The organism is Paenibacillus woosongensis (assembly GCF_030122845.1).
Classification (GTDB): Bacteria; Bacillota; Bacilli; order Paenibacillales; family Paenibacillaceae; genus Fontibacillus; species Fontibacillus woosongensis_A.
This window is the reverse complement of sequence record NZ_CP126084.1, coordinates 4,612,501-4,727,843: the sequence shown is the minus strand read 5'-3', so window position 1 is coordinate 4,727,843 and position 115,343 is coordinate 4,612,501. Positions and strand designations below refer to the sequence as shown.

Genomic DNA, 115,343 nt, shown 5'->3' with positions numbered 1-115,343 from the left:
CTGATCACAAGCGGCAACAACAAGCCTGGCAGTGGTCAATGCACCGAAGGGTTCATCCTCAGCCAGGAAGGTCTTCACGACCTCGCCGGCAACCTTGAACTCCAGCTGGCCGTCGCAATTCAGGGATAGTTCGATCGGCACCACCGATCCTCCCTTTATCATCCAAGGCCCCCCATCGTTGGCAAATCCGGTATTCCAGAACCAGTGCCAGTTGTCATTTGCTGCTTCTGCGGGTTTGGTGGATAGTCCGCATTCGTAATGGACATTTGCGCCAAAGACACCCAAGTAGAAGTTGATGAAGCCTACATTTTTCTCGAAAGTTGCGCTCTTGGGAAGCTGAATGGTAGTTCTTAGCCCATACACACCCACATCCGTTGACCAACGTAGGACTTTTGCATACTCTTCCATAACTACAACCTCTTTTCGTATATTTTTGGGGATAAAAGAGGACAAGCCATCGTCATGCTGAGGAAGTATTGTCCTCTCATGAATATAGGTAGTTTTTACAGAAGTTTTACAACCGGATTATTCAAAAATTTCAAAAAGAACCTCCTATCAGATGAATCCCATTTCCAAACATTTGGTGAACTTGCTTCCCAAACGTCTGAGAAAGCCTCTGATTTTTTCATCGGAAATTTGCATTCGTGATATAATGTAAGCGTAACCAATATATAAACGTTCGTGTTGTTCATTCATACAAAGGAGGATGAATTTCATGTTCGAAGGGTTCTTGGAAATGCAGGCCGTGGTTACTCGCGTACATGAGAAGCTGGGGCTTGGCGGGGAAGCGGAGTACCGCAAGCTGGAATTTGGTGCAGAGCGCTTTCTGCACGCGCCGGAACCAGGCAGACATCATCCGAGCCAAGAGCAGGAGCAGCCTGGTCGTTTTTCTATTCGGAAAATTTGGAGTCAGTAAAGCAGCAGTAAGACCCGAAACTTAGGAGCGGATTTGCTGCAAAGATTAGGGCATTGCAATTCAGCAGCAGACGGTGATCCTCATCGAAAGAGGAGCCGTCTTTTTCGTGTCTTCATCCATATGGTATAATCATTAGTTGATAATGATAATTATTATCATAAATCTAGCTAATGGAGCTGACACGGAAATGAAACAAAGAACGATGAATGCGGAAGCCTTTTTACATAGCGTCTTATATGAGATTGAAGCAGTGTTCCAAAGCACGGTGCTCCCGGAATGGGCAGACGGGCAGCGGGCTTTGAACCGCCATTTGCTGTTGTTTATTGAAAAGGGGAGGGGAGAGCTTATCGTTAATGGGGCTGCCTCCCCGTTTAAGCATAGATCATTGCACATCTACCCTCCAGGCACAATGCTGGAAATGCGGATGAAGCAAGCAGGAAGGGCTGCGCTATATGGCGTTGTATTCAATTTGTTCAAAGAGACAGAGAATACGGGCAGTTGCAAGCTCTGGAACAGAGAGATTGGCTTGCCCCTGCAGGGCGATATAGAGATTTCTGATGATCGGTTCCTGAGCCTGCTCCAGCTACTGGTCTCCTTAGGAGATGAAGCCGTGAACAAGAAGCGTTATATCGCCCAGCAGTATTTACAGGATATGCTGGAGATCCTGCTAGCTGAGGCTCAGCCTGCCGCCGCAAATGATTTGCAGCAGCGCATCAAGGCTACTTTGGAATACATGCATGCTTATTATCATGAGGATATTCGGGTCGACAAGCTTGCAGCCATAGCCCGGCTTCATCCTTCTTATTATTCCCGGGTGTTCAAGAAGATGATGTTAAAATCTCCAGTGGCATACTTGACGGATCTTAGAATGAACAAAGCTAAGGAGCTGTTATTGACGACCGATAAATCCGTTCGTGACGTGGCGGCTGTTGTAGGGTATGGCGACGAGTTCTATTTCAGCCGGCGTTTTAAGGACACCAGCGGGTACTCTCCGACATTTTTTACCCGGAAAAAAGAGTTAAAGCTGATTTCGCTATCCTCCCCCTATACCGACCATTTGTATACGCTTGGCTTGAAGCCGTCCGCTGCTCAGCTGCATCGGCATATTCCCCTTTCTGCCAAACCGCTCCAATTGCCGGAGCATGCCTCCGATTCATGGGATATTAGTCGACAAATCTTTCTGGAGGAAGCTCCGGACCTGATTGTGTGCAAAGATAATGTGCTGCATCATGCGCGGGCACATATTCACGATATTGCGCCAATCATTGCAATTCCGTGGGCGAGCAAGGATGTTTATGCGCATTTGCTGGAAATCGCTAAACTGGTTGACAGAAGACAGGCTGCAGCGGCGTGGCTGGACTACCACGAGCAGACCGCGGTGAGATTACGGCAGATGGTTCGGCAGACCATCGGCAGAGCTGTGGTAACGATTTGCGTGTACCGTGGACAGGAACTGCGAGTTTATGGGGCGAGAAATATCGGCCATGTGTTTTATAGATCTCTGCAGCTAGCACCGCCGGATCGGGTTCGCGAACAAATGGAGCCATACCCGGAAGGAACGGGCTTTACCTGGATGCCCATCACGCCGGATGAGCTCAAATTTTATGAGTCGGATCTACTGTTCATCGCAGTTGAAAAGGATAGCGATCGGCAGCAGGTCCTGAAATGGCAGCGGACGAATCCTTCGTGGATGAATCATCCTGCGGTGAGGAGAAAGCGCGTGTATTTTTTGGATCGAGATATGTGGATGAACTATGCTCCGTATGCCATCAATCTGCAAATGGAGGAACTGGAAATGTTCTTGCATCAAGGGCTGAGATAGAAAAGTCCATATTCTAAGTTAGAAAAGGTCATGGTAACGCCAACGTTTTCAATTATAATTAACATTCGATAATGATAATCAATATCAATTTATATACGAAGTGCGACTACAAACGAAAGAGGGGAGACTTTTCGTAGCATAGATGATGACTTGGAAAAAAACGCTGGCAACCTGCATTTATTTCATAGCTGCTATTGCAGGACTAGTCTTAACCATTGGCTTGGCCATTTCTTACGGAGCCAAGGAAATGACATTGGCAACGGTATGGGAGGCCGTATTCCGTTACGATCCGGCTGCAACCTCTCACCAAATTATACATGGCTTAAGGCTGCCGCGCGTCATAGGCGCAGTAGTTACGGGGATGGCCCTAGCTGTTGCGGGGGCGGTTATGCAGGGGGTAACGCGCAATCCGCTGGCTGATTCAGGGATACTTGGCGTAAATGCCGGCTCGGCTTTCGTAGTTGCGTTAAGCTTTGCCATTCTTCCCGGGCTGTCCTACTCCAATTTAATTTTGTTGTCCTTTGCCGGGGCAGCGTTGACGACGCTTCTTATTGTCTTGCTCGGCTCATCGGCCCCGGGAGGATTAAGCGCCTTGAAGCTGACGATCGCGGGGGCTGTCCTGGCGGCGATCCTGCATGCGTTAAGCTCTGGGGTTGCTATTTATTTCGGGCTTAGCCAGGATCTGGCTTACTGGTATGCCGGAGGCGTAGCAGGCGTCACTTTGGAGCAGCTGCAGGTGTTTGCACCTGTTGTACTGACAACGGTTTTGCTGGCGGGCATTTTGGGTCGTTCGATTACGTTTCTGTCACTCGGTGAGGAATCTGCCGTCAATCTTGGAATACATGTAGGCCGGGTACGGCTGTTCAGTATGGCCATTGTGGTTATATTGGCGGGAGCGGCCGTGTCCGTAGCCGGATCCATCAGCTTTGTCGGCCTTGTGATCCCTCATATTGCCCGGCGTTTTGTGGGAGTAGATTACCGAGTCCTAATTCCATTTTCAGCGATTCTGGGAGCGATATTGCTCGTATGGGCCGATTTTGCTGCACGGATGGTTAATTCTCCGCGGGAGCTGGCGATCGGTACGATGGTCGCCTTGGTGGGCGTTCCCTTCTTCCTTTACTTGGCGCGTCGGGAGAGGAGGAGCATTTAATCATGAGTACAAGCCATATTGTCCAAAAGAGGGCTGGAAGAGCACTTTATATCAGCGCGGTATTCATGATACTAGCCATCATTGTCATATGGATCAGCCTGAACACAGGCAGCATGCGGCTATCTCCGGCGGAGATTTGGCGGACCTTGCTGGGCTACGGTACGCCGGAAGAGAAGATGGTGTTATTTGAATTTCGCTTACCGCGGATTATCGTAACGATGCTGGCGGGCATCGGCCTAGGCGTATCGGGCGCTATATTGCAGGGGGTATCCCGTAATTCACTCGCTGATCCCGGAATATTAGGAATTCATGCAGGAGCGGCACTAGGGCTTATGGTGTTCATATCGTTTTTTCGGACGATGGATAGCTCGGCGGCCTTAATGATCCCGTTGTTCACCTTTGTAGGGGGCGTGATGACAGCGGTAATCATTGTTGCGCTTGCTTATAATCAACGCGAGGGAATTGCGCCGATTCGGCTTATTCTAGTCGGCATTGCGGTAGCGGCAGGCATCCATGCGGTTACCCTGGTGCTATCTTTGAAGCTTGATCCTGATATATATGCCTTTGCTGCGCGCTGGTTAGCGGGCAGTGTATGGGGAAGGGATTGGGTGCATGTTTGGGCTTTGCTGCCCTGGATTGTGCTGCTCGTGCCCCTTGCTTATATGCGTTCCAGAACGCTCGACATTTTCGCGTTAGGCGATGACATCGCCGCTAACGTCGGAAGCCATGTGACCCGGAACCGCATCGTGATGCTGGCTGTGGCCGTGGCTCTGTCCAGCGCCAGCGTATCTATGGTGGGTGGGATCGGCTTTATCGGACTGGCCGCACCGCATATTGCCAAACGGCTGGCTGGGCCTCAGCATCGGCATTTTCTGCCGGTGGCTGCTTTGGTTGGACTGATTATTCTGGTAGCCGCGGACACGATTGGACGCTCCGTTTTTCAGCCTAACGCTGTTCCGGCCGGTATCGTGGTTGCAGTTATTGGAGGACCCTATTTTTTGTACCTGTTATTTAAAACTAAAAACTAGACTTGGAGGAACCATACATGAAACAAAAGCTACTATTTATTGTTACCATGCTTCTGCTCATTTCGCTAGTATCCGCTTGCGGCCAAAGTCCGCAAGCGGACAATTCAAGTTCTAACTCGGCGACAACTACGCCTGCGACTTCGACCGCGATTACGGCTGTACCGGACGTACTTGTTCACGATCCAGATGCTAGAATCGCTTCAATGTCGATTCATATTACGAATAACCTGCTTGCGATCGGCATCAAACCTGCTGGTTCTGTTATCGGCGGGGATGTCAAAGACTTTCTGCCGCATGCTGCCGACAAATTGGAGGGAGTAGTCAAACTTGGCGTGGTTACGGATCCGGACATGGAGGCGGTACTGGCTTTGAAGCCGGATTACATATATATTGATAAAGTATATTCTGGTGAGGAGCTCGCCAAGTATGAGAAGATTGCTCCGACGATCGTCATCGATATGGATAACGGAACATGGCAGGATCATTTGAAAACTATTGCGACCCATGTAGGGCGTGAAAAGGAAGCAGATAGCTTTATCCAGGCGTATGATGAAAAGGCCACGCGGGTCAGCAGTCTCATTCAGACGGAACTGGGTGCAGACGCGAAAGTAATGGCTATACGCATGACGGCCAAGGAGCTGCGGGTTATGGGGACAAGACGCCCGCTAGGACCGATCATGTTCGATGATCTTAAGCTGAATATGGCTAACGGGGTAGAGAAGATTCCTGCGGCGGAGCCTTATGAGGTTATCTCTAAGGAGGTTCTGCCGGATTTCGATGCGGATGCAATTTTTGTCATTATTAGCAAAGGCAATGAGGCGAAGAACAATTTCGATGAATTGGAGAAAAATTCGGTATGGCAAAATTTGAAGGCCGTAAAAAATAATCACGTTTATGTTCTTGACGGCCAGAAATGGCTGGATTATTCAGCGCTTGGTCACGACATGGCTCTTGATGATGCGGAAAGACTGTTCAGTAAATAATATCGACGGTTCCCCTAGTTGAATCTGGGGGAACCGTTTTGGTTTAGATTTAGGCCAGAATTAACGTACATGCCCATTTTTTGTGTATAATAGGCATATGTTATTTCAGGTCTTTATTTAGAAGGGGATTCGGGATGAAGATACGTAAAGCCATTATACCTGCGGCAGGATTAGGAACGCGCTTCTTGCCGGCAACGAAAGCAATGCCTAAAGAAATGCTGCCGATTGTGGATAAACCGACAATTCAGTATATCGTCGAAGAAGCAGTGGCCTCGGGCATCGAGGATATTATCATCGTAACCGGCAAGGGCAAGCGTGCGATCGAGGATCATTTTGATAATTCGTTCGAGCTTGAATTTAATTTGCACGAGAAAGGCAAGTGGAAGCTGTTGGAGGAGGTTCGTAAATCCTCGGAGATGGCGGACATCCATTATATTCGGCAGAAGGAGCCGAAGGGGCTGGGGCATGCGATTTGGTGCGCGAGAAAGTTCATTGGAGACGAGCCGTTCGCCGTACTCCTCGGGGATGATATCGTTGAATCAGAGAAGCCTTGCCTAAGACAAATGATCGAAGTATATAATGAGCAGAAATCATCCATCGTAGGCGTTCAGCCGGTGCCATGGAGCGAAGTGTCGCGTTACGGCATCGTGGATGGCACGGAAATCGGAGATCGTGTTTACGTAGCTAATCAGCTAGTAGAGAAGCCGGAAATGGAGAAGTCTCCGTCCAATTTGGCCATTATGGGAAGATATATTTTAACCCCTGCCATCTTTGGCATACTGGAGGAGCAGCGTGTCGGCGTAGGCGGTGAAATTCAGTTAACGGACGCGATATCCAGGCTTAAAGAATATGAGCAAATCATTGCTTATAATTTTGAGGGAATCCGCCATGATGTGGGCGAGAAACTAGGATTCATTGAAACGACGATACACTATGCCTTGCAGAGCGAAGAGTTAAGAGATCAGCTGCTGGAGTACATGGCGCAGATTATCGACCGAAGCGAACAAGCAAAAACGGCCTCTCGTTAAACGAGAAGCCGTTTTTTTTAAGCTTAGAGAATTTACAAAATTTCAGCGAAGCTGAACCATTACGACGATAGTCGTTTTTCTTATGCCTAGAATTGCAGTTTTGCGAGCTGATCGATGGAATCTTTCTCCATAGGATCAATTTGGATGAGCTGGTCGTAAACGGCCTGATCGCTTGCTCCGGTTTTCTGCAATGCAGCCAAATACCAGACGGCGATTTCTCGAATGGTTGAATCATGCAAGTCTCCCGTCAGGCCATTTTTCAAAACAGCAGCTGCCTGCTCCGGATCATTCATCATAAAATGCATCTTACCGGCACTTAATGCCATTTGCGGTGTAATATAGAACTCTCCGCCTTGGAATTGTCCCGGAGGGAGGGTTTTTAAATGCTCGACTCCCTCAACCACATGCTGGTAAGCATTTAGCCCAGTTTTGAAGTACTGCTCTTTTTCGGCGATATTTGCCTGGCCGAGTGCCTGATAACCGAGCTCATAGGATTGATAGATCAGTTGATCATACCAATTCATGTCCCAGGCATACTTGTCTGCGTTGTCTCTATATATAGCATACGCCTGCTCGTCTTCTCCCTTTAGCTGGTGCAGGGCGATAAGCTGGTTATAGATGTTTTTATTAAATGGTTCCTTTTTCAGGGCATTCGTTAGTAAATCATAGCCTGCCGTATAGAAAGTCTCATCCTGCGTTTGTTCATATCCTGCTTTCAGCAGCACGGACATATTCAGTACAGCATCCGGCTGGTGGGCACGTTTCTGAAGCGCACGATCCAGCGGTGCTTTGATCTCCTGGAAGTCGGAGCTTGTGCTCAGGAGTTCGCGTCCTCTAGTTACTTCATCATTGGCTTGAATGTAGCGAATCGAGGTAAAGATGAGTACGATTGAAGCGATGACCGCCACTGCGCTATACAACCCGCGAGCTGCGGATGGTTTCAAGGCTAGGCGCTTCACGGGCTTGTTATCCATCGCTGCCGCCATGCCGGCCAATCCCAGGAATACGATAATACCGATATAAATGTAACTCATATTGAAGTCCATCAAGCTGTGAATGAACAACGAGAATACGAGGATGAAGTAAATGAAATGAGATTCGCGCTGTTCTTCTGATGAACGAATATAACCTTTAATATATTTGTAGAAAATAAACAGAATGAAAGCCATAAATACCGCAAAGCCCAAAATCCCGACTTCCACTAAATACTGCATAACAAAGCTGTGCGCCTGCCGGCTGAGATAAGGGTTGTTCTGGTATTTTTCATATAAAGCAGCCCATGCTCCACCGCCTGCACCGATGACAGGATAGTCCTTCATGACTTTAAGGGCATCTTTATAGAAGGTTAGACGCTCGAGCACACTGTGCTGCTGGAAGTTAATGTTCTCGAGGCGCTCGCCGATATTGCCCGGCAATAGATGCTTGGCATTTGTTCCAAGGAAAACTGCTGCAATAATGACAACCGCTACGATGGAGCCGATCGGCAGCCATAGGTTAGACAGCTTGCGCACAGACAAGCCGCTCAGGCGCTGTTCCAGCTTAGGAGCCAGGAAACGCTGGATCAGCCAGGCCAGAGCTGCAACGATAATGGATACGGCCAACACGTAACCCCAGCCTTTGGCTGGATCATGGATGAGACCTTGGTGAAATTGCTGTCCTAACTCAGTTACAGGTTTCGCAATTAGCAGTGTACCGATGCCGGCAATCAAACAGTACAGAATCCAAAGAACCTGCTTTGCCGGTTTTAAGAATAGCAGAAGTACGATAAATACGACCGGAAGGAAAACTAAACCACCGCGTGATAGAGTCAGCAGGATGGAAAGCGCCATCGGTACGAGCATGAAGCCATGGACCGCTTGCTCATACCATTTCCGGGAACGCGTAATGGCGAACACCGCAACAAAGAAGAAAGCCATCAGGAAGGCGGCATATGTATTCGGATATTGGAACACCGATGCCAGCCGCGGACCGTTAGCGTCAATCCAGACAGCCTGGTTATATTCTCCATTAAATACTGTGCTCGAAAACCACCCGACTAGGGCTGAGACCGTTCTACCCTGGCCAAGCCAATTCAGCAAACCAAACATAACGATGATGTAAGCGGCAGTAATCGTCGTTATTTCGACAAACCGGTTGCCCTGTTTATTTTGCAGCAAATATAGGCCTATAATAAATACGATGGCGTACAGGCACTGGATAAGCACCATGTTCATTGCAAAATAATGGGAGGCCGCTGATAGCAGCGAGAGCAGGTACGTGATAGGCACCAGCAGCACAAAGGCGGCTGTCCAACTGCGCTGATCGTCTAGTTTAATATTTTTGTAGTAAGCGGCAAGCCAGATCAGCAGCAGGAAGCTGCCGATAATGACAGACCAGTAGATCGGCTTCTCAAATTGTAGAATGAGGCCGTTGAATAAGCCGGCCTGAAAGGGCGCCCAGATCATCAGAATAACAATACCAATCTTTAACAGCCAATTTGCGACGGACAATTTCTCTCCATTTCTCGACGCTGCGGCCTTTTTCCCGTATACTGGATTCGACAAGGTTACAATCTCCTTTGCTTGTAGATACGGTAATTATTTTAGCATAGGTTCTATGGTAGAGACCAGTTTCAATAGATTATTCAATGAAATGATGAGGTATGAGAAGCTCATGAGAAGCTACGTTAATAACTTTCTGAAGTATAGGCATTTTCTTAAAGAATTAGTGAAGAAAGACTTTAAATTTAAATACAGACGGTCGAGACTTGGTGTTTTATGGAGCCTGCTGAATCCTCTGTTAATGATAATGGTGCTATCAATCGTTTTTTCGACATTGTTTAACCGCCATATTCCAAACTACATTTTATATTTGTTAACAGGGAAACTGATGTTTGACTTTTTCTCAGAATCAACAAGTTCGGCAATGAGGGCAATTAACGGGAATGCCGCTTTAATTAGAAAAATTTATGTACCGAGGTACTTATTCCCGATTTCTAAATCTGTTTTTTCATTAATTAATTTAGCTTTTACATTAATTATACTATTCGCGATTATGATGGTCTCTAATATAGACTGGTCTTGGACAGTCCTTCTTTTTCCTCTACCTATAATATATTTATTTGTATTTGCAGTCGGTTTTGGGCTTTTGTTATCGGCATATGCTGTGTTCTTTAAAGATTTAAATCATTTATATGGCGTAGTCACAACAGCATGGATGTACTTAACCCCGATTATTTATCCGATTGATATTATTCCTGATAAATATAGGACCGTTATTGAAGCGAATCCTATGTATTACTACATTAGCTTATTCAGAGATATCGTATTGAATGGAAATTTTGGCGATTTGAACACTCATTTGATATGTATGGGAGTATCATTGTTGTCGCTAGCTCTAGGACTTTTTGTTTTCCAGAAGAAACAGAACGACTTTATACTATATCTTTGAGGAAATACGAGGGAAATTATGAATAGTGATCATATAGTAATAGATGTCGCTGATATCTCAATGACCTATCGGATGTACAAGGAAAAAGTTGACTCCTTAAAAGAATACTTCGTTAAGATGGTTAAGCAGGAACTGCAGTATAAGGAATACAAGGCACTAAGTAATGTTTCTTTCCAGGTTAACAAGGGAGAAATCATGGGAGTCATTGGATTGAATGGCGCAGGCAAAAGTACCTTGTTGAAAATTGTAGCAGGTATTCTGAAGCCTACTGCAGGGAGTATTAAGGTTCACGGGAGAATGGCTCCTCTTATAGAGCTTGGAGCAGGCTTTGACGAGCATTTAACGGGTAGAGAAAACATATACCTGAACGGTTCTCTTCTTGGGCATTCTAATAAGTTCATGAAAGAACAAGAGGCTGCAATTATTGAATTTGCAGAGTTGGGAGAGTTTATTGACGTTCCTATTAAGAATTACTCTTCAGGTATGAAAGCAAGGCTGGGATTTTCAATAGCTACCTGCATAAATCCTGATGTTCTAATTGTTGATGAAGTATTATCTGTAGGCGATTTTAAGTTTCAACAGAAGTGTCAAGCTCGCATGCAGGAATTGTTGGGTGGGGGTACGACGGTGCTTTTTGTTTCGCACTCGCTTGGCGAGATTGAAAAATTGTGCAATCGAACCGTTTGGCTGGAAAAGGGCGAGCTTAAAATGATTGGTGAAACTGTAGAAGTTTTAGAGAAATTCAAGAATCAGGGATGATAAGGAGGATTTGGAGTGAATAGATTTTGGAGTAGTGTAATTCAACCAGTGCTTAATTTGAGCAAATCAAAAAAAATAGTTGAAATTGGTAGCTTTAGTGGCATAAATACAAGAGGATTAATTGAATATATAAATGAGAATGATGGAGTACTTTATTCCATTGATCCGTCTCCACAATATGATGTCGCTTCCTTAAAGGAGGAATATGGGGAAAAATTTGAGCCTATTAATGATTTGAGTATTTCAGCTCTTCCTTTAATTAAAGAATATGATGCAATTCTTATTGATGGTGATCATAATTGGTATACAGTTTATCATGAATTGAAGATTATTGAACAGACTTTTAGAAAAAGTGAAAAGGAATTCCCTGTAACATTTTTACATGATATTGATTGGCCTTATGGTAGAAGGGATATGTACTATAATCCAGAAAATATTCCTGGCGAGTTTAGACAGCCATATAAAAAAGAAGGGATTAAGCCTGGACAATCTTCTCTATTACCAACTGGATTAAATTCTCAAATGTATAATTCTATATATGAAAACAATCCTCGAAACGGCGTACTCACGGCAATTGAAGATTTTCTGGAAGAAACTCAGTTTGAACTTAAATTTTTTAAATTACATGGGTTTTATGGATTAGGAATAATTATTCCGGCATCTTTTCAAGTAGTAATTGATTTTTTGAATGAAGGTTCCTTTATTGATTCTATGATTTCAAGACTTGAAGAGGAAAGGGTTAACCGAATTATCCAAATTAATGATCTGAAAAGTGAGTTAAAGTCTGCAAAAGATAAAAATGATTTACTAAATAATAAACTGGATATCAAAAGTGCTGAAAATGAGGAGTTATCTTTTAAATATAATGAATTGACTAAAAAGAATTATGAATTGCTTGAACAAATAGATAGCTTATCTAAAAAAAATATAGAGTTGATAGGGAATTTGAAAAAGGCAGAACAGGATATTATTAGTGTTAATAATAACATTGAGAAGATAATAATTGAGAAAAATAGACTTCATGAAAGTGAGAAGCATTATCGGAATGCAGCACGTATTCATGTTTCTTCAATTAGATACCAATTGGGTGACACTTTGGTCAGTTCAGTTCAACATCCAAAAAAATTGCTGAAGCTTCCCAAAAATATATTAAAAATTATTAAGGATGCAAAAAAAAAAAGAGGGAAAAAAAACCTAATTGAATTAAAGGATGAACTTAACAATCATCCAATAGTAGTAGGGAATACCCAAAACAAGAAACGAACAAAAATAATTGATAAATATAATAGTAATCATATTAAAGAATTTTTTGATGTTAATATTGTATCAATAATTATACCTGTCTATAACGCTTATGACGACTTTACAAGGTGTATAGAAAGTATTTTAAAGTATACCAATATACCATATGAATTGATTATTGTTAATGATTGCAGTACAGATTTGAGAATTAAAGAATACCTTGTTTCCTTAGCTCAGAATGAACGTATTAAGATCATTGAAAATGAATCTAATAAGGGTTACGTCGAAAGTATCAATATAGGAATTAATGCCTCACAAAATGATGTAGTATTACTCAACAGTGACACTATAGTAACAAATCGCTGGTTATTAAAGTTAAAATTGGCAGCATACTCTGAATCAAATATTGGTACGGTTACCCCATTTTCTAATGCAGCAGGGGCGTTTTCTGTTCCTTTAATTGGTGAAGTTAATGAAATACCTAATCATCTAACAATAGATAGTATGGCAAAATTAGTGGAGGGAAATTCCGTTAATAAATACCCAAAAGTTCCGACTGGAAATGGATTTTGTATGTATATTAAACGAAAGTTAATTAATGAGATAGGTGGAATGGATTCTATTCGTTTCCATAGAGGTTATGGTGAAGAAAATGATTTTTGCATGCGTGCATTGAAATCAAATTGGTATAATATTATTGATGACAGCACGTACATTTATCATAAGAGAAGTGCTTCTTTTTCAGACGAAAAACAAGAATTAATTAAGAAAAATAGAGCGATTTTAGATGAATTGCATCCGGAATACACTGGGCTTGTGAGCGAGTTTGTTAATTCCTCTGATTTGAATAGCATAAGGGAAGATATAAACAAAGCTATTGAGAATCCATCAACCAGTGTGTTAAATAACCACAAGAGAGTTTTATATGTGCTGCATCAAGGGTCGGGCGGAACACCTAATACTAATAAAGATTTGATGAATTATATTGAAAAAGAATTTGATTGCTTTGTATTGACATCAAACACAAAAAAAATAAAATTATTTTCCTTTTCTAAAGGAGAATTTAACCTTATCCAGGTTTGGGAGCTTTCTGAACCGTGGAAAATTACTGATTTTACCCGATCAGATTATGAGAAAATTTATTTTAACATACTAACATTCTACAATATTGATCTGGTTCATATCAGACATCTATTAGCTCATTCTTTTGATATTGCTTATTTATCTAACAAATTAGGGCTTAAGGTAGTGTTATCTTTTCATGATTTTTATTTTGTATGTCCCTCTATTCACTTATTAGATAATGAAAATGTATATTGTGCTGGTAAATGTACTAGTAGTAAAGGAGCCTGTCAAATTCCTTCTAACTGGGTAAAGGAAGGGTTGCCTGAGTTAAAGAATCAATGGATACACATCTGGAGGGGAAAGGTTAATGAATTAATTGAACAATGTGATGCATTTGTAACCACTTCTAACACCTCTAAGCAGGTGTACACTTCTAATTATCCTGCTTTAGAGAATAAGAATTTTATTATTATCGAACATGGGCGAGACGAACAGATTCAAAAAGATGTTCGATCAGAATATTTTGAATTTCCTAAGCCTCAAGAAGCAACACCAATTAAAATTTTATTACCGGGTAATATTGATAATCACAAAGGTTCTGAATTTATAAAAGCACTGAAGGAACAAGATGTGAATAACATTCTCGAGTTTCATTTTTTGGGGAAAATAAATAATGATTTGGCAACATATGGTGTTAATCATGGCGTTTACAAGAGGGATGAATTTTACTCGATTGTTCATCAAATTAAACCTTCATTTGTAGGGATATTTTCAATTTGGCCTGAGACCTATTGTCACACACTAAGTGAAGCATGGATATGTGGTATTCCGGTATTAGCAACTCGTATTGGAACTATTGAAGAGAGAATATTAAAAACTGGCGGAGGCTGGTTAATAGATTTTAATGATCCGAAAAAGTCTTATGAAGAAATTATAAAAATCTCAAGAGACAAAAATGAATATGAACGAATGGTTGCTATAGTAAATAAAATTGAACTAAGAGATGCAGAAGAAATGTCGAGAGATTATAGCTTTTTGTATAAAAGTTTAATTTATTCGCCTAGACTCAAGAGGGTTGGAGTATTTACTAAAAGAGGGAAAAGGGGGTATTTCAATCCCTCAGGTTATATTAGATTGATACTTCCATTAACTCATCCAAGTGCTAAAGAACGTTTGCAGTTAGAAGTTTTAGATGATGGCATAATAGATAGACCCTCTAAATTAGATATTTATGATGTAATCATAGTACAAAGAGATTGTTTAGAATATGAAGCCGCTCAAAAATTAGTTGAAAACTGTAAAACTAGACAGATTGCTCTGGTTTTTGAAGTGGACGATGATTTCTTGTCTATCGATCAGCAGCATCCAGAGTTTGATTTATATCGAGACAAAATAAAGACAATAAGATATTTATTAGAGGCTGCTGATATTGTGACAGTATCCTCAGAAGTACTAAGAGAGAAATTTATTCCTTATAGCAATAATATTTATGTGCTTCCGAATGTAGTAGATGAGAGAATCTGGTTTCCTGCACCGCGCAACGCAGCTAAAAATATTAATACTTTAGATAAAATCATTGATATTGTTTATATTGGTTCCAATACTCACTCAGCGGATCTTCAATTAATTCAGCCTGCAGTAGAGAAGATTATGAATTGGGGTAAGGAAGAAGGGTACTCTATCAAATTCTATGTTATTGGAGGAGATAGAGAAGAAAGAGAATGGTATAATAAAATTATTGTTCCTAAAGGAATGGAGAATTATATTGATTTCATTAAGTGGGTTAAAAATACAAATAATTTTACTTTTGCATTAGCACCTTTAGTTGATAACAAAATTAATAATGCTAAAAGCTATTTAAAGTATCTTGATTATGGAGCGTTAGGTTTGCCAGCACTTTATTCTGATATAGAACCCTTCAGATTGGTTGTGAATAATGGTGTTAATGGATTTTTATGTAATGATACAGATGGATGGTTTGAATCTATGAAAGATATAATTCAAGACTCTGACTTAAGGAGTAAATTTATTTCAAACATCCAACTTGATATTAAAGAAAAACATTTATTGAAAGATAATTATTTACAGTGGGTAAATCTAATATGCGGAGATTAATACCATGAATCAATTGCGTTTTTGTATTAAAATTGGTGTCCCTACACGCTCTCAGATTAAACAATGGGGCGACTATTATTTAGCAAAAAGCTTAGTTGATGAATTGAAAAGACACGGTCATGAATGCAGGATCCAGATTCTCCCTGAATGGGATTTGAAGGATGATTTGGAGGATGATGTAATTATCCACATTAGAGGGCTTTCCTCTTATACTGTTAAACCAAAACATTTTAACATTATGTGGAATATTTCTCATCCTGATGATATAAGTCAAGAGGAATATGAAAAATATGATTTAATTTTAGTTTCATCTTACATGTATGCCGAACAGCTTAAGAAGAAAATACATGTACCCGTAGAAGTCTTTTTACAGTTTACAGACCCATTGCTTTTTTATCCTAAGCGAAATGATAAATATAGTTATCCTCTTTTATTTGTAGGGAACTCGCGGGGAGTCTATAGGGGAATTGTTAAAGATGCTATGAGTAGTTCAGAGCAATTGTTGATTATTGGGTCTGGTTGGAAAGGGATAGTTGACAGTAAGTACATTCTTGCTAAATGGTTTCCTAATGAAGAATTAAATGAGATTTATTCATCGTGCCATGTTTTGTTAAATGACCATTGGGAAGATATGCGTAAATATGGGTTTATCAATAATCGTTTTTTTGATGCTGTCGCATGTAAAGCGTTAGTGATTAATGATGATCATCCTGAATTGAAAAGCATTTTTCCATCAGCACTAACTTATAGCACTCAAGAACAATTAAAATGGTTGCTAAATGATATCAATAAGAATAGGAAAAAATACAAAGACATTTCAGATCAATTGCATGATGAAGTAATGTCGAATCACACTGTAGTTCAAAGAGTTCAGCAATTATTAATGTTGTTAACACAATATAACGAAGTATTGAATGAGAAAAAATTTATACCTGAACCGATAATACACCATTCAATAAAAGATATTAGCAAGCGTTTTTTGCTGAAACGATTTGGCTACGGTAAGTTATATCGAATTACCCGTATAGTTTATTTAAACTTGAAAACAACAAGGATTTTTATTGAAAAATTAAGAAAAACAATTCAGAAGAGGCTTTTTAGATACAAAAACAAAAAAAAAGTGTTGCTAAATATGTCATCTGAATCTGAAATCAAAGCACTTGCTCAAAATATTGCTAAACCAATAGAGGATAATGTAACAGATGCATTAATTAGTATCATTATACCTACTAAAAATGGGAGAGAGCATCTTAAAGGACTATTCCCTGCTCTGAAGAAAAACACATTATATTCCAGATATGAGATCATTATTGTTGATAATAATAGTCAAGATAAAACCAGGAACTATGTGGAATCCTGGAAGAACAGTCTTAATATCCGGTACTATAATACTGGTCAGAATCTTAACTTTTCACAAAGTGTCAATTATGGAGCATCCAGGGCAAAAGGCCAGTATATCTTATTGTTAAATAACGATGTTATGCCACTATATGGGTGGCTTGATGAGATGCTTATGGCAATGCTAAGTGAAGAAGAGGTTGGGATTGTTGGTTCAAGATTAATTTATAACCAGTTAAATTCCTCTAGATTAAAAATTAAAGAAATCATATACCCTGGTTGTTCAGTTCAACATGATGGGATTAGATTCAGGTGGACGAAAGCTGGTGTTATTCCCGTTAATACCGGGAAATACAAAAATCCACTAATAGAAGTTGATTCTTTAGATGTAATTTCGGTACCAGCTGTTACCGCTGCTTGTTTACTTACCGATAGGAAACTTTTTCAGCAAATAGGTGGTTTTGATGAAGAATATTGTTTTGGAAAAGAAGATGTTGACTATTGTCTTAAAATTTTAGAGCAGAACAAAAAGATACTGGTTGCTAAGAATTCTCTATTGTTCCATAGAGAATTCTCCTCACAAATTAAGCAAAAAAGATCGGTTATTAAGCGCTCAAGGATCCAGAATCATGAACGATTTGTATCTATTTGGGATGAACGACTGACATCATTAATATGGGAAGAAAAGCTTTTTTCAAAAACTAGCTATTGGACAGAAGAACCACTACACATTGTTTTTTTAGTAACTGAAAATGAAATAACAACAACTGCAGGTGACTACTTTTCAGCTCGGGGTTTAGGAGATGCATTAAGACAGAAATTTGGTTATCGAATTAGTTATTTAGCAAGAAGACCTGAATATGAATGGGATGAAATCCCCCAATCTGCTGATATTGTTGTTTCAATGCTTTATGATTGTGATATTCGTAGTTTAAATGTCCCGGAAGGATCTATTACTATTGCATGGATTCGAGGGTTTGTTAATTACTGGAAAAAAGTAAAATACATTCATCAATTTGATGGAATTATTACATCTTCCGCTTATGTACAAAGCGAGTTGTTCAATATAGTTGACAAATCAAAGCTGTGGGGAATTCTCCCCTTAGCAGCAAACACAAATATATTTAGGGCTGATGCTCCAGAAATAGATAGAACTGTCGATGTTTCTTTTGTAGGGAATTTATTTCATATTCCTCGAAGCATTGTGGATAATTTAGATATAAGTTTAAATATGAATTTCAAATTTTATGGTAGGTTAGAAACGGGGGAGGTTAATCATCCATGGCAAAATTTCCATCAGGGAAACATCTCGTATTTAAATCTCCCTAACTTATATCAAAGAAGTAAGATTGTTATAGAAGATATTGCGCCCTTTAACCGCGGAACAATAAATTTACGAATATATGAGGCAATGGCTAGTGGAGCATTAGTTATTGCTAATAATGCTCCAGAAATTAAAGAAACATTTAGTGAGCACGTGCTTATTTATCAAAGTAAAGAGGAATTAAATTCTTTGATACAATATTATTTAACTCATGAAGCTGATCGAGAGGAAATTGCGTTTAAAGCAAAGGAATTTATTCATCGTGAGCATACCTTTTTAAAGCGTGCGGACGTATTTCGAAACATATTATTCAGTAATTTGGTAAAAGGACAACATAAATTGGAGGACATATGAAAATTACAATGATAGGCACAGGATATGTTGGATTAACTTCTGGAGTATGTTATTCGGAGATGGGCCATACGGTGATTTGTGCCGATATTGATGAAGATAAAATTGATCAACTGAAAAGTAATGAATGCCCAATCTACGAGCCTGGATTAAAGGAACTCATAATTAAAAATAGTTCGAGAGGAAATTTATCTTTTACTACAGATATTGATGAAGCTGTTAAGCTGGCTGATATCGTTATGATTGCTGTAGGTACTCCGTCACTTCCTGACGGTGGTGTTGATATGTTTTATGTGGAAGAGGTTGCTCGCAAAATCGGAAAATCAATCAATAACTACAAAATAATTGTTAACAAGAGTACTGTTCCAGTAGGTTCAGCAGATAAAGTTCGTCACATTATTCAGAGTTGCACCAATATCCCATTTGATGTAGCATCAGTCCCGGAATTTTTAAGAGAAGGTTCTGCCGTGAACGATATATTAAATGGAGAGCGTATAGTCATAGGAGTAGACTCAGAAAAAGCTAAAGATATTTTAATAAATACACATGCACCTTTCAATATTCCGATTCAAGTTACAGATATTCGTAGTGCTGAATTAATTAAATATGCAGCAAATTCCTTTTTGGCAATGAAAATATCTTTTATTAATGAAATAGCAAATCTGGCTGAAAAGGTTGGCGCTGATGTTCTAGAGGTTGCTAAGGGTATTGGCAGTGACAGTAGAATTGGAAATAAATTCCTAAATGCTGGTATTGGATTTGGAGGGGCCTGTTTTCCTAAAGACACGCTTGGATTAATTAGTATTGCGGAACAGGTTGGGCACGATTTTGCAATTATGAAGGAAGTAGTGAAAGTTAATAGCAAGCAGTATTTAAAGGTGATTGAGAAGTTACAGTCCGTATATCCTAAGCTTAATGGCAAAACTGTATCTATCTTGGGCTTGTCATTTAAACCTAATACTAATGACCTTCGAGAAGCCCCATCTATAAAAATAATTGAAGAGTTAGTTAAAATAACAAATGGTAATATTAACATCCGAGTGTTTGACCCAATATCAATGGAAGAGGCCAGAGGACAATTACCGAATTCAATTGAATACTGTTACTCTGTTGAAAATGCAGTAACAGAATCTGATGCTGCGATTATTGTAACTGAATGGAAGGATATTGTAGAAGAAAACTGGGTTGAACTCGCAAAGTGTATGAATTCACCTATTATTATTGATGGGAGAAATAGCCTGAACTTAATCGATAATGATAATATTACTTATTTGGGTATAGGAAGAAAAGAAAGGGCTTTAAGGTTAGTAAACCCACTTTAAAAGGATTTTAATAGTAAAGAATCTTACTAAAAACAATTTTTAATGAGGGAGTTCTCATTTAAAAATAATCCACAGTAATAACTATTATTTCAAAAGGTGGAATTTTGGTGGTATTTAGTTCTCCAATTTTTTTGTTTGTTTTTTTACCAATTATACTTATAGGCTATTTTTTAATAAGAACTAAATATAAAAATTTATTTCTTTTAGGGGCCAGCTTGCTTTTTTATTGTTGGGGTGAACCCAAATATGTTTTGCTAATGCTGGTCTCTATTTTATTAAATTATATATTTGGAATTTTGGTTGAAAATAATAAAAACAAAGGAAAATTAGCTAAGAAAATTACCGGATTGGCTGTTGTTGTTAATTTAGGAATTCTTATATTATATAAATATGCGAATTTTATTATTGATAATCTAAATGTAGTGGCTCAAAGTATAGGATTTAAGCCGATATATTTAGAACCAATAGATTTACCAATTGGCATTTCATTCTATACATTTCAGGCAATGTCGTACGTAATAGATGTATACAGGCGTGATACGGTTGCTCAAAGGAAATTATCAGATCATGCATTGTATATTTCTTTATTTCCTCAATTAGTTGCAGGTCCAATAGTAAGATATAGTGATATTTCGGAGCAGATTAAAAATAGAAAAACTACTATTGAGGATTTTGAGTATGGTATAAGACGCTTTATTATTGGGTTAGGTAAAAAGGTGTTGATAGCTAATCCGCTAGGGCGGATTGCAGATGATATTTTTTCCTTAAGCGGTGAAAATTTATCAAGTTCCCTATCGTGGTTTGGCCTAATATGTTATTCATTTCAAATTTATTATGATTTTTCAGGTTATTCTGATATGGCAATTGGTTTAGGGAGAATGTTTGGATTTAAATTTTTGGAGAATTTCAACTATCCGTATATTTCGAAGTCAATTAAAGAGTTCTGGAGACGCTGGCATATATCCTTGTCTTCTTGGTTTAGAGATTATGTTTATATTCCTCTTGGGGGAAGTAGATCTACTGTTTTTGTGACATATAGAAATTTAATTATTGTTTTTTTACTTACAGGAATTTGGCATGGAGCCAGTTGGAACTTCATAGTGTGGGGATTGTTTCATGGGTTGTTTTTATTACTGGAGAGAACTAGATTCGGCAATTTATTAGACAAAATATGGTCTCCGATAAAACTAGTTTATACTTTATTTGTTGTGATGATAGGGTGGGTATTCTTTAAATCTGAAACCTTTGGCAGCTCGGTTATTTATTTGAAAGCAATGTTTAATTTATATAGCAACAATATATCCAATTTATATAATGTTTCTATGTTTATTAATAATGAAATTTTATTAGTGTTATGTATAGCGATAATTGGTGCAACTCCAATCCCTAAAAAAATGGTTAATAAGATTGAACATCATATTAATAAAAAGAAATCGATTGTATTAAAAATAGGATACGAAAGCTTATATATAGCTAGTTTAATTGCTTTACTGCTATTTTCTGTAATGTCTTTAGCAACTTCAACGTATAATCCTTTTATTTATTTTAGATTTTGAGGGGAAAATAAATGGCTCTATTAAAAAAAAGTAAAAAAATCAATTTTTTGATAAGTATATTTTTTACTTTAGCTATTATTGTGTTATTTAGTTTATTTTACAAAGGTTCAAGTTCTACTCAATTATTAGTGGATGTAAGGATACCGCAAGATGATAAATATCAAGTGTTCTATGATATCGGGAATGGTTTCAAGGAAGATGACTCAACTACAATAAGTGTAGAAAAAAGTGAAGATATTCAAACTTTGAATTTTAAAATACCATCTAATGTGAAAAATTTAAGAATAGACTTAGGGACCTCAATTCAGACTATATATATTGAAAAGGTGATTTGGAAAAATAACTCGAGGAAACATGTATGGTATCCAGAAAATATAATTACTGATTTTAATATTAAAAACAATATTGAAAAAATTGAATTAGTCGAAAATCAACTTAAAATTGTTACGAATGGTAAAGACCCTTTTCTTATATCCAAGAATACCTTGGGAATAAGTATTTATCTTAGTAAAGATATATTTAATATAATGATTATGTATTTAATTATTATTTTAGTAGGGGTAGTTTTTTTCTGTTTATTGCAAGTATCTAATGTTGATTTAATTAGTAAATTGAATTCGCTTTTTAATAATTTCAAAGTCATTTCTTTATGTGCATTATTTATGATAATTATCATTTTCCCAATGCTAAGTAATACATTGGGTATAACGTCTAGTGCGCCTGACGTTGAGAAAAGAAAATTAGCTGAAAAGCCGATTTTTAATTTAAAAAATAGCTCGTATAAGAGCTTTTTTTCTAATTACGAAAATTATGTTAATGATAATTTTGGATATAGAGGTCAACTGATAAAATTAAATAATATTTTAAAAGTGAAATTGTTACATACCTCCCCTGTTGATAGGGTGATTCTTGGTAAAAACGGTTGGATGTTCTATAAGGCTGACGGTGTGATAGATGACTACAGAGGGATTAACCACTTTAGTAATGAAGAACTAGAGAAAATCAAAACAAATCTTGAAGAAAGAAAAAAGTGGCTTGAAGGTCAGGGGATTGAATATTATATTATGGTGGCTCCGAATAAACACACAATTTATTCGGAATATTTACCATCGAATATTGTTAAATATAATCAAGAATCAAGGCTGGATCAATTAATAAAATATCTATCTAAGAATTCAGAAATAAAGATAGTTGATGTACGATCAGCACTATTAAATAATAAGAGTCAGTATATTCTATATAAGAAAAATGATACACATTGGAATAGTATGGGCGCTTTTTTGGCTTATGAAGAGATGGCAAAAATTTTTGAGAGTGATTCAATAATTACAGTGCCAGTTAAATTAAATAATTACTCGATAAAAGAAGAAATTAGTGGTGGCGATTTAGCCAATATGTTATCTATGAATAATATTTTATTAGATAAGCATTTGAAATTAGTTCCAAATTTCAAAAGCAAGGTTGTGGATGTTGAAGTAAACAGAGAGTTGTTCCCTAATCCCAATAGATTAGTTGTGAAGGAAAATACATCACTCGAAAAACATCCCAAATTATTGATGTTCAGGGACTCCTTCGCTATTGACATGATCCCATTTTTATCTGAAAATTTTTCGAGAAGTGTATATATATGGGATCATAATTTCAATTCTAATATTATTGAAAATGAAAAACCTGATGTTGTGGTTCATGAATTGGTTGAAAGAAATATTCAGGCTTTATTATATGATAATCCTGAAAGTATAAAGAATTAAATTGTAAGGTCAAATTTTTAACCTAAGCCCTGAGTAATACTATTCACTGAACCAACTTTTTTATTTGCTTATCAGGTTAACAATAATTAGGAGGCTACTATGAAAGGCATAATTCTAGCAGGCGGTACAGGCTCCCGCTTATATCCATTAACTAAAGTAACGAACAAACACCTTTTACCTGTAGGTAAATACCCTATGATTTTTCATGCGGTACATAAATTAAAACAAGCAGAAATCACGGATATCTTGATTGTTACCGGTAAAGACCATATGGGCGACGTCGTTAACTTGCTCGGAAGCGGTCATGAGATGGGGGTCACATTCACTTACAAGGTTCAAGACGAGGCTGGGGGGATTGCCCAGGCGCTTGATTTGGCTGAACAATTTGTTGGTGATGATCAAATGGTGGTTATTTTGGGCGATAACGTGTTTGCAGATGATATTTCACCATTTGTGGCTAATTTCCGGCAGCAGCAGGCCGGTGCAAAAATTCTGATTCAGCAGGTATCTGATCCAACCCGATTCGGTGTCCCTGAATTGGACGGCGATCGTATCATTTCAATTGAAGAAAAACCTAAACAACCTAAATCGAATTACGCGGTTACCGGCATATATATGTTTGATCATAAGGTATTTGATATAATTAAGACGCTGAAGCCATCTGCTCGAGGCGAATTGGAAATCACAGACGTCAATAATGCATATATTGAACGAGGCGAGCTTACTTTTGACACTTTGCAAGGCTGGTGGACAGATGCTGGAACCCATGCATCCTTAGCCCGGGCTCATGATTTGGCGCAAGATATCGTGTTTGGCGAAGAGTTTGGTAAACTTAAGTTGTAGTAAGTATAAGGAGGAGAGTCATCCATGAAATTAACTCCTTTAAGGTTAGAAGGCGCCAGCCTGCTAGAACCGGTGGTACATGGCGATCACCGGGGTTTTTTTATGGAGAGTTACAATGAACAGGTTATGAAGCAGCTTGGAGTCAATCATCATTTCATCCAAGATAACCAATCACTATCTGCAGAGCCTGGTGTTTTGCGCGGGCTGCATTACCAGTTGAACCCTAAAGCACAAACCAAGCTGATCCGGGTGCTCACGGGGGCAATCTATGATGTAATTCTGGATATTCGTCGCAGCTCACCTACTTTTGGACAATGGATCGGAGTCATTCTCAGCGAGCATAATAAGCGTCAACTTCTAGTACCTAAAGGATTTGCCCATGGATTCTGTACCTTGGTGCCGAATACGCAAGTCCTTTATAAAGTGGACGAATATTATTCCCCGGAACATGACCGCGGCATATTATGGAATGATCCGGCTTTGAACATTGACTGGCCGGTTAGCGAACCATTGCTATCCGATAAAGATCGGAATCACCCGACATTTGCGGATGCAGAAATGAACTTTGATTAGGAGGTCTCTATTCATGAAATTGCTGGTTACAGGTGGTGCCGGATTTATCGGCAGCAATTTTGTGCTATATATGCTGCGGCAGTACCCGGAGTATGAAATTATAAATGTGGACTCTCTGACGTACGCAGGCAATTTGGAAAATTTAAAATCGGTGGAGAATAACCCGAAGCATACGTTTGTTAAGGCCGACATTACGGATGCAAAGGCGATGGATGACCTTATCAGTCAAGGCGTTGATGTCATCGTGAATTTTGCAGCGGAATCCCACGTGGACCGGAGCATCCTGGAGCCGGACGTATTCGTGAAGACGAATGTGCTGGGTACCCAAGTGTTGTTGGATGCCGCCCGTAAGTATGAGATTACAAAGTTTGTTCAAGTCTCTACGGATGAAGTTTACGGTACACTTGGAGATACGGGATTTTTCACGGAGAAGACGCCGCTCGAACCTAACAGTCCATACTCCTCAAGTAAAGCTGGAGGAGATTTACTTGTCCGTGCTTATCACGAGACATTTGGTCTTCCTGTAAATATTACGCGCTGCTCCAACAACTACGGCCCATATCAATTTCCGGAGAAGCTGATCCCCCTTATGATCTCTAAAGCTTTGGCCGACGAGTCGCTTCCAATCTATGGTGATGGCTTGAATGTTCGGGATTGGTTATACGTTGAAGATCACTGCAGCGCAATTGACCTTGTGATTCATAAGGGGAGAAATGGCGAAGTATATAACGTTGGTGGTCATAATGAGCGAACCAATATACAAATTGTTAAAACCATTTTAGAACAATTAGGTAAACCCGAATCTCTCATTACTTTCGTAAAAGATCGCCCAGGACATGACCGCCGTTATGGCATTGATCCGACCAAAATTATGAATGAACTGGGCTGGAAGCCGAAGCATAACTTTGAAACAGGCATCAAGGAAACGATTGAGTGGTATTTGCAAAATAAAGAGTGGTGGACTCGCATCCAGTCTGGAGCATACCAGGAGTATTATGCCAAGCAGTATGGCGAGCGCCTCGGTGAGCGTGCATGAGAGTTCTTGTAACCGGGGCTGGCGGACAGCTAGGGCAGGACGTTCTTCGTGTATTTCAAAATGCTGGCCATATCGTGCTGCCTTGTGATCGAGAGACATTGGATATAACTGACTTCGACAATTGCTTGGAGCGCACAGAAGCATTCAAGCCGGACGTTGTCATACATTGTGCAGCGTATACAGCGGTAGATCAAGCCGAGAGCGATGTGGATACAGCGTACGCTGTTAATGCCTCCGGCACTAGAAATATGGTGTTGGCAGCTCAAAGCGTAGGCGCGAAATTCTGTTATATCAGTACGGATTACGTGTTTGACGGGACCGCGAAGGCTCCTTATCACGAATATGACAACACGAACCCGCAGAGTATTTACGGCAAATCGAAGCGGGCTGGTGAGGTATTGGTACAGAGCTTATCGTCCGCTTTTTTTATCGTGCGAACCTCTTGGGTATACGGGCTGCATGGGCATAATTTTGTGAAAACCATGCTGAAATTAGGTGCGGAGAAACCTGAGTTGAAGGTGGTTAATGATCAGAAGGGATCCCCGACCTATACCGTTGATTTGGCGCAGTTTTTGCTCGAGCTTGCCCAGACGGAGAAGTACGGGATTTATCATGCTTCCAATACAGGTGAATGCACTTGGTTTGAATTTGCCAAGGCGATTTTTGATGAGGCGGAGCGTATTTTTGGCCAAAACTACCCGGTACGGGTAGAGCCTTGTACTACAGAGGAATTTCCTCGTCCGGCTCCGCGGCCCCGCAGCTCGGTGATGGAACATTTGGCCATTCGAACAAATGGGCTCAGGGATCTTCGCCCATGGCGGGAAGGACTGCAGGCTTTTTTGCGAGAGCTTGGCGAGAGTGACGAGGACAAATCATATAGCACCCGTTAGTCCGGTTTGTTATAATGGAATGTATCAATACTAGAAGCGAGGTTGTTGAGATGGAAATTGAGAAAATACTTCAACAACAACAGGAATTGCTCGCACAGCTTATTCAGATGGTTGCAGAAAATAATCAAAAGCTGACGAAGGTGGATCAACGACTGGACTCCGTGGATCAACGACTGGACTCCATGGATCAACGGCTTGACACCATGGACCAACGATTAGGTCAAGTTGAGCAGCAGACGGCAAAAATCGACGTCATTGAGCAGAAACTGGATAAACTGTCGAATCGGTTAGAAGAATATCGGGACGATTCCTATTCGCAACGTCGGCAAATAACCGGAGTGGAAGCGGATTTAAACGAAATATTTCGTAGGATCGAAAGATTGGAAGAACACACCCAACTCTAATTCTTCCGGGATAAATCGTACAGAGCACTGAGAGTCTAGCGGTGCTCTTTTCTTATCTTATGATTATCATAGAAAAGGATCTAGCCTATGACACCTACCGTTAGCGTACATATCGTAACTTATAACAGTGCCGATGATATCAAGGAATGCCTTGAAGCTGTCATGCAGCAGACCTATGGAATCCAACAGGTGGTTATTATCGACAATGCTTCATCAGATGGCACGGTGGATTGCGTCAGATCATTTATAGAGCGAGTCAATGATACTAACGAGTTTATCGCCAGCAAGATAAACACTGAAATTCTGCTAGTCCCGAATCCCGAGAATACCGGATTTGCCCCGGCTCATAATCAGGCGATCCAGCTTACGGATACCGACTACGTGTTGGTGTTGAATCCGGATGTGCAGCTTCGGCCGAATTATGTCGAACGACTCGTTGAATACATGGAGCAGCATCCCGATGTTGGCAGTGCTACAGGGCTGCTTCTGCTGAAGTCCGCTCCTGATACTGTCGACAGTTCCGGCATCGTTATGAACGGGATATGGCGTGCCTTCGACCGGGGGGCTGGAGAACCCGCTTCAGAGTGGCGTGAGTCAGGTGAAGTGTTTGGTGTATCGGGAGCGGCTGCCGTATATGCTCGAACGATGATCAAGGACATTTCGATTCGGGATGAATTTTTTGATGCGGACTTCTTTGCTTATAAAGAGGACGTGGATGTCGCTTGGCGGGCTAGGCAGCTTGGCTGGAAGGCCTATTATTGCGCTGAGGCGGTCGGGTTGCATGAACGGGGCTGGAAAAAAGGCAGCCGCAGGCAGCAGTCTATTTTCATTCGCAGAATGTCCTATATAAACCGCTATAAAATGCTTTACAAGAATCTGCGCGGGGGGAGTTGGCTGCGTCCGCTCCCTAAACTGCTAGCGTATGAGCTGTTGACTCACGGTTATATTTTACTAAGGGAACCGAGGGTGTTAAGCGCATGGAAGAGCTTTTGGAGGCAGCTGCCCGTACTCAGGCAGAAACGGCAGGAGATCCGCAATAAAATTCAAAATAAAGACAGGCTTTGACCTCATCAGAACTCATTTTAGGATGGGTTCTTTTTTATGGTGAAAGGTACCAATCAAGAGTGGAACTCATCACACTCATAATCTTATAGTCCTAAAAAATAATAAAATTTTATACCAAACTAAGTCTTTAGTATGTATAATTGATATAATGCCTATTAAATTAGGTATATTCACTCATTTATTTAACAGGGGAGGAAGGAAGATTTGAAGCAGCTTAGAAGAAAAAGCAACAAATTCCTGAGCCTGGTTCTCGGACTTTCATTGCTGGTTTCATCGGTAGCGGGAGCGTTTGCTGCACCGGCACTGGCAAGCGCCGAGTCAGCAGCCAAGGCGAACAGCCTTCAGCAGCATTGGGCGGGAACAGTCCTGAAAGAATGGCAGGACAAAGGATACATAAAGGGAGATGAGCAGGGCAATCTGCAGCCGGATGGGAAAGTAACCCGGGCTCAGCTGGCGGCATTGATCAACCGTTCATTTCAGCTGGAAGAGTCCAAGACAGTCTCTTACAGCGATGTTAAGACAGAGGCTTGGTACTACAAAGATGTTGTCAAGGCAGCGGCCAAAGGTTACATGAAAGGTTATGAGGACGGAACCTTTAAGCCAAATGCCAACGTTAGCCGTCAAGAGCTGGCGGTTATTTTAACATCATTGCTGGGGCTTAAGCCTTCCGACGCTTCCAATTCCTTCAAAGATACGGCGAACAGTCCGGCTTGGAGTAAAGGGGCGATTGGTGCTGTAGCGAACAGCGGACTTATGAAGGGGAATGACGGGAATTTCAACCCCCTCGCATCGGCAACCCGTGCAGAAGTTGTAAGTGTGCTGGATCGTGCATTGAAGCAATCATCCAGTCAAGCTATCGTAACCTACAATAAGGCGGGAAGCTATGGACCAAGCACTGGAACCGAAACGATCCAAGGTTCAGTACATATTACGACTGCCGATGTGACCTTGAATAATCTGGTCATTGAAGGCGACTTGTTACTCGGTGAAGGCATTGGAGAAGGGGATGTTACCCTGAACAATGTTACTGTAAAAGGCTCTACCATCGTCGAGGGCGGCGGCGAGAACAGTATTCACGTTGTGGATTCCGTGCTGATCACGGTCATTGTCAATAAAAAAGACGGCAGTGTTCGCATCGTGGCGGAAGGCAACAGTGTAGTGTCACAGGTTACCCTGCAATCTGGTGCTATCCTCGAGGAAGCGGGCTTAAGCGGATCGGGATTCCAGGATTTGATTCTTTCCGAACAAATTCCAGCGGGAGCAGAAGTATCGCTTGCAGGTAAGTTCGAGACGGTCGACGTGGTAGCGACTTCGCTGAGCATTAAATTGACCTCAGGTTCCATCGGCGAGCTAGCTGTCGGCGATCAAGCCACAGGAAATAACGTTCAAATTGGTGCTTCGGCTCTCATTTCCTCGCTGATCTTGAACGCGGCGACAAATGTGGGAGGACAAGGCTCGATCGGTCATGCGGAAATCAATGCCTCCGGTTCTAACCTGGCGCAGCGTCCGGGAAGTGTGAGCTACGGTAACAATAGCTCCGCTAACATTGGCGGACAGTTATCCTCAGGCAGCACAGGGAATTCAAGTGGATCCGGCTCAAGTAACAGCGGCGGTTCGACTCAGCCTGAGCGCAATCATCTCATCGTAACGAACGGTAAAGTAAGCTTGAAGTTCATTAGTGCAGTCTCTGGCCTGGAGCTTGCGGATTTGAATGTCGCTGCGACGGTTGCAGGGGATGCTGTCAGCTTGGAGAATGTTGCTTTCGATGGCTTGGCTAACGAGCTCTCCTTTGATCCTCTATCGTTGGAAGAGCATTATGGCAAGCAATTGGTTGTAGAGGTAACTCCTCAAGAAGGAGTAACTAAATTTAGCGGGATATTAAGCGGAAGCGTGCGTCTTGAAGGCTTCGCCGGTACAATTGTTGATGTAGACGATCAGCCGGTGGCAGACATGACGATTAAATTCCGCAGAGGTCTTGCCAATACAAACGGCGCTGTAGCTGCTACAGTAGTTACCGATCAGAACGGACGGTATTTGGTCAACCTGCCTGCCGGCATTTATACAGGTGAGTTGAACAAAGCTGGGTTTATTAAAGGATATGTTGTTGGAGTATCGGTTAGCGATACGTTCAACCAGAATGAGAATGCTACGGCAATTAAAGTGCCGGAATCTGGGGAACTTCGCATTGTACTGACATGGGGCGAGAAGCCTCTGGACGAGGATTCCCACCTCATTGGCCCTACACCGGCCGGGGGCAATTTCCACACCTGGTATGCAGATAAAGTACATCGCTTTAACGGCGAAGTGTACGCTGATTTGGATCATGACGATGTCGATTCCTATGGTCCAGAGACGACAACCATTCGTAAAAGAGTCGACGGGGTTTACACATTCTACGTGCATAACTATTCCCGGAACGGCTTTGATGGCAAGGAAACCTTGCGTAAATCTACCGCGAAGGTAGAAGTTTACGATGCAACCGGCAATCCGCTGGCTACTTACCATATCCCTACGGGAGAAGGCACTGAACTCTACTGGCATGTTTTCGATATGAAAATCGAAGGCACCAACATTGAGTTCATCGACAAAAACCTGCTCGTAGATACCGCCCCTAGCGGTTCTGTATCCGAGCCAAGCGCAGAGTACGCGCTTCTGCAGCAGGAACAGAATAAGCTGGCTTCTGTTACGACTGTAACGTACAATACGCAGCCTGGCGAAGCATTATCCTTAACGTATCCAGGCGAATCCTTGCTGGATGACACTGAGGTTAAAATACGGAGTCTGTTCCCTAGCTCTGTAACAGATGATGTGTATTTGACGAAGAGTCCGGATCTAAGCAAGGTTATACTCAGCCAGTATAACAACACTGGCGGACCGGTATTCTACAGTGCGGAGGTTGAGCTGAGCAGAGGCGGCTTCACAGTTACTAGCTGGATTAATATTGAACTGCCGACGTTGGATGTTTTGCTCATTGAGGCAAAAGCCAACGCTGCAGCTTTGGGCAGACCAGAGCTTGCGGGTGAAATTCAAGCTGTTGAAGATGCACTGGGGAACGGCGCTGACATAACGGCCAAAATTGCCGCCCTGCAGTCTCTGCTGGCTGCTCTTGCAAATCTATAATAAGCAATAAAGATTCATGGCTTCAGTCAAGTTCGTTTTAGAAGAAGCGGCTTTCATCGGTGCCAACCGATGAAAGGCCGCTTCTTTTTTCGTTTAATATAAAGTAACTCTATCTATATGTTATAATGTCGATAGATTACTATTTTTGTCAGGGGCGCGTTTTATAATGGACTTAAGCATCATCATCGTTAGTTACAATACCTGCCGCCTAACGCTCGATTGCCTGCAATCGGTGTTCGACTCCAGGACGGCTTATCAATATGAAGTTTTTGTAGTCGATAACGCTTCTTCGGACGATTCCGTAGAGGCGATTTCGCGCGAGTTCCCGCAGGTGATTCTTATCGCCAATGAGGAGAATACCGGCTTCGCCAAAGCGAACAATCAGGCGATGGAGATCGCTAATGGCCGCTATGTGCTGCTGCTTAATTCGGATACGATCATTCAGCCGGAGACGCTGCAAACGATGATATCCCTCATGGATGAGCGGCCTGATCTTGGCGCAGCAGGCTGCAAAATCATTCTTCCCGACGGCTCGCTGGACAAAGCCTGCCGCCGGGGTTTCCCTACGCCATCGGCCTCGTTCTATTATGCGTTCGGCTTCTCCAGACTGTTTCCTAATACGCCGCGCTTCAATCAATACCAGTTAGGTTATCTCGATCCGAACGAGGCTTATCCGGTCGACTGCCTGATGGGGGCCTTCATGCTGGTGCGGCGAGAGGTCATTCAGCAAATCGGCGGCCTGGACGAGACCTTTTTTATGTATGGCGAGGATGTCGACTGGTGCTACCGGATCAAGGAAGCGGGCTGGGGCATTCAGTATGAGCCAGCTACATACATTGTTCACTATAAAGGAGCGAGCAGCCGCCGCAAGCCTTTTAAAATCATCTATGAATTCCACCGGGCGATGTGGGTATTCCACCGCAAGCATTATAAGCGCCATTATTCGTGGCTGACCAATGCCATCATTTACTTGGGGATCGCAGTAAAATTCATGCTGTCCTTAGCCAGCAACAAATTAAAGCCGGGCAAGCCGGCAACTCGGCCAGTGCCTGCGTCAGCCTCAACTCAGCTGACCCAAGGAACCGACAGTAACATGGAGGTGAGACGATGATCCGGAAAAATCAGCGTTTTCTGACCCAACTGTATATTTTGGCTGATTTCATGTTCGTCCAGCTCGCTTTTCTATTGGCTTGGTGGGTGAAGTTCGAGAGCGGCATTATTCCTTACGAGCAGCCGCTGCCTATGGAGATTTACGCGTTTTGGAGCCTGGTTTACGGCGCCGTATCCATCCTGGCAGGCATCCTTATATCCTTTTATTCGCCCAAACGCAAGAAACGGTTCGCCGATGAAGTGCTGAAGATCATTCAAGTGCATTTCACAAGCCTCGTTATCCTGCTCAGCTTGATGTTCTTCGTGAAGCAGGTCGACATTTCAAGGTACTATCTGGCGATTTATATGGGCTTTAATCTGCTGTTTATTATGCTTTACCGTTATTTTCTAAAAAGATCGCTAAAACAGCTCCGCCGCAAGGGCTATAACAAGCAGTTCGTGCTCATTATCGGAGCGGGATCGCTCGGCCGCAAATTCCATGACAACTTGAAGTTATATCCGGAGCTCGGTTACGAAATCATCGGATTTCTTGACGACTATCAGCAGTGGGACCCTAATGAAAAGGGCAAATACAGCCCAATTCTCGGCACAGTCGATCAACTCGTAGAAATTCTGGAAAGCAAGCTCATCGATGAAGTAGTGCTGGCTCTGCCGCTAGACGCACATTCCAAATATGCGAGAATCATCGCCGCTTGCGAGAAGGCCGGCGTACGGGCGCTGATCATCCCCGACTTTTTCGACTATTTGCCGGCTAGGCCGTATTTCGACAATTTCGCGGGCATGCCGATGATCAACGTGCGTGACATCCCGCTCGATATGGCGGGGAACCGCCTGGTGAAGCGGGCCTTTGACATCGTATTTTCCATAGCGGCTATTATTATAACCTTGCCCGTGATGCTCTTCGTCGTGATCGGAATCAAGCTAACCTCGCCGGGCCCGGTTATTTTCAAACAAGAACGAGTCGGGCTGAATCGCCGGACCTTCCAAATGTATAAGTTCCGTTCGATGAATGTGCTGCCCGAAGGGGCCGTTGACACGGGCTGGACGACGGAGAACGATCCGCGGCGGACGAAGTTCGGGGCATTTATCCGCAAGACGAGTATCGACGAGCTGCCGCAGTTCTTTAACGTGCTTGCGGGGCATATGAGCGTCGTAGGACCCCGTCCGGAGCGGCCTTACTTTGTGGAGCAGTTCCGGGAGGAAGTGCCGAAATACATGGTGAAGCACCATGTCCGCCCGGGCATTACCGGGTGGGCGCAAACGCATGGGCTGCGCGGAGACACATCGATAGAAGAGAGGATTCAGCATGATATTTTCTATATCGAAAATTGGTCGATGCTGCTGGATATCAAAATCATTCTGCGGACGGTCATTCACGGCTTCGTGAACAAAAATGCTTACTAGACCAAACTTTCGTGAACCAAAGGATGTTGTTAGACGATGAGAAACAAGCTGTTATATAGTCTGCTGGTCGTCTGTGCGCTAGGAATCGTGCTGCTTGCGATATGGCAGCGGCCGGCAGAGCCATCATTCACCGGCTTCAAAGCTCACCGTATCATCGCCCATGCCATGGGCGGCATTGAAGACATGACCTACACGAATACACGAGACGCTTTTATAGCCAACTATGAGAAGGGTACCCGGGTGTTTGAAGTGGACCTGCTGCTGAGCAAGGATGACCAGTTGATCGCTCGACATGAATGGGGACAATTTTTCACGAACATGCTCCGTCAGCAGGACGGGATCAGCGAGGAGCGGTCCGGGGCTGTTTGGTCGGCAGAGGAATTCAAACAGGCCAAGGTCGACGGAAGATACGAGCCGTTATTTTGGGACGATATCGTAGAGCTGCTGGCCGAATATCCGGATATCTACATTGTGACAGATACGAAGCAGATTAAGCCTGAGGAAATCGACAGTATTTTTGCCAAAATCGTTGACAGTACGAAGCGCAAGGATCCGAACCTGTTGGAGCGCATCGTGCCGCAAATCTACAACCAGCCAATGCTGGGGCAGATCAAGCAACATTATCCTTTTGATTCCGTAATCTATACGCTTTATCAATCGCAGGACAGTGACCGGCAAGTGGTCAATTTTGCTAGGAGCAACGGAATCGCCGCAGTGACCGTGTCCGAAGGGCGTGTTAACGAGCAGCTGGTTAGATCCTTGAAGCGGGCTGGAATACCGACTTATGTCCACACAATCAATGATATGAAGCTGGTGTCCGACTATAAAAAAATGGGCGTCTATGGCTTCTACAGCGATTTTCTGGCTGGGGACCAAGCGGATTCTGCCTCTTGATCTGTTCCCCTTTCATGCGAACATTGACACGATATCCTTCGTCACTTAGACTAGGAATGAAACGACTATATTGCGATGGAACAGGCATCATGAATAATGGGAATTTAAGGTGGCGGGGCGTGTGGCAGGCCCCGTTTTTCGTGCCGATGTGGGAGGAATGGGATTGAAGCAAACGATATCGACCTGGCGACATGTGTTCAAAATAGACCCCGACCGCCATTTGGATGATGCGGCCCTGGAGGCGATCTGCCTGTCCGGTACCGACGCCGTCATGATCGGAGGCTCAAGCGGCGTTACCTATGATAATACGGTAGAGCTTCTAGCTCGTGTCCGCTGGTTCGAGGTTCCTTGCGTGCTGGAGGTATCCAGCCTGGAGGCGGTCGTTCCCGGCTTTGATTTATACATGATTCCGATGGTGCTGAACACGAAGCACCCCGATTGGCTGATCGGCCACCATGCACGAGCCGCTCATAAATATAGCTATTTGATCCCTTGGGAGCAGTTGATTCCTGAGGGCTATATCATTTTGAACCCGGATTGCACTGCAGCAGCCGTCTCCGAGGCGAATGCAGCCCTGACGGAATCCGAGGCGGCGGCATATGCGGAAATCGCCGACAAACTGCTGCATCTGCCGATTGTTTATGTGGAATATAGCGGCATGTTCGGCAATCTGGATCTGGTCTCCGCCGTCCATCGCTCATTGAGCGGTTCGCAGCTGTTCTATGGCGGAGGGATCAAGGATGCCGGCACGGCGCGGCTGGCCGCTGCGGTCTGCGATACGATCGTGGTTGGCAATGCGCTGTACAGCAATCTGGAGCAGGCGCTGTCAACGGTGGCTGCGGTTAAGCCAAGCCGAGTGTAGGCAGCTGTCTGTATCTGCCCGGCGTTCTGAACTGAAGGAAAGGAGTATCTCTATGCAACCTGTGAACATACAAGATGCGATAACAAAACTAAATCCCGAGCAGCGCAAAGCCGTGGTAACGACCGAGGGACCGCTGCTCATTATGGCGGGGGCAGGCAGCGGCAAGACGCGGGTGCTTACGCATCGCATCGCTTATCTTATAGCTACGCGCAAAGCTCCGCCGTGGGCCATTCTGGCGATTACGTTTACCAACAAGGCGGCCCGGGAAATGCAGGAGCGCGTTTCTCAGCTGGTAGGACAAGAAGGCAAGGACATTTGGGTTTCGACCTTCCACTCGATGTGTGTTCGGATTTTGCGTCGGGATATTGAGCGGATTGGCTTTTCTTCGAGCTTCTCTATTCTCGATTCGACCGACCAGCTGTCCGTCATTCGCAATTGCATGAAGGATCTGAATATCGATACGAAGAAGTTTGAGCCAAAGGCTGTCCAAGCGATGATTAGCACCGCTAAGAACGAACTGATTACCCCTCAGCAGTATGAGCAGAAGGTAGGGGACTACTTCGAGGGCATCGTGGCCAAAGTGTATACCATGTATCAGAAACGGCTGCGCCAGAACAATTCCTTGGATTTCGACGATCTGATCATGAAGACGATCGAACTGTTCAAGGAAGTACCCGATGTACTCGACTTCTATCAGAAGAAATTTTCTTATATTCATGTCGATGAATATCAGGACACGAACCGGGCCCAATACATGCTCTGCAAGCTGCTGGCCAACAAGCATCACCGCATCTGCGTCGTGGGCGACAGCGACCAGTCCATCTACCGCTGGCGGGGAGCAGACATTACTAACATTCTTAACTTCGAAGAGGATTATCCTGAGGCAACAACCATTTTCCTGGAGCAGAACTATCGCTCTACCTCGAATATCCTCAATGCGGCCAATGCTGTTATAGCTTTGAATACGGGCCGCAAGCCCAAGAACCTGTGGACCGACAAAGGCGACGGCGACAAAATTAAAGTATATCGCGCAAGCTCCGAGCACGACGAAGGCTACTTCGTCACCTCGGAAATTCATAATAGCATCAAAAGAGGCAGAAGCTATCGGGATCACGCTATTTTGTACCGAACAAACGCGCAGTCCCGGGTGATCGAGGAAACGCTGATCAAATCGGATATTCCTTATCAAATCGTCGGCGGGATCAAGTTCTACGACCGTAAAGAGATCAAGGACTTACTCGCTTATTTACGGCTGCTGTCCAATCCAGATGACGATATCAGCCTGACGCGAATTATCAATGTGCCCAAAAGGGGCATCGGCGATACAACCGTCGGCAAGCTGGCGGCTGCGGCTGCAGAGCGGGGAGTATCGATTTTCCGCCTGCTCTATACAGTGGACGACCTCGGATTTTCCGGACGGACGCGGAATGCGCTCGTCGAGTTCTATGACATGATTGCCGCGCTGCATCAAATGGTTGAATATTTATCCGTTACCGAGCTGACGGAGAAGCTGCTGGAAATGACGCAGTACCGGCTGGAGCTGCAAAATGAGAATACGATCGAATCCCGCTCCCGGTTGGAGAATATCGATGAGTTCCTCTCCGTGACGATGGAGTTTGAGAAGAATAACGAAGACAAGACACTTGTTGCCTTCCTGACCGACCTGGCGCTGATTTCCGATATCGATACGATGAACGATGAGGAAGAGGATCAGCCTGGAGACGCGGTTATCTTGATGACTATGCATAGCGCTAAGGGACTGGAGTTCCCTGTCGTCTTCATTATCGGAATGGAGGAAGGGGTCTTCCCGCACAGCCGTGCGTTTCAAGATAATGAAGAGCTGGAAGAGGAACGCCGTCTTGCTTATGTTGGCATAACGAGAGCGGAGGAGCGTTTGTTTCTCACCTGCGCGCAGATGCGCACGCTCTTTGGCCGGACGACCGCCAATGCTCCGTCCCGGTTCCTAGAGGAGATTCCAGAGGAACTGAAGGAGGATACCGAAATGGCCCGCGACCGCTACCGGCGGGGCGCAGGGATTGGCGGGGCATACAGCGGCCGCGGATTCGGCGCAGGAGCAGGAAGCAACTTTGGCCACCGGTCTGCCGACCGGGGAGGGACACGAACGTCTGCGCCGACCTCGAGCGGCGTAACCGTGACCACCGGTGTTACCGGAGCCCAGACCGCGAAGAAGGCAGATCCTGCCGACTTCAATGCGGGCGATAAAGTGGCCCATGGCAAGTGGGGCATAGGGACGATCGTAGCGGTTAAAGGCACGGGGAACGATATGGAACTGCAAATTGCATTCCCTGCGCCGACTGGAGTGAAGCGGCTGCTTGCAGGCTTCGCGCCGATCACGAAAGTGGAAGAGTAATCATATTGAGGAGGGTTGTCCGCATATGGATGCGATGCAAACGATGGAGCGGCTCGTCGAGCAATTGAATCAATACAACTATCATTACTATACCTTGGATCAGCCTCTGGTAAGCGATAAGGAATATGATGCCCTGTACGATCAGTTAACCGCGCTTGAAGCAGAGACGGGCATCGTTCTGCCCGATTCTCCGACGGGCCGGGTTGGCGGAGAGCTGCTGAAGGGCTTCGAGCCGCATCGTCATTTGGCTCCGCTTTGGAGCCTGGACAAAGCGCAAACGGAGGAGCATCTGATTAACTGGAATAACCGGGTAATCCGCCTGATCGACGATTATAACAGCAAAAATCCGGACAATCCGCTTCCGTCGCCGACTTACGTCATCGAGCTTAAATTCGACGGGCTGACGTTGAATCTGACGTATACGGACGGAAAGCTCGTACAGGCTTCCACGCGGGGGAACGGCGTCGTCGGCGAAGGGATTCTAGCCCAGGTGAAGACGATTAAATCGGTGCCGCTGACGATTCCTTACCGCGAAGGGACGATCGAGGTTCAGGGCGAGGGTATCATGAATTTATCCGTCCTGGCCAAATACAATGAGACCGCCGCAGAGCCGCTCAAGAATGCCCGCAATGCCGCTGCTGGAGCGCTGCGGAATTTGAATCCGCGGACGACGGCTGAACGGAAGCTGAACGCGTATTTCTACAACGTCGGCTATTCCGACAACATTCAGTTCACGGACCATCGCGAGATGATGGACTTCCTGAAGGAGAATCGTTTCAAAGTCAATACGTATATCGAATACTTCGATGATTTCACCCAGGTGATGAAGGCGCTGGGGCAAATTCAAGAGCGCAGGGATTCGCTCGATTATCTGATTGACGGAGCCGTCATTAAAGTCACGGACATGAGAACTCGCGAAGTGCTCGGTTATACGGATAAATTCCCGAGATGGGCGATTGCTTATAAATTTGAAGCCGAGGAAACGACGACGATTCTGGAGTCGGTATCCTGGAACGTCGGGCGTACCGGCAAAATTACGCCGCTCGCCAGGGTCGAGCCTGTGGAGCTTGCCGGCGTGACGGTGCAGAACTGTACGCTGAACAATGTCGGGGACATTGAGCGCAAGAACCTGAAGTTTGCCCTGGGAACCCGGGTGTTCATCCGCCGCTCCAATGATGTCATCCCGGAAATTCTCGGCAAAGTGACCGATGAGCAGGATGGCGGGGAAATTGTGTTCCCGGATACTTGTCCGGCCTGCGGCTTCCCGCTGGAGCAGCGGGGAGCGCATCTGTTCTGCAACAACCGCTTCGATTGCAAGCCGCAAATCGTCACCCGCATCACTCACTTTGCTTCCCGGGATGCGATGGATATCGAGACGCTTAGCGACAAGACGGCCGAGCAGCTATTCGAAGAGCTGGACATTCACGAGCCGGCGGATCTGTATGAGATTACTTTTGAGCAGCTTATTAAGTTAGAGCGCTTCGGGGAGAAGAAGGCGAATAATTTGCTGGATGCGATCAACAAGAGCAAGGGGCGGGATTTGGCTTCCTTCCTGTATGCGCTTGGCATTCCGAATACCGGCAAATCGACCACAAAGGTGCTGGCCGATCATTTCCGCGATCTGAAAGCGATCATGTCAGCAACCGAGGAAGAACTGATGCAGCTCCCGGATATCGGAGGCATTGTCGCTGAGAGCATCGTTACCTTCTTCGCCGACCCGTTCATGCAGGCGGGTATTCACAAAATGCTTGAACTTGGCGTGGAGGCTAAAGCGCCGGAGGAGCGCAGCCCTGTGAAGGACTCCTTTTTCACGGGCAAAACGGTAGTGCTGACTGGGACGCTGCACCAGCTCAGCCGCGATGAGGCGACGGAGCGTCTTGAAGCTTTGGGCGCTAAGGTAACGGGAAGTGTATCGAAGAAGACCGACCTCGTCATCGCTGGCGAGAAAGCGGGCAGCAAGCTGACCAAGGCCAAGGATCTTGGCATCCCGGTTATTGAGGATGAGAATGAGTTCGTTCGATTGTTGAACGAGTAGAACGCAGGACATCATGCTGGATTGAATTAAGAAAGTAGGAATATCCCTCAGCAAGCAGTCGATTGCTGGGGGTATTTTTTTATAGTTAAATATAGGCTCTAGCAGGCTTTATGAATTTTTCTCATATAAAAAGCTTCCAAAATGTAACCATGTTGCCATCAAATACGTTTATAATGGTGAACTAGAGAAAATACAAATTTTGGAGGTAAAAATGTCTATTAAAGGAATGAAGAAGGCGCTGTTCTTGATCATGTGCCTCGTGCTTGTGGCGGGATGTACTAGCAATCCCGGTTCCAAAGAGCCCGAGCAGCAAAGCTTGAGAGTAATGTTCTGGGATGAAAACTACTTTTTCCAACAATATGGCGATTTATTTGCTATGCAGCACCCTAACATTGAGATCGAGGTTGTAAGCACTAATAATATTTATAGAGACATGGGTCCGGATGGGGACTATGATAAGGCATTTAAGGATTTTATCGATAAGGAACAACCGGACGTGCTCATGGTGAGCATTGATCAGATGGAGACTTATATTTCCGAAGGCAAAATCCGTGAGCTAGATACTCTGATTGAGCGGGACAAATACAGTATCGATACGATTTACCCCGCATTGATCGAGCTTTTGAAGGAACGCGGGGATAATAAGATTTACGGTCTGACCCCGAATTTCTACGGTTCGGCGATTTTGTATAACGCGGATTTGTTTGCCAAGCATGGTGTGGAATTGCCGCGCGACGGCATGAGCTGGTACGACATTATTGAGTTGGCCAAGCAGTTTCCTACCGAGGGCGATGAGAAGACCCGAATATATGGCTTCGACAATAACTGGGGAATCAATATGATGCAGCTTGCCTCGATGATTTCCTCGTCTGAAGGAATTGAACAGATTGATACGAATTCCATGAAGCTTACGTTGAATACCGAATCATGGAAAAAAATCTATCAGACCGCTCTTGATGCCATGAAATCCAATGTATTTTATAACCCTGGAGAAGATGGCTTCAGAGGCGGTTCGATGGAGGAGTACTATCAAAGCCAGCCGTTTGTTATGGGAAGAGCCGCAATGACGACCGGCGACACGTATGTGCTTCGCAATTTGAAGGAAGCTGCGGATGCCTTGAAGGATTACAAGCCTTTTGAGGTCGGCATCGTGGCAGGACCGGCATCATCTACCGACCCGGATAAATCCAGAAACATCAGCGTAAGCGAAGTATTCGCCATTTCGGCAAATTCTCCGAATGCGGATGCTGCTTGGGAATTCATCAAATTCGTTAATGGTGACCAGTTCGCCAAGATTAAGTCGAGAAGCCTGAACAATGGATTGTTGTCCCGGATGGGATATACCGACGAATATAACGGCATCAGTCTTGAGGCTTATTATAAACTGAAGCCGCTGCCGACGGATTACTCGGGAATGAGAAAAATCCCTAACGGATTTTATGAGAAGTTCCAGCCTCTGCTTGATACGGAACTGAAGGCCGTTGAAGATAACACCAAATCCTTGGATGAAGCTTTGGCGAAGATTGAGGCCGAAGGCCAAGTCGCTTTGGATCAAGCGCTGAAGGAGCAGGAAGAGAAGAAGAAAGAAGAGGAAGCCCAGGGCGGCTCCAGCGAAGGGTCTGCTGATAATTCCGCGGGAACCACAGACTCCAGCGAAGGCTCTGACGGAGCGGAAGGCTCAGCGGAAGACAGCGCGAGCGAAGGCTAACCCGAAGACTCTGGTACTAAATACAGCCTCGAATAGGGAATTCCCTTATTTTTTAAACTCTTCGAGTGCTCTATAATTAACACAATCAAGAAGAACGAGCAGGATTCGGTGTAAGGCGAACTATCCTAGAGCTCCCGTAGATTGGGAGAGAATGAGGCTGTCACATTGAATGCTGACGGAATGATCTGGTGAACCGGGCCGGCTATGAAAGAACGGATGGGTGTACATGAAACGACTATTGTACGGCATTGTTATGCTTTGCTTTATGGACTTGTTTATACAGCTGCCTGTCATGGGACCGTTCGCCAAGAGCCTTGGCGCCGGGTCATTCATTATTGGTCTTGCCGTCGGATTGTATTCGCTGACCAATATGTTCGGAAATATTGCGGCAGGCTACTGGATTGACCGCTACGGAGCACGAAATATTTTACTGCTGGGATTTGTTCTGACGGCTGTCGTTATGATGCTATATCCTCTAGTTAGTCAGCCCTGGCATTTGATCATCGTACGTTTTGTTCATGGTTTGACTGGTGGACTCTTAGTGCCCAGCGCCTTTACTTTAATCTCGCATTTTGCTTCGGTTCAGCAGCCGGGTAGAGCGATGGCTCTCTCCGGTGCGGCTGTCGGAGCGGCGGCGATTATAGGCCCGGCTGTAGCCGGGATCACGAAGGCTAAGCTGGGCCTTCCTCCTTTATTTTGGGGGACGGCCATGCTGCTGATGCTTGGCGGTTTATTGGTGGGGGTGGCGGTCCCGGCGTCACAAGCGAAACGGATTACCCGGAGGCTTCAGCCCTCTCGTTCGGTGGAAGGGCTCGGGGCTATGCTTCGCAAGGGGCCGGTGCTGCAATCTTATATCGGAGCATTTTCGCTCATGTTTGCGATGGGGGCTTTAACCTATGCCTTGCCTCTGAAAGCGGATGAGCTTGGCTTCCCGGCACAAGCCTCAGGGCTGATGCTAAGCACGTTTGGCATAGTTGCGATCGTTGTATTCGTTATGCCAAGCAATCGCTGGTTTGATCGGCTGTCTCCGCTCTTGCTGATGTTTTCTGGCGGGACAGTCATCGTGCTGGCGCTACTGCTGCTATCATTTTTTCATCAGCAGGCAGTCATGTTTGCTGTCATGGCTTTCTATGGGCTTGGGTTTTCCTTGCTATTTCCGTCTTTGAATTCTTTACTAGTTAACCATGTTAGCGAGGAATTCAAGGGAAGAGCGTTCGGCTTGTTTTACGCATTCTTCTCGCTTGGCGTCGTAGCAGGTTCCTCGGGGATAGGGGCTCTGACAGCGGATTATGATATTGCCCTACGTATTGCGTCGGGATTCATCCTGTTGGCGGGTAGTGTGGTTGCGCTGATGAAATATGCGGAGTTCAAGGGAAAAGAGAGAAAAACTGCTTAAATCGATGGATATTTGAAATTTCATAAATCACAATTGGTTAATCCTCTTGTAGTTAGGATTAGCCATTTTTATTTGTCATATTAAAATAATCCAATCGTAGTACTGAGAGGTTGTCATGTATAGAAAAATCCATCGGAATAGCATGCAGATTGTTAGTAAATGGTTTATTCCTATATTCTTACTCTCGCTGCTGCTAGTCTCCGCTTGCGGAAAAGAGCAAGGGAACCCGGATACTAACCAGAAGACAGCGATAAAAGTGATGTACTGGGATGAGGCTTCGTATTTTAACAGTTTCGGCGATTTGTTTGCGATGAAGTATCCCCATATTGAGGTTGAGGTTGTCAGCACCTGGGAGCTTCAAAAAAGTGAATATGCGAATTCGGAGCAAGCGCTAGAGGAATTCATCGAGAGGGAGCAGCCAGACGTTCTTATGTTAGATTCAAGGCAATTCGAACAGCTGGCTCCCAGCGGCAAGCTCCTAGAACTTGAGCCGCTTATTCAGCGGGATCAATATATTGTAGATTCCATTTTCCCGAATCTAGTTGAGCTATTAAAGGAAAAAGGCGAGGGCCGGCTCTATGGTCTTGCTCCTGTTTTCCAGGGGAGTGTTCTTTATTATAATGCAGACTTGTTCACCCGGTACGGCGTTGAGTTTCCGCATGATGGCATGACCTGGCAAGAGGTTATCGACACCGCTCGCCGGTTTCCCGTGGAAGGGGATGAGAAGACCCGGATATATGGTTTTGGCGATCAATATCCATTATCTTGGGAAAGCTTGATCCTTACGATGAACTCCACATATGGTTTGCAGCTGCAGAATGAGCAGACTGGGAAACTGACCATCAACACGCCCGCATGGAGAAATATCTACCAACTTGCATTGAAGGGCTGGGCATCGAGCACTATTTATAATGAGGGGGACTTCCGTTCTCTAGGGGATGGGTCGATGGAGGACTATTATAGAAGGCAGCTTTTCTTAATGGGACGAATCGCGATGGTCGTAGGCGATCAATCTCTGCTTAGCAGATTGGATGCAGCCCGTCAGAACGTTAGGGATATTGATGTGTTTGAGGTAGGAATGGTCGCAGGTCCCGTCGATCCGGCAGCCCCAGAATATACCCGTGATATTTCGCTACGAGGCATTTATTCGATTCGAGCTGATTCTCCTCGTGTGGATGCAGCGTGGGAATGGATCAAATTCATTAACGGTGAGGACTATGCGCGGATAAGATCGAGAACCATAAATAACGGGCTTTTGTCGAGAATGGATTATTCTAAGGAGTTTCTTGGACATAGCCTGGAGAAGTTTTATAAGCTTAGGCCTAAGCTTGGCGATGGCATTATTATGTATGATGCGCCTCCGGGAGTAGCAAATGAATTGTTCAAGCTTTCTGAGCGGGAAATGATGTTAGTGCTGGACAAGAAAAAAACACTCGACGAGGCGCTGCAGACGATGGAGTCGGAAGGGCAGGCGGCGCTGGAACAGGCCCAGAGGGAACAGGCTAGAGCTGCAGAAGAAGAGAATGATAAGAAGTAGGATTAGATGGTAAAATGGCTAGGAGACAAACTAAAGAGCAAGGGATAATGGCACCGGATAGGTGCTTTTATTTTATTCACTCGTAAAGGGCAGGTTGAGGATTTATTTACCACCCTAAAATACGAAAATAAATATTGCATTATGTCCTTGGACGTGATAAATTATTACTTGTCGCTCGAAACGAGCTAAATAAATTAGCGTCGAAAACAGTTGACAATAGCATGTGAGTTTGATATAGTATTTAATTGTTCGACAAAATTCGATTTGATTTGAATGATGAAGAACAGAAGCAAGTTCTTTGAAAACTGAACAAATGGAACTCGTTATTTTTAGATTCAATAATGAATCGTCAGATTCAAAATGAGCAAGTCAAACTTTATTGGAGAGTTTGATCCTGGCTCAGGACGAACGCTGGCGGCGTGCCTAATACATGCAAGTCGAGCGGAGTTATTTTGGAAGCTTGCTTCCGAAATAACTTAGCGGCGGACGGGTGAGTAATACGTAGGCAACCTGCCTGTAAGACTGGGATAACTGCCGGAAACGGTAGCTAATACCGGATAAATCATTTCACCGCATGGTGGAGTGCTGAAAGACGGAGCAATCTGTCACTTACAGATGGGCCTACGGCGCATTAGCTAGTTGGTGGGGTAATGGCCTACCAAGGCGACGATGCGTAGCCGGCCTGAGAGGGTGAACGGCCACACTGGGACTGAGACACGGCCCAGACTCCTACGGGAGGCAGCAGTAGGGAATCTTCCGCAATGGACGAAAGTCTGACGGAGCAACGCCGCGTGAGTGATGAAGGTTTTCGGATCGTAAAGCTCTGTTGCCAGGGAAGAATGTCTTGGAGAGTAACTGCTCTGAGAGTGACGGTACCTGAGAAGAAAGCCCCGGCTAACTACGTGCCAGCAGCCGCGGTAATACGTAGGGGGCAAGCGTTGTCCGGAATTATTGGGCGTAAAGCGCGCGCAGGCGGTCATTTAAGTCTGGTGTATAAACTCGGGGCTCAACTCCGAGTCGCACTGGAAACTGGGTGACTTGAGTGCAGAAGAGGAGAGTGGAATTCCACGTGTAGCGGTGAAATGCGTAGAGATGTGGAGGAACACCAGTGGCGAAGGCGACTCTCTGGGCTGTAACTGACGCTGAGGCGCGAAAGCGTGGGTAGCAAACAGGATTAGATACCCTGGTAGTCCACGCCGTAAACGATGAATGCTAGGTGTTAGGGGTTTCGATACCCTTGGTGCCGAAGTTAACACATTAAGCATTCCGCCTGGGGAGTACGGTCGCAAGACTGAAACTCAAAGGAATTGACGGGGACCCGCACAAGCAGTGGAGTATGTGGTTTAATTCGAAGCAACGCGAAGAACCTTACCAGGTCTTGACATCCCTCTGACCGGCGCAGAGATGTGCCTTTCCTTCGGGACAGAGGAGACAGGTGGTGCATGGTTGTCGTCAGCTCGTGTCGTGAGATGTTGGGTTAAGTCCCGCAACGAGCGCAACCCTTAGGTTTAGTTGCCAGCACATAAAGGTGGGCACTCTAGATCGACTGCCGGTGACAAACCGGAGGAAGGTGGGGATGACGTCAAATCATCATGCCCCTTATGACCTGGGCTACACACGTACTACAATGGCCAGTACAACGGGAAGCGAAACCGCGAGGTGGAGCGAATCCTATCAAAGCTGGTCTCAGTTCGGATTGCAGGCTGCAACTCGCCTGCATGAAGTCGGAATTGCTAGTAATCGCGGATCAGCATGCCGCGGTGAATACGTTCCCGGGTCTTGTACACACCGCCCGTCACACCACGAGAGTTTACAACACCCGAAGTCGGTGAGGTAACCGCAAGGGGCCAGCCGCCGAAGGTGGGGTAGATGATTGGGGTGAAGTCGTAACAAGGTAGCCGTATCGGAAGGTGCGGCTGGATCACCTCCTTTCTATGGAGTACCTCGCTTCCGTAGCGAAGCGGTACAAATTTGCTCTGCAATAACAGAGCGACAATAACGAGTATCCATTTGTTTAGTTTTGATGGAATTTGCGGGGCCATAGCTCAGCTGGGAGAGCGCCTGCCTTGCAAGCAGGAGGTCAGCGGTTCGATCCCGCTTGGCTCCACCAATCAAATACCATCTTAAGTCAAATCAACTCCAAAACTTACCGCTTGAATGGTGAGCGCGGATTTGATAAGATAGTCTTCCGCCGGTAAAATGGCGGTTGGACAATTTGCTGAAATTTTGAACGTCACTATGCGTGAACGTTGCAAATTTCATCATCGCTGATCATTACAACCTCACGAAGTGATGGCTGCACATGATCGAGCATTTGATCCTTGAAAACTGGATAACGAAACGAAATTTGCGTTTTAGAAAATTCCTTTTAGCTGAAACTTGTGTCTAACAAGTTTTGAATTAAAAGTGGCTAGCGTAGGTTTTGGGACTGGAGATCCTTTGTGAGACGACTTCTCCCTTGTATGAATTTACTTGATCAAGAAATCGGCGAACAACAGAGCGCCAGGCGCAAAACCGAAGCATTATGGTTAAGCTACTAAGAGCACACGGAGGATGCCTAGGCGCTAGGAGCCGAAGAAGGACGTGGCGAACAACGAAACTGCCTCGGGGAGCTGTAAGCAAGCTTTGATCCGGGGGTGTCCGAATGGGGAAACCCGGCTGTGTTCATACGCAGTCACTCACATCTGAATACATAGGGTGTGAAGAGGCATACCAGGGGAACTGAAACATCTAAGTACCCTGAGGAAGAGAAAACAAAAGTGATTCCGTCAGTAGCGGCGAGCGAACGCGGATTAGCCTAAACCAGGGAGCTTGCTCTCTGGGGTTGTGGGACGTCTCACATGGAGTTACAAAGGAACCGATTAGACGAACAGGTCTGGAAAGGCCGGCCATAGAAGGTAAAAGCCCTGTAATCGAAAGTCTGTTCCCTCCGAGACGGATCCCGAGTAGTGCGGGGCACGTGAAACCCCGTATGAATCTGCCAGGACCATCTGGTAAGGCTAAATACTCCCTAGCGACCGATAGTGAAGCAGTACCGTGAGGGAAAGGTGAAAAGCACCCCGGGAGGGGAGTGAAAAAGAACCTGAAACCGTGTGCTTACAAGAAGTCAGAGCCCTATTTATGGGTGATGGCGTGCCTTTTGTAGAATGAACCGGCGAGTTACGTTCCCGTGCAAGGTTAAGGTGAAGAGCCGAAGCCGCAGCGAAAGCGAGTCTGAATAGGGCGATTGAGTACGTGGACGTAGACCCGAAACCGGGTGATCTACCCCTGTCCAGGGTGAAGGTGCGGTAACACGCACTGGAGGCCCGAACCCACGTATGTTGAAAAATGCGGGGATGAGGTGGGGGTAGCGGAGAAATTCCAATCGAACTCGGAGATAGCTGGTTCTCCCCGAAATAGCTTTAGGGCTAGCCTCGGTGAATAGAGTCGTGGAGGTAGAGCACTGATTGGGTGCGGGGCCCGCCAAGGGTTACCAAGCTCAGTCAAACTCCGAATGCCATAGACTTATAACCGGGAGTCAGACAGTGAGTGCTAAGATCCATTGTCAAGAGGGAAACAGCCCAGACCATCAGCTAAGGTCCCCAAGTGTGTGTTAAGTGGGAAAGGATGTGGAGTTGCACAGACAACCAGGATGTTGGCTTAGAAGCAGCCACCATTTAAAGAGTGCGTAATAGCTCACTGGTCGAGTGACTCTGCGCCGAAAATGTAACGGGGCTAAACACACCACCGAAGCTATGGCTTGATGCTTTGCATCAGGGGTAGGGGAGCGTTGTATGCGGATTGAAGTTGGACCGGAAGGACTGGTGGACTGCATACAAGTGAGAATGCCGGTATGAGTAACGAAAAGATCAGTGAGAATCTGATCCGCCGAAAGCCCAAGGTTTCCTGAGGAAGGTTCGTCCGCTCAGGGTAAGTCGGGACCTAAGGCGAGGCCGAAAGGCGTAGTCGAAGGACAACAGGTTGAAATTCCTGTACCACCGTAATCCGTTATGAGCGATGGGGTGACGCAGTAGGGTAGTGACGCGAGCTGATGGATGCTCGTCCAAGCAGTGAGGCTGATGTGTAGGCAAATCCGCACATCGTTAAGGCTGGGCTGTGATGGGGAGGGAAAATTTACAGTACCGAAGGTCATGATCTCACACTGCCAAGAAAAGCCTCTAGCCAGGAGAAGGTGCCCGTACCGCAAACCGACACAGGTAGGCGAGAAGAGAATTCTAAGGCGCGCGGAAGAACTCTCGTTAAGGAACTCGGCAAAATGACCCCGTAACTTTGGGAGAAGGGGTGCCCCGGTAGTGTGAATAGCACGAGGGGGCCGCAGTGAAAAGGCCCAAGCGACTGTTTAGCAAAAACACAGGTCTGTGCGAAGCCGTAAGGCGAAGTATACGGGCTGACGCCTGCCCGGTGCTGGAAGGTTAAGGGGAGCGGTTAGGGGTAACCCGAAGCTGTGAACCGAAGCCCCAGTAAACGGCGGCCGTAACTATAACGGTCCTAAGGTAGCGAAATTCCTTGTCAGGTAAATTCTGACCCGCACGAATGGCGTAACGACTTGGGCGCTGTCTCAACGAGAGATCCGGTGAAATTTTAATACCTGTGAAGATGCAGGTTACCCGCGACAAGACGGAAAGACCCCATGGAGCTTTACTACAGCTTGATATTGAACTTTGATGCGATTTGTACAGGATAGGTGGGAGCCTAGGAATCCGGAGCGCCAGCTTCGGTGGAGGCGCCGTTGGGATACCACCCTGATCGTATCGAAGTTCTAACCTGGGACCGTGATCCGGTTCGGGGACAGTGTCAGGTGGGTAGTTTGACTGGGGCGGTCGCCTCCTAAAGAGTAACGGAGGCGCCCCAAGGTTCCCTCAGAATGGTTGGAAATCATTCGCAGAGTGCAAAGGCAAAAGGGAGCTTGACTGCGAGACTGACAAGTCGAGCAGGGACGAAAGTCGGGCTTAGTGATCCGGTGGTACCGCATGGAAGGGCCATCGCTCAACGGATAAAAGCTACCCTGGGGATAACAGGCTTATCTCCCCCAAGAGTCCACATCGACGGGGAGGTTTGGCACCTCGATGTCGGCTCATCGCATCCTGGGGCTGAAGTAGGTCCCAAGGGTTGGGCTGTTCGCCCATTAAAGCGGTACGCGAGCTGGGTTCAGAACGTCGTGAGACAGTTCGGTCCCTATCTGTCGTGGGCGTAGGAAATTTGAGAGGAGCTGTCCTTAGTACGAGAGGACCGGGATGGACGCACCGCTGGTGCACCAGTTGTTCCGCCAGGAGCATAGCTGGGTAGCTACGTGCGGATGGGATAAACGCTGAAAGCATCTAAGCGTGAAGCCCTCCTCAAGATGAGATTTCCCAATTAGTAAGACCCCTTGAAGACGACGAGGTTGATAGGCCTGAGGTGGAAGTGCAGCAATGTATGGAGCTGACAGGTACTAATCGGTCGAGGGCTTATCCAAATAACACCCCAAAAAGTGAAGCGGAGGCTTCGAAGAGTATACCGAATACTTTTCGGGGGCCCCGGTGAACCAAGTAAGGGCTAACACGCAAATGAAGTTTCGTATCCAGTTTTCAGGTGATCAAGTCATCTGAAACGCTGCAATATTCATACACGTACTAGCGTAGTACCGAATATTTCGCGGCAGCATTTGTTCCACAAATGCCTGTTTGGTGGCAATGGCGGAGGGGTTCCACACGTACCCATCTCGAACACGACCGTTAAGCCCTCCAGCGCCGATGGTACTTGGACCGCAGGGTCCTGGGAGAGTAGGACGTCGCCAAGCAACTGAAAAAGCACTGTTGATCCAAAGATCAGCAGTGCTTTTTTGTTTTTCTAAGTGTTGTTTGCATTGCGTCGAACACGTTCTTACGGACAAGAGATCCGCTATTTGCTGTTTTTATGTGAAATCGGCAAGCCAACGGACACAGAAGGCGCTATTCAGTGGAAATAGCCGTCGAAGCCATGGATTTTACATCAATAGGCTCCCTTGTGTCCATTAGTTCCAGAAAAGGCAGCATTTTTGCGAAATAGCGGAACTAAGGTCCGTAAGAGATCAGCAGAACTAGAGACAGCAAAAAGACAACCTGTACTTGACGTTCAAATGATCGCTACAGGTGAAAATAGAGACTAAGTGTATTTTATGTATTGATTTTGCCACCTTTTTCAAAATTACTCGAACTAAATGTAATTCATGCAGTAGTAATACGTTAATTTGCTTAAATTCTTATAATAGCCAGAAATTAGATGTAGGTACTCCAGTTAGCTCCCCGCAATACGCCAAAATTCGGTCAACTACATGTAGGAAATACATCTAGATCCTCCTTCCATTAGTGCTACCACCTCCGTAACGCCCCAATTGGGCAAAGGATTCGTCAGTTAGCCATTTACTATTGTCTGGTTAATCTAAGCTTGCTGAGTAATCCTGCATATATTAATGATAAATACTGTGCACATGGTTAGAAATAACGTTTTGCCCCTGCATATGCGGCGCCATAATAGTCATCCCCAAAGATGTATTCCAGTTGGACTCCGTCCCGTGGATCCGTATCGGCGTTAATCATCAAATCGTTTCCTAAATAGATTGCAACGTGAGTGATTGTTTCTGAGCCATGCTCTTTAAAAAATACAAGGTCCCCTTTTCTTAATTGATCTTTTGGCACATAGGTTCCATATTGATATTGCCAATTGGAGGTTCGTGGCAATTTAATCCCTGCTCTGCCATACACATATTGAGTGAATGACGAACAATCCAAGGCAACCCAAGGTTTTTCCCCGCCCCAAACATAAGGAACATCAAACTGATCCTTTGCCACGGCGATGATGTAATCCGCTTTCTCCTCCCAATTGGCGTTCGGTGGTATGGATGGTGGTGCGGTAGGGACATTGATTACTAGACCGGGAAAAATGTGCTGAGGATCTTTTACCTTGGGATTGGCCTCAAGCAAATAGGCAAGGGGGATCCCCTTACTTTGGGCAATGCTCCAGAACGTATCGCCAGCTTGTATCTTATAAGTGGTCCTGGATACTTCGTTCGCCGGGATTAATCCCGGCGCCGGTTTATGACCGTGAGGCAGGCTGATCAGCAAACCTCTCCAAATATTTTCTGGATCCACTAAGGAATTGATTGTTTGCAGCTCGGACACGTCTACCTCAAAATCCTTGGCAATGGACCAGAATGTCTCGTTACCCTTGGCTGTATATTGATCGTATGGAACCGCAAAGCATGTTTGCGGGAGGATTGCATTTACAAATACAACGGTGGCGATAATTAGCTTTTTCAAATGAACTCCTCCATTTACTTTTTTATAGAATATCCTGATCTGCAGTTTACTTATCCAGAGAACATGTTTTTTCTTGGGTTTCGAGATAATACTAGGGGCTGCAGGGTCCTGAGAGAGCAGGATATTACTAAGGCAAAAGGCACTGCGTGCTGGGAGCTGCGTAAACCGCACGCTGGAAGCTGCGTAAATATGAAGAAGTATTGTTGTTTTTGAATCGGTGTGTTTTTGTACTGCTCCGTGTTTTGACTGTAATTGGCCCGTAACGGACAGGAGATTCCCTATTTATGGTTTTTGCACGAATTCAGCACCACAACGGACACAGAAGGCGCTATTTAGTGAAGTTGGTTTATGAACACATCGATTTTGGACAAATAAGTTCCGCTGTGTCCGTTAGAATCGAAAAAAGCGGCATTTATGCGATATAGAGGAACTAGGGTCCGTAAGAGTACAGAATAACTAAAAGACACCACCCTTAGGCTGGTTCAAAGACCAAGAGCCGGCACAAAGGCTGACTCAAAGACCCTACTTAAGGGTCTGGCTCAAACTCAAATACTTGACACGAAGCACGGATTGACTCAATGCACTGCCTCAATGCACTGACTCAAAGGCTGGTCTCAACAACTTTGACACGAAGCACGGATTGACTCAATGCACTGACTCATCAGGCTGGCTGAAAGCACCCGATCTTAAGCACCCGGCTCTAGTCACGCCTTTTTAGAATGCTTTTTTGAATAACTTCCCCGCCTCAGGTTACACTGAAATGTATAAGACACCTCTTGGCAAAGTATGAAATTGTGATATAATAAAGTTAAAGTCAAAGAAAGTCAAAGTCAACAAACGGTAGCCATAACGAATTATACGGAGAGCTTTGCCGGACGAGGCGGCATATCGTGTCGGCTTAACGTTTGAGCATGGGAGGGATGATGGATTGCGTAATATCTCCGATATTATCGAACAATATCTCAAGGGTATTTTGCATCAAAGTCCTGAAGGAACCGTTGAAATTCAACGCAATGATCTGGCTGACCGGTTTTCCTGCGTTCCATCGCAAATCAACTATGTAATCAGTACCAGGTTTACCCTTGAGAAAGGGTACCTGGTTGAAAGCAAACGGGGCGGCGGCGGTTACATCAGGATTCGGCGTATCGAGCTGCCTGGTCCGACCAGCCTGCATACCCACTTGCATCACACGATTGGCGATGAAATGGGTCAAACGGCTGCGGAAGGGCTAATATATCAACTGGAGGAAGCTCGTTTCTTGAACCGCCGAGAGGCGGCACTCATGCGAGCGGCTATCTCCAGGGAAGTCTTGATGCTAAAACTGCCTGAACGCGATCGGCTTCGGGCAAGAATCATGAAGGCCATGTTGATTTCACTTTTAGGTTAACGAGTCTATCCGTAAGGGAGGGGACGTTCCATGCATTGTCAGGAATGCGGCAAACGACCTGCAACATTGCATTTTACCAAAATTGTGAACGGCGAGAAAACGGAGTTTCACATTTGTGAAACCTGTGCCAGAGAAAAGGGCGAGCTTATTCCAGGGACTTCAGGCGGATTTTCGATCCATAACCTGCTGTCCGGACTGCTGGATTTCACCCCTGGCAGTCACGCCCACGGGACCAAGGCACCCGAGAACCTGCGCTGCGAAGAGTGCGGGCTGACTTATTCCCAATTCAGCAAGCTTGGGCGTTTTGGATGCAGCTCCTGTTATAAATATTTCAATGACCGTCTTGACCCGCTCTTCAAGAGAGTACACGGCAATACGGTTCATGTAGGCAAAGTACCCAAAAGGGTTGGCGGGCATATTCAAATCAAGCGCAAGCTCGATGACCTTCGCAGAGAGCTGCAGTATCGGATTCATCAGGAAGAATTCGAGGAGGCCGCAGCCCTGCGGGATCAAATACGCGAGCTTGAGAAGAACATTTCCGAGGAGTAGGAGGAGTGGGCGATGGCAAATCTTCGGTTTACAGAACAACCGCTTAGCGAATGGATGAGAAGCGGAGGCAAGGAGTCCGAAATCGTCATCAGCAGCCGTGTCCGAATTGCGCGAAATTTGCTGAACAGGCCATTCCCTATGCTGGCGACCAACCAGCAATCCGAGGACGTGCTGAATCAGCTGGAGAGCGTGCTGCAAGATCAAAGGATGCAGCAGTTCGGGCCGTTGTCTTCGGTTCTTCTAGCCGATTTGGATGAGCTGGACAAAAAGGTGCTCGTTGAGAAGCATCTCATCAGCCCGAATTTGGCTAATGAGTCCAGATACGGCGCCGTCTTTATCAGCGATGACGAAAGCCTCAGCATCATGGTGAATGAAGAGGATCATTTGCGTATTCAATGCCTTTATCCCGGCCTGCAGATTGAGGAGGCTTGGGAGAAGGCGACCGCGGTGGATGATATTTTCGAAGCACAGGTGGATTATGCCTTTGACGATAACCGCGGTTTCCTTACCAGCTGCCCTACGAATGTAGGGACAGGACTTCGGGCCTCCGTCATGATGCATTTGCCGGCGCTGGTTCTAACTCAGCAAATAAATCGGATCCTGTCGGCCGTGTCCCAGGTCGGATTGACAGTCCGCGGCATTTACGGCGAAGGCAGCGAAGCGACAGGGAACTTGTTTCAAATCTCAAATCAGATTACACTGGGACAAAGCGAATCTGAAATTATTGAAAATTTGTACAGCGTTGTGATGCAGATCATCGAGCATGAGAAATCGGCAAGGGAGAGACTGCTCTCTGAATCCCGCCTGCGGATGACCGATCGCGTCATGCGCTCCTATGGCATTTTGTTATACGCAGCGATTATAGACTCTAAGGAGGCGGCGCAGCGGCTGTCCGACGTCAGACTCGGCGTAGATCTGGGATTGATCGATACGCTGCCCGTACAGGTACTGAATGAATTGAATGTCATGACCCAGCCTGGTTTCTTGCAGAAAAAATTTCAGGTCAGCATGTCTCCGGGCGAACGCGATATGTACCGCGCTAAGCTGATCCGAGAGAAATTGGGTAAATAAGAAACAACATTCATGGAGGTGTAGGAGTATGATGTTTGGAAGATTTACGGAGCGTGCCCAGAAGGTTTTGGCACTTGCCCAAGAAGAAGCCGTACGGTTAGGGCATAACAATATTGGAACAGAGCATATTTTGCTTGGTTTGATTCGTGAAGGGGAAGGAATTGCCGCTAAGGCATTAATCGGGCTTGGACTGGGTCTTGAGAAAATCCAGGACGAAGTAGAGACGCTGATCGGCCGCGGCCAGGAGCAACCGGCGAATATCGCTTATACGCCGAGAGCCAAGAAGGTTATCGAACTATCCATGGATGAAGCTCGCAAGCTCGGCCATACCTATGTGGGAACAGAGCATATTCTGCTTGGCTTGATTCGTGAAGGCGAGGGCGTTGCTGCCCGGGTATTGAACAACCTGGGTATCAGTCTGAACAAAGCGCGTCAGCAAGTGCTGCAGCTGCTGGGCAGCAGCGAGGCGGTGTCCAGTCATCATAGCACGCCAGCTAACGTGAATACGCCGACGCTGGACAGTCTGGCTCGCGATTTGACGGAATCCGCCAAAGAGAGCAATCTTGACCCGGTTATCGGCCGAAGCAAGGAAATCGAGCGGGTCATTCAGGTGCTCAGCCGCCGGACGAAGAACAACCCGGTGCTGATCGGTGAGCCTGGCGTAGGGAAGACCGCTATTGCTGAAGGATTGGCTCAGAAGATTATCAATAATGAAATTCCGGAGACACTGCGCGACAAAAGAGTCATGACCCTCGATATGGGTTCTGTCGTAGCCGGTACGAAATATCGCGGCGAATTCGAGGATCGCTTGAAGAAAATCATGGATGAAATCCGTCAAGCCGGGAATATCATCCTGTTCATTGATGAATTGCATACCCTGATTGGCGCAGGCGGTGCGGAAGGTGCCATCGATGCCTCGAACATCCTGAAGCCGGCGCTGGCCCGCGGCGAGCTGCAATGCATCGGGGCAACGACGCTGGATGAATACCGCAAGTATATCGAGAAGGATGCTGCGCTTGAGCGCCGTTTCCAACCGATAACGGTTGATCAGCCTTCCGTTGACGAAGCCATTCAAATCCTGCATGGACTTCGCGACCGCTATGAGGCCCATCACCGCGTTAAAATTACCGATGAAGCGATTGAACAGGCGGTTAAGCTGTCCGACCGCTATATCCAGGACCGCTTTCTGCCGGATAAAGCCATCGACTTGATCGATGAGGCCGGCTCAAAGGTAAGACTGAACTCATACACGGTACCGCCTAATCTGAAGCAGTTGGAGAGCCGTCTGGAAGACATCCGCAAAGAGAAAGACGCGGCTGTACAGAGCCAGGAGTTTGAGAAAGCGGCAGCACTGCGCGATACGGAGCAGAAAATCCGCGAGGAGCTCGACATCACGAAGAATCAATGGAAAGAGAAACAGGGCCGTACCGACTCTGAAGTTACGCCTGAGGACATTGCACAGGTCGTAGCAAGCTGGACTGGTATTCCAGTCAATAAGCTGAAGGAAGAGGAAACGGAAAGACTGCTCAATATGGAGCAAATCCTGCATGAGCGCGTTATCGGGCAGGACGAAGCCGTTAAGGCGGTCAGCCGGGCGATTCGCCGGGCGCGTGCCGGACTGAAGGATCCGAAGCGTCCGATGGGCTCCTTTATCTTCCTAGGCCCAACTGGGGTAGGTAAGACTGAGCTGGCGCGGGCCCTGGCCGAAGCCATGTTCGGCGACGAAAATGCGGTTATCCGCATCGACATGTCCGAATATATGGAGAAGCACTCCACGGCTCGTCTCGTTGGCGCCCCTCCAGGATATGTTGGTTATGAAGAAGGCGGCCAGCTGACGGAGAAAGTACGCCGCAAGCCATATTCGGTCGTACTCTTGGATGAAATCGAGAAGGCGCACCCTGAGGTATTCAATATTTTGCTGCAAGTGCTGGAGGATGGCCGTTTGACGGACTCCAAAGGACGTGTGGTAGACTTCCGCAATACACTGATCATTCTCACCTCGAACGTCGGGGCCGAAGCGATCAGACGCAATACGCGGCTTGGCTTTACTGCCGTAGACGACTCCGGGGCAGATTATGACAATATGAAAGGCAAAGTGATGGAAGAACTTAAGAAGAGCTTCCGTCCGGAATTCCTTAACCGGATCGATGAAATTATCGTATTCCACTCGCTGGAGCAGAAGCATATCGGCGAAATCGTTACGCTGATGGCAGAAGAGCTTCGCAAACGGCTGCATGAATACGAGGTGGACTTCGTTCTGACCGATCAAGCCAAGGAGTTTCTGGCTAAAGAAGGCTTTGATCCAGCTTATGGAGCGCGTCCGCTTCGCAGAGCTATCCAGAAGCATATCGAGGATCGCTTGTCTGAAGAATTGCTGACCGGAAACGTCAAGAAAGGCGATTCGCTGACGATTGATGTGGAGGATGGCAGCTTGACCGTGAAGAAGACGGGGGCTTTTACCAAAAGCGCCAAGTAAATGAATAGTGAGCAAAACGATCTGAATCGTATTGCAAAGCGAATCATGCAAGACAGCCTGGGAATTTCGGTTTCCGGGGCTGTCTTTTCTTCGTATTTCCCATATTTGTATAAAGCGCCCGAAAAACCTTTACGTTAAATCAGAAACAATGGTAAACTTTGAGTGTTACTCTTAGTGGTTTGGGCTGCAAGGTTTGTTAAATTTTGCAGATATTTTAAGGAGAGAAAAATGGTTAAAGTAAAAACAAAGTTTTTTTGCACGGAGTGCGGATATGAATCGCCGAAATGGTACGGGAAATGCCCGGGGTGCGGTTCATGGAACTCCATGGTCGAAGAAACGGAGAAAGTCGTAAAGACGCAGGGGATGTCCTCTGGTCTATTTCATACGAAAGAAAAACCGCTGCCCATCATAAACATAGAGAGCGGCAAAGAACCGCGCATCGTCACTGGCATAGGAGAACTGAACCGGGTGCTTGGCGGCGGAGTCGTACCCGGCTCGCTCGTACTGGTCGGCGGTGATCCAGGAATCGGCAAATCGACGCTGCTCCTGCAGACATCCCACGAAATGGCTCAGGCCGGATTGAAAGTACTGTATATATCCGGGGAGGAGTCAATCAGGCAGACGAAGCTGAGAGCCGAGCGGCTAGGAGCCTTGTCGCAAGAGCTGTATGTCCTCTGTGAGAGCGACATGGAAGCCATTGAATCGGCGATCGACGAGCTGAAGCCGAATTTCCTCGTCATCGACTCGATCCAAACCGTATATCTGCCGGAAGTGACAAGCGCGCCGGGAAGCGTATCCCAGGTTCGCGAATGTACGGCGCGCTTCATGCGCATTGCCAAAGGGCAGGGGATTGCCACGGTTCTGGTCGGGCATGTGACGAAGGAAGGAGCCATTGCCGGGCCAAGGCTGCTGGAGCATATGGTGGACTGCGTGCTGTATTTCGAAGGAGAACGACATCACTCTTACCGCCTGCTTCGGGCGGTGAAGAACCGCTTCGGTTCTACGAATGAAATCGGCATATTTGAAATGAACGAATCCGGCTTGACCGAAGTAACTAACCCTTCGGAGCTGTTCCTCTCCGAGAGGCCGCTTGGTGTCGCAGGCTCCACCGTCGTGGCGAGTATGGAAGGAACACGCCCGATGCTCGTAGAACTGCAGGCTCTGATCGCATCGACACATTTTCCTTCCCCGCGAAGGATGGCGACGGGTGTAGATCACCATCGGATGGGACTGATCATCGCCGTACTGGAGAAGCGGATGGGTATGTTCCTGCAAAATCAGGATGCTTACGTGAACCTGGCTGGCGGAGTGAAGCTGGATGAGCCGGCCGTTGATCTGGCGATTGCTGTGAGCATTGCTTCCAGCTTTCGCGATATTCCGACCAAGCCGGACGATGTCATCTTCGGGGAAGTTGGGCTTACCGGTGAAGTCCGGGCCGTCTCCAGGGCTGAGCAGAGGGTGAAGGAGGCAGCGAAGTTAGGATTCAAACGCGTTATTCTGCCCGAGAAGAGCATGAAGGGCTGGCAGAGTCCCGCAGGAATACAATTGATTGGCGTAAATACTGTTGCAGATGCGCTAGCTGTTGCGTTAGATTAGGGGGCATTAAGTTCATGAAGGAAAACACCCATGCGGAGAAAATGAATGATTTACTCAGACTCGTCGCGCCCGGCACTGCTTTTCGCGATGGACTTGAGAACGTGCTCCGGGCCAAGACCGGCGGGCTGATCGTTGTGGGATACAGCCCGGAAGTGATGGAAGTAGTTGAAGGAGGCTTCTCCATTAACTGCGACTTCTCGCCGAACTACTTATACGAGCTGGCAAAAATGGACGGAGCCATCATCATGAGCGAGGATCTTAAGAGAATATTGTATGCAAATACGCAGCTCATTCCCGATTCATCCATCTCCTCGTCGGAGACGGGGATTCGCCACCGGACGGCGGAGCGGGTGGCGAAGCAGACGGGCAAGCTGGTCGTCTCGATCTCCCAGCGCCGCAATATCATCACGTTATATCAAGGCGGGCTTCGTTATTCCCTGAAGGAGATTGGGGTTATCCTGACGAAAGCGAACCAGGCGATCCAGACCCTGGAGAAATACAGGGCTGTTCTCAATCAGGCGCTTACGAATTTGACGGCATCCGAGTTCGAAGAGCTGGTGACGATGCCCGAGGTCATTAATGTGATTCAGCGGGTTGAAATGGTGATTCGGATCAAAATGGAGATCAAACGGTTCATTAACGAACTGGGCTCCGAAGGCCGGTTGATTAGTATGCAAATGGAAGAGCTGGTTAGCAATATGGAGGAAGAAGCGTGGCTGTTATACAAAGACTATGCTAAGGAAGACAGCGATGAAGCCATTCGGGAAATTATCCTTGGATTGAAGCGATCCAGTGACGACGACCTGCTTGAGATGAGCCATATCACCAGACTGCTCGGTTATCCGGCTTCGGCGGCAATGTCCGAAGACTTAGTGTCTCCGCGAGGTTATCGCGTACTGAACAAAATCCCGCGTCTCCCGAACGTCATCATCCATAACCTTGTCGAGCGCTTCAAGCATCTTCCAGGGGTGCTGATGGCAACGATCGACGAGCTGGACGAAGTGGACGGCATTGGCGAGGTTCGGGCCAGAACGATCAAAGAAGGTCTTAAGCGGCTGCAGGAACAGGCTTTTATCGATAGACAAATTTAAGCCTGTATGCCTGCGGGCCGAGTTTTCTTTTGGGAATTAAAGTAATTTGCTTCATAATCCGATAATAAGATTATTGGAAATCTATACGAGGTGAAGAGATGATTACAAAATCACTTCCGAATGTATTTACCCTGGGAAACTTATTTTTAGGGATGCTAGCCATTATTTTTGCTTTTGACGGCAAATACAGCATGTCCGCGATCATGGTCATTGTGGCGATGCTGCTCGACGGGCTGGACGGGCGGGTTGCCCGGGCGCTTGACGCTCAAAGCGAATTCGGTAAAGAGCTGGACTCATTATCGGATATTATATCGTTTGGCGTCGCCCCTGCCCTGTTAATGTACTCTATTGCTTTTAGCGGGATTCATCCGGGAATTGCTTGGGCTGTTACGGCCATCTTCCCGATGTGCGGCGCGCTGAGATTGGCTCGATTTAATGTGCAGAAGGGAGTGCCGGGGTATTTCATCGGCCTGCCGATCCCAGCCGCGGGCGGTGTCATTGCCACATTGTCCCTGTTTCACAAGAATATGACGGCTCCTTACTTCATTTGCGGCATATTGCTCGTATCATACTTGATGGTTAGTTCCGTAAAGTATCCCAACTTCAAAAAGATCGGCCTTCCTAAAAAGGGAATTGCTTTAGCGCCGTTCGTTATCCTGCTTGCAGTTATGGTTGCGGTTCTTTTTCCAGAGGAATTATCCAAGCTTATCTTTATCCCGCTTGTCGTTTACGCAGCCTATGGCCTGAAGCAGAGCTTCGACAAATTGCTTCACCGCGGCAAGCAGGTAGATGACGATGAGGCCGAGGAAGCTTATCACAATCGTTGATATGTAAAATAAAAGCATGAGCGTCGGAAATCACGGCGTTCATGCTTTTTATCTTTATTGGATTTATAAGTTTTACGGCCAAACCGCATCGCCGCAAAAAGTTTAACGAATCTCATCCACGTTATTTGTGCATATTGGCTATGAGGTTAAATCTAACGATTCTTATCCACTCTATTTGCAGTGTATCTTCTGTTTGGGGGAGGTAAAGGATGAAATAACGTTGCCCAGCTTCGTTACATCTTGACTGAGGTGATTTTTGGACAAATAGCGATCGTGAGATTCGTTACTCATGTGCTATTGGGCGTTCCGGCTTCATTATTCAAATTCTGATTTCGTACTCACGTCTCTGGACTCATGATCACGTTCTGGTTTGTTATTTACATCCCAAATTCGTTACCACGTCTCACTCTCGTTACGGGTGTTCCTGGTCACGGGGAGCTTGTAGGTTCAAGGCCGGGTATTGTAGTCTGCTAAGTGCGATCAGCAGCAAGTATTGGTTGGCTAGCAAGATGGCGAAGCAATTTTCATGTCCTACATTGCATCTCGTAAGGGAGAAGTGTGCCTGGTACATAGCAGTACTAAGTTGGCTCCTGTGAGCTCCTGTAGTCTCTTATAGGTTCACGTAAGTACCTGTAGGCTCCTGATCGGGATTCCTGTTAAGAAGGATTGCTCTAGTAGAGCGTACTCGCAAGGGACAAGCAGAACATGGCACGCAGCAGCTTTCCGGGTGAAGCGAACGAGGAAGGGAGATACAGTAAGTAGTTCGGGGGAGTAGAAGCGTTCCTAAACATGACGTACCTGAATGGGGAAAAAGCGTGCCTAGGCAGTGCCTAAGCGCATCCAGTGCAAAGGAGTTCCTCGGTATCACTCACGCTATTTCCATATGGTGAGTTCAGAGGCACAGCCCTTGGGCCCTCCCTTTGGCAGGGAGGGGTGGGGGTGGGTGCAAAAAATACATCTATGATAAGTTAAACAATCCTAAAGTGGCGCACTTCTGCGATTCCCGTCGGACGACTTCATCCATGTCGATCTCCAGCAAGTTACAGAGAGCTGACATATAAAAAAGGTTACGTCCCAACTCATTGGTAACGGCATCCCGGCAGTTCTCGCAAAGTTCTCCTTGAACATGCTTGCGGATCGTTTCCTTGGCATGCTGCAGATCCATGCCGGGTTCGAATTGCTGTTTTGTGGCGTGAAGCTCGATGCAACCGCATTCAGTCACCGATTTAGTGACGGAGCGGACGACGGACGCATTGGTTTGTCCCAATTTGGACAGGACATCTAGCAAACTGCGGTGACGGAGTAACAAATCAGAAACTTGTTCTTGAAAAGATTGCAGGCTTTGAGCGCTCATTTTTCCATCCACCTCAAATATTATGAATTGAGTTCATTATATGCCACAATTTCCCCTCATATCAAGCTGGAATTGCCGTAATGATGGGGATTGTCCCATTTTCTCATCAGAAAAAATTCGAATTTTGTAGTTTGTCTTCGTAATCGATCATCAAATAACTGACGCGTATCCGGGTCTCTCATCACAAATACAAAACAGCCTGGCATAAGAGTGGCCGTATCGTTGGCCCTTATGCCAGGCATAATGTCGAGCATCGACAAATACAAGATTTAGAAAAGTGTCCGTGCTCCCTATGAATTATTTGAAGCTATTCTGGTATTCCGCTAAAGCAGCTTCCATCGCCTGTGCCCATTCATCCAGGAAGTCCTGGGGATAAAATATTGAGTTCTGTAAACAGCGCCGTTAATCGGTCATTAATAAAATGGCTGGTTTGAGACACCGTATTGCTGATGCTCGTATAGGCATTTTCCTTTAGCTGCTCCGCGGCCAATTGGTAGGAGATGAGCCCCGATAACAGGATAAATGCGGATATCGTTGGCACAAACAGCCACAGTATAGTCGTTCGTAAAGAGCGGAATCGAGGGAATCTCATATGTCCCCTTCCTTTCGTGCAGCAGTCATTTGTGGCGGCATCCTGACAGCCGGTTGTCCAGATTTATATGAAAGAATAGCATGCTGATACGGAATATGGAAGCAGAAATAACCAGGAGAAGCTCGTCTGGAAATTTTTATCCAACGAAGATTACGCCGCCAAAGTTTGGATCATACTGGTTAAAGAACATACTAAATTTTGGAGGTGAAGAGAGACATGGTCAAAAGATGGTTCATGATTCTGTCCGCTTTGTGCGGGGCGTGGCTCGGTTATACCATGGAAGAGCTAACGGGCCTGTTTCCGGGGCCGCTGCGCGCATGGCTTGGCGGGATGAGTCCTCTGATGTCGCATCTGCTGCTTGCGGCTGCAGGAGCAGTCTTGTGCGCATTCATGTTCTCCCTTGTTGCGGATATCGCATCTGCACGAATCAGACGGTGGATCGAAGCGATTACGGAAATACCGATGAATGAAATGATGGCCGGCGCGGCCGGATTGACTGCAGGACTTCTACTATCTTTAATGGTCTACCCTGTATTGTCCTTGCTGGGGTCTATGGAGAGTTTTGCGCAGTTCGCGGTATCGGCGCTGTTCGGTTATATGGGGCTGACCGTGGGGCTGGCGAAGAAGGAAGAGCTCTCCTCGTTCTGGAAGTCTGGCAAATGGGGAGCCACAGAGCAGGGCGAAGAACGCAGGTTGGAGGAGCATAAAATTCTCGACACCAGCGTCATTATCGATGGGCGGATCGCTGATATTTGCAAGACAGGATTTATCGAAGGAACGATCGTCATTCCTGAGTTCGTGCTGGAGGAGCTGCAGCATATCGCCGACTCATCGGACTTGCTCAAGCGCAACCGCGGACGGCGCGGGCTGGATATTTTGAATAAAATCCAGAAAGAGCTGGACGTCAAGGTCATGATTTACGAGGGGGATTTCGAGGAAATCTCCGAAGTGGACAGCAAGCTGGTCAAGCTGGCTAAGGTGCTGCAGGGGAAGGTCGTCACGAATGATTTCAACCTGAATAAGGTGTGCGAGCTGCAGGGGGTCTCCGTCCTTAATATCAACGATTTGGCGAATGCCGTGAAGCCGGTCGTATTGCCGGGTGAAGAGATTATGGTGCAGGTTATCAAAGACGGTAAGGAGCATGGTCAAGGGGTGGCCTATCTGGATGACGGCACCATGATCGTCGTTGAAGGAGGCCGGGATTATATCGGAACCATTACCGAGGTGCTTGTCACCAGCGTACTGCAAACTTCGGCGGGCCGGATGATTTTTGCCAAACCAAAACTGTTGGAAAAAGCCCAGTAAAAGCGGTATGATGGGAGTATCTGCGCAGTTCTGGCGGTTTTCCTTAAGCGGGATGGCCAGACCAGAAGCCTGCGTAATTCCAACGGATGAGGCAGGGAAGCATGGTGGCACAAGCGAACAGCGCCGGAGCCGGAGCGATTATTGTGGCGGCCGGGCGCGGTACACGCATGGGTACGAAGGAAAGCAAGCAGTACCTCATGCTGCAGGACAAGCCAATCGTCGTTCACACGTTAGAGGTGTTTGACCGCCATCCCCTGATCACCGAGATCGTCCTGGTGACGGGTGAGCAGGATGTTGAGCGGGTTCGGGCGTGGATCGACGAGTATGGCATCACAACTCCAATCAAAGTTATTCCGGGCGGCGCCGAGCGTCAGCACTCCGTATACCAAGGGCTGCTTCAATTGAGCTCAGTTTGGGTACTGGTGCATGATGGCGTCCGCCCTTTTGTCACGGAAGAGCAGGTAACCGCCTGTTATGAAGCGGCCGTTAAGCATCAGGCGGCCGTGCTGGCCGTGCCGGTGAAGGATACGGTTAAACAGGTGGATGAGCAGGGCTGGGTGACCGCGACGCCGGATCGGCGCAGCCTTTGGGCCATCCAGACGCCGCAGGCTTTTCGCCGTTCGGATCTTATGCGGGCCCATGAAGTGGCCGCTAAGGAGGGGTTCGTGGGCACCGACGATTCGATGCTCGTGGAGCGGATGGGAATACCGGTTCGGGTAGTGGAAGGGGCGTACGGCAACATTAAAATCACTACGCCGGATGATTTGGACTACGCCGAGTTCGTGCAATCGCAGAAGGAAGCTAAAGGGAGAGGTAACGCATGATTAGAATTGGACAAGGATTTGACGTACATCAACTTGTGGAAGACAGGCCTTGCATTATCGGCGGGGTAACGATTCCTTTCGAAAAGGGGCTGCTGGGGCATTCCGACGCGGATGTGCTGCTGCACGCGATCACGGATGCGGTGCTCGGGGCGCTCGGTCTAGGCGATATCGGCAGGCATTTTCCCGATACGGATCCAGCTTATAAGGATGCGGACAGTTTGAAGCTTCTGGAGCGGGTGTGGGCCATGGCTGTTGAACGCGGCTATCGCCTTGGAAATCTGGACGCGACGATCATTGCCCAACGTCCGAAGATGGCTCCGTACATCCCGCAAATGGTCGAGGTTATCGCTGGCGTACTGCAGGCGGAGCCGGAGCTGGTGAATGTAAAGGCCAGCACGACGGAGCAGCTTGGCTTCAACGGGCGGGGAGAAGGCATCACCGCTTTGTGTGTTGTGTGCCTGACGAAAGATATGCTATCATCTTAAAATAATTTTTGAAGATTCGATTCGCTATTTATTCCAGGAGGGGATTCATTATGACGGAGGTTCGCGTTCGTTATGCTCCGAGTCCGACGGGGCATTTGCATATCGGCAATGCGAGAACCGCGCTGTTTAACTATCTGTTTGCGAGACATCACGGAGGCAAAATGATCATCCGGATCGAAGATACCGACGTGAAGCGCAACGTCGCCGGCGGGGAAGAGAACCAGCTGACTTATTTGAAGTGGCTTGGCATCGATTGGGATGAGAGCGTCGATGTCGGCGGGGACTACGGTCCGTACCGCCAGACCGAGCGGCTGGATATTTACCGCAAATATTGGGAGGAGCTTCTCGATAAAGGGCTGGCTTACCGCTGCTATTGCACGGAAGAGGAGCTGGAGCAGGAGCGCGAGGAGCAGATGGCCCGCGGAGAGATGCCGCGCTATTCCGGCAAGCACCGGGATTTGACGCCGGAGCAGTGCGCCGCTTACGAAGCCGAGGGACGGCAGGCGAGCATCCGCTTCCGCGTGCCGGAGGGACGCACGTATACGTTCGACGATCTGGTCAAAGGCGAGATCACGTTCCAATCCGAGACGAGCGGCGATTTCGTCATCGTCAAGAAGGATGGCATTCCGACCTACAACTTCGCGGTCGTGCTCGATGATCACCTGATGAACATTACACACGTGCTTCGCGGCGAGGATCACGTATCCAACACGCCGCGCCAGTTAATGATTTATGAGGCGTTCGGCTGGGAGCCGCCAGTGTTCGGGCATATGACGCTGATCGTCGGCGAGAACCACAAAAAGCTGAGTAAACGCGACGAATCGGTCATCCAGTTTATCGAGCAGTATGATGATCTGGGATATTTGCCGGAAGCGATGTTCAATTTCATCACGCTGCTTGGCTGGTCGCCGGAAGGCGAAGAGGAGATCTTCTCGAAGGAAGAGCTGATCTCGATCTTCGATGCGAAGCGGCTGTCCCGCAGCCCTGCAGTGTTCGATACGAACAAGCTGGCCCACTTGAACAACCACTACATTAAGAACGCCGAGCCTGAGCGTATTGCTAAGCTTGCGATTCCGCATTTGCAGAAGGCTTCGCGCCTGCCTGCCGAGCTGACGCCGGAGCAGGAGGCATGGGCCCAGGCGCTGGTTGCCCTGTATCAGGAGCAGATGACCGCGGCGTCGGACATCGTCGAGCTGTCGGATCTGTTCTTCCGCACGCATTTGGAGCTGGATGCGGAGGCAGCAGCCGTTCTGTCTGGAGAGCAGGTGCCGGAAGTACTGAGCGCATTCCTCGCGAAGGTTGAGGCGCTCGCCGATTACACGGCCGAGAACATCGCTGCACTGATCAAAGAGGTGCAGAAAGAGACCGGGCACAAAGGCAAAAATCTGTTCATGCCGATTCGCGTAGCCCTGACCGGCCAGACACACGGCCGCGACTTGAACCAGACGATTTATTTGCTTGGCCGAGACCGGACGATCGACCGGCTGAAGGCGCAAATCCGCGGGGCTTAGCGACAAATCAAATGTTGTCATTTTTGGAGCCTTTCGGGTAATATATAGACAGATGAGTGAGATGAAGATTCAAAAAGACAAGTTTTCAGCACCGAGAAGGTTGGATGAAGCTAGGGACAGAGGAGCACAGCGTAGGCAAAGCCTACGTGAGCACAGGAAGGACCGGGTGAATTCAAGATTCGATGTCGAATTGCTTCTAGGGCTACATCGTGATCAAAAGATGTTTTTTTGAATCCACCATATAGCTTGAAATGCATAGATCGGGAGAAGTACGACAGCCCATTGTATTGTCCAGAGAGGATAACCGAGGAGCCGACAAGCGGCACCGGGGTGAAAGTTATCTCAATACATGCTTCGGAAATGCACCCGGGAGCAGTGGAGTTGAGCGCGCTTTTGGCTTGGCATGACGGTCATTAACCGCATGCGCAGCGCCTGGCGCAGGTAGACTTTGCCGCATCGTCCCCGTTAAGGACGCCAAGAGGGATGGGGGAGCCTGAAGACCGTTCTGCCTGCGGGCAGGCAGCGGGAGTCCGGCCTTACGTCCGAAGCAGAGTGGAACCGCGCGTTAAGCGTCTCTGCAGCTAAGGCTGCAGGGGCGCTTTTTTTGAAGGCAATATTTATTGCAGACAGCAAACACTAGAGAGATAAGCATGGGAGGCATGACCTCCTTAGCAAGGTTAAGAGCAAGGCGAGAGACCGGAAGAGAAAAGAGGGAAGCATGATGTTTAAAAGGATGAGATCCGATATTCAAGCCGTTTTCGATAACGACCCGGCCGCCAGAAGCTGGTTCGAGGTCATCTTCACCTACTCCGGGCTGCATGCCATATGGAGCCATCGGCTGGCGCATGCTTTCTATCGCCGCCGGTGGTTCACAATCGCCCGGATCATTTCGCAGACCAGCCGCTTCTTTACGGGAATCGAGATTCATCCGGGAGCACGGATCGGCAATCGGCTGTTCATCGACCATGGCATGGGCGTCGTTATTGGGGAAACTTGCGAAATTGGGGATGACGTGGTTATCTATCAAGGAGTTACTCTTGGCGGGAGCGGCAAGGAGAAGGGCAAGCGCCACCCGACCATTGGCAATAACGTCGTCATCGGATCGGGTGCCAAAATTCTCGGCTCCTTTAAAATCGGGGACCAATCGAATATCGGGGCCAATTCCGTCGTTCTGAAGGAAGTGCCGCCCGAGAGCACGGTGGTCGGGATTCCCGGCAAAGTGGTGCGTCTTCGCGGAAAGCCGCTCGACCGGCTTAGCCATCAGCTTCCGGATCCGGTCATAGACTCGATGAAGGCGCTGCAGCGCCAGATCGAAGAACTGCAGTCCGAGATTGCCGATCTGAAGGGGCAGCTGCGCCAGGAGCATGTGACATCAGAGTAAATCATACCAACAACAGCTTGCGAAAGGAACGTGAGTATGGCACTGCAAATATACAATACATTGACTCGCACGAAGGAAACCTTTGTAAGCCGGGAGCCGGGCAAGGCGAACATTTATGTGTGCGGTCCGACCGTCTACGGGTATATCCATATCGGAAATGCGCGTCCGATGATCTTTTTTGATGTGGTAAGAAGCTATCTGGAGAATCAGAAATATGAGGTCAACTATGTTGTCAACTTTACCGATGTCGACGACAAGCTGATCCGCAAAGCTGAAGAAATGAACACGACGGTGCCTGAAGTGGCGGAAATGTTCATTAAGGCGTATTACGAGGACCTGGACGGACTGAACATTCCCCGGGCGACCGCTAATCCTCGCGTAACGGACAGCATGGAGACCATTATTGATTTCATCAAGGATCTGGAGAGCAAAGGATATGCTTACGCCAGCGGCGGGGACGTCTTCTTCCGGACGAAGAAATTTCCGGACTACGGCAAGCTGTCCGGTCAGAATCTTTCGGAGCTGCAGTTCGGCATCCGGATTGACGTCGATGAACGCAAAGAGAATCCCGAGGATTTCGTGCTCTGGAAGGCGGCGAAGCCGGGAGAAATTCACTGGCCTAGCCCATGGGGCGAAGGCAGACCGGGTTGGCATATCGAATGCTCCGCGATGTCTCGCAAGCTGCTTGGTGATACGCTCGATATTCACGGCGGCGGCCAGGATTTGCAATTCCCGCATCACGAATGCGAAATTGCCCAATCGGAAGCGGCAACTGGCAAGCCGCTTGCAAATTATTGGATGCATAATGGTTATATTAATATCGATGGCGAAAAAATGTCGAAATCGCTCGGCAACGGCGTGCTTGTTAAAGACCTGCGGGCTGAATACAAATGCGAGGCCATCCGCTATTTCATGTTGTCGACGCATTACCGCAATCCGCTCAATTTCTCCGAGAAGATTATGGAGCAGGCCGAGCGGAGCGTGGAGCGCATCGCCAATACCGTAAGCAATTTGCGTCACCGACTGCAGACAGCTGCGGCGGGCACGGATGAAGTTACGCCGGACTGGGAAGCGAAGCTGCGCCAAATTGGGACGCTGTTCCATACAAAGATGCAGGACGATTTCAATACACCGGATGCCATCACTGCAGTATTCGAATGGGTGAACGAAGTGAATTCCCTGCTGCAGCGCCCGATTGTCAGCCGGGCCGATCTGGAAGCGGCGCAGAAGCTGTTCGCCGAGATGAACGGCGTGCTGCGCATCGCCAAGGAGGAAGCGGCGGAATTGCTGGATGGCGACGTGGAGGCGCTGATCGCCGAACGGGCTGAGGCGCGCAAAGCGAAGAACTGGGCCCGGGCTGACGAAATCCGCGACCTGCTCGACGATAAAGGCATCGTTCTCGAGGATACGCCGCAGGGCATGAGATGGCGGCGGAAATGAGCGGGCATCAGTACGAGGAAGGGAATGGTACGGTGAGCGGCGAGGCGTTGAGAGAGGGGCTTGCCGAGGATCGAGAAGCGGCTGGCAAAGGGGCTGCTGATGGAACTTGCGAGGGAGCCCTCTGGTTCCCCGAGCCGCCGTCCAAGCCGGCCAGGCTGCTGCCGCCCTTGGCGCTGGCCTACATCGGAGATGCCGTATACGAGGTCGCCGTACGCCAGCACGTCATAGCCCGGCCGAACCTGCGTCCGCATCACCTGCACCGCGAGTCAACGAAATTCGTCTCCGCCAAGGCCCAGGCCAGGCTGCTCGCGCTTATTGAGCCCCAGCTCACAGAGCAGGAGCAGGACGTGGTGAGGCAAGGGCGGAATGCGAAGTCCGGCACGGTTCCCAAAAATGCGGACGTGCTCGACTACCGTCATGCGACGGCCTTTGAAAGCTTGGTCGGGTACCTCTACTATACCGGGGCGCATGATCGTCTCCGGGGACTGATTTTACAGGGCTTCGAACTGCTGGAACGCGCTGACGGTTAAAGATCATATTCAATTACAACAAGGGAAAAGAAGCGAAATTGCTCGAAATCCCCGGGAGGATGTCGTATGGACGATCAAGAATGGATCGGCGGGAAGCATTCGCTGCTGGAAGCGATGCGCGCCGGACGGACGATCAATAAAATTTGGGTAGCCGAAGGCGCCCAGAAGCATTTGACCCAGCCGATTATAGCTGAGGCCAAACAACATGGAATTATCGTGCAGTTTGTCGACAAGCGCAAGCTCGATCAAATGGCGCCTGGCCTTCAGCACCAGGGGGTTGTCGCACAGGTTGCCCCTTATGCCTATGTGGAAGTGGAAGATCTTCTGCAGAGGGCGGAGCAGCGCGGAGAGCCTCCTTTTCTGCTGATCTTGGATGAAATCGAAGACCCTCACAACTTAGGATCGATTTTGCGTACGGCGGAATGCACCGGTGTGCATGGGGTGATCATCCCCAAACGCCGCTCTGCATCCATTACGGCAACGGTGTCGAAGACGTCGGCTGGCGCAGTGGAGTACGTTCCGGTAGCCCGGGTGACCAATTTAGCCCAGACGATGGAGCAGCTGAAGGAAGCAGGAGTATGGATTGCCGGTACGGATGTGGATGCCAAGGAGGACATGTATGCCGCAGGCCAGGTGCTCTCCGGCGCTGTTGCTATCGTCATCGGCAATGAGAACAAGGGTATGGGGCGGCTCGTTCGCGAGAAATGCGACGTCCTGCTTAAGCTGCCCATGGCGGGAAGACTTAACTCCCTGAACGCTTCGGTCGCGGCGGGCGTTATTATGTACGAAGCGCTGCGCAGACGCCGCGCCATAGGTTAAGCGGCATGCGCGAAATGCGCGACATCCTTCTGGTAGATGGCTATAACATGATTGGCGGATGGCCCGAGCTTGCCGCACTGTCCAAGGTGGGAATGCAAGAGGCCCGCGACCGTCTGTTAGAGAGGCTGGCCAATCATCAAGCCTTCTCCGGAAGGAAAGTGATCGTGGTATTTGATGCCTATCGCGTGCCCGGTCTGGGAAAGTCTTTTAATCAGAGCAAGGTAGGGGTTCATTTTACGAAAGAGAAAGAAACGGCAGATGAGTGCATTGAGCGCCTGGTCCGCGAGCTGTCGCATCGGCGCAGGCAAATCTACGTCGCCACAAACGATACTGTAGAGCAGCATGTTATATTTGGACAAGGAGCACTTCGGGTCTCAGCGCGGGAATTGCTGAACCAAGTCGAAGAGAGTGAGAGAGAGATTCAATCGAAAATTGCCGAACGCAGCTCCAAATCGAGTCGAAATAGTATTGATGCCAAGCTTAGCCCAGAAGTACGGATGATGTTCGAACGTTGGCGCAGGGAATGAAGGGGCATTCATTCGTTATCCTTCCAAATACTCTTGACAAAGTTCGACCTTACATCTTTTGGTACTTTTATAGTTGACGCTAATATATGCCATCATATATACTGATCGTATTACTTGACTGAAGTGACGGGGCACCGTGCGTTGCAGCCGGAGGGATTTGTGGTGAGTGTCAATCTCGAGACGACGTGGGTTAGATTTGACTATGAGATCCAAAGTGACGAAGACATTGTCGAAGCGGTCCGCGAAGGCGACAGTGAAGCGCTGGAGTACTTGATCAACAAGTACCGGAGCTTCGTGCGTGCAAAGGCCAGATCCTATTTTCTGATTGGCGCAGACCGGGAGGATATCATCCAGGAAGGGATGATCGGCCTATATAAGGCGATCCGGGACTTTCGTGGTGATAAGCTTGCCTCGTTCAAGGCGTTCGCCGAGTTATGCATAACGCGGCAAATCATTACAGCGATCAAGACGGCAACGCGGCAGAAGCATATTCCGCTAAATTCGTATGTATCATTGGACAAGCCGATCTATGATGAAGATTCGGATCGGACATTGTTGGATGTCATTTGTGGTTCCCAGGTATGTGATCCGGAAGAATTGATCATTAACCAGGAAGAGTTCATTGGTTTGGAAGATAAAATGTCGGAAATTCTTAGTGACTTGGAACGCAAAGTGTTGATGCTGTATCTGGATGGACGCTCATATCAAGAAATTGCAGTGGATTTAGATCGGCATGTCAAATCGATCGACAATGCCCTGCAGCGGGTGAAACGCAAATTGGAACGATATTTAGAAGTTCGTGATGGAGCGATGTAAGGCGGCTGTGCCGGTTGCATGGCCCGCTTGAACAGAATAGCCAGCGCAAAGACGACTATGACTATAGTCGTTTTTCTTTAGCCTTAAGAATTGATGAAATCTTCATTGGGTTAATTATTAATTCAATAATATATGTAATTTATTACAATTCGGAAGCCGCCAGTATGCGAACGATAGCCAGAGCATTTAGTAGGATAAGTTCAGACAAGGGTTTATCTTGTAAAATGATGTGTTATACTGTTTGTAATCGAATAAAGAGAAGCTCGAAGCCTCGTTGACATGGATATGGCCTTATGATAAAGTGTTTTAGGTAGGCCTAAATTTGCGTTTTTTGGATGTTTGGGCTCAATTAAGAGACTTCTCAAATTTGATGAAGGTCTTCGGGAGGTGCACATCATGCGGGTAATTATTACGTTGGCTTGTACGAATTGCAAACAAAGAAACTACACAACAACGAAGAACAAGCGTAACCACCCCGACCGCATGGAGATGAAGAAATTTTGCAAGTTTTGTAACGAGCAAGTTCCTCATCGCGAAACCAGATAGTCTGTGGAGGTGTAGTCGCGTATGAAACGAAGTTTCAAATCGTTGTTCTCTTTTTTCTCTGAAAGCTGGGCTGAGCTTAAAAAGGTTCGCTGGCCTAATCGTAAAGAGCTGACCAATTATACGATGATTGTGCTCGGTACAATTGTAGTAGTCGCGATTTATTTTTGGGTACTTGATATCGGCATCTCCGCTGTGATCGAAGCGATAATTTAAGAAGGGTCCTTAGGTGGCTTGATATGGAGAAAAGATGGTATGTAGTACATACCTATTCCGGGTATGAGAACAAAGTCAAAGCCAATTTGGAGAAACGCGTTGAGTCGATGGGCATGGAAGACAAGATATTCCGCGTTCTTGTTCCGATGGAGGAAGAAGTGGTAAACAAAGACGGGAAGAAGAAGACCGTCATGCGTAAAGTTTACCCCGGTTATGTCTTGGTGGAAATGATCCAGACCGATGATTCTTGGTACGTTGTCCGCAATACGCCAGGGGTTACGGGATTCGTTGGCTCGACAGGCTCCGGTTCCAAGCCGACTCCTCTGCTTCCTGAAGAAGTAGATCAGATTTTGCGGCATATGGGCATGGAAGAACCGAAGCCGGTCATCGATTTCGAAGTCAAAGAATCCGTACGTATCAAGGTTGGCCCGTTTGCTAATTTTGTCGGATCGATCGAAGAAATTCTCGTCGACAAGAGCAAGCTCAAGGTTCACGTCAACATGTTTGGACGAGAAACCCCGCTTGAACTGGATTACACTCAAGTGGAAAAAATATAGGTTTCTTAGGTTACGTGGGAGGGGAGAAATCCCGTCGACCACTATTAGGGCAAGGAGGTGTCTTACATGGCAAAAAAGGTTATCAAAATGGTAAAACTGCAAATTCCTGCAGGTAAAGCGAATCCTGCACCTCCGGTAGGTCCGGCGCTGGGTCAAGCAGGTGTCAACATCATGGCATTCTGTAAAGAGTTTAACGCACGTACTGCCGATCAAGCAGGTTTGATTATTCCGGTTGAAATCTCGGTGTTTGAAGACCGTTCATTCACTTTCATCACCAAGACTCCACCAGCTGCCGTTCTGCTTCGCGTTGCTGCGAAAGTTGAGAAGGGATCCGGTGAACCGAACAAGAAGAAAGTAGCTACCGTTAAACGCGACGCTGTTCGTCAAATTGCGGAGCAAAAAATGCAAGACCTGAACGCAGCATCCGTTGAAGCGGCTATGCGTATGGTCGAAGGTACTGCTCGCAGTATGGGTATCGCGATCCAAGACTAATTCTTGGAGCGACCGAACAACGGATGTTGCCATTGCAACAGAAGTTGCCTCTAAATTGCATGTTAGCCTTTAGGGTAACTATGTAATTTAGAGATCAGTGGGAGGAATTTCCGCTAACACCACACAAGGAGGAAAATTTTCATGGCTAAACACGGTAAGAAATACCTTGAAGCTGCCAAGCTGATCGACAGCGAAGCAACTTATGAGCCTTCCGAAGCCGTTGAATTAGTGAAGAAGGCAGCAAGTGCTAAATTCGACGAAACCGTTGAAGTAGCGGTTCGTTTGGGCGTAGACCCACGTAAACAAGACCAAGCCGTTCGCGGTATCGTTGTCCTGCCTCACGGCACGGGTAAGACGCAGCGCGTATTGGTATTCGCCAAAGGTGAGAAAGCGAAGGAAGCGGAAGCGGCTGGAGCGGACTTTGTTGGCGATCAAGACATGATCAACAAAATTCAACAAGGCTGGTTCGACTTCGACGTCTGCGTAGCGACACCAGACATGATGAGTGAAGTTGGTAAACTTGGACGCTTGCTCGGTGGTAAAGGCCTTATGCCTAACCCTAAAGCTGGTACGGTTACGTTTGACGTAGCTAAAGCGGTTCAAGAAATCAAAGCGGGTAAAATCGAATACCGTTTGGATAAAGCAGGCCAAATTCATGCGCCGATCGGCAAAGTATCTTTCAGTGCCGAACAGCTTGACGAGAACCTGAAAGCTCTCATCGATGCATTGAACCGTGCTAAACCTGCTGCTGCCAAAGGTGTTTACTTGAAGAACATCGCGATTTCTTCCACGATGGGACCAAGTGCTCGCGTTAACGCAGCTGCATTCAGATAATACCTCCCGCGGTTCGTGGAGAAGGGTTTGACATATGTTCTTTCCCTTGGTATACTGAACGAGTTGTTTTGAAAAGTAACTAAATTCGAATATGCTTACCGTAGACAGTAGGTGCCCTTGCAAGGCTTAATTTCCTACCGAGGTGTTGTGATAGAACGTCAGCATACTGCAGATTAACTGCGGAATGATGATTCATCAGGCCTTCGTGATTCTACGGAGGCTTTTTTAATGGACTGGGGTCGGCTTGCGGGCCGTCAGGTTCTTTAAAAGTCTTTCTAGAGCGAGGTTTTGAACCGCTACGGAAAGGGACATCAAGCGAGGTTTGCACCTCGGCTTGTGCCCAGCATATCTATCAGGAGGTGTACAGTTTGGCAAACGCAAAAGTGATTCAAGCAAAGCAGGAAGCCGTTGACGTGGTAACAGCTAAGCTTCGCGAGAGCGCAACAACTGTTGTTGCTGACTACCGTGGACTGAACGTTACTCAGGTAACGGAACTGCGTAAACAGCTTCGTGAAGCTGGCGTAGAATTCCAAGTATTGAAAAACACGCTCGTTCGCCGCGCAACTGCGGCTGCGGAACTGACTGAACTGGACGAAGTATTGACTGGTCCTACAGCAATCGCGTTCAGTGCTGACGATGCGGTAGCTCCGGCTAAAATCATCAGCGAGTTCGCAAAGAAGAACGATGCGCTTAAAGTAAAAGGTGGCGTGGTTGAAGGCCGTGTAGTCGGCGTCGACCAAATCAAAGCGCTCGCGGATCTTCCTTCCCGCGAAGGTCTCCTTTCGATGCTCCTCAGCGTGCTTCAAGCTCCAGTTCGCAACTTCGCGCTGGCAGTCAAAGCCGTTGCAGAGAAAGAAGAAGGCAGCGCAAGCGCGTAACCTTGCTTTTCATGCAGTCAGTTAATAAATGAATTTAACTCTTATCAACTATAAAATGGAGGTTCTACCATGAGCAAAGAAACAATTTTAGAAGCAATTAAAGGCATGTCCGTTCTTGAACTGAACGATCTGGTCAAAGCAATCGAAGAAGAATTCGGCGTTACTGCAGCAGCTCCTGTTGTTGTAGCTGGCGGTGGCGGCGGTGCTGCTGAAGCTGCTGAGCAATCCGAGTTCGATGTAATCCTGGCTAACGCTGGTGCATCCAAAATCAACGTTATCAAAGTTGTTCGCGAAATCACAGGTCTTGGCCTGAAAGAAGCGAAAGAACTCGTTGACAACGCTCCAAAACCACTGAAAGAAAAAGTGGGCAAAGAAGAAGCAGAAGCTGTAAAAGCAAAATTGGAAGAAGCAGGCGCAACTGTAGAAGTCAAATAATTCTACACCTCTTTGATGACAACCCCCTTGAACCGAGTTCAAGGGGGTTTGTTTGCAAGTGCAATGAGCAGTAACGTGAATCACTGTTTGTTGGAAAATGGCAATAAACAGCTGATACTTGGTTAAAATGGAATGACAAGACGTATTTAATGATATCAGATTTCGCTGTGAGACATATCAGGTGGAGGTATGCCAGATGGCAGATCACTATTATACGAATCAACCTTCTACGGCACATGACCGGAAAATATGGGACGCCCAATTGCGCGGACAGAAATTTCGCTTCATTAGCGATGCGGGGGTTTTTGCAAAAGGCGGAGTAGATTACGGGAGCAGAGTGCTCATCGAAGCGATGGATATTCCGGAAGCTGCGCAGGTGCTTGACGTCGGGTGCGGTTATGGCCCGATCGGGCTTACGGCAGCCAGACTTGCCGGCCGCGGCCATGTCACGATGATTGACGTCAACCAGAGAGCGGTCGAGCTTGCCAAAGAAAATGCGGCGAACAATAAAGTTGCCAACGTAACGATCGTGGAAAGTGATCTATTCGCGGCGTTAGGAGAACAACAATTTGATGTGATATTGACGAACCCGCCTATTCGGGCTGGCAAGGAAGTCGTTCATGCCATTTTTGAGGGAGCCTATGACCGGCTGCGAGAGGGCGGAGCTCTGTGGGTCGTGATACAAAAGAAGCAAGGGGCGCCATCGGCGAAACAGAAGCTGGAGTCGTTGTTCGCACAGGTTGAGGAAGTGACGAAGGACAAGGGGTACAGAGTTTATCGAGCGGTAAAATAAAAACGGCTCTGAAAACAGAGTAGAAAAAGGTTGACCTGAAAACCTGGTTGTGATATTATTATAAAATGTCAGTATTAGGATGCCCCTTGTGACTTTAGTTTGCTGAAATGTCAAGGGTTTTTACGAAACAATGAATAAAATCATCTTGTTTAACGTATAATGTGTACATTTTGGGCAAATCTACTGAATACGGGGGATAGTTAGGCAGAAACGACACGGATAATGGTGCTCTTTTTTCGAAAGCATTCGATAAGGGCTTTTCTTTATTTGTGCAGCAGCTGCAACCCGCCTTGAACCTATTATATAGGTGCAAACACGGGTTCGCAATGTATTTTTTTAAAGTGAGTAGACATGAGGGGTGAGTATAAGTTGGCAGGACATCTTGTTCAATATGGTCGACGCACTCGGCGAAGTTATGCACGAATTAACGAGGTACTCGAAGTTCCGAACCTGATCGAAATCCAACAGAAATCCTACGATTGGTTCCTGGAGGAAGGTCTCCGGGAGATGTTCCAGGACATTTCGCCAATTCAGGATTTTACCGGGAATTTGGTGTTGGAATTTATCGATTACAGCCTCGGCGAACCGAAGTATACGGTTGACGATGCGAAGGAACGCGACGTAACGTATGCGGCTCCGCTTAGGGTTAAAGTCCGGCTGATTAACAAAGAAACCGGCGAAGTCAAAGAGCAGGAAGTGTTTATGGGAGATTTCCCGCTGATGACGGAAACCGGCACCTTTATTATTAACGGTGCGGAACGGGTTATTGTCAGCCAGTTGGTGCGCTCTCCTAGCGTCTATTTCAGTACGAAAATCGATAAGAATGGCAAGAAGACGTATACTGCCACAGTGATTCCGAACCGCGGCGCATGGCTGGAGTTGGAGATGGACGCGAAGGACATTATCTATGTCCGGATCGACCGTACTCGTAAAATTCCGGTTACCGTGCTGCTTCGCGCGCTTGGCTTCGGTACGGATGCCGAGATTCTGGATTTGCTGGGCAATGATGAATATATCCGCAACACGCTGGACAAAGATAACACGGACTCCACGGAGAAGGCGCTGATCGAAATTTATGAACGCCTCCGTCCGGGCGAGCCGCCGACGCTTGATAATGCGAAGAGTTTGCTGGTGGCCCGTTTCTTTGATCCAAAACGCTATGATCTGGCCAATGTTGGCCGTTACAAAATCAATAAGAAGCTTCATATCAAGAACCGGCTGTTCAATCAGCGTCTCGCTGAGAGCTTGATTGATACGAATACCGGAGAAATTATCGCGGAAGCGGGTCAAATCGTTGACCGCCGTCTATTGGACGAGATCCTTCCTTACCTGGAAGAGGGCGTTGGCTTCAAGAACTACCATGTAGCTAACGGCGTTCTCGATTCCGTCGACGTGCCTCTGCAAACGGTCGATATTTTCTCGCCGATTGAGGATGGCAAGGTCGTTAAAGTTATCGCGAACCGCAATATCGACAAATCGGTCAAGCACATTACGCCGGCCGACATCATTTCGTCGATCAGTTACTTTCTGAATTTGCTGCACGGTATCGGCGACACGGATGATATCGACCACCTCGGCAACCGCCGCCTGCGTTCTGTTGGCGAGCTGCTGCAGAACCAGTTCCGCATCGGTTTGTCCCGGATGGAACGCGTTGTGCGCGAGAGAATGTCGATTCAGGATGCGAACGTGATTACGCCACAGGCGCTGATCAATATCCGTCCGGTTATCGCGTCCATTAAGGAGTTCTTCGGAAGCTCCCAGCTGTCCCAGTTCATGGACCAGACGAACCCGCTTGCCGAGCTGACGCATAAACGCCGTCTGTCCGCGCTCGGGCCTGGCGGTCTGACTCGTGAGCGTGCGGGCTTTGAGGTTCGGGACGTTCACCACAGTCACTATGGCCGGATGTGTCCGATCGAGACGCCGGAGGGACCGAACATCGGTCTGATCAACTCTCTCTCGACATTCGCTCGGATTAACGAGTACGGTTTCATCGAGGCGCCGTATCGTTGGGTTGATCCGAAGACAGGCAAAGTTACCGATCAAATCGCTTATTTGACGGCTGACGAGGAAGACAACTACGTTATCGCCCAAGCGAACGCGATCCTCAATGAGGATAATACGTTCCAGGATGAGAACGTCATTGTCCGTTACAACAAGCAATCGGATAACATTCTGACGATGCCGAGCGATCGTGTCGACTACATGGACGTATCGCCGAAGCAGGTTGTATCCGTAGCTACCGCATTAATTCCGTTCCTGGAGAACGATGACTCCAACCGTGCGCTGATGGGATCGAACATGCAGCGGCAAGCTGTGCCGCTTCTGGTTCCTAAAGCTCCTCTCGTAGGTACAGGTATGGAGCATAAAGCTGCCAAAGATTCCGGTGTGTGTATTGTGTCCAAATACGATGGAATTATCGAGCGTTCCGCAGCGAACGAAATTTGGCTGCGCCGCGTCGAGGTTGTGGATGGCAAGGAAGTACGCGGTGACCTTGTTAAATATAAATTACACAAATTTATGCGTTCGAACCAAGGAACTTGCATTAACCAGCGTCCGATCGTTAAGCGTGGAGACGTCGTCAAGAAAGGTGATATTCTGGCTGACGGACCGTCCACGGAAATGGGCGAATTGGCATTGGGTCGCAACGTTGTCGTTGCCTTCATGACTTGGGAAGGCTACAACTACGAGGACGCGATTCTGCTTAGCGAGAAGCTGGTGAAGGAAGATGTGTACACTTCCATTCACATTGAAGAATATGAGTCCGAAGCCCGCGATACGAAGCTGGGACCTGAGGAAATTACCCGCGATATTCCGAACGTAGGGGAAGAGGCGCTCCGCAACCTGGATGAGCGCGGTATTATCCGCGTAGGTGCGGAAATCAGCGCTGGCGACATTCTCGTTGGTAAAGTGACGCCGAAGGGTGTTACGGAGCTGACAGCAGAAGAGCGCCTGCTACATGCCATCTTTGGCGAGAAGGCACGCGAAGTTCGCGATACCTCCCTGCGTGTTCCTCACGGAACGGACGGAATCGTCGTTGACGTTAAGGTGTTTACGCGTGAGAATGGCGATGAGTTGCCGCCGGGCGTTAATCAGCTCGTTCGCGTCTACATTGCTCAGAAGCGTAAGATTTCCGAGGGGGACAAAATGGCTGGACGTCACGGTAACAAAGGTGTCGTAGCCCGTATTCTGCCTGAGGAAGATATGCCGTTTATGCCAGATGGCACACCGGTTCAAGTCGTGCTCAACCCGCTGGGGGTTCCTTCGCGGATGAACATCGGACAGGTGCTGGAGATTCACCTTGGCATGGCTGCGCTCCAACTCGGAATTCACGTGGCAACACCGGTCTTCGACGGTGCGAACGAGTATGACGTGTTCGATACGATGGAAGAAGCCGGTATGCAGCGCAACGGTAAAACCGTGCTGTATGACGGAAGAACCGGTGAAAGATTTGAACGTGAAGTTACCGTTGGCGTCATGCACATGATTAAGCTGGCGCACATGGTTGACGATAAAATCCATGCTCGCTCCACGGGTCCTTACTCGCTGGTTACACAGCAGCCGCTCGGCGGTAAAGCCCAGTTCGGCGGACAGCGGTTCGGGGAGATGGAAGTGTGGGCGCTCGAGGCCTATGGCGCAGCATACACGCTCCAGGAAATCCTTACCGTCAAGTCCGATGACGTGGTCGGTCGGGTGAAAACCTACGAATCGATCGTTAAAGGCGAGAATGTGCCAGAGCCGGGCGTGCCTGAATCGTTCAAAGTCTTGATCAAAGAGCTTCAAAGCTTGGGTATGGACGTCAAAATCCTGACTGAGAACGAAGAAGAGATCGAGATGAAGGAAATCGACGACGAAGACGATGCGACTGGAGATAAACTGAGCCTGAACCTGGAAGGCGCGGAAGTCGGCGTAGAATAACACCTGGCGATTGCCGCCATGTGATAATGATAACCGCAGCGGAAGCTGCCTGCCTGGATGATCGGCCTACCTTTGGGAGGCCGATATTTCCCTAGACAGATGGATCGAATAGACGGACGTATTCAGTGTATTTTGATCTGTGTATAATGCTAAAATCAGGACTTGGTTAAGGAGGGATGCTCCTTGTTGGACGTCAACAACTTCGAGTTTATGAAAATTGGGCTTGCTTCCCCAGACAAAATTCGTTCTTGGTCCCGCGGAGAAGTGAAGAAACCGGAAACGATCAACTACCGTACGTTAAAGCCGGAAAAGGAAGGGCTGTTCTGCGAGAAAATCTTCGGCCCGACCAAAGACTGGGAATGTCATTGCGGTAAGTATAAGCGTGTCCGTTATAAAGGCGTCGTCTGCGATCGCTGCGGCGTCGAAGTAACTAGAGCTAAAGTTCGCCGTGAACGCATGGGTCACATTGAGCTGGCCGCCCCGGTCTCCCATATTTGGTACTTTAAAGGGATTCCAAGCCGGATGGGTCTGGCGCTCGATATGTCGCCTCGTTCATTGGAGGAGATTATTTACTTTGCATCTTATGTTGTTACCGATCCAGGCGAGACGCCGCTGGAGAAAAAACAGCTCCTGTCAGAGAAGGAATACCGCAGCTACCGTGAAAAATACGGCTATGGCTTCCAAGCCGGCATGGGCGCTGAAGCGGTTAAGAAGCTGCTCCAGGATCTCGATATCGACAAAGAGCTTGAATTTCTGAAAGAAGAGCTTCGCACCGCTCAAGGCCAACGCCGCAACCGTGCGATCAAACGTCTGGAAGTCATCGAAGCCTTCCGGAATTCCGGCAACGAACCGGAATGGATGATCCTCGACGTGCTTCCAGTTATTCCGCCAGAGCTTCGTCCGATGGTACAGCTGGATGGCGGCCGTTTTGCGACGTCTGACCTGAATGACTTGTATCGCCGCGTTATTAACCGCAACAACCGTTTGAAACGTCTGCTCGATCTCGGTGCGCCGGATATTATCGTGCAGAACGAGAAGCGCATGCTGCAGGAAGCGGTTGACGCCTTGATCGATAACGGCCGCCGCGGCCGTCCGGTGACGGGCCCTGGTAACCGTCCGCTCAAATCCCTCAGCCACATGCTGAAAGGGAAGCAAGGACGCTTCCGTCAAAACCTGCTCGGAAAACGGGTTGACTACTCCGGTCGTTCCGTTATCGTCGTAGGTCCTTACTTGAAGATGTACCAATGCGGTCTGCCGAAGGAAATGGCGCTGGAACTGTTTAAGCCGTTCGTGATGAAGGAACTGGTCAACAAAGGCCTGGCTCACAACATCAAGAGCGCGAAACGTAAAGTTGAACGCGTCAGCCCAGAGGTATGGGACGTGCTTGAAGAAGTCATTAAAGAGCATCCGGTTCTGCTTAACCGTGCTCCTACGCTTCACCGATTGGGAATTCAGGCGTTCGAGCCGATTCTGGTCGAAGGCCGCGCGATCCGTCTGCACCCGCTCGTATGTACTGCATATAACGCGGACTTTGACGGTGACCAAATGGCTGTGCACGTACCGCTCAGCGCAGAAGCGCAAGCGGAAGCCCGGATTCTGATGCTTGCTTCCGGCAACATCCTGAACCCGAAAGACGGTAAACCGGTTGTTACTCCTTCACAGGATATGGTTCTGGGCTCCTTCTATCTGACGATGGACAACAAGGAAGCTAAGGGATCAGGAATGATTCTCGGGTCCACTCACGAAGCAGTTTCCGCTTATCAGCGGGGAACGGTATCTCTGCATGCGCGTGTAGCCATCCCGGCTAAAGCGCTTGGTAAAACAGGATTTACCGAAGCTCAGCAAAATGCGCTGCTTGTGACGACGGTTGGCCGGATTATTTTCAATGAAATTTTCCCAGCCAGCTTCCCGTACATTAATGAGCCTTCGCGCAGCAACCTGTTCCAAGGAACGCCGGATCATTACTTTATTTATGACAAAGGCGCCAACGTATTTGAACGCATTATGGCAGTGCCGCAAACCGGGGGAATCGGCAAAGAGTACCTTGGAGAAATTATCGGCCGCTGCTTCGAAATATACCATACGACGGAAACGTCGGTTATTCTCGATAAAATCAAGCAAACCGGCTTCACCTACTCTACTCGTGCAGGCGTTAGTATTGCTGTCTCCGACGTTGTCGTTCCGGATGCCAAGCAAGAGATCCTGCGAGAGTCGGATGAGAAGGTTCGCGTTGTTACGAATCAGTACCGCCGTGGTCTGATTACGAACGAAGAGCGTTACGACCGGGTTATCGACATCTGGTCCAAATCGAAAGACCAAATTACCGACGTGCTCATGAAATCGATGGATCGCTTCAATTCCATCATGCTCATGGTCGATTCCAAGGCGCGGGGTAACAAATCGCAGATTACGCAGCTTGGCGGTATGCGGGGGCTGATGGCCAACCCGTCCGGTCGGATCATCGAGCTCCCAATCAAGTCGAACTTCCGCGAAGGCCTCACGGTTCTCGAGTACTTCCTGTCAACGCACGGTGCGCGTAAAGGTCTGGCGGATACCGCGCTGCGGACCGCTGACTCGGGTTACCTGACCCGCCGTCTCGTTGACGTTGCGCAGGACGTTATCGTCCGCGAGGAAGATTGCGGTACGGATAAAGGCTTTACCGTCGGCGTCATCCAGGATGGCAAAGAGGTCATCGAGGATCTGTATGACCGTATTGAAGGACGTTATTCCTTCGAGACGATCAAGCATCCTGAGACAGGGGAGATCATCGTTCATCGCAATGAACTGATCGATTCTGATAAAGCGCATGAAGTTGTGGACGCAGGCGTTACGAAGCTGCAAATCCGCTCCGTGTTGAGCTGCCGCGCTCGCCATGGCGTATGTAAGAAGTGCTACGGGCGCAACTTGGCGACAGGCAAACATGTGGAGATCGGTGAAGCGGTGGGTATCATCGCCGCACAATCCATCGGTGAACCGGGAACCCAGCTCACAATGCGTACGTTCCATACCGGGGGCGTTGCGGGTGACGACATTACCCAAGGTTTGCCGCGTATACAGGAGCTGTTCGAGGCGCGTAACCCGAAAGGGCAAGCCACGATCAGTGAAATCGACGGCGTAATCAAAGAAATCCGCGAAGCCAAAGACCGCCGGGAAATCGAGGTTCAAGGCGAAGCGGAAACGAAGGTCTATTCCGTCACCTACGGATCCCGCCTGCGCGTCAGCGAAGGACAGGAAATCGAAGCGGGCGATGAGCTGACAGACGGCTCCATTGACCCGAAAGAAATTCTGCGCATCAAAGGGATTCGTGGTGTTCAGAACTATATTCTTCAGGAAGTTCAGCGCGTATACCGTAACCAGGGCGTTGAAATCAACGATAAGCACATCGAGGTTATGATCAAGCAAATGCTGCGCAAGATCCGCATCGTTGATGCTGGGGATACGCCTCTTCTGCCGGGAGCGTTCGTTGATCTCTATGAATATGAGATGGCGAACAAGGAAGCGATTCTGTCCGGCCAGGAGCCGGCGGTCGCCAAACCTGTTCTCCTTGGTATCACGAAGGCGTCGCTTGAGACGGATTCCTTCCTGTCGGCCGCTTCCTTCCAGGAAACGACCCGGGTACTTACCGATGCCGCGATCAAAGGCAAAGTAGATAAACTGCTTGGCCTGAAAGAGAACGTCATTATCGGTAAGCTGATCCCTGCCGGTACGGGCATGAACCGCTACCGCAGCGTACAGTTCGAAGAGCCGGAGAATGCCGAGGCTGAAGAAGGCCAAGAGCAGCCGGTAACGGTCGAATAAATAACCAGAAAAGCGGTGCAGCCGAAAATGGAACATGTACTCGGCTGCACCGTTACTTTGTTTAAGGTTCGAGGATGGTTATAAGGCGGTTATTTTCTTGCAAATAAATTGCTTGACATCGCCTATAGCAAAATGCTAATATATCAAAGTGCGTGAGTACGGTGAATCCCTGTAAATTGGAGGACTAGATGATGTCTAACGATAGAGGGCTACAGGACGCTCATGTCAAAATCGGCACGAAACAAACGATGCGGGCAGTAGAGCTCGGTCGTGCCGAAGAAGTATATGTGGCTGAAGATGCAGATCCGCGCCTTACATCGAAGATTATCGCTCTGTGTAACCAACATGGTGTCAAATTGACTTATGTGGATACGATGCACAATCTCGGCATTGCTTGCGGGATTGAAGTAGGGGCAGCGATGGCTGCGATTGTAAAGAGATAGCTTGAGAAAATCGTTTTTGCTGTTTTAGGGAAAACCTTTCGGCAAAAACTTTTCCTTTGTTCTTTTATGAACCGCCTGGGTCTGTGGGCTTAACAAAAGGTTTGTAAAGAAACATTTATTACTGAGGAAGGGGGTGGCAACAACATGCCAACAATCAACCAATTGGTACGTAAAGGTCGTCAAGACAAGATTTACAAATCCAAATCACCAGCATTGCACAGAGGGTTTAACGCTCTCAAACGCGAAGCTACCGAATTGAATTCTCCTCAAAAACGTGGTGTGTGCACTCGGGTAGGGACAATGACTCCTAAGAAACCGAACTCCGCACTTCGTAAATACGCGCGTGTTCGCTTGACGAACCGTGTTGAGGTGACTGCTTATATCCCAGGTATCGGACACAACCTGCAAGAGCACAGTGTCGTGCTGATTCGCGGTGGCCGGGTCAAAGACCTTCCAGGGGTACGTTATCATATCGTTCGCGGAGCGCTGGATACGGCTGGAGTGAACAACCGTATGCAAGCTCGTTCCAAATACGGCGCAAAACGTCCAAAAGCAAAAAAATAATTAGCTAGAGTCATAGCTCTATGTTTGAACTAACACTGAAAGGGGGATAACTATGCCACGCAAAGGTCCAGTTGCCAAAAGAGACGTATTGCCGGATCCGGTGTATAACAGCAAACTTGTTACTCGCTTGATCAACCGCATTATGCTCGACGGTAAACGTGGTGTTGCTCAAAGCATCCTTTATAACGCTTTTAAACTTATTCAAGAGCGTACGGGGAACGACCCGATGGAAGTATTTGAAGCAGCGCTTAAGAACATCATGCCGGTACTCGAAGTTAAAGCTCGTCGTGTGGGCGGCTCCAACTACCAAGTACCTATCGAAGTAAAACCAGAGAGACGTACAGCTCTGGGACTACGTTGGCTCGTAAACTACTCCCGCAACCGCGGAGAGAAGACTATGGAAGAGCGTCTGGCTGCCGAGATTATCGACGCATCCAACAACACAGGTGCTTCCGTTAAGAAACGCGAAGACACGCACAAAATGGCCGAAGCGAACAAAGCGTTCGCACACTACCGCTGGTAGGATTCGGTTGATTCACAACATAAATCTATAATTCGAAGGGAGAAAATTTCATGGCAAGAGAGTTCTCCTTGAAGAATACACGTAATATCGGGATCATGGCGCATATTGACGCCGGTAAGACGACGACCACGGAGCGTATCTTGTTCTACACAGGCCGCACGCATAAAATCGGCGAAACTCACGAGGGTTCCGCAACGATGGACTGGATGGAGCAAGAGCAGGAGCGCGGGATTACGATTACTTCCGCTGCTACGACCGCTTCTTGGAAAGGTCACCGCGTCAATATCATTGATACCCCGGGACACGTCGACTTCACTGTTGAAGTCGAACGTTCTCTTCGTGTATTGGACGGGGCAGTTGGTGTGTTCAGTGCCAAGGAAGGCGTAGAGCCGCAGTCGGAAACCGTATGGAGACAGGCTGACAAATATAGCGTTCCTCGTATTGCTTATGTCAACAAAATGGATATCATCGGTGCGGACTACCTTAACGTTGTTAAAGATATGCGCGAGCGTCTGCAAGCGAACGCAGTTGCAATTCAACTGCCGATCGGTGCAGAAGACAATTTTGTCGGTATCATCGACATTATTGCTGAGAAAGCGTACATCTACAAAGACAACTTGGGCCAAAACATCGAAGAGACCGAAATTCCTGAGGACTACAAAGCTCAAGTTGAAGAACTTCGTGCTGAACTAGTTGAGAAGGTTGCGGAACTGGACGAGGAGTTGACAATGAAATACCTCGAAGGCGAGGAAATCAGTGTCGATGAAATTAAGGCTGCACTTCGCAAGGGTGTTGTTGAAGTTAAAATCTTCCCAGTTATTTGCGGATCTTCCTACCGTAACAAAGGGGTTCAGCTGATGCTGGATGCCGTTGTAGATTACCTGCCTGCTCCAATTGATATTCCGAGCATTAAAGGTCATCTGGAAGACGGTTCGGAAGTAGAGCGTCATTCTTCGGATGATGAGCCGTTCGCGGCATTGGCGTTCAAAATCATGACAGACCCTTACGTTGGTAAGCTGACGTTCTTCCGCGTATACTCCGGTGTTCTTCAATCCGGATCTTACGTGCTGAATGCAACGAAAGGCAAACGTGAGCGGATCGGCCGTATCCTGCAAATGCACGCAAACAGCCGTCAAGAGATCACTGAAGTTTACGCAGGTGATATCGCTTCTGCGGTTGGTTTGAAAGATACAGGCACAGGTGATACACTGTGTGATGAGAAGAGTCCGGTTATCCTGGAGTCCATGAACTTCCCTGATCCGGTTATCGAAATCGCAGTTGAACCTAAAACGAAAGCTGACCAAGACAAGATGGGCGTTGCCCTCAGCAAATTGACCGAGGAAGATCCTACGCTTCGTGCTCATACAGACGAAGAAACGGGTCAAACGATCCTTGCTGGTATGGGTGAGCTTCACCTTGATATCATCATCGAGCGTATGCGCCGCGAATTCAAGGTTGAGACCAACGTGGGTAAACCACAGGTTGCATACCGTGAGACTTTCAAAGCACCTGCGCGCGTTGAAGGTAAGTTCGTACGTCAATCCGGTGGTCGTGGACAATACGGTCACGTTTGGGTTGAATTCGAACCGCTGGAAGCTGGTTCTGGTAACCAGTTCGACAGCAAAATCGTCGGTGGTGCGGTACCTCGGGAGTATATTGCTCCTGCACAACAAGGTATCGAAGAAGCTATGAAGAACGGTGTTCTTGCAGGCTTTCCGCTTGTAGACGTTAAAGCTACAATCGTCGACGGTTCTTACCACGATGTTGACTCCAGTGAAATGGCGTTTAAGATCGCTGGTTCCATGGCTTTGAAAGCAGCTAAAGACAAATGTCAAGCTGTTCTTCTTGAGCCAATCATGAAAGTTGAAGTTACGGTTCCGGAAGAGTACATGGGTGACGTTATGGGTATGCTGAACTCCCGTCGCGGACGTATCGAAGGTATGGATTCCCGCGGTAGCGCGCAAATCATTCGTGCCAAAGTACCTCTTTCCGAAATGTTCGGATATTCAACAACACTTCGTTCCGGTACGCAAGGACGCGGTGTATTCTCGATGGAGCTTTCCCACTACGAAGAAGTTCCTAAGAATATCTCCGAAGAAATCGTATCGAAGTATAAAGGCGAAGAATAATTTTTGTATCTGCTGATCGGAGGGAATTCCTTCATGGGAGCCCCTCCGATCAGTCCAACATAACAATCCATATTTAAGGAGGAACTGTTTAAAATGGCAAAGGCAAAATACGAACGTACAAAACCGCACGTTAATATCGGTACAATCGGTCACGTTGACCATGGTAAAACTACTTTGACTGCAGCAATCACTACCGTTTTGACTAAAACTTACGGTGGAGGTAGCGCGATCGCTTACGACCAAATCGACAAAGCTCCAGAAGAGCGCGAACGCGGTATCACAATTTCCACTTCCCACGTTGAGTATGAGTCGGCTAACCGCCACTACGCTCACGTTGACTGCCCAGGTCACGCCGACTATGTTAAAAACATGATCACTGGCGCGGCTCAAATGGACGGCGCAATCCTGGTTGTATCCGCAGCTGACGGCCCAATGCCACAAACTCGCGAGCACATCCTGTTGTCCCGTAACGTAGGCGTTCCTTACATCGTTGTATTCTTGAACAAATGCGACATGGTTGAAGATGAAGAGCTTCTGGAACTGGTTGAAATGGAAATTCGTGACCTGTTGAACGAATATGAGTTCCCAGGCGATGACACTCCAATCATCCGTGGATCTGCTCGTGAAGCACTTCAAAACCCAGATGGCGACTACGCTAAGAAAATCATCGAAATGTTCGAAATTATCGACGAGTACATTCCGCTTCCAGAGCGTCCGATTGACAAACCATTCTTGATGCCAGTTGAGGACGTATTCTCCATCACTGGTCGTGGTACGGTTGCTACAGGCCGCGTTGAGCGTGGTACTGTTAAAGTCGGCGACGAGGTTGAAATCGTTGGTATTGCTGAAGAAACTAAGAAATCCGTTGTTACGGGCGTTGAAATGTTCCGTAAATTGCTTGATTCCGCTGAAGCGGGCGACAACATCGGTGCATTGCTCCGTGGTATAGACCGTACACAAATCGAGCGCGGTCAAGTTCTTGCAAAGCCAGCTTCCGTTAATCCGCATACTGAGTTCACTGCTCAAGTATACGTATTGACTAAAGAAGAGGGCGGACGTCACAAACCTTTCTTCACAGGTTACCGTCCACAATTCTATTTCCGTACAACTGACGTTACAGGTATCATCAACCTGCCAGAAGGTACTGAAATGGTTATGCCTGGTGACAACATCGAAGTTACTGTACAACTGATCGCTCCTATCGCGATTGAAGAAGGAACTCGCTTCTCTATCCGTGAAGGTGGCCGTACAGTTGGATCCGGTGCGGTTGTTTCCATCCAAAAATAATAAGGTTTCTTAAACCTTATTGCCAAGCTGCCCTGAGGGTCATTAGATCCTTAGGGCAGCTTTTTTGTGTGGGCTGTATTAGCGATCCCTATAGCTGGTCTAGAATGCAAATAAAGTGATGCTAGATCGTCTGGAGCGTGATGCTGCAGCGCCAAGAGAGTGTAAGACGAACGGTCCCTCATCCGTTTTTTTAATAAAAATGAAAGGTTTATAAGGGTGAATGGACACAGAGCACTTCATTAGGCGAATAAGCAATTTGCCGTTTTACGGGTACAGAGAAATCAGTTTCTTCTATATATATATGCCGAGGAAATGGCCAATAAAAATGTCTAATATTTTGCTTGCATTACATCTATCTTTTCTATATAATAGTGAATGTTGTTCTGTGACTGTGCGATGATGTGAGAGGTTACTGACACACCCGGCCCCTTTGCCATGGGAGGGCGGTCAGAAAATTTTCACGGAGTATGTCCGATAATAAATTGGGCGATAGAAGGAGGGACTAAAATGGCAAAGCAAAAAATTCGTATTCGTTTGAAAGCTTATGATCACAGAATTCTTGATCAATCCGCAGAGAAAATCGTTGAAACGGCAAAACGTTCAGGTGCTGGCGTATCCGGACCGATTCCGCTTCCAACTGAGAAACAAGTTATTACTATTCTCCGTGCGGTACACAAGTACAAGGATTCCCGGGAGCAATTCGAAATGCGTACTCACAAACGTCTGATCGACATTGTGAACCCGACTCCACAAACTGTGGATGCCTTGATGCGCTTGGACCTGCCGTCCGGTGTAGATATCGAAATCAAATTGTAATATCAATCGTGAGTTGATTAGGAAAGGAAAAGAGGTGTCAACATGAAAGGTATCTTAGGGAAAAAACTCGGAATGACTCAAGTGTTTACCCCAGAGGGCGTTGTTATTCCTGTAACGGTTATCGAAGCTGAGTCTAACATCGTTCTGCAGAAGAAAGATGTGGAGAACGACGGTTACGAAGCGATCCAAATCGGTTATGCTGATAAGAAAGAAAGCAGAGCTAACAAACCTGAATTAGGTCACGCTAAGAAGGCGAATACAGCACCTAAGCGCTACGTTCGTGAAATTCGCGGTATTGATTTGGCAGCATATGAAGTTGGCCAAGAGGTCAAAGTTGATATTTTTGCTGAAGGCGAATTTGTTGACGTAACAGGTATTTCTAAAGGTAAAGGATTCCAAGGTAATATCAAACGTTGGGGTCAAAGTCGCGGGCCTATGTCTCACGGTTCCCGTTACCATCGCGGTCCAGGTTCCATGGGTTCCATCCAAGCCAACCGTGTTCCTAAAGGCAAAAAATTGCCAGGGCATATGGGTAACGAAACGATTACGATCCAGAACCTTGAAGTCATCCGTGTGGATGCAGAGCGTAACGTATTGCTCGTTAAAGGATCCATTCCAGGTCCTAAAAATAGCGTAGTTAAAATCAAACAAGCGGTTAAGAAGTAATCGCCTTAAGGAAAGGAGGAACAAGCAATGCCTAAAGTAGCACTATATAATGTCAGCGGTAGCCAAGTGGGCGAAGTTGAACTGAATGACGCGGTATTTGGTATCGAACCGAACGTTCACGTTCTTCACGACGCAGTTGTTATGCAGCGTGCTTCCCTGCGTTTGGGTACTCATAAAGTAAAAGGACGCTCCGAAGTTCGCGGCGGTGGCCGTAAACCATGGAAACAAAAAGGCACAGGTCGTGCTCGTCAAGGTTCGATCCGTTCCCCGCAATGGGTTGGCGGCGGAATTGTGTTCGGTCCGACTCCACGCAGCTATGCGTACAAATTGCCTAAGAAAGTTCGTCGTTTGGCAATCAAATCGGCTCTTTCTTCGAAAGTGATCGACCAAGACATTATCGTATTGGATGCGCTCAGCCTGAACGCTCCTAAGACGAAAGAGTTCGCAGCGATTCTGAATAACCTGAAGGTAGACCGTAAAGCATTGATCGTAGCGCCTAGCTATGATGACAATGTAGCATTGTCCGCACGCAACATCCCAGGTGTTAAATTCGTTGCAGCTGACGGCATTAATGTTCTTGACGTGCTGACGCACGACAAACTGATCATTACGAAAGAAGCAGTTCAGAAGGTAGAGGAGGTGCTCGCGTAATGAAAGATCCTCGTGATATAATTAAACGTCCGGTGATTACGGAACGTACGGCTGACTACATGGGTGAGAACAAATATGTTTTTGAAGTAGACATTCGTGCGAACAAAACCGAAATCAAAAAAGCTGTAGAAGCGATCTTCAATGTAAAAGTGAGCAATGTGAATACGCTGCGTGTTCCTGCCAAGCCTAAACGTTACGGACGCCACTTCGGATATACTCCTGAATGGAAAAAAGCATTCGTTACGCTAACGGCTGACAGCAAGCCGCTTGAATTTTTTGAATCGGTATAATAGAACGTTAGAGCAAGGAGGGAAAAACAGTGCCAATTAAAAAGTATAAACCGACATCTCCAGCAAGACGGAATATGTCTGTATCCACTTTTGAAGAAATTACTACGGATCGTCCGGAGAAATCGTTGCTTGCTCCACTGAGCAAAACGGCTGGACGTAACAACCACGGTAAAATTACGGTTCGCCACCATGGTGGAGGACACAAACGTAACTACCGGATCATCGACTTCAAACGTAATAAGGATGGGATTCCAGGTCGCGTTGCTACAATCGAGTACGACCCGAACCGGACTTCCAACATCGCTCTGATCCACTATGTTGACGGCGAGAAACGCTACATTTTGGCTCCGAAAGGACTGAAAGTAGGCGACATGATCGAGTCAGGGCCTGGATCTGACATCAAAATCGGTAATGCTCTTCCTTTGGAGAACATTCCAGTAGGTACAGTTATCCACAACATTGAACTTCAACCAGGCAAAGGCGGACAGCTCGTTCGTGCGGCTGGTACAGAAGGACAATTGCTCGGTAAAGAAGATAAGTACGTATCCGTTCGCCTGTCTTCTGGCGAAGTGCGTAAAATTCTTAAAGTTTGCCGCGCAACGATTGGTTCTGTAGGTAACCAAGACCATGAATTGATCAAGATCGGTAAAGCTGGCCGCAGTCGTTGGCTTGGCAAGCGTCCATCTGTACGCGGTGTCGTCATGAACCCGAACGATCACCCACACGGTGGTGGTGAAGGTCGTGCACCAATCGGACGTAAGTCTCCGCTTTCTCCATGGGGCAAACCGACGCTTGGTTACAAAACGCGTAAAAAAGGCAAAGCTTCTGATAAATATATCGTTCGCGGCCGTACGAAGTAATCCGCTGCTAGCGGATCACTTCCTGGTTGCGGCAACGAGAGATATCAACAGCTGGCATAAGCCGGCTTAGCCTGAAAGAAGGCGAAGTCATTTTTCAAAGTGGCGAAGGGAGGAAAAATACATGAGTCGCAGTCTGAAAAAGGGGCCATTTATTGATGGTTACCTGTTGAAGAAAGTGGAAGAAGCGAGCGCATCGAACAAGAAGGTAGTTATCAAAACTTGGTCCCGTCGCTCTACGATTTTCCCGCAATTCATTGGACATACATTCGGTGTATATGATGGCCGCAAGCATGTTCCGGTATATGTTACTGAGGATATGGTCGGACACAAACTCGGCGAATTTGCTCCAACCCGTACCTATAAAGGTCATACGGACGACGATAAGAAAACGAGACGTTAAGCGATAAGTTCTTCGTTTGAGAGGAGGTAACACACAATGGAAGCTAAAGCACATGCAAGGTCCATCCGTATTGCTCCGCGGAAAGCTAAATTGGTTATCGATTTGATCCGTGGCAAGCAAGTTGGCGATGCTATCGCGATTCTTCGCCACACGCCTAAGGCGGCTTCCCCAATCGTGGAGAAGCTCTTGAATTCAGCGATTGCTAATGCAGAGCACAACTATTCTCTGGATGTAAATAAATTGGTTGTTACGGAAGCGTACGTAAACCAAGGTCCTACAATGAAACGTTTCCGCCCGCGGGCAATGGGACGTGCAAGTCGGATCAACAAACGCACCAGCCACATTACTTTGGTGGTATCCGAAAAATAAGGAGGGAAAACGCGTGGGCCAAAAAGTAAATCCGGTCGGACTACGAGTAGGGATTATCCGTGACTGGGAATCCAAATGGTACGCAGGCAAAGATTTCGGTGATCTTTTGCTTGAAGACGTTAAAATTCGTGAGCACCTGAAAAACAAACTGAAAGACTCCGCGGTATCTCGGATCGAAATCGAGAGAGCGGCTAATCGTGTGAATGTAACGATCCATACTGCTAAGCCGGGCATGGTTATCGGTAAGGGCGGTTCGGAAGTTGAAAACCTGCGTAATCAAATTACGAAAATCGCAGGCGGCAAAAAAGTTCACATCAATATCTCTGAAATCAAGAACCCTGATCTTGACGCGATTCTTGTCGCTGAGAGCATCGCACAACAACTGGAGCGTCGTGTTTCTTTCCGTCGTGCACTTAAACAAGCGATTCAAAGAACAATGCGCGCAGGTGCTAAAGGGATCAAAACAGCAGTCAGCGGTCGTCTTGGCGGTGCTGAGATTGCTCGTTCGGAAGGCTACAGTGAAGGAACTGTTCCACTTCATACGCTTCGCGCTGATATTGATTACGGTACGGCTGAAGCTCATACGACCTATGGACGTCTTGGCGTAAAAGTATGGATTTATCGTGGAGAGGTTCTTCCTACGGCTAAGAAACAACAAGCTGCCCAGGAAGGAGGCAATTAATCATGTTGGTACCTAAACGTGTAAAACACCGCAAGCAGCAGCGCGGTAGTTTGAGAGGCCAAGCTAAAGGCGGAACTGAGCTGAACTTCGGCGAATACGGCCTGCAAGCTCTTGAGCCTACATGGATTACGAACCGCCAAATCGAGGCTGCGCGTATCGCGATGACTCGTTATATCAAACGGGGCGGTAAAGTGTGGATTAAAATTTTCCCTGACAAGCCAATTACTCAAAAGCCTCTTGAAGTGCGGATGGGTAGCGGTAAAGGTAACGTTGAGAAATGGGTTGCAGTTGTGAAGCCAGGCAAAATCTTGTTTGAGCTTGCTGGTGTACCCGAGGAAATTGCTCGTGAAGCTATGCGGCTTGCCGCTCACAAACTGCCAATCAAAACAAAGTTTGTGAAACGTGAAGAATTGGGTGGTGAAGCAAATGAAAGCTAATGAACTTCGCAACTTAACCACTGCTGAAATCGAACAAAAAATTGCGGGTTTTAAGGAAGAGCTTTTCAACCTCCGTTTTCAATTGGCCACCGGCCAGCTCGATAACCCGACTCGAATCCGTGACGTGCGGAAAGATATAGCTCGTGCTAAAACCATTTTACATGAAAGAGAACTTGGTATTACTAGCTAATTTTGCGCTCCACTAAGCGAAGCGCCCTAAGTCCAGGAAGGAGGCTAACCATGAGCGAACGCAATGCCCGTAAAGTGCAGGTCGGTAAAGTTGTCAGCGACAAAATGGATAAAACTATTGTTGTAGCTGTTGAGACTTACAAGAAACATGATTTGTACCATAAACGCATCAAATATACAAAGAAATTCAAAGCGCATGATGAGAATAATTCTGCGAAAATTGGTGACGTAGTTAGAATCGCTGAGACTCGTCCGCTGTCCAAAGACAAGCGTTGGAGACTTGTTGAGATTGTCGAAGAAGCAGTAATTATCTAATAGCGCGAAAGCTTGAGACGAAAGGAGGAAACAACCATGATCCAACCATTCTCACGTTTGCATGTAGCTGACAACTCCGGTGCGAAGGAATTGATGTGTATCCGCGTCCTTGGCGGTACGGGTCGTCGTTCGGCACAAATTGGTGATTTGATCGTTTGTTCCGTAAAACAAGCAACACCAGGCGGCGTTGTCAAAAAGGGAGATGTAGTTAAGGCAGTTATCGTTCGTACGAAACGTGCTGTTCGCCGTAAAGACGGTTCCTACATTTCTTTTGACGAAAATGCAGCGGTTGTTGTTAAAGAAGACAAGAGCCCGCGCGGTACACGTATTTTCGGACCTGTTGCTCGTGAACTTCGTGATAGAGATTTCATGAAAATCATTTCCTTGGCTCCGGAAGTTATCTAGTACGTATGTGAAACATGAAGTTTCGACGAAACAGGAGGTGTAAAGAATGCCTAGACTGAAGAAGGTTCTAGAATCCCATAACAATAAACTGCATGTCAAAAAAGACGACACGGTTATCGTGATTACGGGTAAAGACAAAGGCAAAAAAGGCCGCGTCATCGCTGCGTATCCTCGCGAAAACCGCGTGCTTGTGGAAGGCGTGAACATGGTTAAGAAACACCAAAAACCAAATCAGCTGAACCCGCAAGGCGGAATTATTGAGAAGGAAGCTCCGATTCACGTTTCGAACGTTATGCACGTTGATCCTAAGAGCGGAAGCGTAACCCGTATCGGTTACAAAGTATTGGACAATGGCAAAAAAGTTCGTGTTGCTAAAAAATCGGGTGAAGTAATCGACTAATCCAGTAACGCAAAGAAAGGAGGTCCATGATTCATGGCAGCAAGATTGAAAGAACGTTTTTTGAATGAAGTAACGCCTGCTTTGATTCAAAAATTCAACTATACAACGGTAATGCAAGTACCTAAAGTTGAGAAGGTAGTTATCAACATGGGTGTTGGTGAAGCCGTAGCAAACTCGAAAGTGCTTGATTCCGCGGTTAACGATTTGCAGCTGATCGCTGGTCAAAAGCCGGTCATCACGCGTGCTAAGAAATCCATCGCCGGATTTAAGCTTCGTGAGAACATGCCGATCGGCGTGAAGGTAACTCTTCGCGGTGAGCGCATGTACCATTTCCTCGACAAATTGTTCAACGTAACGCTTCCGCGTGTACGTGACTTCCACGGCGTATCGAACAAAGCGTTTGACGGACGCGGTAACTACACGCTTGGTTTGAAAGAGCAATTGATTTTCCCTGAGATCGAATACGATCAAGTCGACAAAGTTCGCGGTATGGACATTGTTATTGTAACAACGGCTAAGACGGATGAAGAGTCCCGTGAATTACTCACAGGACTGGGAATGCCTTTCGTAAAATAAGTAGGTCGTAACGAATTCTCCGAAACTATTTAGGAGGTGTCAGGCTAAGTGGCAAAAACTTCGATGAAAGTTAAACAACAACGCACACCGAAATTTAAAGTACGGGCATACACCCGCTGTGAGCGTTGCGGTCGTCCACATTCGGTACTGCAAAAATTTAAAATATGCAGAATTTGTTTCCGTGAATTAGCTTATAAAGGCCAGATTCCTGGCGTGAAAAAAGCAAGCTGGTAAACAATCAACAACGGGAAGGAGGTTTACACGTATGACTATGTCAGATCCAATTGCAGATATGCTTACTCGTATTCGTAACGCGAACACGGTTCGCCACGAAACGGTGGAACTGCCTGCCTCAACGATCAAGAAGCAAATCGCCGAGATTCTGAAGCGTGAAGGCTTCATCCGCGATGCAGAATATATTGATGACAACAAACAAGGGATTATCCGTCTTTTCCTGAAATACGGCCCTAACAACGAACGCGTTATTACTGGCTTGAAAAGAATCAGTAAACCAGGTCTTCGCGTTTACACGAAGAGCACTGAGGTTCCTCGTGTTCTGGGCGGACTGGGAATCGCGATTATTTCCACTTCCAAAGGTGTTATGACCGACAAAGAAGCACGTCAGTCTAAAGCCGGCGGCGAAGTTGTCTGCTACGTTTGGTAATTAACGTCACAAAACAAGGAGGTGCAGCAAATGTCTCGAATTGGTCGCAAACCAATTACAGTACCAAGTGGTGTGGATATCACACTTGATAATAATGTGATTACAGTAAAAGGGCCGAAAGGTTCTTTGACTCGTGAACTTCACAAGGACATGAAGATCACTGTTGAGAACAATGAGATCACAGTAGAACGTCCTTCTGATCATAAAACGCATCGTTCCCTGCACGGTACAACGCGCAGTGTAGTGAGCAACATGGTGAGTGGAGTAACTGAAGGTTTCACTAGAAATCTTGAGCTGGTTGGGGTTGGATACCGCGCAAGCAAATCCGGAGAGAAGCTCGTACTCAACGTAGGGTACTCCCATCCTGTAGAAATCACTCCAGAGCCAGGCATTACATTTGAAGTGCCTTCGAACACGAAGATCGTCGTTAGCGGAATTAACAAAGAGCGTGTTGGCGAATATGCTGCTAAAATTCGTTCCGTACGCGAGCCTGAGCCATACAAAGGCAAAGGGATCAAGTACGAAGGTGAACGCATTATCCGTAAAGAAGGTAAAGCCGGTAAGAAGAAATAACTTTCTTCTTAGCGGACCAATCCTTCTGGCGAGTTGAACGATTTGTGTTGTTTAGGTAAACCGAAGGGAGTGAAATGGAAGTCATGATTACAAAAGCTGATAAGAACAAAGCTCGTCTGAAAAGACATTTGCGCGTACGGAGAAAAATCCAAGGAACGGCTGCTCGTCCAAGATTGAACGTATTCCGTTCTGCCAAACATATCTATGCACAGCTGATCGATGATGTGGCTGGGGTTACTCTGGCATCGGCATCGACACTTGATAAAGAATTGAGCGGAATCACCAACGGCGGCAATGTGGAGTCTGCTAAAAAAGTTGGCGAACTGATCGCAAAACGTGCTCAAGAAAAAGGCTTCAAAAACGTTGTGTTTGACCGTGGAGGATACTTGTATCACGGACGTATTCAGGCTCTGGCAGACGCGGCTCGCGAAGCAGGCCTTGAATTCTAAAATAATCACTAAAAGGAGGTTAACGACTTGCGTGTAGATCCGAATACTTTAGAACTGACTGAAAGAGTTGTAAATATTAACCGCGTAGCTAAAGTAGTAAAAGGCGGACGCCGTTTTAGCTTCAGTGCGCTCGTAGTTGTCGGGGACGGCAAAGGCTGGGTTGGCGCTGGGATCGGTAAGGCAGGCGAGGTTCCTGATGCGATTCGCAAAGGAATCGAAGATGCTAAGAAAAACCTTGTATTCGTTCCGCTTGTAGGAACGACAGTCCCTCACCAAGTAATCGGTCACTTCGGTGCAGGCCGCGTTCTTCTTAAACCGGCTTCCGAAGGTACCGGGGTAATCGCAGGCGGTCCAGTTCGTGCGGTACTCGAACTTGCTGGCGTAGGCGACATTCTAACAAAATCTTTAGGTTCTTCGAATTCCATCAACATGGTTAACGCGACTTTGGAGGGCTTGTCCCGTCTGAAACGCGCTGAAGATGTTGCGAAATTACGCGGTAAAACCGTCGAAGAACTTCTCGGTTAAGGAGGGAATCTCATGGCAAAGCTGCAAATTACCCTCGTACGTAGTTTGATCGGCACATCGGAGAAACAACGCACGACTGTTAAAACACTGGGACTGCGTAAAGTAAACCAATCCGTGGTTCAACAAGATAATCCTGCCATTCGCGGCATGATCAATCATGTAAGCCATCTGGTATCCGTTGAAGAAATCCAAGGATAACTCCCTGACAAGTATTAGCGGATTAGCTAACGAATGAAAATTGGTGGACCTAAGGTTTACCATTACCCGCAAGTGAAACAATAAATAAGGAGGTGCAACGAACGATGAAGTTACATGAGCTTTCCCCAGCTCCTGGTTCCCGCAAAGAACGCAAACGCGTAGGACGCGGTACAGGAAGCGGCATGGGTAAAACATCAACACGTGGTCACAAAGGTCAAAATGCTCGTTCCGGCGGCGGTGTCCGTCCGGGCTTCGAAGGCGGTCAAAACCCGTTGTATCGTCGCTTGCCAAAACGCGGATTTACGAATCCAACGCGGAAAGAGTATGCGATTGTGAACACCCAGGAATTGAACAACTTTGCGGCGGATACAGAGGTTACTCCTGAGCTGTTGTTTGAACAAGGAATCGTGAAAGACGCAAAAAGCGGCATCAAGATTCTTGGCAACGGTGAACTGACTGTCAAATTGACGGTTAAAGCGAATAAGTTCTCTCAATCCGCGGTGGAGAAAATCGAGGCTGCCGGCGGTAAAACCGAGGTGATCTAATGTTTAAAACCATGAAGAACATATGGCACGTTAAGGATCTGCGGACCCGTATTTTGTTCACTCTCTTTATCTTTATTATCTACCGGATCGGTACATTTGTTCCGGTTCCGGGGGTTAATAAAGAAGTGTTCAAAACGACTAACGTAGCGGGCAGCGATTTGCTCGGGCTATTGAACATCTTCTCGGGCGGCGCGTTGCATAATTTCTCGATTTTTGCAATCGGGATTTTCCCTTATATCACCGCCTCCATTATTATTCAGCTCCTGTCCATGGATGTTATTCCAAAGCTGGCAGAATGGGCGAAACAAGGTGAGCATGGCAAGAAGAAGACGGCCCAAGTCACTCGTTACTTAACGGTGGTCTTGGCCCTCATTCAAGCCTTTGCGACATCGATTGGGTTCAACCGGCTGTATTATACGGAGATGGTGCCGAACGCTACGTTCGGGGATTATATGTTGATCGCGATTGTTTTGACCGCGGGTACGTCGTTCTTGATGTGGCTTGGTGAGCAAATTACGGATAAGGGAATCGGTAACGGTATTTCGCTGATTATTTTCGCGGGTATCGTCGCTTCGATACCAACTCATATTCAAAATATCGCAATGTCCGATTTCATTATTTCTGGGCAAACGTTCATGAATATTGTTAAATCGCTTGCGATTGTCATTGTGTTGGTGCTGATTGTTATCGGTGTAATTTACATCCAGCAAGCCATCCGTAAAATTCCTGTACAATACGCTAAGCGTGTTGTCGGAAACAAAATGTATGGCGGGCAGAACACGCACATTCCGCTCAAAATTAACGCAGCGGGTGTTATTCCGGTTATCTTCGCATCATCCCTGCTGCAGTTTCCGATAGTCATTGCAAGCTTCTGGTCAACACACACTTGGGCACAATGGATCAGCAGCAACATGAACATTGACCGTCCGTTGGGTATTGTGTTGTATGTAATCATGATTATTGGATTCACGTTCTTCTATACGTTTGTACAGATGAACCCGCAGCAAATGGCGGATAACATGAAGAAGAATGGCGGCTACATTCCGGGGATCCGTCCGGGGAAAACAACAGCCACTTATCTGACTCGGGTTCTATCCCGTTTGACGATGACCGGCGCATTGTTCCTCGCCTTTATCTCCGTACTCCCGGTTATTCTCGGTGCATTGGCAGGACTGCCGCGTACCGTGCAAATCGGAGGTACTTCCATTCTGATCGTTATCGGTGTTGCGCTTGATACGATGAAGACGATCGAAGGGCAATTGATTAAACGTCACTACAAAGGCTTCATTAATAAATAGGAGATAGGTTCCAGGATTGAGCTTGGTTAACGAACTCTCCTGGCGCCTATTGTTCTGTTTTCTTAGCGAAGTGAACCAGTCTCGAAGGGAGTGCTTGACATGAACATTCTATTCATGGGACCTCCTGGAGCGGGAAAAGGAACACAAGCAGAGGCGATCGTTAACGAATTTGGCATTCCTCATATTTCGACAGGCGATGCATTTCGTCTGGCGATTAAGCAGGGAACGCCTGTTGGGCTGAAAGCCAAGGAGTATATCGATCAAGGCCTGCTGGTACCTGATGATGTCACCGTAGGTATCGTTCGCGAAAGACTTCAGCAGTCCGATTGCGAAAATGGTTTCTTACTGGATGGATTTCCAAGAACCCTTTCGCAAGCGGAAGCGCTGGAGGAGCTGCTTAGCGAACTGAATCGCAAGCTTACGCACGTCATCAACCTGAAAGTGGATCGTAACAAATTGCTGGCTCGTCTTACGGGACGACGGATTTGCAAATCTTGCGGCTCTACTTATCATGTGATCTTTAACCCTCCTAAACAGGAAGGTGTTTGCGATAAGTGCGGCGGAGAATTGTACCAACGTTCTGACGATAATGAAGAGAGCGTAGGCACACGGCTGGACGAATACATCAATAAGACAGCGCCGCTTCTTCAGTTCTATGAAGAAAAAGGGCTGCTGCGCGAAATTGATGGAGAACAGGAAATCGATACGGTAACGAAAGAAATCGTATCTTTACTGCGAGGTTAAGTAATGATCATTTGTAAATCCGAAACGGAACTTGGCTTTATGAGAGAAGCAGGGCGGATCGTCGCGGAGACGCACAGGCTCATGGCACAATCGATTGAGCCCGGGATTACGACGGGGGAACTCGATCAAATTGCTGATAAGTACATTCGCAGTCAAGGCGCGGTGCCGTCTTTCAAAAATTACAACGGCTTTCCTTACAGCATTTGCGCTTCGGTTAACGAAGAATTGGTACATGGATTTCCCGGCAAACGCAAACTGAATGAAGGCGACATCATCAGTCTTGATATCGGTGCGGAGTATCGCGGCTTTCATGGCGACTCGGCATGGACTTATCCGGTTGGCAAGATTTCAGAGGAAGCGAAGAGACTTCTCGAAGTTACTGAAGGATCTCTCTTTGCCGGACTGGAGCTCGTCAAACCAGATGTTCGCTTATACACGATATCGCATGCTATTCAGCGTTACATTGAGGATGCAGGCTTTTCGGTCGTTCGCGAATATGTCGGTCACGGCATCGGCGCGAATCTTCACGAGGAACCGCAGATTCCGAATTACGGCATTCCAGATCGGGGGCCACGTCTGAAGCCAGGTATGGTTCTGGCTATCGAACCTATGGTCAACGTAGGCAAGCGATATGTAAGAACGCTGGAAGATAACTGGACAGTCGTTACAGTGGACGGCTCGCTCTGCGCTCATTTCGAGCATACTGTAGCAGTTACTGCGGACGGTATGGAAATTCTTACAAAGCTGGACGAATAGGCGATGAAGGTGGAGCACCGTTCAGAAGCCAAGATCGGCCAAATGGTGAGAGTGTTGAAGGGCAAAGAAGCCGGGTCGGTTGCTGTTGTTGTAGCGATTGTGGACACCAAGTTCGTACTGATCGCGGATGGGAACAAACGAAAGTTTGATCAGCCCAAACGGAAGAATGTACAGCATCTCGAACTTTCGCCAATCATTAGCAGCGAGGTTGTTCATAGTTTGCAGGAAAGCGGTCGGGTGACTAATGCGAAGCTGCGGCATGCCGTGCGCGCATTCGTTCAATCCGCCAATCCAAATGCTGAAGAGAAAGGAGACTGACTGTGGCTAAGGAAGATGTCATTGAAGTCGAAGGTGTAGTTGTTGAGCCGCTGCCGAATGCTACTTTCAAAGTAGAGCTTGAGAACGGTCATCAAATTCTCGCTCATGTTTCCGGTAAGCTGCGGATGCATTTCATCCGTATTCTGACGGGAGATAAAGTGGTCGTTCAACTATCACCGTACGATCTCACAAAAGGTCGTATTACTTACCGTAAATAGATACCATATCATTTATTGCGAATATGTGGTATGATATTCGGGTTGAGTTTGTCACTGCATGAAATTTATTTTTTGTGGTGGCCTGTGAAACGAAGTTTTTCTCGAAGTCAGTGCTTCAAAGTTAGTTTTACTTGATGTAAAACTAGGCTAATCCTTACGAAGAAAGTTTTGCTTCGCAAAACTTTAGGGAGGTAATTAACATGAAGGTAAGACCTTCTGTAAAGCCTATTTGCGAAAAATGCAAAGTCATTCGTCGCAAAGGCCATGTAATGGTAATCTGTGAGAATCCTAAGCACAAACAAAAACAAGGTTAATAGAAGGGGGTGTAGCGTAAAATGGCTCGTATAGCTGGTGTGGATTTGCCACGTGACAAACGCGTTGAGATCGCCTTGACTTACATTTTCGGAATCGGTAAAACGACTTCTCAGAAAATCCTGAATACAACAGGCATCAATCCGGACACTCGTGTTCGTGATTTGACGGAAGATGAGGTTAGCAAACTACGCGAAACGATCGACAAAGAGGTTAAGGTTGAAGGTGACCTGCGTCGTGAAATTTCCTTAAATATTAAACGTTTGATCGAAATTGGCTGCTACCGTGGTGTGCGTCATCGTCGTGGCCTGCCTGTTCGCGGACAACGTACGAAAACGAATGCCCGTACTCGTAAGGGTCCTCGTCGTACAGTAGCGAACAAGAAGAAATAAGAAGGGAGGATAACTGACAATGGCTAAACCAAAAAAAGTCGTACGTACTAAACGTCGTGACCGTAAAAATATCGAATCTGGTGTGGCACATATTCGTTCCACATTCAACAATACGATTGTAACGATTACGGATCCGCACGGTAATGCGATCTCTTGGGCAAGCTCCGGCGGCCAAGGGTTCAAAGGTTCCCGTAAATCTACTCCATTCGCTGCGCAAATGGCTGCTGAAACAGCTGCTAAAGCTGCAATGGAACACGGCATGAAATCCGTTGAGGTTATGGTTAAAGGTCCTGGAGCCGGCCGTGAAGCCGCTATCCGTTCCCTGCAAGCGGCAGGCCTTGAAGTCAACATGATTAAAGACGTGACTCCAATCCCGCATAACGGTTGCCGTCCTCCAAAACGCCGTCGTGTTTAATGAAGTTGCATAAGGTGTGTATAACAACATTGCAACTTGGTAACAATGGTTGTTTAGGCATACTACATGGTACACTTCAGAAGACATGGCTGTTTTTTAGGAACGACGTTTTGAAGGAGGGGTAATTTCGTGATAGAAATCGAAAAGCCGAAAATTGAGACCGTAGAAGTTAACGATGATGGCACCTATGGGAAATTTGTAGTAGAACCACTTGAGCGTGGGTATGGCACCACTCTGGGTAACTCGCTGCGTCGGATTTTGCTCTCTTCTCTACCGGGTGCAGCGGTAACCTCGGTCCAGATCGATGGCGTTCTGCATGAATTTTCGACCGTTCCGGGTGTAATGGAAGACGTTACGGAGATCATTCTGAATCTGAAAGCTCTCTCTCTCAAAATCCATTCGGACGAGGAGAAAATCCTTGAAATCGATGCGGAAGGCGAAGGAGTTATTACAGCAGGTGATATCCGTGCGGATAGCGATGTCGAAATTCTGAATCCGGACTTGCATATTGCTACGCTTGAACCGGGTTCCAGACTTCACATGCGCATATTCGCAGGCCGGGGCCGCGGTTATGTTCAGGCAGATCGGAATAAACGAGATGACCAACCTATCGGTGTCATTCCTGTGGATTCGATCTATACCCCGATTGCACGTGTCAACTACGTCGTAGAGAATACACGAGTTGGCCAAGTGACCAACTACGACAAGCTCACGCTTGAAGTATGGACAGATGGCAGTATCAAACCAGAAGAAGCGGTAAGCCTCGGTGCGAAAATCTTGACCGAGCATCTTTACTTGTTTGTGGGTCTCACAGACGAAGCGAAGGACGCGGAAATCATGGTGGAGAAGGAAGAGGACAAGAAGGAGAAAGTGCTTGAGATGACTATCGAAGAGCTCGATCTTTCCGTTCGTTCCTACAACTGCCTCAAACGTGCCGGTATCAATACCGTGCAAGAGCTGACGACGAAAACCGAAGAAGATATGATGAAGGTTCGTAACCTCGGACGCAAATCTTTGGAGGAAGTCCAAGAGAAGCTGGAAGAGCTTGGACTCGGACTTCGTACGGAAGAATAGATTGCTTGAATCGTTTTAGCGAAGGAGGGAATACACATGGCATACCAAAAGTTGGGACGTAACTCTAGTGCACGTAAAGCTTTGTTCCGTGACCTGGTAACAGACCTGTTCTTGTATGAGCGCATCCAAACGACAGAAGCGAAAGCGAAAGAAGTTCGTTCTATCGCTGAGAAGCTCATTACAAAAGCAAAACGCGGTGATTTGCATGCCCGCCGTCAAGTTGCAGCGTTCGTTCGCCGCGAATCGATCGACGGAGAGCAAGATGCAATTCAAAAGCTGTTCACAGAAATCGCAACTCGTTACTCCGAGCGTCCAGGCGGATACACTCGTATCCTGAAACTGGGACCTCGTCGTGGTGACTCTGCCCCTATGGTTTATCTTGAACTGGTAGACCGGGCTTAATATTCTTCGTGAATTGCCTCTATTTTCCCACGGGAAATATAGCTTATTCATAAGGAGAGCGACAGCGGAAGGAGCCGGACTTTCGGTTCAGCGGCTTTCAGCCCCGAACGAGCCATGGGCGGCTTGAGCGGGGCTTTGCTCTTATTAGAGGACAGTTGCGTGTCTGGGCGGCACGTACTGGGCTCGGCCATATATGATGCAAACTCTCTGTACGCCAAGCCTGGATATGGCTAGTTCGCTCAGAGAGTTTTTCATTTATTAACACAAGCATGCAGCAAGCGTTCAGGAAGGTGGCAAGGTCGTGCGTAATTTACTGATGACGGTCTGTTATGATGGAAGCAATTATTATGGCTTTCAGACGCAGCCGGGAGGCAATACGATCCAAGATTGCCTGGAAGCGGCTATTCAGAATTTAACAGGCGAGACGGTTAAAATCCATGGCTCAGGCCGCACCGATGCCGGGGTTCATGCCCGGGCGCAGCCGTTTCATTTCTTGACCTCGTCGCAAATTCCGGTAGAACGCTGGTGCCTTGCGTTAAACGGGCGCTTGCCTGCAGATATTCGCGTTACGTCTGCTAAGGAGGTAGAGCTTGATTTTCACGCCAGGCGGTCAGCCAAACGGAAGACGTACCGTTACACGATTAATGCTAACCGGTTTACTGACGTATTCCAGCGCAGCTACCAGCTTCACCATCCGGGAAAGCTTGATGTGGATGCGATGCGCGAGGGCTTGAGCTTCCTCCTGGGAACGCATGATTATACATCGTTTGCTTCCCGTCATTCTACGAAGGCCAGCCATGTCCGGACGATCGACGAGACGAGAATCGAAGTAGATATGTCGCTGGCTGTGCCAGGCACCAGGGATCAGGGCGTGATTCATCTGTATATTAGCGGGAATGGCTTCCTGCAGCATATGGTGCGGATCATCGTGGGAACCCTGCTTGAGGTAGGTCAGGGCAAGCGCCCTCCAGAACAGATGAAGCAGATTCTGGAGGCGAAGGATCGCAAGGCGGCTGGGCCAACTGCGGAAAGCAAGGGGCTTATGCTGTGGAGCGTGGAATACGAACAGCACTAGACAGAGGCCATAAGCTTAAGTGAAACCATCATGTCTATGGAACGTATGATACTCAACTAGTTTCTAGGAGGGGTACACGACTATGAAATGTCCTGTTTGCAATGACGTTCGCATGAGGGAAATAGAGAAGGATGGCGTTATGATCGATGTTTGCCCGGATTGCAAAGGCGTATGGCTGGACCGCGGCGAGCTGGAGAAGCTGCTTGGAGAAATCCGCGAGCTGCGGCCTGCATTTGACGAGTGGTACGAAAGCCGCGAGGGTGGACAGGCTTATCGTCAGGGAGACGAGCGGTATTGCCAGCCAGGGCCTGAGTCAAGCTACAATCCGGGATTCGATCCGGGAGCGCCCCGGCCGGGTAGTCAGCCTGGGTATGGGTCCAAGGCTCCACAGCAGGGCTATGATCCTCGTTACGGCAATCCTTATGGCGGCGGTAAATATCATAAGGATCACTACAAGTATAAGAAGAAAAAGTCGGTTCTCGACGTTCTTGGAGACTTGTTCGATTAATGCCGAGTTTAATTCAATTTGCTCTAAAAAAGACTTGCGTAATAAATGTGCATCCTGTAAAATATAAGTTGTGTTTTCTTATGGCTATCCCACAGCCCCCAATAAGAAGACGATACATCTATGATAATTTAAATGCGAATAAGCATAGGAACGAAGATAAATTTACCAGATTCGTTCTGCGCCCAAAGAGCATGAACATGTCTGGTATCTATGAACCATGAACCATTTCGGACGAGAATGAAGGAGGATCTTTACATGCGTACCACCTATATGGCTAAGCCAAGCGAAGTTGAGCGCAAATGGCACATCATTGATGCCGAAGGCAAAACGCTGGGCCGTTTGGCAAGCGAAGCTGCGGCATTGATTCGCGGCAAACACAAACCAGGATTTACACCTCATGTTGACGGCGGTGATTTCGTTATCGTCATCAATGCTGAGAAAATCAGACTTAGCGGCAACAAAATGGAAAACAAGAAATACTATCGTCACTCCCAGCACACAGGTGGTCTTAAAGTGACGGTTGCTCAAGACCTGTTGAGAACAAAACCTGAGCGCATGATCGAATCTGCGGTTCACGGCATGCTTCCTAAAACTCGTCAAGGCGAGAAAATGAAGCTGAGATTGAAAGCATATGCGGGTACTGAGCATCCACATGCAGCACAAAAACCAGAAGTTTACGAACTTCGCGGATAATTAAAAGGGAGGACAGTTTCATGGCACAAGTACAATACTATGGGACAGGTCGTCGTAAACATTCGGTAGCTCGTGTTCGCCTTGTACCGGGTGAAGGACGCATTGTCATCAATAAACGTGATATCAATGACTACTTCGGTTTGGAAACACTCAAACTGATCGTTAAACAACCGCTGAACTTGACAGAAACAAGCACTAACTACGACGTGATCGTTATCGCTCACGGCGGAGGTATCTCTGGTCAAGCAGGAGCAATTCGCCACGGTATTTCCCGTGCATTGCTCAAAGCAGATCCAGAATTCCGTCCTGCACTGAAGAAAGCAGGCTTCTTGACTCGTGACCCACGTATGAAAGAGCGTAAGAAATACGGACTTAAAGCTGCTCGTCGTGCGCCACAATTCTCCAAACGTTAATATTCCCTTGCAGAACAAGGAAAGAAAGCCCTTGGCCGTTATTGGCCAAGGGCTTTTTTCTCGCGTTCATATTGACTTATTGTTAAAAAGTTCTATACTTTAAATTATAATTCAAATCTGATTAGTAGGAATATTTCCTTGTTTATGTAAATTTGCTGCGAGGGGGACAAAACCATGAATTTATTGGAGAAAGAACAGTTGATTCAGATTAAGGCGGAGGAGTTCGAGAAAGCATCTCCTGAAGAGATTATCGCTTGGGCAGTTCAGACATTCCCGAATATTACATTTGCGTGCAGCTTCGGTGCAGAGGATGTCGTGCTGGTGGATATGCTGCAGAAGATCAGCCCGTCGACGGATATTTTCTATCTGGACACGGACTTCCACTTTAAAGAAACCTATGAAACACGCGATAAAATGGCTTCCAAGTACAATCTTGAATTCGTGCGGGTATCTCCCCTAATTACGCCGGAGGAGCAAGCCGCTCAGCACGGCGAAGAGCTCTGGAAGAGCGATCCGAATGCCTGCTGCAACATTCGCAAGGTCGAGCCTTTGACCCGGGTATTGTCCGGATATGATGCTTGGATCACGGGGATCCGGCGCGATCAGGCGCCAACGCGCGCCAATGCGAAGAAGGTGGAATACGATACGAAATTCGGGCTGGTCAAATTCAATCCGATAGCTAGCTGGACTTCCGAGGATGTATGGGACTACATCCGGGCTAACAATGTGGTATACAATCCGCTGCACGATCAGAATTATCCTAGCATCGGCTGTGAGTATTGTACTCGTCAAGTTATGCCGGGAGAAGATCCGCGGGCAGGCCGCTGGTCAGGAACCGATAAAATCGAATGCGGACTTCATAAATAATAATATATACATTCTTATATGCAGGGAGAGATGGAGATGACAGCAATTTTGCCACATGGTGGCAAACTGGTAAATCGGGTTGTGACAGGTAAGGAAAGAGAAGAATTGCTCGCGCTAGCTAAAGACCTTCCGGTAATTTCGATCAATGCCTGGACCATTTCGGATTTGGATTTGATCGGTGTCGGAGCCTTTTCTCCATTGGAAGGATTCTTGAATCAAGAGGATTACGAATCTGTGGTTCAGAAGATGAGACTCGCTGACGGTACGGTGTGGAGTATTCCGATTACCTTGTCCGTGAGTGAGGAGCAGGCGCAGCAGCTGGAAATCTCCAAGCGTGTTGCGCTTGTAGGGGAACAGGACGGCGTCATCTACGGCTTGCTTGACGTGGAGAGCGTCTATAAAGTGGACCAGGCTGAGGAAGCGAGAAATGTATTCAAAACGGAAGATAAGGAGCATCCGGGAGTAGCTAAGCTCTTCGAACGTTCACCTTATTACGTGGGCGGACCGGTGCAGGTGCTCAATCGTCCGCAGCCGGAGCGCTTCGGCGAGTTTTACTTTGATCCAGCGGAAACTCGGCGCTTATTTGCCGAGAAGGGCTGGCGTACCGTGGTCGGATTCCAGACACGCAACCCGGTGCACCGCGCGCATGAATATATCCAGAAGAGCGCGATGGAAATCGTTGACGCATTGTTCCTGAATCCGCTGGTCGGCGAAACGAAGTCGGATGACGTTCCGGCGGACGTTCGCATGAAGAGCTACCTTACGCTGCTGGAAAATTATTATCCCGCGGATCGTACTTTCCTTGGCGTGTTCCCGGCCGCGATGCGTTATGCCGGACCACGGGAAGCGATTTTCCATGCTATGGTCCGCAAAAACTACGGCTGCACCCATTTCATCGTTGGCCGTGATCATGCGGGTGTCGGCGACTATTACGGAACATATGAGGCCCAGGAAATCTTCCTGAACTTTACGCCGGAGGAGCTCGGGATTTCTCCGCTCTTCTTCGAGCATAGCTTCTTCTGCACAACCTGCGGCAACATGGCTTCAAGCAAGACGTGCCCGCATCCGAAAGAGGCGCATTTGACGCTGTCGGGTACGAAGGTAAGAGCTTTGCTGCGCGATGGTGTATGCCCGCCGCCAGAGTTCACGAGACCAGAAGTAGCGAAAGTATTGATTGAGGGCATGAGCCACCAGGTCGTTATTTAATGTCATAAATCGAATATGAGGTATATTTGTCCACCTCGTCCCATATAGATGATTAGAATCATATGGGCTCGGAGGTGGCTTTTTTATGGGATCAAGAGATAAGGTGACGCTATGGATTTCATTAGGTCATATTAAAAAGCTGATGCTCGGCCTCGTTTTGCTGGGCTTACTATGGGGAATTGCGGTATACGAAGTTCCGGCAAGGAATGCCTGGAATTATTGGAGCCTGCCTTTAGCCGGAGTGACTATAGCATTGGATGCCGGACATGGCGGGCCGGACGGGGGAGCCGTAAACCGGCAAGGCCTCATCGAGAAGGATATCAATCTGGCTGTAGCTCTTTATCTGCGCGACTATTTGCAGCAGGCTGGGGCAATTGTCGTCATGACCCGGGAAGATGATCGAGATTTAGCCGATGCAGAAACAAAAGGGTACAGCAAACGCAAAACCGAGGATCTAAAACGCCGCGTTCGCTTCATTAAAGAGAAGCAGGCCAAACTGCTGATCAGCATTCATGTGAACAGCGTCCCTTCCAGCAAATGGAGCGGAGCACAGACGTTTTTTACCAAGGAGGATGAAAAAAGCTACGATTTGGCCTACTTGATTCAGGATGAGCTGATACGTAATTTGGAGAACAGCGATCGTGTAGCGAAGCAAAACGATAAATCCGTTTATTTGCTGAAAGCTTTGAAAATCCCATCTGCGCTCGTGGAAGTCGGTTTTTTATCCAATCCGGGGGAAGCGGCGATGCTCGGCAGTGAACAGTACCAGCAGAAGGTGGCGGCCTCGATTTATCAGGGCATTTTAAGATATAGCGCTGGAGAGACGGGAAAAAGGGCAAAGAAGAGCGGAGAGTGATATAATATACATATTTACACGATATGATACGAAGTCGAGGTGCTGTCATTGTTATCCAAGGAGCATATTCAAGCGGCCTTGCGCCCTATTGCCGAGCCGAAGCTGAAACGAAGTTTGGTTGATCTGCAATGGATTCGCGATATGATGGTGAAAGAAGATCGTGTCTCTCTAACAGTAGTCTGCCTAGAGAAGGATGAGGAGACGCAGAAGCTGCTGGAGCGGGAGATTCGTGACCGTCTGGCGGATGCTGGCGTTAGTCATGTTCATTTGAGATTCCGGGAAGCTTCCGAGCGGGAGCGCGAAGAGGCTGTGGGCGAGCAGCCGGGAGAAGCAGGAGAAAAAGAATCTTCCGATGAGGAGGTGCTGCGCAAAGGACATGCTGCCGGCCTCGAGAAGCTGCCAATTCTGGATCCGAAGTCCGGCGTGAAGTTCATTGCGATTGCCAGTGGCAAAGGCGGAGTTGGCAAATCTACCGTTACTGTAAATTTGGCCGTTGCGCTTGCCCGGCGTGGACAGCGTGTCGGCTTAATCGATGCGGATATATACGGCTTCAGTGTTCCGGATATGATGGGCATTGAAGAAGTTCCTAACTTGGATGAAGGGGCGATTATTCCTGTCGAGCGCTTTGGCGTAAAGGTAATGTCGATGGGCTTCTTCATTCAGGAGAATAATCCCGTCATTTGGCGGGGACCTATGCTGGGAAGGATGCTTCGCCAGTTCTTTAGCGATGTAGATTGGGGGGAGCTCGATTATGTGCTGCTTGATCTGCCCCCGGGAACAGGAGATGTGGCGCTTGATGTACATCAAATGATTCCGCATAGCAGCGAAATCATCGTGACGACGCCTCATGCCACGGCTGCCTTCGTGGCGGCCCGTGCCGGAGCGATGGCACTGAAGACGAACCACGAGGTGCTGGGCGTAATTGAGAACATGGCTTACTACGAATGTTCGGCCTGCGGCCAGAAGGACTATATTTTTGGCCGGGGAGGCGGAGCGCGGCTTGCCGAGACGCTGCACACTGGATTGCTGGCGCAAATTCCGCTGGGCGCTCCGGACAACCATCCGGCCGAACCGGACTTTTCGCCTTGCGTGTATAAGCAGGACAGCACAGTTGGCCGGATCTATGATGACATAGCCCTGCAGGTTATCAATAAGTACGCAAAAGACTGACCGGATGGTCAGTCTTTTTTTATGACAGTTAGGAAAGTTTAATTTGTCTAGGAGCCGCCACCACCGCCGCCATCGCCACCTTGGCCGCCACCGCCACCGCCGCCTTTGCCGGAAGTAGACTCTTTTTCAAGCTTGGGCTGCAGTTGCTCCTGCACCACCGTTTTGAGCAGATCCATCACTTCCATTTTGAAGAGCGGGCTTTGCATCGCTTCCTGCATGACAGTCATGGACTGCTTGCGGAAATCGGGCGTTTGGGTTAGATCGAGGAACATTTTCATAACCTCAGGCGACTTCATAATTTCGCTGACAGATTTCTGATACTGCGGATCCTTGATCAACTGCATATGCAGCTCTTTGTTCTGTGAATTGATCGCTTTGGCGAAATCGCCAGCGAATTTGGGGTCGGTCATAATCTTTTCGAACTCTTTTTTGTATTCCGGGGAGGTGATTGTTTCCTTGACGGCCATCTTCACCTGTTCCGAGGTTTGGGTTGGCAGGATCATTTTGATCCCCATAGTGCCGCCACCACCGGAACTAGAGCCCCCGCCCCCGCCACCTCCGCCAGAAGATCCGCCTGATCCCCCGGAACCGGAGCCGCCGCCACCGCCTGATTGTCCGCCTCCGCCTTCGGATGGCGGGGAGCTGAGCGCTTCGTAAATGGCTTTTTTACCTTCATCGGTTTTAAGTATGTCAATGATCATGGATTTCGTCTCTTTGTATCCCCCTCCCTGAGCAGAAGAGTAGCTCGGTTCAGAACCGCAAGCCGTTAGCGGAAGTATACAAGCACATATAAGGCACAGTATCCATCGGTAGTTCAGCCGTTTCATGGTTCCTTCCTCCTTCATCGTCATCGCTGTATGTAGTATGCGGACGTGAAATAGGAATTATCCCCTTGAAAAGCATGGTGTTTTACCGGAATCGTTGGTAAAATAATTCGTTAGTGGGGGTGTTAGGTTTTGAATTTGAAAAATTGGCTCTATTTGTTCTGGACCACTTTGTTGGTTGGAGCAGTTGGATCGCTGGCCGTAGGCCTAATCCTGCAATGGACGGATACCGTGCAGTTAAACGGAGCGGTGGATTTTTTGGTGAATGTCGGTATTTTGCTCGGGGTAGGCATTATGGTTAGCGTATATTCCCAAATGGGCTTTTTTGCTTATTTGATGATCAACTACATGGGCACAGGCGTTTTTACCAGAAGAACCTGGCAATACGTACAAATCGTGCTCACCGCGCTTGCGCTGCTTGAGCTGATGTTCTTCCGGACGTTTGTAGGAGAAGGGCAAGGCGGTGGCTCCGATATCGTTCTTAGCGCGGTTATACTTATTGTGGCTTGTGCCGTAGCTTTTTATAAGGCGAAGCTGACCAATGGCACAGCATGGATTCCAACCTTGTTCTTCATGATCGCCGTGACGATCGTAGAAATGATCGGGGTGCTCAAGATCGGCGTTAATGCGGCGACGGCATGGATCGTTGCTCCGCTCTTGGCATGCAATGCGTATCAGATACTAATCCTGCATAAAGTATTGAAGCCTGCGGCTCCTGCAGGGTCTGCACAAAACCCGTAATAAAAGAAGCAAGCGAAGAAGCTCAGTAGGAATACTGGGCTTTTTGTTTTAGCCAAGCCATAAAAAAGACCTCCGTTAAAACGGAAGTCCGTGAAGCCAACAAGTCTTCCTTATGCCGCTGCTTGTGCCGCTACATCTGCATCTGTTTACATTCCTGCCGCGATGTCGATTTGCTCCTGTATCCAGGCCTGATCCCTCACCTGAGCGCCTTTGACGCCCGCTTCCTGGAGCAGGTCGGTGACGGTAACGAATTCGTATCCTTTTTTGCGGAGCTCGTCGATAATGATTGGAAGCGCCTCATGTGTCTGTTTAACGGAATCGCTGGCATGAAAGAGAACGATATCACCGGGATGCGCTTTGCTGACGACGCGGTTTACGATCGTTTGAACGCCCTTATTCATCCAATCCTGCGAATCGGTATCCCACTGGATCACTTTATAGCCAAGCTCGTCGGCAATTTTCAGCACGCGTTTATCAAAATCCCCATTCGGCAGCCGAAGCAAGGCAGGTGCTTTTCCGGTCAAATCGGTTAAAATAGAATGAGCCGTCGTAAGCTGCCGCTTAATTTCTTCATCTTCCAGGCCGCTGTAGTTGACGTGCTTATGGCCATGGCTGCCGATTTCAAAGCCTTGCTGCTGAATGGCCTTGACGAGCTCGGGATGGCTCTTGCTCCAAGGGGAGGAAAGGAAGAAGGTCGCTTTTTTCACGTCCTTATCTTTAAGCACCTGAAGTATTGGCCCTGTTCTTGTATCCCCCCAGCTGATATCGAAGGTGAGAGCAATGACCTTCTTGTCGGTAGATACGCTGTAGATGGCCGAATGATTGCTCTCCTCGGAGAATACCGTAATATTTTCTTTCTCTACATAGATGATACCGGCTGCAAACAGGGCCGCGGCAAATACAAACATGAAGCGTTTGATCTTTTTTCCGTTGAGGACGTAGAAGAAGTTATTCATAAGTTAAGCCCCTCTCGTTTCAAAATAAATTTGTCCGCTGTTACAATATATGCTCGTACCTTTTGCGAATATAACCGTTCTCGTCCGCTTTAGAGGAAATCATCAGAGACAGCTCTAGGAGGTATTTATGTCTTTTCGTCGTTTTATTCAAGATTTGGCCCATTATCGGAAAATGCTGCTTGTTTCCCTGACGCTGTTCGTTGCCGGAATTGTGCTTGGAGCTGTATATTCGGATTTTCTCGGCGCCATGCTGAAGCCGCAAATTCATGCAATACGTGAGGTGAGCGGCAGTTTGTCGCAGTCTTCCTCGCCGGAGCTAAGCTTCTTTATATTCATTTTCTTGAACAATGCCATCAAAAGCTTGCTGGTTATCGGGCTGGGTGCGTTCTTCGGTTTTATGCCC

At 47.5% G+C, this 115,343-nt stretch carries 109 protein-coding genes, 1 tRNA gene, 3 rRNA genes and 1 other annotated feature (2 of these 114 only partly in view); of the genes, 106 read left to right on the top strand and 7 right to left on the bottom strand.

Annotated features, from left to right (window positions below; translation table 11 throughout):
- Positions 1 to 408 carry the 5' portion of a hypothetical protein gene (locus tag QNH46_RS21910; RefSeq protein ID WP_283926000.1) on the bottom strand. Its footprint begins 231 nt before the window's first position, so 408 of the gene's 639 nt are visible here — the first part of the coding sequence; it begins with the start codon at positions 406 to 408; its stop codon lies off the left edge, out of view.
- Between the two features lie 307 nt (positions 409 to 715).
- Between QNH46_RS21910 and QNH46_RS21905 the strand changes: the two genes are divergently transcribed.
- The 6 genes from QNH46_RS21905 to galU all read left to right on the top strand — a co-directional run bounded on the left by QNH46_RS21905 (position 716) and on the right by galU (position 6,927).
- A complete protein-coding gene (locus QNH46_RS21905; protein WP_283925999.1) occupies positions 716 to 916 on the top strand; it encodes a hypothetical protein in 201 nt (66 codons plus the stop codon).
- A 187-nt stretch (positions 917 to 1,103) separates the two neighbouring features.
- Complete coding sequence (locus tag QNH46_RS21900; RefSeq protein ID WP_283925998.1) at positions 1,104 to 2,738, top strand: helix-turn-helix domain-containing protein; 1,635 nt, start codon at positions 1,104 to 1,106, stop codon at positions 2,736 to 2,738.
- A gap of 145 nt (positions 2,739 to 2,883) precedes the next feature.
- Positions 2,884 to 3,888: a FecCD family ABC transporter permease gene (locus tag QNH46_RS21895; RefSeq protein WP_283925997.1), complete on the top strand. Its 1,005-nt coding sequence runs from the start codon at positions 2,884 to 2,886 to the stop codon at positions 3,886 to 3,888.
- Positions 3,889 to 3,890: 2 nt separating this feature from the next.
- Positions 3,891 to 4,916: a FecCD family ABC transporter permease gene (locus tag QNH46_RS21890; RefSeq protein WP_283925996.1), complete on the top strand. Its 1,026-nt coding sequence runs from the start codon at positions 3,891 to 3,893 to the stop codon at positions 4,914 to 4,916.
- Positions 4,917 to 4,933: 17 nt separating this feature from the next.
- Positions 4,934 to 5,899, top strand: coding sequence for an ABC transporter substrate-binding protein (locus tag QNH46_RS21885; RefSeq protein WP_283925995.1), 966 nt, complete (start codon positions 4,934 to 4,936; stop codon positions 5,897 to 5,899).
- 134 nt (positions 5,900 to 6,033) lie between these two features.
- A complete protein-coding gene (gene galU / locus QNH46_RS21880) occupies positions 6,034 to 6,927 on the top strand; it encodes a UTP--glucose-1-phosphate uridylyltransferase GalU (protein WP_283925994.1) in 894 nt (297 codons plus the stop codon).
- 86 nt (positions 6,928 to 7,013) lie between these two features.
- Here galU and QNH46_RS21875 read toward each other — a convergent pair whose 3' ends face one another.
- Positions 7,014 to 9,470: an O-antigen ligase family protein gene (locus QNH46_RS21875; RefSeq protein ID WP_283925993.1), complete on the bottom strand. Its 2,457-nt coding sequence runs from the start codon at positions 9,468 to 9,470 to the stop codon at positions 7,014 to 7,016.
- A 52-nt stretch (positions 9,471 to 9,522) separates the two neighbouring features.
- Here QNH46_RS21875 and QNH46_RS21870 point away from each other — a divergent pair, with 52 nt between their 5' ends.
- The 27 genes from QNH46_RS21870 (at position 9,523) to rrf (ending at position 50,206) form a co-directional block, all read left to right on the top strand.
- Positions 9,523 to 10,356 (top strand): ABC transporter permease, encoded by an 834-nt coding sequence (locus QNH46_RS21870; protein ID WP_347342935.1) that lies wholly within the window; start codon positions 9,523 to 9,525, stop codon positions 10,354 to 10,356.
- An 18-nt stretch (positions 10,357 to 10,374) separates the two neighbouring features.
- Complete coding sequence (locus QNH46_RS21865; RefSeq protein WP_283925991.1) at positions 10,375 to 11,115, top strand: ABC transporter ATP-binding protein; 741 nt, start codon at positions 10,375 to 10,377, stop codon at positions 11,113 to 11,115.
- Positions 11,116 to 11,130: 15 nt separating this feature from the next.
- Complete coding sequence (locus tag QNH46_RS21860) at positions 11,131 to 15,537, top strand: glycosyltransferase (protein WP_283925990.1); 4,407 nt, start codon at positions 11,131 to 11,133, stop codon at positions 15,535 to 15,537.
- 4 nt (positions 15,538 to 15,541) lie between these two features.
- Positions 15,542 to 18,553: a glycosyltransferase family protein gene (locus QNH46_RS21855; RefSeq protein ID WP_283925989.1), complete on the top strand. Its 3,012-nt coding sequence runs from the start codon at positions 15,542 to 15,544 to the stop codon at positions 18,551 to 18,553.
- Complete coding sequence (locus QNH46_RS21850) at positions 18,550 to 19,872, top strand: UDP-glucose dehydrogenase family protein (protein ID WP_283925988.1); 1,323 nt, start codon at positions 18,550 to 18,552, stop codon at positions 19,870 to 19,872. The genes QNH46_RS21855 and QNH46_RS21850 overlap by 4 nt, the downstream gene beginning before the upstream one ends.
- A gap of 107 nt (positions 19,873 to 19,979) precedes the next feature.
- A complete protein-coding gene (locus QNH46_RS21845; protein ID WP_283925987.1) occupies positions 19,980 to 21,428 on the top strand; it encodes an MBOAT family O-acyltransferase in 1,449 nt (482 codons plus the stop codon).
- An 11-nt stretch (positions 21,429 to 21,439) separates the two neighbouring features.
- On the top strand, positions 21,440 to 23,179 hold the full coding sequence (locus QNH46_RS21840; RefSeq protein ID WP_283925986.1) for an alginate O-acetyltransferase AlgX-related protein: 1,740 nt from the start codon (positions 21,440 to 21,442) through the stop codon (positions 23,177 to 23,179).
- A 99-nt stretch (positions 23,180 to 23,278) separates the two neighbouring features.
- Positions 23,279 to 24,022 carry a sugar phosphate nucleotidyltransferase gene (locus tag QNH46_RS21835; RefSeq protein ID WP_213593737.1) on the top strand — a complete coding sequence of 248 codons (744 nt, stop codon included), beginning with the start codon at positions 23,279 to 23,281 and terminating at the stop codon, positions 24,020 to 24,022.
- A 24-nt stretch (positions 24,023 to 24,046) separates the two neighbouring features.
- Positions 24,047 to 24,595, top strand: coding sequence for a dTDP-4-dehydrorhamnose 3,5-epimerase (rfbC, locus tag QNH46_RS21830; protein ID WP_283925985.1), 549 nt, complete (start codon positions 24,047 to 24,049; stop codon positions 24,593 to 24,595).
- Between the two features lie 13 nt (positions 24,596 to 24,608).
- Positions 24,609 to 25,631, top strand: a complete 1,023-nt coding sequence (rfbB, locus tag QNH46_RS21825; RefSeq protein ID WP_283925984.1) for a dTDP-glucose 4,6-dehydratase — start codon at positions 24,609 to 24,611, stop codon at positions 25,629 to 25,631.
- On the top strand, positions 25,628 to 26,521 hold the full coding sequence (rfbD, locus tag QNH46_RS21820) for a dTDP-4-dehydrorhamnose reductase (RefSeq protein ID WP_283925983.1): 894 nt from the start codon (positions 25,628 to 25,630) through the stop codon (positions 26,519 to 26,521). The genes rfbB and rfbD overlap by 4 nt, the downstream gene beginning before the upstream one ends.
- A gap of 50 nt (positions 26,522 to 26,571) precedes the next feature.
- Positions 26,572 to 26,925: a hypothetical protein gene (locus QNH46_RS21815; RefSeq protein ID WP_283925982.1), complete on the top strand. Its 354-nt coding sequence runs from the start codon at positions 26,572 to 26,574 to the stop codon at positions 26,923 to 26,925.
- 87 nt (positions 26,926 to 27,012) lie between these two features.
- Positions 27,013 to 27,990: a glycosyltransferase family 2 protein gene (locus QNH46_RS21810; RefSeq protein WP_283925981.1), complete on the top strand. Its 978-nt coding sequence runs from the start codon at positions 27,013 to 27,015 to the stop codon at positions 27,988 to 27,990.
- A gap of 204 nt (positions 27,991 to 28,194) precedes the next feature.
- A complete protein-coding gene (locus QNH46_RS21805) occupies positions 28,195 to 31,110 on the top strand; it encodes an S-layer homology domain-containing protein (RefSeq protein WP_283925980.1) in 2,916 nt (971 codons plus the stop codon).
- 166 nt (positions 31,111 to 31,276) lie between these two features.
- Positions 31,277 to 32,221, top strand: coding sequence for a glycosyltransferase family 2 protein (locus QNH46_RS21800; RefSeq protein ID WP_283925979.1), 945 nt, complete (start codon positions 31,277 to 31,279; stop codon positions 32,219 to 32,221).
- Positions 32,218 to 33,624, top strand: coding sequence for an undecaprenyl-phosphate glucose phosphotransferase (locus tag QNH46_RS21795; RefSeq protein ID WP_283925978.1), 1,407 nt, complete (start codon positions 32,218 to 32,220; stop codon positions 33,622 to 33,624). Before QNH46_RS21800 ends, QNH46_RS21795 begins: the two co-directional genes overlap by 4 nt.
- Positions 33,625 to 33,660: 36 nt before the next feature.
- Positions 33,661 to 34,518: a phosphatidylinositol-specific phospholipase C/glycerophosphodiester phosphodiesterase family protein gene (locus QNH46_RS21790; RefSeq protein WP_283925977.1), complete on the top strand. Its 858-nt coding sequence runs from the start codon at positions 33,661 to 33,663 to the stop codon at positions 34,516 to 34,518.
- A 163-nt stretch (positions 34,519 to 34,681) separates the two neighbouring features.
- On the top strand, positions 34,682 to 35,380 hold the full coding sequence (gene pcrB / locus QNH46_RS21785) for a heptaprenylglyceryl phosphate synthase (RefSeq protein WP_283925976.1): 699 nt from the start codon (positions 34,682 to 34,684) through the stop codon (positions 35,378 to 35,380).
- A 52-nt stretch (positions 35,381 to 35,432) separates the two neighbouring features.
- Entirely contained in the window at positions 35,433 to 37,751 is a 2,319-nt protein-coding gene (gene pcrA, locus QNH46_RS21780) for a DNA helicase PcrA (RefSeq protein WP_283925975.1), read from the top strand.
- A gap of 25 nt (positions 37,752 to 37,776) precedes the next feature.
- Positions 37,777 to 39,786 carry an NAD-dependent DNA ligase LigA gene (ligA, locus tag QNH46_RS21775; protein ID WP_283925974.1) on the top strand — a complete coding sequence of 670 codons (2,010 nt, stop codon included), beginning with the start codon at positions 37,777 to 37,779 and terminating at the stop codon, positions 39,784 to 39,786.
- Between the two features lie 211 nt (positions 39,787 to 39,997).
- The gene (locus QNH46_RS21770; RefSeq protein ID WP_283925973.1) at positions 39,998 to 41,494 is read left to right on the top strand and encodes an ABC transporter substrate-binding protein; all 1,497 of its coding nucleotides are present in this window, start codon (positions 39,998 to 40,000) and stop codon (positions 41,492 to 41,494) included.
- 226 nt (positions 41,495 to 41,720) lie between these two features.
- On the top strand, positions 41,721 to 42,890 hold the full coding sequence (locus QNH46_RS21765; protein ID WP_283925972.1) for an MFS transporter: 1,170 nt from the start codon (positions 41,721 to 41,723) through the stop codon (positions 42,888 to 42,890).
- 142 nt (positions 42,891 to 43,032) lie between these two features.
- Entirely contained in the window at positions 43,033 to 44,427 is a 1,395-nt protein-coding gene (locus QNH46_RS21760; RefSeq protein ID WP_283925971.1) for an ABC transporter substrate-binding protein, read from the top strand.
- Positions 44,428 to 44,803: 376 nt separating this feature from the next.
- Positions 44,804 to 46,359 (top strand): 16S ribosomal RNA (locus QNH46_RS21755).
- A gap of 102 nt (positions 46,360 to 46,461) precedes the next feature.
- Positions 46,462 to 46,537, top strand: a tRNA-Ala gene (locus QNH46_RS21750).
- A 416-nt stretch (positions 46,538 to 46,953) separates the two neighbouring features.
- A 23S ribosomal RNA gene (locus QNH46_RS21745) occupies positions 46,954 to 49,882 on the top strand.
- Between the two features lie 207 nt (positions 49,883 to 50,089).
- A 5S ribosomal RNA gene (rrf, locus tag QNH46_RS21740) occupies positions 50,090 to 50,206 on the top strand.
- The 16S, 23S and 5S rRNA genes sit together here with 1 tRNA gene alongside, the layout of an rRNA operon.
- Before the next feature lie 673 nt (positions 50,207 to 50,879).
- On the opposite strand, the gene QNH46_RS21735 is transcribed toward rrf, so the two are convergent.
- Positions 50,880 to 51,704 carry an NlpC/P60 family protein gene (locus tag QNH46_RS21735; protein WP_283925970.1) on the bottom strand — a complete coding sequence of 275 codons (825 nt, stop codon included), beginning with the start codon at positions 51,702 to 51,704 and terminating at the stop codon, positions 50,880 to 50,882.
- A 928-nt stretch (positions 51,705 to 52,632) separates the two neighbouring features.
- Here QNH46_RS21735 and QNH46_RS21730 point away from each other — a divergent pair.
- From QNH46_RS21730 to pssA, 7 genes are all read left to right on the top strand, one after another.
- Positions 52,633 to 53,091: a CtsR family transcriptional regulator gene (locus QNH46_RS21730; RefSeq protein ID WP_283925969.1), complete on the top strand. Its 459-nt coding sequence runs from the start codon at positions 52,633 to 52,635 to the stop codon at positions 53,089 to 53,091.
- A 30-nt stretch (positions 53,092 to 53,121) separates the two neighbouring features.
- Entirely contained in the window at positions 53,122 to 53,640 is a 519-nt protein-coding gene (gene mcsA, locus QNH46_RS21725) for a protein-arginine kinase activator protein McsA (RefSeq protein ID WP_283925968.1), read from the top strand.
- Positions 53,641 to 53,652: 12 nt separating this feature from the next.
- Complete coding sequence (gene mcsB / locus QNH46_RS21720; protein ID WP_283925967.1) at positions 53,653 to 54,711, top strand: protein-arginine kinase McsB; 1,059 nt, start codon at positions 53,653 to 53,655, stop codon at positions 54,709 to 54,711.
- 28 nt (positions 54,712 to 54,739) lie between these two features.
- Entirely contained in the window at positions 54,740 to 57,187 is a 2,448-nt protein-coding gene (gene clpC, locus QNH46_RS21715; protein WP_283925966.1) for an ATP-dependent protease ATP-binding subunit ClpC, read from the top strand.
- Positions 57,188 to 57,415: 228 nt separating this feature from the next.
- On the top strand, positions 57,416 to 58,783 hold the full coding sequence (gene radA, locus QNH46_RS21710; RefSeq protein ID WP_155613382.1) for a DNA repair protein RadA: 1,368 nt from the start codon (positions 57,416 to 57,418) through the stop codon (positions 58,781 to 58,783).
- Between the two features lie 14 nt (positions 58,784 to 58,797).
- A complete protein-coding gene (disA, locus tag QNH46_RS21705; protein WP_283925965.1) occupies positions 58,798 to 59,874 on the top strand; it encodes a DNA integrity scanning diadenylate cyclase DisA in 1,077 nt (358 codons plus the stop codon).
- 98 nt (positions 59,875 to 59,972) lie between these two features.
- Positions 59,973 to 60,701, top strand: a complete 729-nt coding sequence (pssA, locus tag QNH46_RS21700) for a CDP-diacylglycerol--serine O-phosphatidyltransferase (RefSeq protein ID WP_283925964.1) — start codon at positions 59,973 to 59,975, stop codon at positions 60,699 to 60,701.
- Between the two features lie 958 nt (positions 60,702 to 61,659).
- On the opposite strand, the gene QNH46_RS21695 is transcribed toward pssA, so the two are convergent.
- Both QNH46_RS21695 and QNH46_RS21690 read right to left on the bottom strand, forming a co-directional pair.
- Positions 61,660 to 62,055 (bottom strand): nucleoside triphosphate pyrophosphohydrolase family protein, encoded by a 396-nt coding sequence (locus QNH46_RS21695; protein ID WP_155613379.1) that lies wholly within the window; start codon positions 62,053 to 62,055, stop codon positions 61,660 to 61,662.
- Positions 62,056 to 62,407: 352 nt separating this feature from the next.
- Entirely contained in the window at positions 62,408 to 62,647 is a 240-nt protein-coding gene (locus QNH46_RS21690) for a hypothetical protein (RefSeq protein ID WP_283925963.1), read from the bottom strand.
- A gap of 216 nt (positions 62,648 to 62,863) precedes the next feature.
- Between QNH46_RS21690 and QNH46_RS21685 the strand changes: the two genes are divergently transcribed.
- The 64 genes from QNH46_RS21685 to QNH46_RS21370 all read left to right on the top strand — a co-directional run bounded on the left by QNH46_RS21685 (position 62,864) and on the right by QNH46_RS21370 (position 112,419).
- A complete protein-coding gene (locus QNH46_RS21685; protein ID WP_283925962.1) occupies positions 62,864 to 63,952 on the top strand; it encodes a PIN/TRAM domain-containing protein in 1,089 nt (362 codons plus the stop codon).
- Between the two features lie 101 nt (positions 63,953 to 64,053).
- Entirely contained in the window at positions 64,054 to 64,776 is a 723-nt protein-coding gene (ispD, locus tag QNH46_RS21680; RefSeq protein ID WP_283925961.1) for a 2-C-methyl-D-erythritol 4-phosphate cytidylyltransferase, read from the top strand.
- Positions 64,773 to 65,261: a 2-C-methyl-D-erythritol 2,4-cyclodiphosphate synthase gene (gene ispF, locus QNH46_RS21675; protein ID WP_155613371.1), complete on the top strand. Its 489-nt coding sequence runs from the start codon at positions 64,773 to 64,775 to the stop codon at positions 65,259 to 65,261. The genes ispD and ispF overlap by 4 nt, the downstream gene beginning before the upstream one ends.
- A gap of 47 nt (positions 65,262 to 65,308) precedes the next feature.
- Positions 65,309 to 66,772 (top strand): glutamate--tRNA ligase, encoded by a 1,464-nt coding sequence (gene gltX / locus QNH46_RS21670; RefSeq protein ID WP_283928524.1) that lies wholly within the window; start codon positions 65,309 to 65,311, stop codon positions 66,770 to 66,772.
- A 721-nt stretch (positions 66,773 to 67,493) separates the two neighbouring features.
- Entirely contained in the window at positions 67,494 to 68,153 is a 660-nt protein-coding gene (gene cysE, locus QNH46_RS21665; protein ID WP_283925960.1) for a serine O-acetyltransferase, read from the top strand.
- 36 nt (positions 68,154 to 68,189) lie between these two features.
- The gene (gene cysS, locus QNH46_RS21660; protein WP_283925959.1) at positions 68,190 to 69,593 is read left to right on the top strand and encodes a cysteine--tRNA ligase; all 1,404 of its coding nucleotides are present in this window, start codon (positions 68,190 to 68,192) and stop codon (positions 69,591 to 69,593) included.
- Complete coding sequence (locus QNH46_RS21655) at positions 69,590 to 70,123, top strand: Mini-ribonuclease 3 (protein WP_283925958.1); 534 nt, start codon at positions 69,590 to 69,592, stop codon at positions 70,121 to 70,123. The genes cysS and QNH46_RS21655 overlap by 4 nt, the downstream gene beginning before the upstream one ends.
- A gap of 66 nt (positions 70,124 to 70,189) precedes the next feature.
- The gene (rlmB, locus tag QNH46_RS21650; RefSeq protein WP_213595303.1) at positions 70,190 to 70,942 is read left to right on the top strand and encodes a 23S rRNA (guanosine(2251)-2'-O)-methyltransferase RlmB; all 753 of its coding nucleotides are present in this window, start codon (positions 70,190 to 70,192) and stop codon (positions 70,940 to 70,942) included.
- A 5-nt stretch (positions 70,943 to 70,947) separates the two neighbouring features.
- Positions 70,948 to 71,469 carry an NYN domain-containing protein gene (locus QNH46_RS21645; protein ID WP_283925957.1) on the top strand — a complete coding sequence of 174 codons (522 nt, stop codon included), beginning with the start codon at positions 70,948 to 70,950 and terminating at the stop codon, positions 71,467 to 71,469.
- Positions 71,470 to 71,628: 159 nt separating this feature from the next.
- Complete coding sequence (sigH, locus tag QNH46_RS21640; RefSeq protein WP_430691854.1) at positions 71,629 to 72,285, top strand: RNA polymerase sporulation sigma factor SigH; 657 nt, start codon at positions 71,629 to 71,631, stop codon at positions 72,283 to 72,285.
- A gap of 396 nt (positions 72,286 to 72,681) precedes the next feature.
- Complete coding sequence (gene rpmG / locus QNH46_RS21635) at positions 72,682 to 72,831, top strand: 50S ribosomal protein L33 (protein WP_071784256.1); 150 nt, start codon at positions 72,682 to 72,684, stop codon at positions 72,829 to 72,831.
- Positions 72,832 to 72,852: 21 nt separating this feature from the next.
- On the top strand, positions 72,853 to 73,044 hold the full coding sequence (gene secE / locus QNH46_RS21630; protein ID WP_055105057.1) for a preprotein translocase subunit SecE: 192 nt from the start codon (positions 72,853 to 72,855) through the stop codon (positions 73,042 to 73,044).
- Between the two features lie 23 nt (positions 73,045 to 73,067).
- Positions 73,068 to 73,601, top strand: coding sequence for a transcription termination/antitermination protein NusG (nusG, locus tag QNH46_RS21625; RefSeq protein ID WP_055105058.1), 534 nt, complete (start codon positions 73,068 to 73,070; stop codon positions 73,599 to 73,601).
- Positions 73,602 to 73,667: 66 nt separating this feature from the next.
- The gene (gene rplK / locus QNH46_RS21620) at positions 73,668 to 74,093 is read left to right on the top strand and encodes a 50S ribosomal protein L11 (RefSeq protein WP_110931205.1); all 426 of its coding nucleotides are present in this window, start codon (positions 73,668 to 73,670) and stop codon (positions 74,091 to 74,093) included.
- A gap of 141 nt (positions 74,094 to 74,234) precedes the next feature.
- Complete coding sequence (gene rplA, locus QNH46_RS21615) at positions 74,235 to 74,927, top strand: 50S ribosomal protein L1 (RefSeq protein ID WP_283925955.1); 693 nt, start codon at positions 74,235 to 74,237, stop codon at positions 74,925 to 74,927.
- 80 nt (positions 74,928 to 75,007) lie between these two features.
- Positions 75,008 to 75,163, top strand: a sequence feature (ribosomal protein L10 leader region).
- A 132-nt stretch (positions 75,164 to 75,295) separates the two neighbouring features.
- Positions 75,296 to 75,805, top strand: coding sequence for a 50S ribosomal protein L10 (gene rplJ, locus QNH46_RS21610; RefSeq protein WP_213595317.1), 510 nt, complete (start codon positions 75,296 to 75,298; stop codon positions 75,803 to 75,805).
- A 69-nt stretch (positions 75,806 to 75,874) separates the two neighbouring features.
- On the top strand, positions 75,875 to 76,240 hold the full coding sequence (gene rplL / locus QNH46_RS21605; RefSeq protein ID WP_155613363.1) for a 50S ribosomal protein L7/L12: 366 nt from the start codon (positions 75,875 to 75,877) through the stop codon (positions 76,238 to 76,240).
- A gap of 196 nt (positions 76,241 to 76,436) precedes the next feature.
- Positions 76,437 to 77,033 (top strand): class I SAM-dependent methyltransferase, encoded by a 597-nt coding sequence (locus QNH46_RS21600; protein ID WP_283925954.1) that lies wholly within the window; start codon positions 76,437 to 76,439, stop codon positions 77,031 to 77,033.
- A gap of 369 nt (positions 77,034 to 77,402) precedes the next feature.
- The gene (rpoB, locus tag QNH46_RS21595; protein ID WP_155613361.1) at positions 77,403 to 80,948 is read left to right on the top strand and encodes a DNA-directed RNA polymerase subunit beta; all 3,546 of its coding nucleotides are present in this window, start codon (positions 77,403 to 77,405) and stop codon (positions 80,946 to 80,948) included.
- Between the two features lie 183 nt (positions 80,949 to 81,131).
- Positions 81,132 to 84,746, top strand: a complete 3,615-nt coding sequence (rpoC, locus tag QNH46_RS21590) for a DNA-directed RNA polymerase subunit beta' (protein WP_283925953.1) — start codon at positions 81,132 to 81,134, stop codon at positions 84,744 to 84,746.
- Between the two features lie 191 nt (positions 84,747 to 84,937).
- The gene (locus tag QNH46_RS21585) at positions 84,938 to 85,189 is read left to right on the top strand and encodes a ribosomal L7Ae/L30e/S12e/Gadd45 family protein (protein ID WP_155613359.1); all 252 of its coding nucleotides are present in this window, start codon (positions 84,938 to 84,940) and stop codon (positions 85,187 to 85,189) included.
- A 144-nt stretch (positions 85,190 to 85,333) separates the two neighbouring features.
- Positions 85,334 to 85,753, top strand: coding sequence for a 30S ribosomal protein S12 (gene rpsL / locus QNH46_RS21580; RefSeq protein WP_155613358.1), 420 nt, complete (start codon positions 85,334 to 85,336; stop codon positions 85,751 to 85,753).
- 52 nt (positions 85,754 to 85,805) lie between these two features.
- Entirely contained in the window at positions 85,806 to 86,276 is a 471-nt protein-coding gene (gene rpsG / locus QNH46_RS21575; protein WP_155613357.1) for a 30S ribosomal protein S7, read from the top strand.
- 50 nt (positions 86,277 to 86,326) lie between these two features.
- Positions 86,327 to 88,405: an elongation factor G gene (gene fusA / locus QNH46_RS21570; protein ID WP_283925952.1), complete on the top strand. Its 2,079-nt coding sequence runs from the start codon at positions 86,327 to 86,329 to the stop codon at positions 88,403 to 88,405.
- 93 nt (positions 88,406 to 88,498) lie between these two features.
- Positions 88,499 to 89,692, top strand: coding sequence for an elongation factor Tu (tuf, locus tag QNH46_RS21565; protein WP_283925951.1), 1,194 nt, complete (start codon positions 88,499 to 88,501; stop codon positions 89,690 to 89,692).
- Between the two features lie 507 nt (positions 89,693 to 90,199).
- The gene (gene rpsJ / locus QNH46_RS21560; protein ID WP_006676490.1) at positions 90,200 to 90,508 is read left to right on the top strand and encodes a 30S ribosomal protein S10; all 309 of its coding nucleotides are present in this window, start codon (positions 90,200 to 90,202) and stop codon (positions 90,506 to 90,508) included.
- 42 nt (positions 90,509 to 90,550) lie between these two features.
- Positions 90,551 to 91,174 carry a 50S ribosomal protein L3 gene (rplC, locus tag QNH46_RS21555; protein ID WP_283925950.1) on the top strand — a complete coding sequence of 208 codons (624 nt, stop codon included), beginning with the start codon at positions 90,551 to 90,553 and terminating at the stop codon, positions 91,172 to 91,174.
- A 27-nt stretch (positions 91,175 to 91,201) separates the two neighbouring features.
- Entirely contained in the window at positions 91,202 to 91,825 is a 624-nt protein-coding gene (gene rplD / locus QNH46_RS21550) for a 50S ribosomal protein L4 (RefSeq protein ID WP_155613352.1), read from the top strand.
- A complete protein-coding gene (gene rplW / locus QNH46_RS21545; protein WP_283925949.1) occupies positions 91,825 to 92,115 on the top strand; it encodes a 50S ribosomal protein L23 in 291 nt (96 codons plus the stop codon). The genes rplD and rplW overlap by 1 nt, the downstream gene beginning before the upstream one ends.
- 29 nt (positions 92,116 to 92,144) lie before the next feature.
- Positions 92,145 to 92,975: a 50S ribosomal protein L2 gene (gene rplB, locus QNH46_RS21540; RefSeq protein WP_283925948.1), complete on the top strand. Its 831-nt coding sequence runs from the start codon at positions 92,145 to 92,147 to the stop codon at positions 92,973 to 92,975.
- A gap of 121 nt (positions 92,976 to 93,096) precedes the next feature.
- Positions 93,097 to 93,375, top strand: a complete 279-nt coding sequence (gene rpsS / locus QNH46_RS21535; protein ID WP_019635772.1) for a 30S ribosomal protein S19 — start codon at positions 93,097 to 93,099, stop codon at positions 93,373 to 93,375.
- 36 nt (positions 93,376 to 93,411) lie between these two features.
- Positions 93,412 to 93,744 carry a 50S ribosomal protein L22 gene (rplV, locus tag QNH46_RS21530; protein ID WP_019635773.1) on the top strand — a complete coding sequence of 111 codons (333 nt, stop codon included), beginning with the start codon at positions 93,412 to 93,414 and terminating at the stop codon, positions 93,742 to 93,744.
- 13 nt (positions 93,745 to 93,757) lie between these two features.
- Positions 93,758 to 94,426 (top strand): 30S ribosomal protein S3, encoded by a 669-nt coding sequence (rpsC, locus tag QNH46_RS21525; protein ID WP_055105078.1) that lies wholly within the window; start codon positions 93,758 to 93,760, stop codon positions 94,424 to 94,426.
- 2 nt (positions 94,427 to 94,428) lie between these two features.
- Positions 94,429 to 94,863, top strand: coding sequence for a 50S ribosomal protein L16 (gene rplP, locus QNH46_RS21520; RefSeq protein ID WP_155613350.1), 435 nt, complete (start codon positions 94,429 to 94,431; stop codon positions 94,861 to 94,863).
- Positions 94,853 to 95,053, top strand: coding sequence for a 50S ribosomal protein L29 (rpmC, locus tag QNH46_RS21515; protein WP_019635776.1), 201 nt, complete (start codon positions 94,853 to 94,855; stop codon positions 95,051 to 95,053). The genes rplP and rpmC overlap by 11 nt, the downstream gene beginning before the upstream one ends.
- 50 nt (positions 95,054 to 95,103) lie before the next feature.
- Positions 95,104 to 95,367 (top strand): 30S ribosomal protein S17, encoded by a 264-nt coding sequence (rpsQ, locus tag QNH46_RS21510; RefSeq protein ID WP_283925947.1) that lies wholly within the window; start codon positions 95,104 to 95,106, stop codon positions 95,365 to 95,367.
- A gap of 36 nt (positions 95,368 to 95,403) precedes the next feature.
- Positions 95,404 to 95,772 carry a 50S ribosomal protein L14 gene (gene rplN, locus QNH46_RS21505; protein ID WP_283925946.1) on the top strand — a complete coding sequence of 123 codons (369 nt, stop codon included), beginning with the start codon at positions 95,404 to 95,406 and terminating at the stop codon, positions 95,770 to 95,772.
- 46 nt (positions 95,773 to 95,818) lie between these two features.
- The gene (gene rplX / locus QNH46_RS21500; protein WP_055105082.1) at positions 95,819 to 96,172 is read left to right on the top strand and encodes a 50S ribosomal protein L24; all 354 of its coding nucleotides are present in this window, start codon (positions 95,819 to 95,821) and stop codon (positions 96,170 to 96,172) included.
- A gap of 33 nt (positions 96,173 to 96,205) precedes the next feature.
- On the top strand, positions 96,206 to 96,748 hold the full coding sequence (gene rplE / locus QNH46_RS21495) for a 50S ribosomal protein L5 (protein ID WP_019635780.1): 543 nt from the start codon (positions 96,206 to 96,208) through the stop codon (positions 96,746 to 96,748).
- Between the two features lie 48 nt (positions 96,749 to 96,796).
- On the top strand, positions 96,797 to 96,982 hold the full coding sequence (locus QNH46_RS21490; RefSeq protein ID WP_013312154.1) for a type Z 30S ribosomal protein S14: 186 nt from the start codon (positions 96,797 to 96,799) through the stop codon (positions 96,980 to 96,982).
- Between the two features lie 31 nt (positions 96,983 to 97,013).
- Positions 97,014 to 97,412, top strand: coding sequence for a 30S ribosomal protein S8 (gene rpsH, locus QNH46_RS21485; protein ID WP_125082116.1), 399 nt, complete (start codon positions 97,014 to 97,016; stop codon positions 97,410 to 97,412).
- 30 nt (positions 97,413 to 97,442) lie between these two features.
- Positions 97,443 to 97,985: a 50S ribosomal protein L6 gene (gene rplF, locus QNH46_RS21480; RefSeq protein ID WP_155613347.1), complete on the top strand. Its 543-nt coding sequence runs from the start codon at positions 97,443 to 97,445 to the stop codon at positions 97,983 to 97,985.
- 83 nt (positions 97,986 to 98,068) lie between these two features.
- A complete protein-coding gene (gene rplR / locus QNH46_RS21475) occupies positions 98,069 to 98,434 on the top strand; it encodes a 50S ribosomal protein L18 (RefSeq protein ID WP_283928523.1) in 366 nt (121 codons plus the stop codon).
- A gap of 27 nt (positions 98,435 to 98,461) precedes the next feature.
- Positions 98,462 to 98,959, top strand: coding sequence for a 30S ribosomal protein S5 (gene rpsE / locus QNH46_RS21470; RefSeq protein WP_055105086.1), 498 nt, complete (start codon positions 98,462 to 98,464; stop codon positions 98,957 to 98,959).
- Positions 98,960 to 98,971: 12 nt separating this feature from the next.
- A complete protein-coding gene (rpmD, locus tag QNH46_RS21465) occupies positions 98,972 to 99,157 on the top strand; it encodes a 50S ribosomal protein L30 (protein WP_055105087.1) in 186 nt (61 codons plus the stop codon).
- Between the two features lie 104 nt (positions 99,158 to 99,261).
- Positions 99,262 to 99,702: a 50S ribosomal protein L15 gene (gene rplO / locus QNH46_RS21460; RefSeq protein WP_055105088.1), complete on the top strand. Its 441-nt coding sequence runs from the start codon at positions 99,262 to 99,264 to the stop codon at positions 99,700 to 99,702.
- Entirely contained in the window at positions 99,702 to 101,000 is a 1,299-nt protein-coding gene (gene secY / locus QNH46_RS21455) for a preprotein translocase subunit SecY (RefSeq protein WP_283925945.1), read from the top strand. Before rplO ends, secY begins: the two co-directional genes overlap by 1 nt.
- Positions 101,001 to 101,099: 99 nt before the next feature.
- A complete protein-coding gene (locus QNH46_RS21450) occupies positions 101,100 to 101,744 on the top strand; it encodes an adenylate kinase (protein WP_155613343.1) in 645 nt (214 codons plus the stop codon).
- 3 nt (positions 101,745 to 101,747) lie between these two features.
- A complete protein-coding gene (gene map / locus QNH46_RS21445; RefSeq protein ID WP_283925944.1) occupies positions 101,748 to 102,500 on the top strand; it encodes a type I methionyl aminopeptidase in 753 nt (250 codons plus the stop codon).
- Between the two features lie 3 nt (positions 102,501 to 102,503).
- On the top strand, positions 102,504 to 102,818 hold the full coding sequence (locus QNH46_RS21440) for a KOW domain-containing RNA-binding protein (RefSeq protein WP_213595293.1): 315 nt from the start codon (positions 102,504 to 102,506) through the stop codon (positions 102,816 to 102,818).
- A gap of 2 nt (positions 102,819 to 102,820) precedes the next feature.
- Positions 102,821 to 103,036 carry a translation initiation factor IF-1 gene (gene infA / locus QNH46_RS21435; protein ID WP_019635791.1) on the top strand — a complete coding sequence of 72 codons (216 nt, stop codon included), beginning with the start codon at positions 102,821 to 102,823 and terminating at the stop codon, positions 103,034 to 103,036.
- A gap of 200 nt (positions 103,037 to 103,236) precedes the next feature.
- Entirely contained in the window at positions 103,237 to 103,350 is a 114-nt protein-coding gene (gene rpmJ / locus QNH46_RS21430) for a 50S ribosomal protein L36 (RefSeq protein WP_068779123.1), read from the top strand.
- Between the two features lie 21 nt (positions 103,351 to 103,371).
- A complete protein-coding gene (gene rpsM, locus QNH46_RS21425; protein ID WP_019635792.1) occupies positions 103,372 to 103,740 on the top strand; it encodes a 30S ribosomal protein S13 in 369 nt (122 codons plus the stop codon).
- 19 nt (positions 103,741 to 103,759) lie between these two features.
- Positions 103,760 to 104,155: a 30S ribosomal protein S11 gene (gene rpsK, locus QNH46_RS21420; RefSeq protein WP_019635793.1), complete on the top strand. Its 396-nt coding sequence runs from the start codon at positions 103,760 to 103,762 to the stop codon at positions 104,153 to 104,155.
- 129 nt (positions 104,156 to 104,284) lie between these two features.
- Positions 104,285 to 105,229, top strand: coding sequence for a DNA-directed RNA polymerase subunit alpha (locus QNH46_RS21415; protein WP_055105094.1), 945 nt, complete (start codon positions 104,285 to 104,287; stop codon positions 105,227 to 105,229).
- Between the two features lie 36 nt (positions 105,230 to 105,265).
- Entirely contained in the window at positions 105,266 to 105,631 is a 366-nt protein-coding gene (gene rplQ, locus QNH46_RS21410) for a 50S ribosomal protein L17 (protein WP_019635795.1), read from the top strand.
- 301 nt (positions 105,632 to 105,932) lie between these two features.
- A complete protein-coding gene (gene truA, locus QNH46_RS21405) occupies positions 105,933 to 106,706 on the top strand; it encodes a tRNA pseudouridine(38-40) synthase TruA (RefSeq protein ID WP_283925943.1) in 774 nt (257 codons plus the stop codon).
- Positions 106,707 to 106,788: 82 nt separating this feature from the next.
- Positions 106,789 to 107,214, top strand: coding sequence for a TFIIB-type zinc ribbon-containing protein (locus tag QNH46_RS21400; RefSeq protein ID WP_283925942.1), 426 nt, complete (start codon positions 106,789 to 106,791; stop codon positions 107,212 to 107,214).
- A gap of 255 nt (positions 107,215 to 107,469) precedes the next feature.
- On the top strand, positions 107,470 to 107,907 hold the full coding sequence (rplM, locus tag QNH46_RS21395; RefSeq protein WP_155613338.1) for a 50S ribosomal protein L13: 438 nt from the start codon (positions 107,470 to 107,472) through the stop codon (positions 107,905 to 107,907).
- Between the two features lie 20 nt (positions 107,908 to 107,927).
- Entirely contained in the window at positions 107,928 to 108,320 is a 393-nt protein-coding gene (gene rpsI / locus QNH46_RS21390) for a 30S ribosomal protein S9 (protein ID WP_155613337.1), read from the top strand.
- 174 nt (positions 108,321 to 108,494) lie between these two features.
- A complete protein-coding gene (locus QNH46_RS21385) occupies positions 108,495 to 109,187 on the top strand; it encodes a phosphoadenylyl-sulfate reductase (RefSeq protein ID WP_283925941.1) in 693 nt (230 codons plus the stop codon).
- A gap of 36 nt (positions 109,188 to 109,223) precedes the next feature.
- Positions 109,224 to 110,393, top strand: coding sequence for a sulfate adenylyltransferase (sat, locus tag QNH46_RS21380; RefSeq protein ID WP_283925940.1), 1,170 nt, complete (start codon positions 109,224 to 109,226; stop codon positions 110,391 to 110,393).
- An 85-nt stretch (positions 110,394 to 110,478) separates the two neighbouring features.
- Complete coding sequence (cwlD, locus tag QNH46_RS21375; RefSeq protein ID WP_283925939.1) at positions 110,479 to 111,249, top strand: N-acetylmuramoyl-L-alanine amidase CwlD; 771 nt, start codon at positions 110,479 to 110,481, stop codon at positions 111,247 to 111,249.
- A gap of 48 nt (positions 111,250 to 111,297) precedes the next feature.
- Positions 111,298 to 112,419: an Mrp/NBP35 family ATP-binding protein gene (locus QNH46_RS21370; RefSeq protein ID WP_283928522.1), complete on the top strand. Its 1,122-nt coding sequence runs from the start codon at positions 111,298 to 111,300 to the stop codon at positions 112,417 to 112,419.
- Positions 112,420 to 112,466: 47 nt separating this feature from the next.
- Here QNH46_RS21370 and gerD read toward each other — a convergent pair whose 3' ends face one another.
- The gene (gene gerD / locus QNH46_RS21365) at positions 112,467 to 113,246 is read right to left on the bottom strand and encodes a spore germination lipoprotein GerD (protein WP_283925938.1); all 780 of its coding nucleotides are present in this window, start codon (positions 113,244 to 113,246) and stop codon (positions 112,467 to 112,469) included.
- 129 nt (positions 113,247 to 113,375) lie between these two features.
- On the opposite strand from gerD, the gene QNH46_RS21360 reads away from it, so the two are divergent.
- On the top strand, positions 113,376 to 113,984 hold the full coding sequence (locus QNH46_RS21360) for a KinB-signaling pathway activation protein (protein WP_283925937.1): 609 nt from the start codon (positions 113,376 to 113,378) through the stop codon (positions 113,982 to 113,984).
- Between the two features lie 146 nt (positions 113,985 to 114,130).
- Here the strand turns inward: QNH46_RS21360 and pdaB are convergent, their stop codons facing one another.
- A complete protein-coding gene (pdaB, locus tag QNH46_RS21355; protein WP_283925936.1) occupies positions 114,131 to 114,940 on the bottom strand; it encodes a polysaccharide deacetylase family sporulation protein PdaB in 810 nt (269 codons plus the stop codon).
- 127 nt (positions 114,941 to 115,067) lie between these two features.
- Here pdaB and QNH46_RS21350 point away from each other — a divergent pair, with 127 nt between their 5' ends.
- On the top strand, positions 115,068 to 115,343 hold the beginning of the coding sequence (locus QNH46_RS21350; protein ID WP_283925935.1) for a stage II sporulation protein M. The gene runs 336 nt beyond the window's last position; the window shows 276 of its 612 coding nt (coding positions 1–276); the start codon lies at positions 115,068 to 115,070; its stop codon lies off the right edge, out of view.

Bases quoted from the DNA above. Each gene is read 5' to 3' on its own strand.
- QNH46_RS21905 (WP_283925999.1), top strand. From the start codon at position 716: ATGTTCGAAGGGTTCTTGGAAATGCAGGCCGTGGTTACTCGCGTACAT.
- QNH46_RS21900 (WP_283925998.1), top strand. From the start codon at position 1,104: ATGAAACAAAGAACGATGAATGCGGAAGCCTTTTTACATAGCGTCTTA.
- QNH46_RS21895 (WP_283925997.1), top strand. From the start codon at position 2,884: ATGACTTGGAAAAAAACGCTGGCAACCTGCATTTATTTCATAGCTGCT.
- QNH46_RS21890 (WP_283925996.1), top strand. From the start codon at position 3,891: ATGAGTACAAGCCATATTGTCCAAAAGAGGGCTGGAAGAGCACTTTAT.
- QNH46_RS21885 (WP_283925995.1), top strand. From the start codon at position 4,934: ATGAAACAAAAGCTACTATTTATTGTTACCATGCTTCTGCTCATTTCG.
- galU (WP_283925994.1), top strand. From the start codon at position 6,034: ATGAAGATACGTAAAGCCATTATACCTGCGGCAGGATTAGGAACGCGC.
- QNH46_RS21870 (WP_347342935.1), top strand. From the start codon at position 9,523: ATGGTAGAGACCAGTTTCAATAGATTATTCAATGAAATGATGAGGTAT.
- QNH46_RS21865 (WP_283925991.1), top strand. From the start codon at position 10,375: ATGAATAGTGATCATATAGTAATAGATGTCGCTGATATCTCAATGACC.
- QNH46_RS21855 (WP_283925989.1), top strand. From the start codon at position 15,542: ATGAATCAATTGCGTTTTTGTATTAAAATTGGTGTCCCTACACGCTCT.
- QNH46_RS21850 (WP_283925988.1), top strand. From the start codon at position 18,550: ATGAAAATTACAATGATAGGCACAGGATATGTTGGATTAACTTCTGGA.
- QNH46_RS21840 (WP_283925986.1), top strand. From the start codon at position 21,440: ATGGCTCTATTAAAAAAAAGTAAAAAAATCAATTTTTTGATAAGTATA.
- QNH46_RS21835 (WP_213593737.1), top strand. From the start codon at position 23,279: ATGAAAGGCATAATTCTAGCAGGCGGTACAGGCTCCCGCTTATATCCA.
- rfbC (WP_283925985.1), top strand. From the start codon at position 24,047: ATGAAATTAACTCCTTTAAGGTTAGAAGGCGCCAGCCTGCTAGAACCG.
- rfbB (WP_283925984.1), top strand. From the start codon at position 24,609: ATGAAATTGCTGGTTACAGGTGGTGCCGGATTTATCGGCAGCAATTTT.
- rfbD (WP_283925983.1), top strand. From the start codon at position 25,628: ATGAGAGTTCTTGTAACCGGGGCTGGCGGACAGCTAGGGCAGGACGTT.
- QNH46_RS21815 (WP_283925982.1), top strand. From the start codon at position 26,572: ATGGAAATTGAGAAAATACTTCAACAACAACAGGAATTGCTCGCACAG.
- QNH46_RS21810 (WP_283925981.1), top strand. From the start codon at position 27,013: ATGACACCTACCGTTAGCGTACATATCGTAACTTATAACAGTGCCGAT.
- QNH46_RS21800 (WP_283925979.1), top strand. From the start codon at position 31,277: ATGGACTTAAGCATCATCATCGTTAGTTACAATACCTGCCGCCTAACG.
- QNH46_RS21795 (WP_283925978.1), top strand. From the start codon at position 32,218: ATGATCCGGAAAAATCAGCGTTTTCTGACCCAACTGTATATTTTGGCT.
- QNH46_RS21790 (WP_283925977.1), top strand. From the start codon at position 33,661: ATGAGAAACAAGCTGTTATATAGTCTGCTGGTCGTCTGTGCGCTAGGA.
- pcrA (WP_283925975.1), top strand. From the start codon at position 35,433: ATGCAACCTGTGAACATACAAGATGCGATAACAAAACTAAATCCCGAG.
- ligA (WP_283925974.1), top strand. From the start codon at position 37,777: ATGGATGCGATGCAAACGATGGAGCGGCTCGTCGAGCAATTGAATCAA.
- QNH46_RS21770 (WP_283925973.1), top strand. From the start codon at position 39,998: ATGTCTATTAAAGGAATGAAGAAGGCGCTGTTCTTGATCATGTGCCTC.
- QNH46_RS21765 (WP_283925972.1), top strand. From the start codon at position 41,721: ATGAAACGACTATTGTACGGCATTGTTATGCTTTGCTTTATGGACTTG.
- QNH46_RS21760 (WP_283925971.1), top strand. From the start codon at position 43,033: ATGCAGATTGTTAGTAAATGGTTTATTCCTATATTCTTACTCTCGCTG.
- mcsA (WP_283925968.1), top strand. From the start codon at position 53,122: ATGCATTGTCAGGAATGCGGCAAACGACCTGCAACATTGCATTTTACC.
- mcsB (WP_283925967.1), top strand. From the start codon at position 53,653: ATGGCAAATCTTCGGTTTACAGAACAACCGCTTAGCGAATGGATGAGA.
- clpC (WP_283925966.1), top strand. From the start codon at position 54,740: ATGATGTTTGGAAGATTTACGGAGCGTGCCCAGAAGGTTTTGGCACTT.
- radA (WP_155613382.1), top strand. From the start codon at position 57,416: ATGGTTAAAGTAAAAACAAAGTTTTTTTGCACGGAGTGCGGATATGAA.
- disA (WP_283925965.1), top strand. From the start codon at position 58,798: ATGAAGGAAAACACCCATGCGGAGAAAATGAATGATTTACTCAGACTC.
- pssA (WP_283925964.1), top strand. From the start codon at position 59,973: ATGATTACAAAATCACTTCCGAATGTATTTACCCTGGGAAACTTATTT.
- QNH46_RS21695 (WP_155613379.1), bottom strand. From the start codon at position 62,055: ATGAGCGCTCAAAGCCTGCAATCTTTTCAAGAACAAGTTTCTGATTTG.
- QNH46_RS21690 (WP_283925963.1), bottom strand. From the start codon at position 62,647: ATGAGATTCCCTCGATTCCGCTCTTTACGAACGACTATACTGTGGCTG.
- QNH46_RS21685 (WP_283925962.1), top strand. From the start codon at position 62,864: ATGGTCAAAAGATGGTTCATGATTCTGTCCGCTTTGTGCGGGGCGTGG.
- ispD (WP_283925961.1), top strand. From the start codon at position 64,054: ATGGTGGCACAAGCGAACAGCGCCGGAGCCGGAGCGATTATTGTGGCG.
- ispF (WP_155613371.1), top strand. From the start codon at position 64,773: ATGATTAGAATTGGACAAGGATTTGACGTACATCAACTTGTGGAAGAC.
- cysE (WP_283925960.1), top strand. From the start codon at position 67,494: ATGTTTAAAAGGATGAGATCCGATATTCAAGCCGTTTTCGATAACGAC.
- cysS (WP_283925959.1), top strand. From the start codon at position 68,190: ATGGCACTGCAAATATACAATACATTGACTCGCACGAAGGAAACCTTT.
- QNH46_RS21655 (WP_283925958.1), top strand. From the start codon at position 69,590: ATGAGCGGGCATCAGTACGAGGAAGGGAATGGTACGGTGAGCGGCGAG.
- rlmB (WP_213595303.1), top strand. From the start codon at position 70,190: ATGGACGATCAAGAATGGATCGGCGGGAAGCATTCGCTGCTGGAAGCG.
- QNH46_RS21645 (WP_283925957.1), top strand. From the start codon at position 70,948: ATGCGCGAAATGCGCGACATCCTTCTGGTAGATGGCTATAACATGATT.
- rpmG (WP_071784256.1), top strand. From the start codon at position 72,682: ATGCGGGTAATTATTACGTTGGCTTGTACGAATTGCAAACAAAGAAAC.
- secE (WP_055105057.1), top strand. From the start codon at position 72,853: ATGAAACGAAGTTTCAAATCGTTGTTCTCTTTTTTCTCTGAAAGCTGG.
- nusG (WP_055105058.1), top strand. From the start codon at position 73,068: ATGGAGAAAAGATGGTATGTAGTACATACCTATTCCGGGTATGAGAAC.
- rplK (WP_110931205.1), top strand. From the start codon at position 73,668: ATGGCAAAAAAGGTTATCAAAATGGTAAAACTGCAAATTCCTGCAGGT.
- rplA (WP_283925955.1), top strand. From the start codon at position 74,235: ATGGCTAAACACGGTAAGAAATACCTTGAAGCTGCCAAGCTGATCGAC.
- rplL (WP_155613363.1), top strand. From the start codon at position 75,875: ATGAGCAAAGAAACAATTTTAGAAGCAATTAAAGGCATGTCCGTTCTT.
- QNH46_RS21600 (WP_283925954.1), top strand. From the start codon at position 76,437: ATGGCAGATCACTATTATACGAATCAACCTTCTACGGCACATGACCGG.
- QNH46_RS21585 (WP_155613359.1), top strand. From the start codon at position 84,938: ATGTCTAACGATAGAGGGCTACAGGACGCTCATGTCAAAATCGGCACG.
- rpsL (WP_155613358.1), top strand. From the start codon at position 85,334: ATGCCAACAATCAACCAATTGGTACGTAAAGGTCGTCAAGACAAGATT.
- rpsG (WP_155613357.1), top strand. From the start codon at position 85,806: ATGCCACGCAAAGGTCCAGTTGCCAAAAGAGACGTATTGCCGGATCCG.
- fusA (WP_283925952.1), top strand. From the start codon at position 86,327: ATGGCAAGAGAGTTCTCCTTGAAGAATACACGTAATATCGGGATCATG.
- tuf (WP_283925951.1), top strand. From the start codon at position 88,499: ATGGCAAAGGCAAAATACGAACGTACAAAACCGCACGTTAATATCGGT.
- rpsJ (WP_006676490.1), top strand. From the start codon at position 90,200: ATGGCAAAGCAAAAAATTCGTATTCGTTTGAAAGCTTATGATCACAGA.
- rplC (WP_283925950.1), top strand. From the start codon at position 90,551: ATGAAAGGTATCTTAGGGAAAAAACTCGGAATGACTCAAGTGTTTACC.
- rplD (WP_155613352.1), top strand. From the start codon at position 91,202: ATGCCTAAAGTAGCACTATATAATGTCAGCGGTAGCCAAGTGGGCGAA.
- rplW (WP_283925949.1), top strand. From the start codon at position 91,825: ATGAAAGATCCTCGTGATATAATTAAACGTCCGGTGATTACGGAACGT.
- rpsS (WP_019635772.1), top strand. From the start codon at position 93,097: ATGAGTCGCAGTCTGAAAAAGGGGCCATTTATTGATGGTTACCTGTTG.
- rplV (WP_019635773.1), top strand. From the start codon at position 93,412: ATGGAAGCTAAAGCACATGCAAGGTCCATCCGTATTGCTCCGCGGAAA.
- rplP (WP_155613350.1), top strand. From the start codon at position 94,429: ATGTTGGTACCTAAACGTGTAAAACACCGCAAGCAGCAGCGCGGTAGT.
- rpmC (WP_019635776.1), top strand. From the start codon at position 94,853: ATGAAAGCTAATGAACTTCGCAACTTAACCACTGCTGAAATCGAACAA.
- rpsQ (WP_283925947.1), top strand. From the start codon at position 95,104: ATGAGCGAACGCAATGCCCGTAAAGTGCAGGTCGGTAAAGTTGTCAGC.
- rplN (WP_283925946.1), top strand. From the start codon at position 95,404: ATGATCCAACCATTCTCACGTTTGCATGTAGCTGACAACTCCGGTGCG.
- rplX (WP_055105082.1), top strand. From the start codon at position 95,819: ATGCCTAGACTGAAGAAGGTTCTAGAATCCCATAACAATAAACTGCAT.
- rplE (WP_019635780.1), top strand. From the start codon at position 96,206: ATGGCAGCAAGATTGAAAGAACGTTTTTTGAATGAAGTAACGCCTGCT.
- rpsH (WP_125082116.1), top strand. From the start codon at position 97,014: ATGACTATGTCAGATCCAATTGCAGATATGCTTACTCGTATTCGTAAC.
- rplF (WP_155613347.1), top strand. From the start codon at position 97,443: ATGTCTCGAATTGGTCGCAAACCAATTACAGTACCAAGTGGTGTGGAT.
- rplR (WP_283928523.1), top strand. From the start codon at position 98,069: ATGATTACAAAAGCTGATAAGAACAAAGCTCGTCTGAAAAGACATTTG.
- rpmD (WP_055105087.1), top strand. From the start codon at position 98,972: ATGGCAAAGCTGCAAATTACCCTCGTACGTAGTTTGATCGGCACATCG.
- rplO (WP_055105088.1), top strand. From the start codon at position 99,262: ATGAAGTTACATGAGCTTTCCCCAGCTCCTGGTTCCCGCAAAGAACGC.
- secY (WP_283925945.1), top strand. From the start codon at position 99,702: ATGTTTAAAACCATGAAGAACATATGGCACGTTAAGGATCTGCGGACC.
- QNH46_RS21450 (WP_155613343.1), top strand. From the start codon at position 101,100: ATGAACATTCTATTCATGGGACCTCCTGGAGCGGGAAAAGGAACACAA.
- map (WP_283925944.1), top strand. From the start codon at position 101,748: ATGATCATTTGTAAATCCGAAACGGAACTTGGCTTTATGAGAGAAGCA.
- QNH46_RS21440 (WP_213595293.1), top strand. From the start codon at position 102,504: ATGAAGGTGGAGCACCGTTCAGAAGCCAAGATCGGCCAAATGGTGAGA.
- rpmJ (WP_068779123.1), top strand. From the start codon at position 103,237: ATGAAGGTAAGACCTTCTGTAAAGCCTATTTGCGAAAAATGCAAAGTC.
- rpsM (WP_019635792.1), top strand. From the start codon at position 103,372: ATGGCTCGTATAGCTGGTGTGGATTTGCCACGTGACAAACGCGTTGAG.
- rpsK (WP_019635793.1), top strand. From the start codon at position 103,760: ATGGCTAAACCAAAAAAAGTCGTACGTACTAAACGTCGTGACCGTAAA.
- rplQ (WP_019635795.1), top strand. From the start codon at position 105,266: ATGGCATACCAAAAGTTGGGACGTAACTCTAGTGCACGTAAAGCTTTG.
- QNH46_RS21400 (WP_283925942.1), top strand. From the start codon at position 106,789: ATGAAATGTCCTGTTTGCAATGACGTTCGCATGAGGGAAATAGAGAAG.
- rplM (WP_155613338.1), top strand. From the start codon at position 107,470: ATGCGTACCACCTATATGGCTAAGCCAAGCGAAGTTGAGCGCAAATGG.
- rpsI (WP_155613337.1), top strand. From the start codon at position 107,928: ATGGCACAAGTACAATACTATGGGACAGGTCGTCGTAAACATTCGGTA.
- QNH46_RS21385 (WP_283925941.1), top strand. From the start codon at position 108,495: ATGAATTTATTGGAGAAAGAACAGTTGATTCAGATTAAGGCGGAGGAG.
- sat (WP_283925940.1), top strand. From the start codon at position 109,224: ATGACAGCAATTTTGCCACATGGTGGCAAACTGGTAAATCGGGTTGTG.
- cwlD (WP_283925939.1), top strand. From the start codon at position 110,479: ATGGGATCAAGAGATAAGGTGACGCTATGGATTTCATTAGGTCATATT.
- gerD (WP_283925938.1), bottom strand. From the start codon at position 113,246: ATGAAACGGCTGAACTACCGATGGATACTGTGCCTTATATGTGCTTGT.
- pdaB (WP_283925936.1), bottom strand. From the start codon at position 114,940: ATGAATAACTTCTTCTACGTCCTCAACGGAAAAAAGATCAAACGCTTC.